Origin of the sequence: Labedella populi (assembly GCF_004078655.1) — a bacterium.
Lineage (GTDB): Bacteria > Actinomycetota > Actinomycetes > Actinomycetales > Microbacteriaceae > Labedella > Labedella populi.
Window position 1 is genome coordinate 224,189 of sequence record NZ_RZNC01000001.1, and the last position, 114,035, is coordinate 338,223.

Below are 114,035 nucleotides of genomic sequence, written 5' to 3' on the forward strand. Positions count from 1 at the left end.
CGCAGGAGCAGTCAAGTAGTCATGAAGTTCACCGATGGTTTCTGGCACGCCCGTCCGGGCGTCGACGCCCTTTACGCCCAGGAGGCGTACGACGTCGACGCGCGCGGCGACCACCTCGTCATCACGGCGCCGACGAAGGTCATCGAGCGTCGCGGCGACACCCTCAACCGCCCGCTCCTGACGGTCACGCTGTCGAGCCCTCTCGAGGGCGTCGTCCGCGTGCGGGTCGAGCACCACGTGGGCACGGACGCGGACCCGGGCTTCGAACTCGTCGGTGCTGAGGACGGTGCGGGCGTCGCAACGCTCGACGACGGCCACGGGGTCCTCTCGACCGGCGGTCTCACGGCCCGAGTGTCTCCCGGAGCGCCGTGGTCGTTGACCTTCTCCTCGGGCGGGCGCGTCCTCACCTCGAGTGGTCACAAATCGCTCGGGCTCATGACGCTCGGTTCGGAGGCTCCCGTCACCGCCGAGCCCGCCGGCATCACCGGCGTGACCTCGACGGGCCTCGCCGAGGCGGAGCGTTACATCCACGCGCAACTGTCGCTCGGGGTCGGTGAGCTCGTCTACGGTCTCGGCGAGCGATTCGGCCCGTTCGTGAAGAACGGTCAGACCGTCGACATCTGGAACGCGGACGGCGGTACGTCGAGCGAGCAGTCGTACAAGAACGTCCCGTTCTACCTCACGAACCGCGGGTACGGCGTACTCGTGAACCACCGCGGCCACGTCTCCTTCGAGGTGGGGACCGAATCGGTCGAGCGTGTGCAGTTCTCCGCCGCCGGCGAGGCTCTCGAGTTCCTCATCTTCGACGGCCCGACGCCCGAGCGTGTGCTCGAGCGGTACACGGCTCTCACGGGTCGCCCCGCCAAGGTGCCGGCGTGGTCGTACGGGCTGTGGCTCTCGACGAGCTTCACGACCGACTACGACGAGGAGACCGTCAACCGGTTCGTCGACGGCATGGCCGAGCGAGACATCCCGCTGAGCGTCTTCCACTTCGACTGCTTCTGGATGCGCGAGTTCAACTGGACGGACTTCGAGTGGGACGCCCGTACCTTCCCCGACCCCGAGGGCATGCTGGCGCGACTGCACGACAAGAAGCTGCACATCAGCGCCTGGATCAACCCGTACATCGCTCAGCGTTCCTCGCTCTTCGCCGAGGCAGCGGAGGCGGGTTACCTCGTGCGTCGTGCCGACGGCACCATCTGGCAGTGGGACATGTGGCAGGGCGGCATGGGGCTCGTGGACTTCACGAACCCCGACGCGACGGCCTGGTTCCAGGACAAGATCCGCACGCTCGTCGGCCAGGGCGTCGACGCCATCAAGACCGACTTCGGCGAGCGGATCCCCACGGACGTCGTGTGGTTCGACGGCTCGGCCTCGGAGGGCATGCACAACTGGTACACCCAGCTCTACAACCGTGCGGTGTTCGACGCGCTCGAGGACACGCTCGGTGACGGCGAGGCCGTCCTCTTCGCCCGCTCCGCCACGGCCGGTGGACAGCAGATGCCCGTGCACTGGGGCGGGGACAACTCGTCGTCCTTCGAGTCGATGGCGGAGACGCTCCGCGGCGGGCTCTCGCTCGCGATGAGCGGCTTCGGCTACTGGAGCCACGACATCGGTGGCTTCGAGGGCAAGCCCGACCCGGCGGTCTTCAAACGATGGGTCGTCTTCGGTCTGCTCTCGAGCCACACGCGTCTCCACGGCTCGACGAGCTACCGCGTGCCGTGGGCGTTCGACTCGGAAGACGGCTCCGACGCGGCCGGGCAGAGCGCTGTCGACGTCACACGGAAGTTCGTGAAGCTCAAGCTCTCGCTCATCCCGTACCTCACGGCCGTGGGGCTCGAGGCGCACGAGCGCGGCATCCCGTTCATGCGGCCGATGCAGTTGGTCTTCGCGGGCGACCCGGCGGTCGACCACCTCGACCGCCAGTACATGATCGGCGACAGCCTTCTCGTCGCGCCGGTGTTCTCGGCGAACGGCGAGGTCACGTACTACCTCCCCGCCGGCGAGTGGACGAACTACCTCACGGGGGAGGTCGTCACCGGCGGAGTCTGGCGTTCGGAGACGCACGCCTTCGACAGCGTCCCGCTCTGGGTGCGCGAGGGCAGCGTCATCGTCACGGGATCGGTCGACGATCGACCGGACTACGACGTCCTCGAGTCGCCGCTCGTGACCGTCTTCCCCGGCGACCGGGTCGGTGCTGTGCGGGTAACCTCGCCCGACGGATCATCGGCAGAGTTCACGGTGCAGCGCACGGACACGGGGGCGACGGTCTCGAGTTCGCGCGACCGCCCGTTCCGCGTCCGCTTCGGTGTCGCCGGCGCCATCGTCGAGGGCACGGGCTCCGTCACCGCCTCCGCCTGACCCGGCCACGGTCACGGTCACTGAGCTTGTCGACGTGCCTTGAGTTCTCGGGAGCTCGGCGCCCTTCGACAAGCTCAGGGACCGTGGGGGCGGGGTGCTCGGGATCGGGCACCGGTCGAGGACTGTGCGAGCGGCGTCACCGAGGATGGGCGGCCTCAGCGCTCGAGGGGGAATCCCGACTCGCTCCACGCGCTCGTGCCGCCGAGCACGTTGACGACGTCGAAACCGCGGCTCTCGAGGAACGAGGCCGCACGTTCGGAGCGCACGCCGTGCTGGCAGATCACGTAGACGGGCTGTTCGGGGTCGAGCCGGTCGACCGCATCGGGCACCGTCTGCAGCGGGATGTTGACGGCCCCGGGGACCCGGCCCGCCTCGAACTCGGCCGGCTCGCGGACGTCGACGACGGTCACACCATCGAGTGCGTGCAGGTCCTGAACGGTGATGTCGGCCATGGGATCCCCTTTCGCCCGTCCATCGGGCACCACCGTCAAGGCTAGGCGAAGTATCGTGACGGCATGGACATTCGGGTCGCCGCCTACGGCGTGATCATCGAGGGCGCTCAGATCCTGCTCGCCCACTGGAACGAGCACGGGCGCAGCGGCTGGACCCTTCCCGGTGGCGGCATCGATCCCGGGGAGGACCCCGCGGCCGCCGCCGTCCGCGAGATCCGGGAGGAGACTGGATTCGAGGCCGAGATCGACGGCGTCCTCGGTGTCGACAGCTTCGTGATCTCCGCCGACCGTCGTCTCACGCCCGAGGCGACGGGACCCCTGCACGCGATCCGGATCGTCTACCGGGCACGGGTCATCGGGGGATCGCTCGCCTACGAGGAGAACGGCTCGACCGACTACGCGGAGTGGATCGCCCTCGAGCAGATCCCCTCGCTCGATCGCGTCTCCCTCGTGGACATCGGTCTCGGTTACCTCTAGTCCCCCACCCCATCCCGTAACTGCGTACGCAACGGACATCCGCGGCTGAGATTCCACCCGCAGACGTCTGTTGCGTACGCAATCGGCCGGGGGTGGGGTGGCGCGAGGGCGGGGCGAGACCGGTCCGGACACGACGACAGGCTCGGGCACACGAGGTGCCCGAGCCTGTCGGTCAGGAGTCGGCGATCCTGTTACGCGTTGGGGAGGATCGGCTCGTCGTCGGCGACCCAGAGCTCGTCGTCGGCGCGGAACGTCTGCCACGCGGCGTACGCGACACCCGCGGCGGCGAGGACGCCGAGGCCGATCGCGACGATCGTGCCGGCGCCGGGCCCGCTCTTCTGAGCGGCCGGTGCGTACTTCTCGAGGTGCAGGCGCTTGACGGCCGCCTGGACCCGCTTGTCCTTCGCGACGTCGCCGATGGCGAGAGCCGAGCCCACGACGCCTCCGAGCACGGGGACGACGCGTGCGTCGACACCCTTCTTCACGACCTCGACGGCACCCTTGGTGATGAGGGCCCCCTTGCCGACCACCGGGGCGATACGGGCGGCGTACGCGCCCGTCGCAGCGGGCACGACGCTCTCACGTCCGAAGTTGCCGAGCTGACGACTCGCCTCCTTGGCGACGGCGTTCGCGTGGTTCAGCAGATCCTGCTGAGCGCCCCACAGTTCATTCGCCTCGTGCTTCAGTCGCTTGAGTTCCTTCTTGCGCTTACGTGACAGACCCACGGCCGACCTCCCAGAGGTTCTCGTTGAACACGGTCCACCTATCTTGCCACCTCGGGGTGCCCACGCACTAAGGGTTGCTCCAGCGTGCTATGGAACAATAAGGCTCATGTCATTGCACACTGCAGTCGCCACCATCCACACCAATTACGGCGACATCGCCGTCGCCCTCTACGGCGACCACGCGCCTCAGACCGTCGCGAACTTCGTCGGCCTCGCCACCGGGACCAAGGAGTGGAAGCACCCGGGCACGGGTGTCACCTCCACCGATCCTCTCTACAACGGCGTCCCGTTCCACCGCATCATCCCCGGCTTCATGATCCAGGGCGGCGACCCGCTCGGTAAGGGCATCGGCGGCCCCGGCTACCAGTTCGACGACGAGATCCACCCCGAGCTGAGCTTCACCGAGCCGTACATCCTCGCCATGGCGAACGCCGGAAAGATCGCCGGACGCGGCACGAACGGTTCGCAGTTCTTCATCACCGTCGGCGCGACCACCTGGCTCCAGGGCAAGCACACCATCTTCGGTGCTGTCCTCGACGACGACAGCAAGAAGGTCGTCGACAAGCTCGCAGCCGTTCCGACGGACGCGAGCGACCGTCCCCTCGACGACGTGGTCATCGAGAGCATCACCGTCGAGCAGGTCTGACGCCCCTCGATGAGCAGCGTCCCACCCGGGTTCTCGAGCAACACCTGTTACCGACACCCCGACCGGCAGAGCTTCGTGCTGTGCCAGCGGTGTGGACGCACCATCTGTGGGGAGTGCCAGACGCCGGCCGCCGTCGGGGTCGTCTGCCCCGAGTGCATGAAGGAGCAGCGGGCGAGTGCACCACGCACTCGCCCGCGCATCCTGTCGCGATCGAGCGACCGACCCGTCGTGACCCTCGGGATCATCGCGGCGACGGTGCTCGTCTTCGTCCTGCAGCTCGTCACCGGCGGATGGATCACGCAGCAGCTGTGGTTCGCCGGCGCCTACGTGATCCCCGACTACACGGTGTTCAACGGATTCCAGCCGTGGCGGATGCTGACGACGATGCTCGTGCACTCGACGGGGTTCATCTTCCACGTCGCACTCAACATGTACACGTTGTGGATCTTCGGCCAGGCGCTCGAATCCCTCCTCGGCCGCGGACGTTTCCTCGCGCTGTACCTCATCGCCGGCTTCGGCGGCTCGCTCGGCGTGCTCGCGCTGTCCGATCCGCTGCAGCCCGTCGTCGGTGCGTCGGGAGCGATCTTCGGTCTCATGGGCGCATTCATCGTGATCCAACGACGCATGGGCGGCAACATGACGGGTTTGCTCGTCCTCGTGGGCATCAACCTCGTCATCGGGTTCATCCCGGGGATCAACGTGGCGTGGCAAGCCCACCTCGGCGGGCTCGTCGTGGGTGCCCTCGCCGGTCTCATCTTCGTGTCGACGCGCCAGATCCGGCGGCACGGGATGCAGGTGGGACTCCTCATCGGTTTGTCCGCCGTCCTGCTCGTGGCGACGGCGCTCGTCGCGATCGTCCGCTGACGGTCGAGCACCGTCGGCATCGAAGGGCCCCGGATTTCCGGGGCCCTTCGTCGTTCCCCGCGCCGCTCGAACATCCTGAGAAGTTATCCACAGCGTTTTGCACAGTGGGGATAATTACACGCGTGTAACTCTCGTCTTCCGGCCCGAGATCACGCGTCTTCCGGCCCGAGATCACGGCGGAGAAGACCGAGTAGGAAGGGGTGCGATGACGGAGCACGACGGACCCGATGGGGACCACTCGTCACGCCGGACGGGCGCTACACCGTGGTGCGTGGCCGCTTGTGGCGACGGAGCGACCCGGACCTCCATCCGGATCGTCGGGCGGAACTCGTGACGGAGCTCATGTCGGCGCGGCGCGCGAAAAAGGACACCCGATCAGCGGGCGATCGTGATGGCGTCGAGGCGGCGCGGGTCCGTGTCGACGCCGCGAAGACGGCGCTCGGGAAGCGGGGTCCCGTCTGGTGCGACGACGACGCTCCGGACGAGACCCGGAGGATGGTGAAGAACACGCGCTACGCGGAGTCGTACGCGAGTCTCGACGACCAGGAGGGCTGACGTCAGGGGGAACGCAGGCGGAGGCCGACGCTCGGCTCGATGGGTTGGCGCTGGCCGCCGGAGTGCACGAGATGGTCGCCGTCGACCGTGAGCTGGCTCCGATGGTGCCCGAGGGCGGCGATCACGGCGGGGCGGTGGCGCTCGAGGTCGAGCCAGTCGACGTCGGGACCGGGCACGGGTGAGAGCTCGGCGAACGGCACGGCCGCGTTCCGCGCGGCGCCCGACGCCGCCTCGTGCGTCCGTACGTGGTCCGGGTGGCCGTAGCCGCCGTCCGGTGCGTAACTGATGACGAGGTCGGGACCGAACGCCGACACGAGTGCAGCGACGTCATCGATCGTCTCGGCGAGAGCGGCGCGCGCGAAGGCATCGGCGTCGGCGTCGTCCGCGGGGCCCGCGAGTCCCGGACGAAGCCACACCATGCCCGAGTCGCGATACCGCCGCGGCGGGAGGCCGACCGTTCGGGCAGGCGGCTCACCGAGCCAGTGGTGTTCGGTGACGCCGAGGACGTCGAGCGCACCGCGCAGTTCGATCTCGCGTGCGGCCGACAGCGCGGACTCGTCGAGTGCGGCGTCGAGCGTACCGGCGACGATCTCGCCTCGCTCCCCGCGCGTCGCGGTCAGCAGAACGACGGCGACGCCCCGCTCGACGAGTTCCGCGAGCAACCCGCCGGACGCGATCGTCTCGTCGTCGGGGTGCGCGTGCACGACGAGGACGCGCCGGGCGCCGTCGGGGATGCTCATGGACGGCGTTCCTCGAACCGGGTGTCCACGAGCGCTCCGTAGCAGGCCGACAGGGCAACTGCGGACTGCGGCCAGGAGAGCGCCTCGGCGCGAGAGCGTCCCGCTCGGGCGAAGCGGGCGCCGAGCTCCGGGTCACGCAGCACCCGCTCGATGGCACGGCCCCAGTCGCCGGGGTCGCGGGAGTCGAGGACGATGCCCGTCTCGCCGTCGACGACCGCTTCGCGGAGCCCTCCGGAGGCCGACGCGATGACCGGGACGCCGCTCGCCGACGCCTCGAGCGCGACGAGCCCGTACGTCTCCGAGTGCGATGGGACGAGCACGAGCCGGGATTCGCGGAGCAGGGCGGCGAGATCCGGGCGCGACTGAGGGCCGATGAAGTGGACCTTCGCAGCGATGCCCCGCTCGTCCGCGAGGGTGCGGAGATCGTCGACGTAGCCGTCGAAGTCGGAAGAGGCTTCGCCGGCGACGATGAGATCGGGGCGGACGTCCGGGGAGACGGCCGCGACGGCCTCGATCGCGAGATCGAGTCCCTTGAGAGGCTGCAGCCGAGCGGCGGCGACGACGTATCCGCTGCCGCGCCGGCTTCCGGACCAGGGGTGGAACAGTTCGGCGTCGACGCCCGGCGGGACGATCACGATGCGCTTCGGATCCCCACCGAGTCGTACCGCGACGGTATGGGCCTCGGCCGCGCTGATGGCGACGACGGCGTCGGACGCGCGCGCGAGATGAGCTTCACCCTCGAGACGTCCGGGCGACTCCGGTCGTTCCCCCTCGGAGAGGGGCGTCGTCGCGTCGGCGGCGATGCTGTGGAAACTCTGCACATGAGGGACGCCGTGTTCCCCGGCGACGGGGAGCGCCGCCATGCCGGAGAACCAGTGGTGCGAGTGGAGGACGTCGTAGGGGCCGAGCTCTCGCAGTCGTCTCGAGAACTCGGCGACGACGGACTCGTGCTCACCCTTCGCGAGCGGATGCGCCGGTCCGGCATCGAGGAACCGGATTCGGAGCCGGGGACCGAGCGTGCGTGCCGCGTCCACGTCGGGGGACGAGCGCCGGGTGAGGATCTCGACGAAGTGACCGAGGGCCGCAAGCGCTCGCGCCTGATGCAGGACGACGACGTTCATCCCGCCGGCGTCGCCGGTTCCCGGGTCGTCCACGGGAGACGTGTGGAGACAGACGAGCGCGATGCGCAAGGGCGGCGACGCCGAGGGGGCGGCCGCCGTGATGCCGCTGGTCAGCGCCAGCGAGTGGTCATGAGGAAGCCGATGAAGGCGATCCCGAAGCCGATGAGGATGTTCCAGGAACCCGCCGTCGGGATGGGGAGGACACCGTTCGAGACGTAGAAGACGATGATCCAGAGCAGTCCGAGGAGCATGAAGCCGAACATGATCGGCTTGAACCAGACGGGGTTGGGTGCGTCACCGGAGGTACGCTGTGCCTCGCGGTCCGCGGAGGTCGAAGAGTTGTTCACGCGTGCCATGCCGACATTCTAGCCGGGCGTTCCACCGGTTGCCGAGCGGAGCGGTCGACCGGTCACCGGGGATCGGTAGACTGCGGCCATGGCCACCACGGGGGATCGGCGTTCCGCGCGTCGCGAGCGTGCGGCGAAGCGCCGCCGCATCACGGTGCTCGGCGTGTTCGGTGAACTGTCGATCACTGCCGGAGTGCTCATCTTCCTCTTCCTCTTCTGGCAGCTCTGGTTCAACGACCTCGTCGTCCGCGCCGAGCAGAACACGGCGGCGGAGGACTTCGCCCAGAGCCTCATCGAGGCCGCGGGCGAGGACCAGTCGCCCGCCCCGAGCGAGGAACCGGCGGACCCGGCCGCGCCGCCCGCGGGAACGACGGCCGGCGACGCCGAGGAGTTCGGCGTCCTCACGATTCCGCGTTTCGGCGACGACTACCACGCGAAGATCGCCGGCGGCGTCACTCGGCCGCGCACGCTCAACCCCATCGGCATCGGCCACTACCTCACCACCCAGGCCCCCGGAGAGGTGGGGAACTTCGCGGTCGCCGGTCACCGCACCACGTACGGCAAGCCGCTCAACCAGATCGCGAACCTCCGCGTCGGCGATGCGATCGTCGTGCAGACCGCCGAGGGCTGGTACACCTACCGCTTCCGCACCCTCGAGTACGTCACCCCCTCGGCCTCGGACGTGCTCAATCCCGTCCCCCAAGCCGACGGCGTCGAGGCCACGGATCGCCTCATTACTCTCACGAGCTGCAGCCCGATGTACTCGGCGGCCGAGCGCATCATCGCGTACGGCGTCTTCGAGTCGTTCACGCCCATCACCGATGCCCCGCCGGCGTCGCTCGAACTCGGAGGGTGACGGATAATGTATGGAGCACTCTGGCGGGCACTGCCCGGCCCCGTGTGGGTTCGACTCATCATCGTCCTCGTCCTCGTGGCGGCGGTGATCTACGCGCTCTTCACGTGGGTCTTCCCGCTGGTCCAGGAACTCGTCCCGGTCCCCGATGTGACCGTGGAGGAATAGCCGCACGACGAAGAAGGAGCACCGACATGACGCGAGTCCTCGTCGTCGACAACTACGACAGCTTCGTCTACACGCTGAACGGGTATCTCCGTCAGCTCGGCGCGGAGACCGAGGTCGTGCGGAACGACTCCTTCGCCGTGGAGGACGCGGCAGAGCGGATCGGCGAGTACGACGCCGTGCTCGTCTCGCCGGGACCTGGCAAGCCGTCGGAGGCCGGCGTCTCGATCCCCGTCGTGAACGCCGCGTTCGCCTCGGGGACTCCCCTCCTCGGCGTGTGCCTCGGCCACCAGGCGATCGCGGAGGCCTTCGGGGCCACCGTGACGAACGCCGAGGAGCTCATGCACGGCAAGACCTCGCAGGTCACTCACGACGACGACGCGTTCTACGACGGCGTTCCCCAGCCCTTCACGGCGACCCGCTACCACTCGCTCGCCGTCGTCGATGACACCGTGCCCGACGATCTCGTCGTGACGAGCCGCACGACCGGCGGGGTCATCATGGGGGTCCGGCACGCGGCGGCCCCGATCGTCGGCGTGCAGTTCCACCCCGAGAGCGTGCTCACCGAGGGCGGCTACCTCATGATCGGCAACTGGCTCGCCTCTGCCGGTCTGCCGGCGGCGAAAGACGCCGCGAAGACGCTGAGCCCGCTCGTCCGCCTCTGACGCGTCGCGATGGTGACCCGAGAGGGTCAGCCCTCGGGGTTCTCGTCCCCGCCGTCGGTGCCGCCACCGTCTCCGCCGTCGGGGCCGTCATCGGACGACCCCGTGCAGTACGTGAGTTCGATCGTCGACTTCTGATCCACCTCACCGGGGGCGAGGGATTGGGCCGTGATGATCTCACCAGGTTCGGCTGGACACGTGGGATCGGCGATCGGATCCACGGTGAGCCCGATGTCGGCGTCCTCGAGCAGCTGCCGGGCGACGCTCATCGTCTGGCCGGTGACGTCGGTGATGGTCACCTTGCCGTTCGAGAGCACGAGATCGACCGTCGTCCCCGTGTCGACGTCCGTGCCGGACGCGGGTGACGCGCCCATGACGATCCCGGGGCCGATGCTCGGGGAGTTCTGGTCGGTGATCGAGCCGAGTTCGAGACCGGCTTCCTCGAGTGCCGCGGTCGCACCGCCCTGATCGAGCCCCGACAGGTCCGGCACCGTGACCTGCTCGGCCCCCGTGGAGACGTAGACGCGGATCGTGTCCTCGGGCGCCACGGTCGTCGTAGCGGGCGGATCCGTCCGGATGACGTGCCCCTCCTCGATGTCGCTCGACGCCTCGTCGAGTCGCGTCGGAACCAGATCGAGTCCAACGAGGGTCTCTTGAGCCGACTCCCATGTGGTGTCCGACAGGTCCGGCACCTCGCGCGACGCCGCGGGGATCTCCGCCGACGGAGCGAGGCTCAGCACCCACCAGACCACCGCGACCATCACGACGGCGACGACGAGCACGCCGGCCCAGATCCACACGACGGGAGGGCGGCGCTGGGTGCGCGTGACCGTATCGTCGCTCGTGAGCTGCCGCAGGGCGTGCGCCGTCTGCTCGCCCGGCGTCGGGGCGACGCCGAAGATCGCGGTGGCCTCGTCGTCGACGACGCGGCGCTTCGGGAGGTGTCCCGCCGCAGCGAGCTCCAGCTCCTCCATGAACTCCTGCGCCGTCTGGTACCGGTCGAAGCGGCCCTTGCCGAGCGCGCGGAGCACGACTTCGTCGAGGGCCGGCGACACGTCCGGGTTGACCGAGGACGGCCGGACGGGGGTCTCACTGACGTGCTGGTACGCCACTGAGACGGCGGTCTCGCCGCGGAAGGGCGTGCGGCCGGTGAGCATCTCGAAGAGGACGACGCCGGTCGAGTAGAGATCCGTACGTGCGTCGACCGTCTCGCCCTTCGCCTGTTCGGGCGAGAAGTAGGAGGCCGTGCCGAGGATGGCGGTGGTCTGAGCGACGGTGGACGAGGAGTCGCTCACGGCACGGGCGATGCCGAAGTCCATGACCTTGACCTTGTCGTCCGGCGTGATCATGACGTTGCCGGGCTTGATGTCGCGGTGGACGACGCCCGCGCGGTGCGAGTACTCGAGCGCCGTGAGGATGCCGTCGGCGATGTCGGTGGCTTGCTTCGAGCCGAGGGGGCCCTCGGCGATCATGTCCTTGAGGAGGCGTCCCTCGACGTACTCCATGACGATGAACGGTTCGGTGACGACGTCGCCGTCTGCCCGGGTCACCATCTCCTCGCCGGCGTCGTAGACGCGGACGATCGTGGGATGGGCCATGCGTGAGGCGGCCTGCGCCTCCTGGCGGAAACGGGTGCGGAAGGCCGGGTCGGAGGCGAGTTGCGGCTTGAGGACCTTGATGGCGACGGTCCGACCGAGCTTCGTGTCCTCTCCGCGGTAAACGTTCGCCATGCCCCCGCGGCCGATGACGTCGCCGACGAGATAGCGCCCCGCGAAAAGGCGTTGTCCGTCAGTCACCACTCATCTCCCTCATCGTGGGCGGTCGGCCGCCCGGTAAATCCTAACCGAGGGGGATCACCCCTCTTCGCCGCCGCCCTCGCCGCCGTTCCCGTTCCCGTTGCCGTTGCCGTTCCCGTTCCCGTTCCCGTTCCCGTTCCCGTTGCCCTCACCGTTGCCTTCGCCACCGGTGTCGGGCTGGACGACCGTCGCGGAGCTGGAGGGCGAGGAGGGCGACGTGGCGTTGCCGCACGTGACCGTGTAGCTGTAGATCACGCTCGTGGCGTCCGCGTTGATCGTGACGAGCGCCGAGTTGGTCGGCACGGTGTCATTCTCAGCCTCGACCGTTCCGCCTTGGATGTTCACGGTGTAGCCGACGACCTGGGTTCCCGACGGGCATCCCGAGTACGCGGACCACGTGAGCGTGTACGTCTCGCCGGCCTCGACCTCGCACGGGGTCGAGCAGTCGGCGATGGTCGGTGAGGCCGTCGGTGCGTTGACGGTCGGAAGCGGACCGTACACCGTGAGGGTGATGGTCGAGCCGGGCTCGACGTTCCCGCGCGGGCTCACCGCCGAAACGGTGTCGACCTCGGCGGAGGTCGACGCAGCGCCGCCGACGGCGCGCTCCGGAACGAGACCGAGACGGGCGACCTCCGAGGATGCCTCGGCGTAGGAGAGCCCGATGAAGTCCGACTCGTTGATCGTCACCGTGTCCGGTTCGGTCTCGGTGGGCGTCGGAGTGTCCGTCGGCGTCGGTTCGGACGACGAGGCCGACGGCGTCGGGGTCGCAGCATCATCGTCGCTCGGCGCGATGAGCGGCCACAGCGAGGCGGCGAGCACGATGAGGAGGATGAGCACGAGGGCGACGAGCGGCCAGGTCCAGCGCGACCGCTTCTTCTTCTCGTCGTCCTGCTCTCCGTCCACGAGCGGGACGGGGGCCGTCGGCGTCGGTCCGCCGGCCCCGGTCAGGAGCATCGTGGCGTCGTCCGCCGGAGCGGCCGCTCCCATGAGCTTCGTCGAGGCCGTGATGTCGACGCCCTCGGCGATCGCGGGAACGGCGACTGTGGCCGTCGCGACGTCGCCGCGGCGGAGGGCCTGAGCGGCGCGCGAGACGTGGGCGGCCGACGCGGGTCGCTCCGCCGGGCTCTTCGCGATCATGCTGAAGACGAGGTTCCGCACGGGTTCCGGCACCGTGACGGGGAGCTCCGGCGGGGCCTCGTTGATCTGCGCCATCGCGATCGCGACTTGCGACTCGCCCGTGAAGGGGCGCTTGCCCGCGAGGCTCTCGTACGCGACGATGCCGAGCGAGTAGATGTCCGTGGTGGGGGAGGCGGGGTGACCCGACGCCTGCTCGGGCGACAGGTACTGCACGGTCCCCATGACCTGACCCGTCGCGGTGAGCGGTACCTGGTCGGCGATCCGCGCGATGCCGAAGTCGGTGATCTTGACGCGCCCCTCGGGCGTGATGAGCAGGTTCCCCGGCTTGATGTCGCGGTGCACCAGGCCGGCTGCGTGCGCCGCCTGCAGGGCGAGCGCCGTCTGCGCCGTGATGTCGAGGACACGGTCGGTCGAGAGCACCTGCTCGCGTTCGAGGATCGTCGAGAGCGCTTCACCCGGCACGAGCTCCATGACGAGATAGGCGGAGCCGTTCTCCTCGCCGTAGTCGTACACGTTCGCGATGCCCTCGTGGTTCACGAGGGCGGCGTGACGCGCCTCTGCGCGGAAACGCTCGAGGAACCCCGGGTCCCCCATGTACTCGTCCTTGAGGATCTTGATCGCGACGGTTCGGCCGATGACCTGGTCTGTCGCCTTCCAGACCTCGCCCATCCCTCCGATGGCGATACGCGACTCGAGCTCGTATCGACCTCCGAAGGTCACCCCTGACATGGGTCTCATTCGTTCAGCACCGCCTCTAGTACCTTCTTCGCGACCGGAGCCGCCAACGCGTTTCCGCTTCCGTCTTGACCTCGTCCGCCACCGTCTTCGATGACCACCGCGACGGCGACCTGCGGGTCCTCCGCCGGGGCGAAACCCGTGAACCAGAGCGTGTAGGGGTCGCCGGAGCCGTTCTCGGCCGTGCCCGTCTTCCCGGCGACGCTGACCCCGTCTATTCTCGCATTGGTCGCAGCGCCGCTCGAGACGCTCGCGATCATCGCCTGGGTGATCGACTCCGCCGTCTCCGGCGTCGACGTGGTGTCGAGCGCGCTCGGCTCGAAGCCCTGCAGCACCTCGAGATTGCGGCCCGTGACCTCGTCGACGAGGCCGGGAGTCATGAGCTCGCCGTCGTTCGCGATCCCCGCCGAGACCATCGCCATCTGCAGCGGAGTGGCGCGCACGTCCGACTGACCGAACGAGCTGAGGCCCGTCTGGGGCGTGTCGAGGACCTGCGGGTAGACGCTCGACTCGACCGAGAGCGGGATGGAGAGGCTCTCGTTGAAGCCGTAACGCTCCGCCGTCTCACGGATGACGTCGTCGCCGAGCCGCATGCCGAGCTCCGCGAACGGGATGTTGCAGCTGTAGCGGATGGCATCGGCGATCGACACGGTGTCCCCACCCCCGGCGCACTGGCCCCGCCCGGAGTTGAAGACAGGGGTGTTCGTGCCGGGAAGGGTGAGCGAGGCGGGGTTCGGCAGCTGCGTCTCCGGGGCGTAGTCGCCCGATTCGAACGCGGCCGTCGCGACGACGAGCTTGAACGTGGATCCGGGCGGATTGAGGTCACCCGCGATACCACGGTTGATGAGGGGGTCGCCGTCGTCCTCGAGGAGTGCGCTGTAGTTGTCGATGACCGTGGTCGAGTCGGTCCCGGCGAGGATGTTGGGGTCGTACGTCGGCTTCGACACCATGGCGAGGATGCGACCGGTGTCGGGCTCGATCGCGACGACCGATCCCGTCAGGTCTCCGAGGGCGTCGAACGCCGCGCGCTGCACCGCCGGATCGATGGTCACCTGGACGGCTGCGCCCTTCGGCGGCTGCCCGGAGATGATGCGGTTGATCTCGTCGAGGAACTGCAGGTCCGATGTTCCGCTCAGCAGATCGTTCATCGCACGCTCGACACCCGCGGAACCCTGCGTGGGGTTGAAGTAACCCGTCACCGCCGAGTACAGCTCCGCCTCGGGGTATTGGCGCTGGAACGCGAAGCGGTCGCCCGTCGCGACGGATCGGGCGATGACCTCGCTGCCCGCGAGGATCGGCCCGCGCTCCGTGCGGTAGCTGTCGTAGAGCGTGCGGGAGTTGCGCGGGTCGGCGGCGAGCGAGTCGGCCTGGAAGACCGTGATGACGCTCGTCGACATGAACAACGCGGCGAACATCGCGACGACCACGACGCTCACGCGCCTCAGTTCCTTCTTCACGCGCTCACCTCCGCGTTTCGGGGCGGCTTCACGCTGTCGCTCACGCGGAGCAACAGAGCCACGATGATCCAGTTCGCCACGAGAGATGAGCCTCCCGCGGCGAGGAAGGGCGTCGTGAGACCCGTGAGCGGGATGACGCGCGTGACCCCTCCGACCATGATGAAGACCTGGAGGGCGACCGTGAACGCGAGGCCGAGCGACAGTAGCTTGCCGAAGTCGTCCCCCTCCATGAAGCCGATGCGGATCCCGCGGCCGACGAAGACCAGGTAGAGCGCGAGGATCGCGAAGATGCCGGCGAGGCCGAGCTCCTCCCCGAGGCTCGCGATGATGTAGTCGCTCTCCGCGAGGGGCGTGATCGCCGGTCTGCCCTGACCGAGTCCCGTGCCGACGAGACCCCCGTGGGCCAGGCCGAAGATGCCCTGGAGCAGCTGGAAGCTGCCGCCCTGGGCGTCGTAGACCTCCTGGCTGAAGGCGTCGAGCCAGTTGTTGAAGCGACCGTTCACGTAGGTGAGCGATTGGCTTGCGATGGCCGCTCCGCCGCCGAAGAGCCCGAGTCCGATGAGCACCCAGCTGAGCCGACCCGTCGCGACGTAGATCATCACCGTGAACATCCCGAAGTACAGCAGGGCCGTTCCGAGGTCGCGCTGGAAGACGATGACGCCCATCGACAGCGCCCACACCACGACGATGGGGCCCAGGTCACGGAGACGGGGGAACTGGATGCCGAGGAAGCGGCGGCCGACAAGCGAGAGCGAATCGCGCGTGCGCACGAGGTAACCCGCGAAGAAGATCGCGAGCGCGATCTTCGCGACCTCGCCGGGCTGGAACGACAGGAGGTCGCCGATCCCGATCCACACGCGTGCGCCGTTCACGCTCTTGCCGATACCGGGGAGCAGGGGGAGGAGCAGGAGGACGAAGGCCGAGAGTCCGAAGACGTACGTGTACCGGAAGAGTATGCGGTGATTGCGCACGACGAGGATGACGGTGATCGCCGCGACGATGGCGATCGCGCTCCACACGATCTGGCGGGTCGAGAACGCCGCCCAGCCGGTGTAGCCCTCAGCGAGGTCGAGCCGATAGATCATCGCGATGCCGATGCCGTTCAGCACGGTCACGATCGGCAGGAGCAGGGGATCGGCGCGAGGGGCCGCGTATCGCAGGCAGACGTGCAGGCCGAGGACGAGGGCCGCGAGGGTCGCCGTGAGGGACACGAGTGTCGTGTCGATCGCGCCCGTCGCGCCGAGTTGGACGAGCAGCACCATCGCGATGTTGACGATGAAGGCGAGGATGAGCAGCGCGAGCTCGCGGTTGCGCTCCGTCTGAGGGATCCGGAGCTTCCGCATCGTCTTGATGACGCTCGTGTCGGCGACGATCTTCGGAGTGGTCACGAGCCGCCCCCGAGTCCGGAACGCGCCTTGATCCGCTCGACCGTCTCGCGTATCTCGTCGAGGCCCTCCGGTCCGACGGTCTGATCGATGCGTTGCCGGTCGTACACGTTGAGGAGGGACAGCGGGATGCCGGTGTCCTCGTACTCGGTCGAGAGCGAGATCGGGCCGACGCTCTGCTGGATGCCCTGGAAGATGACGACGGTGTCCTCGTCGGAGCCGAGGTAGTAACGCGTCTGCGTCCACGAGTAGGCGGCGAGGAGCACGAGGGCGATCGCGAGCACGATGACGACGATCCCCGCGAGCCACGCGAGGCGGCGTCGCTTGGCGCGCCGTGCGTCCTCCTCGATGAGTTCCTCGAGGTAGTCCTCGGCGTCGGACTCGAAGTGCGAGGGGTTGGCGGGCGACGGACGGACGGAGTGGAGCATGGCGGGAATGAGTCCCGTGCGCTGCTTCGGGGCGACCTCGCTGAACGACAAGGGCTTCGACGCCGACCCGACGATGACGGGCTTCCGTTCCGGGAGCGTGTCGCCGATGTCGAGGATGACGGCGGTCACGTTGTCGGGCGCCCCGTGGTCGAGAGTGAGCTTCACCAGCCGGTCGCCCGTGGCCTTCGCCGACACGCGTTCCGCGAGGATCTTCTCGATGTCGGAGTCGTCCACGAAGTCGGAGAGCCCGTCGGAGCAGAGCAGCCAGCGGTCGCCCGGCTTCGTCGTCATCGCGAAGGTGTCGACCTCCGGCGCCGAGTCGACGTCGCCGAGCACCCGCATGAGCACCGATCGGCGCGGGTGCACACGCGCTTCGTCGGGCGTGATGCGGCCGGAGTCGACGAGGCGCTGCACGAACGTGTGGTCCGTCGTGATCTGGCTGAGCTCGCCGTCCCGGTAGAGGTAGATGCGCGAGTCGCCGATATGGGCGATGACGACCTGGTCCCCGACGATGGAGATCGCGTCGACCGTCGTCCCCATCCCGGTGAGCTCGGGGTGCTCGAAAACGGTCTCGGCGAGCTCGCCGTTCGCCGCGGCGATCGCGCTCTGGAGGGCGGCCTGGGCGTCCTCGATGCTCGTATACTCCGTATCGGCCTTGAGGATGCGCTGTAGGGCGATGGCGCTCGCGACGTCTCCGCCCGCGTGACCGCCCATGCCGTCGGCGACCACGAAGAGGCGGTTCCCGATGTAGCCGGAATCCTGGTTGTTCGAGCGGACCTTCCCCACGTGGGAGACCGCGGCGCTGTCGGCCGTGTACTCCATCCGGGTCAGCCTCGCAGTTCGAACACCGTCTGGCCGACCTTGATCGGGGTGTGCAGGGGGACCTGGGTGGGGGAGCCGATGCGCTTGCCGTCGAGGAACGTCCCATTCGTGGAACCGAGATCCTGGATCATCCACTCCTCGTTCCACTGCAGGAGGCGCGCGTGGTGGGTGGACGTGTAGTCGTCGCGGAAGACGAGGCTCGAATCGGCGGAGCGCCCGATCGTGATCGGTCCGCTGCCGAGGGGGATCTCCTGGCCTTCGCGCGGGCCCTGCGTGATGACGAGGCGGCGCGCGTTCGCGGCGGTCGCGAAGCCACCTCGGGAGCGGTTCACGGCGGCGGTCGGGGCCGTCGGCGAGGAGGGTGCTGGGGCCGGCCGGGCGACGGGCGGGGCCGGCGCGGGGGCCGGACTCGACGAGCCGCCTGACGCGGCGGCGGGCTTGCGATTGCCGCGGCCGAAGAGATCCGCGCGGAGAGCGTAGACGACGCCCAGCACGAAGAACCAGAGGAGGATCAGGAAGCCGAAGCGGAGGAGGAGGAGGGTGAGTTCACTCACGCGCTGGGCCCCCAGAAACCGTCGAGGTGGGAGCCGTCGTGACGCGCGGTCACGTCGTCCATGCGGCGGATGGGTGCTGTCGGCTCGGCCTGGGCGAGCACGCGGAAGATGATGCGGGTCCGCCCGATCTGGATCGAGGAGTCGGGCGCGAGGGCGACCTCGCTGAAGCGCTCGCCGTTCATGGTCGACCCGTTCGTGGACCCGAGGTCACGTGCCGCGGCGCGTTCGCCGTCCCACAGGATCTCGACGTGGCGTCGGCTCGTGCCGGAGTCGTCGACCGTGATGTCAGCGTCGCGACCGCGACCGATCACGGTACGCGCCGCCGTAATGGGGTATCGCTTGCCGCCGATGTCGAGCACGGGCGTCCACGCTACCCGGCTCTTCGTGTTTCGGGAATCCACGCGCAGCATGCCGTCGCTCATCGAGGGCTCCGCCTCGAGCAGGATCTGGATGCCGCCGGCGAACTGATACCCCTGCGATGCCGCGTGCTTCTGCACGAGGGCGGTGAGCTCGTCGATGAGCGCCGGGCCGATCGCGGTCATCCTGCGGTGGTCGGTGACCGACATGACGACGCGGAAGGAATTGGGGGCGAGGATGCGCTCGCGGCTCACGACGGCCGCCTTCGTGTCGATCTCGCGCTTCAGAGCGCTCGTGATCTCGACCGGTTGCAGCCCGGAACGGAAGGCCTTGGCGAACGCCCCGTTGACGGCGCGCTCCAAGCCCTTCTCGAAGTTGTCCAGAATGCCCACGATGCTCCTGAAGTGGTGTGATGGCTACCCACATGTTAGTGGGAGCCCCTGGAAACGCCCTCGACCCCCCCGTCCCGGCCACGGTGCGGGCCGGTGCGAGACGACCGCCGTCGCCCTCGAATGGCTGAGCCCCTCCGCACCGTGCTAATCTCGCTGCGGTGGTGCGCGTGCGCATCATCGACTCGCGCGAGTGGCGGAATTGGCAGACGCGCTGGCTTCAGGTGCCAGTGCCCGCAAGGGCGTGGGGGTTCAAGTCCCCCCTCGCGCACAGAATGTGAAGGCACCGATCGGATCGATCGGTGCCTTCGTCGCTTCCGTGGTGCTCGACGACTCAGACGCCGCCGCCGCCGGGGCGCATCCATGCTGTCGTTCCCGTCGCACGGTCGGTCGCGGCGCCGATGTCCGTGTCGACGCCGACGCCCGCGCCCGCGCGGCGCTGCTCCTCGGGGTGGACTGGCGGCTGGCGGCGTCCGACGAGCGGGAGAAGGACGATGCCGACGATCACGATGAGGAGCACCGCTGCGGGCAGGAGGATCGCTTCCATGCGCTCAGGGTAGGTCTCGCGGCGCGGCTCCGCCAGAGCCGCTCGGTGGACATCTGTCGCAGCGGAGGGCGGCGAACTCGGCCGCGCGGTCAACGGACGAATCCGATGTGCAATATATTGACTTGCACGGGCATCGGCTCGTGCTTTGTGTCCCACCACTGATGACGAGGAATCCATGCCGCTCTCCGACTTCCCCCGCTACCCGCTCACCTTCGGCCCGAGTCCCGTGCACCACTTGCCCCGGCTCAGCCAGCACCTCGGCGGGGCGCAGATCTGGGCGAAGCGGGAGGACGTGAGCAGCGGGCTCGCGTTCGGCGGCAACAAGACGCGGAAGCTCGAGTATCTCGTCCCGGAGGCGCTCGCCGAGGGCGCCGACACGCTCGTCTCGATCGGCGGGTACCAGTCGAACCACACGCGTCAGGTCGCCGCGGTCGCCGCGAAGCTCGGGCTCAAGGCGCGACTCGTCCAGGAGAACTGGGTGGAATGGCCCGACCCGCTGACCGACCGCGTCGGCAACATCCAGCTCTCGCGCATGATGGGCGCCAAGGTCACCCTCGACTCCGCGGGCTTCGACATCGGGATCCGTTCGAGCTGGCAGCAGGCGATCGACGAGGTCGTCGCCGACGGCGGGAAGCCGTACGCGATCCCGGCAGGCGCCTCGGATCACCGGCTCGGCGGCCTCGGATTCGCCAATTGGGCGGACGAAGTGGAGCAGCAGGAGCGCGAGCTGGGTGTCTTCTTCGACACGATCATCGTCTGCACGGTCACGGGTTCGACGCACGCCGGTATGATCGCGGGATTCGCGGGCCAGGACCGCCCTCGCCGCGTCATCGGCATCGACGCCTCCGCGACGCTCGAGAAGACGCGCGCGCAGGTGGAGAAGATCGCTCGGAACACCGCGGAACTCATCGGTCTCGGTCGCGACCTCCGCGACGACGAGATCACGGTTCTCGAGGGCTGGGCCGGCGATCTCTACGGCATCCCCGTCCAGTCGACCATGGATGCGATCCGGCTCGGCGCGGAGCTCGAGGCCATGATCACCGATCCGGTCTACGAGGGGAAGTCTCTCGCGGGCCTCATCGATCTCGTGCAGTCGCGTGACATCCCCGCGTCGAGCACGGTCCTGTACGCACACCTCGGCGGCCAGCTCGCGCTCAACGCCTACAGTGGCCTCTTCCGGTCCTGACCCACGTGCCGTGAGGTTGTCGCCTTTCGTCGCCATCCGGTGCGCGAGAGCGACGACATGCGACACGTCAGGGCACGCTGCCGTCGTGGCGGATCAGGGCAGGCCGAGGAGGCGGAGGATCGCCGCGACGGCCGCCGCCGCGATCACGACGACCACGAACGGGGCGCGCCGCCACGCGAGCACACCGCCCACGGCGACGCCGAGCGGGCGCGCCCATCCCACGAACTCCTGCGCTTCGATGAGCGCGGACGTGGCAATCAACGCGCAGAAGAGAACGGCGACACCCGTGTCGAGGAGTTCCTGAACACGCTCGGACGGCACGATGCGCGCTCGCAGAAGGACTCCTGCGAGGCGCAACGCGATCGTTCCGACCGCGAGGACGCCCGCCGCGACGAGCAGTCCGATGGTGACGGAACTCATGGGCGGCCCGTCCCCGTGTATCCATTCCGCACGAGGGCGGCCGCCGACGTGCGGACTTCCGTCCCTCTCACCCCCCGATGGGCGGACATCGGGGGGTGACCGGCAGCGAATGAGGACGAAACTCGGCGCGTCGGCGGGGGTGCGGTGCGCTGACGCGAGGGCGTCCGGACGCTCATTCGGGGGATCCGCTCGGTTCGAGTGCGGGCGTGGCGGGCGTGGAGGCGCGCCGCGGGGGCAGGCCGACGACGACGCCGAGGAGCGCGAGGAGAACCGGGACGCCCGCCGGGAGGAAGGGGGCCGTCACGAGGGCGATGGCCACACCGACCGCGACGGCCCGACCGATTCGCGCGCTCCGCAGCGTCGGCAGGACGAGCGCCAGGATGATCGCGGGGAACGCGGCGTCGAGGCCCAGCGCGTCCGTGTCGGGGATCGTCGTTCCGACGAGCGCGCCCGCCACGACGCCGACGTTCCAGAAGAGGAAGAGCGCGATCCCGCACAGCCAGAACGCGGCACGCCGGCGCTCACCGGACGGTTGGATGAGGGCGAACGCCGCGCTCTCGTCCGTCAGCACGTGGCTGCCGATGAGGGTGCGCCAGGTGCCCCTCCCGACGGCGTCGCCAACGGCGAGTCCGAGGGGGAGGAGCCGCGCATTGACGAGCAGACCGGCGGCGACGGCTGCCAGCAGCGACCCGCCGGATGCGATCACACCGACGAGCAGGAACTGGGATGCGCCGGCGAAGACGACGATAGACAGCAGGGTCGGCAGCCACAGCGGGAGGTCGGCCCCCACGGTGATCGCGGCGAAGGCGAAACCGACGATGCCGTCGGCCGCGCACACGACCAGGATCGATCGCGCCGTGACCGGGTCGACAGCCCGCCAGAGAGAACGCATGATGACATCGTGCGGTTCCGATAAGGTGTTCGTCAAGTCGAACGCACGATCGATGAGCCGAACGGCTTGCCGAGAACGAGGAGGACGGATGGTCGGGAACTCCGGTGCACCCCTCGCCGCGATCGCGGCGGCGCTGCAACGCGAGCGTCGACGCATCGGACTGTCCCTCGCGGAGGTCGCACGTCGCGCGGGGATCGCCAAGTCGACCCTCTCGCAGCTCGAATCGGGCACGGGCAATCCCAGCATCGAGACGCTCTGGGCGCTGAGCTCGGCCCTCGAGGTCCCGTTCTCGCTGCTCGTCGACCCGCCACGACCCGTCGTCCAGGTGATCCGGGCCGGGGAGGGACCGGCCCTCTCGTCGGAGAGCGCCGACTACGTCGCGACGCTGCTGTCCGCATCGCCGGCGAAGACGCGCCGCGACATCTACCTCATCACGGCGCAGCCGGGCGAGCCGCGGAGGAGCGAGCCGCATCTGGCCGGGACGCTGGAGCACGTCATCCTCAGCACGGGACGCGCTCTCGTCGGTCCGACGGACGACGCGGTCGAGGTCGGACCGGGCGACTACGTCCTCTATCCGGGTGACGTCGCGCACGTCTTCGAGGCGCTCGAGACGGGGACCGCAGCGGTCCTCGTGTCGGAGCACCGCAGCTGACGTCCGCGTCGACCGGCGGCATCTCGTCCGAACCGACGGCCCGCCCCGTCAGGCCGTCGTGGTGCGCATGCTCCCGACGGCACGGCGTGAGAGCCACAGGACGCCGAGCCCCACGGTGGCGATGACGAGGGCGAGGAGGACGACGAAGAAGACCACGGAGAGGTACCCGCTGTCCGAGAGACGCGGGTCGAGGAACGGGTAGGGGTACCAGCCGGCGGTGCCGGTGGAGGGACTCGTGACCAACGGCGCGCGCAGGAGGGTGTAGGCGGCCCACGCCAGGGGGAAGATCACGACGATGCCGATGCTCCGCGACGGGAGCGGGCGGCGGCCCGGTGCGAACAGACGATCCAGCAGGAGGTATGCCGGTGCGATCGCGTGCACGACCTCGTTCGACCACGGCTGGCTCAGTCCCGGGTCGAGCTCGATGCCTCGGAGCAGCACGTTGTAAACGATGCCCGTGGTCACCATGTAGGTGGCGATGCTCGTCATGAGGACGGCGAACCAGCGCGGGTCCTCGCCGCGGCCGCGAAGGAGCACGACCGAGCCGATGGCGAGGGTGATGGCGGCGGCGAGGTTCGACTGGATCGTGAAGAAGCTGAAGAAGTTCGCGAGTGTCGTGCCGAGGAGGTCGGGGTTCCGCGCCGACCAGAAGGTGACGCTCGTCACGAGTTGACCGAGGACGGCCGAGACGATCGACACTGCGATGACCACGCGAATCGCCGCGAACAGGATCCTCACGGGTGGCCTCGCTTCGTTCGGGTGCTCGAAGCGAGGCTACCGCGACATCGGATCGCTCACGGGGTCGGAGTGGGGGTCGGGGTCGGCGCGTCGGTCGGCGCCGGAGTCTCGGTGCCCTCGCCCTCGGTGCCTTCGCCCTCGGTGGGAGCGATGACCTTCGTGATGAACGCGATCACCTGGGCAGGGTCGTCGATCGCGCCGGTGTACGGCTCGCCGTTCACGAGCAAGAGGCTGCCGGACTCGAGGGTCGCCTCGGAGTTCGGGAGCGCGCCCTCCGTTGCCCGGTCCGTCGCTCCCTCGACCCATCCGTTGAAGCGGCCGTCGGTGATGCACTCCTCGACGCCGTCGATCGTCACGCCGGCGGAGCTCACGAGGGCCGCGAGGTCCTCGTTCGTGGGTGACCCACCGCTCGCGTTCGCCTGTTCGGCGATGAGTGCGGTGTGCGCGGTGAGGAAGTCGTCCGGAGCGAACGAGGCGACGCACGCAGCAGCGTTCGCGGCACGCAGGCCGTAGCCGTCTCCGGAGAGCGCGACGGGGTGCACCTCGAGCGACGCGTAGCCGGCCGTCACCCACTGCTGCACCTGCTCGAGGTTCGCCGTCGAGAAGCTCGCGGCATCCGCGTCCGAATAGTCGACGTAGAGGCGCATGTTGACCTGGTTCTCGGCCATGCCCTCGGCGGTCGCCACCGGATCGGCGCCCCATTCGAGAGCCGCCGTCGGCGTCGCGGTGAGCGCGGTGCCGTCGCCCGAGAGCACGATCCCATCGCTCAACATGTTCTCGGGCCCCCGGTTGGCGGCCCGGACCGCGGTGAGGACCGCCCAGGCGACGAGGGCGAGCACCGCGAGGATTGCGACGACGCTCACGACGATGGTCACGATCTTGCGGCGCTTCCGGCGCTTGCGCTCCTGCTCCCGCTCGATGCGAGCGATCTCGCGCTGAAACTCCTTGCGTTCCTTCTTCGTCATCGCCGCGAGTTCGCGGTTGAGGTTCGTCATGTCGCGGGACCAGGGCTTTCGATCGGAGGCGGAAATCCTCGCAGAGTCTATCGGCGGGCGCCTTTCCGTCCGCTGGGACGTCCCGGCCGGGTCAACCGACGAGGAGGGATGCGAGCTGGTCGGTCGAGTGCACGACGGCCATCGCGTCGGCCGCCTCGGCGGGAGAGCCGTAGCCCCACTCGACGATGATCGCCGGGATGCCGTGCGCCGCAGCCCCCTCGACGTCGTGGATACGATCGCCGACCAGCACGATGCGGCTCGTGTCGACGTCGAGCGCGGTGAGTCGCCGGAGCGCCTCGTCGACGACGTCGGCCTTGGCGCTGCGGGTCTCGTCGTCACTCGCGCCGCAGATCACCCGGAAGAAGGAGTCGAGACCGAAGTGCTCGAGGATCGGGACGACCTGCGACTCCGGCTTGCTGCTCGAGACGGCGAGGGGGATGCCGCGAGCGTGCAGCCGCTGGATGAGGCCGGCCATTCCCGGGTACACGGCGGATTCGTTGTACGGGCCGACCTCGGCGACGAGGCGGCGGTAGATCTCGAGGGCGCGTGCCGACTGCTGCGGCGTGAAGCCGGCGAAGTCACGGAACGAGTCGAGGATGGGCGGGCCCACCCAGCGGAGGAGGTCGGCGTTCGAGGGTACCGGCGCGCCCATCTCCGCGAGCGTCAGGGCCAGCCGGTGGACGATTCCGGGGGCCGAGTCGGTGATCGTCCCGTCGAGGTCGAAGAGGATGCACGACCACGTCCGGGTGATCGAGGACGGGGCACCGTCCGGGGTCGTGACGGCATCGGGGTTGCTCATGGGTGGTCCGTTCGGGAGGGGATGCGGGGTCGGCCGGGTCGCCGAGCGACGCGGCGTCGCGCCCCGCAGGGCATCGTAGCCGACCCACGTGGCTCGCCGGAGCGCCCCTGGTCCGGGTGCACCTGACGACTCAGGGGATCATCGCCGGGGTGAGGGGGGCGGTCAGAAGAGGCGGGCGGCGCCGTCGTCGATGCCGCGCATGGCGTCGTAGTCGAGCACGAGGCAGCGGATGCCGCGGTCCTCGGCGAGGGTGCGGGCTTGCGGCTTGATCTCCTGGGCTGCGAAGACGCCGGTGACGGGGGCGAGGAGCGGGTCCCGGTTCATGAGTTCGAGGTACCGCGTGAGCTGTTCCACGCCGTCGATGTCGCCACGTCGCTTGAGTTCGACGGCCACGGATGCGCCCGCCGCGTCGCGCGCGAGGATGTCGACGGGCCCGATCGCGGTCATGTACTCGCGTCGGACGAGCGAGTGCCCGTCGCCGAGCAAGTGGATCTGCTCCGCGAGGAGCTTCTGGAGGTGCGCCTCGACGCCGTCCTTCTGCAGACCGGGGTCGACGCCGAGGTCGTGAGCGGAGTCGTGCTCGATGTCGTGGATCGACACGATGAGCATGTCGGCGGTCTTCGAGTGTGTGACCTTCCACACCTCGGTGACGCCGGCCTCGCGCTGCGCCTCCTCCGGCTCGATGATGCTGAGCGTGCACGGCGGGCTCATCCAGTTCAGGGGCGCGTGCTGTACGTCTCGATGGAACGCCACAGTGCCATCGGCCTTGATCATGATGAGTCGGGTAGCGAGGGGAAGATGCGTGTTGAGCCGACCTGAGTAGTCGACCGAACAACGGGCAATGACGAGGCGCACCGACCTATTGTCCCAAAACACGTCGCCAGCTGTCACTGGATCGAGTCTGCGCCCCCTTCATGATGAGTCCGCATCGTCGTGTCATCCCTGAGGTCGTCGCGCCGGATCGCGAGCCGCTGGCCTCTCTTCCGAGAACGGACACAGCTCACAGCTATGGACGCGAACGGAGTGAGCAAGAGCGAGCACTACACGAGGCGCTAGCCGAGACACGGCGTCGTCACGAAACCTATCGGACACTTCGTAACGCAGCCTCTGGTGCCGTCCGGCCTTCTAGCTGCCTGTTGGAAGCTCGCCGGCGTCTATTGCGCCTGACCGTCGGAGCCGCCGGACACCTCTTGCCGTTGCGCCCATTGCACGAGGGGATGCAGGATTCGGATCAGTTCGTCACCTGACTCCGCCAGACGATAGGTGACCTGCACCGGAACCGTGGGAATCACTTCGCGCACTACGAGTTCACGTGCTTCGAGTTCTCGAAGACGGGCGCTGAGAAGTCGCGCTGAGATCCCGTCGACCGCGTGTTCGATCTGGGAGAAACGCGTGGCACCACGCGCGAGCGCTAGCAAGATCGCAGCGTTCCACTTCCTGCCAGCGAACTCCGCGGCGGCCCGGAAGACGCGACATGCTTCGTCGTCGATGTGATGGGCATGCAGAGCGGGGCCCGATGGGGTGGCGGTAGCGGAGGTCATGGTAACTAATAGTAAGCGCGTAACCCGCTGCTCGCAAGCCATGGCGGAGCTGCGCAGACTCGAGCTCGTGAGTTCAACGCATGAGAAGCAGGAGTCAGTCGTCCAAACGATTGCAGTGCTAGGGGTTGGCCGCGTCGGTTCTGCCGTGGCGCGAACGGCGCTCGCTGCGGGCTATGACACGCGGGTTGCCGGCTCCGGCGCCGCGGAGGACATCGAGTTGCTGGCCGAGATCGTGATCCCTGGCGCGCGCGCGATGACCGCTACGGACGCGGTGAGCGACGCTGACTTGGTCGTCGTCGCTGTGCCACTGAGTAAGTACCGCTCTGTAGACGCGAGCATGCTGGCGGGCAAGACTGTCGTCGACGCGATGAACTACTGGCCTCCAGTCGACGGTCAGATCGCGGACTTCGAAGAGGACATCGCGTCCACGAGCGAGGTAGTCAGCAGGTATTTCTCGGGCTCTCGAGTCGTGAAGACCCTCAACCACATCGGCTATCACGAGCTTGAGGACGATGGCGCGCCGAGCGGGACAGCCGGTCGCCGGGCACTGGCGATAGCCAGCGACGACGAGGCGGCGGCTGCCGCGGTGCAGGACGTACTCGACAGGTTCGGCTTCGACACCGTGTACGCGGGGCCGCTGGCTACCGGTCGGGCCTTCGAGCCGGGGACGGCCATCTTCAATGGCGCCTTCTCTCAGAACGACCTCCTGAGGGAGCTCGAACTGAATCTCCACCCCACTCACTGACTTCAGATCGAGGCACTCATATGGAACTCGGCGCGTATAGCTTCGGCGATACTCAACTCAACCCCGACGGTTCTCTCCGCTCTACAGCTGAGGCGATCAAGAACTTGTTCGACGCCATCGTGCTTGCGGACAGCGCAGGACTGGACTACTTCGCGGTTGGCGAGCATCACACTCTAGAGATGCCCGCCTCCTCCCCCGGATCTATGATCGCTGCAGCCGCGGGGGCGACGAAGCAGATTCGGCTTGGCTCGGGCGTGAGCGTCATCAGCACGGATGACCCCGTTCGGGTCTTCCAACAGTTCGCCACGGCCGACGCTGTTTCCGGTGGTCGTGTGGAGATCACTGCCGGGCGTGGGTCGTCCGTGGAGTCCTACCCTCTGTTCGGGTACAACCTGAGCGACTACGAACGGCTGTTTGAGGAGAAGCTCGAACTGCTCATGCGAGTGAACGAGCAGGAGCAAGTCACCTGGTCCGGTACGACCCGATCACCTCTGCAGGATCTGACGGTGGTGCCGCGTCCCGTGGACGGATCTCTGCCGTTGTGGGTTGGAACCGGCGGAAGCGCGCCGTCGAGCGTTCGAGCGGGCCGACTCGGGTTGCCGATCAGCTACGGCATCATCGGCGGGGCACCGCACCGGTTCGCTGCACTGTCCGATCTCTACCGTCGTACCGCTGAGCAGGCCGGACACGCCGGCGCCAACATCAAGGTCTCCGTCGCCGCCCTTGGCCTGGTCGCGCCGACGAAGCAGGAGGCGCTGGAGCGGTTCTACCCCGGATGGCGGAACATGCACACCCAGCTCGGCAAGCTCCGCGGCTGGCCGGCGCCGGATGACAACGCTTACCTCGCGCAGGCGCATGCGCCCGGCGCGTATTACGTGGGCGACCCCGACGATGTAGCGCAGCGCATCGTGCATCTGCACGGCTTTATGGGGCACATGCGTCATTTCCTGCAAATGGACATCGGTGGCCTTCCGCAAGAGCACTTCCTGGAGTCCCTCACCTTGCTGGCCACCGAGGTGAAGCCGCGCGTCGAGCGGCTCATCAGGATCGAGGGCTGACAATGCACGAGGCGAGTCCCCTCGGAATGGAGCTGGGGGTCTACAGCTTTGGCGACACCCAGCGAAACGCGGACGGCACCCTGCGCGCCACTGCCGAAGCCATCGCCAACCTTCATGAAGCCATCGTTCTCGCGGATGCTGTCGGGCTGGACTACTTCGGAGTCGGAGAACATCACACCGTAGACATGCCCGCGTCTTCGCCGGGTGCGATGGTTGCGGCGGCGGCCGGCGCCACGCAACAGATTCGCCTTGGCAGCTCGGTCACGGTCCTAAGCACAGACGACCCTGTGCGGGTCTTCCAACAGTTCGCCACGGCTGACGCGATCTCGGGGGGCCGGGTCGAGATCACCGCGGGACGCGGCTCATCCGTCGAGTCCTACCCCCTGTTCGGATATGAGCTCAGCGATCACGACCAGCTCTACGCCGAGAAGCTCGATCTGCTGATGACCCTCAACAGCGGGGAACGAACCAGTTGGTGCGGCTCGGTGCGCTCCGGCATCGATGACCTCGTCGTCGTTCCTCGGCCCGTGCAGGGGAGCCTGCCCATCTGGCTCGGGACCGGAGGCAGCGCCCCTTCCACAGTCAGGGCCGGTCGCCTGGGCCTACCAGTGTCCTACGGCATCATCGGGGGCATCCCGGCACGTTTCGGGCGCCTCGCCGACCTGTACCGGGCAACGGCCCAACGGTCCGGCCACCATGGTCCAAACATCAAGGTCTCGGCTGGCACCTTCGGTCTGATCGCACCGACGAAAAAAGACGCAGTGGACCGCTTCTATCCCGGGTGGCGAAACCTGCAGCTCCTGATGACGCAGCGCCGTCATTGGCCAGAGCCAGAGCGCGCTCGCTACGAAGAGCAAACTCACGCCCCGTTCGCGTACTACGTCGGTGACCCCGACGACGTCGCAGAACGGATCATCGATCTGTACCGGCACCTCGGCCACATGCGCCACTTCTTCCAGATGGACCTCGGCGGCCTCCCGCACGAGCACTTCCTGGAAGCGATCACCCTGCTGGGCACCGAAGTCAAGCCGCGCGTCCAACGCCTGATAGACCGCCTCTAATCCCGACAACAGCCTCGTCCGTGGCGAGCGTGCCACGGCCCCGACAAAGGAGTACATCGTCATGAACCGACTCGAAGGACGCGCCGCATTCATCACCGGCGCAGCTTCAGGGATTGGGCGAGCGCAGGCGCTACTTTTCGCCAGAGAGGGTGCCCGTGTCGTCGTTGCCGACCTCGATGCAGACGGCGCGGAGCGTGTCGCCGCACAGATCCGTACCGAGGGGGGCGACGCGGTCAGCACAGGCATCGACATCACGGACGAAGAGAGCGTGGCTACCGCAATCGCATTCGCGGTTGACGCGTATGGAACCATCGACACCCTGTCGAACACGGCCGGGATGTTCGACAAGATGGTGCCTCTTGCGGACGCTGACCGGTCGTTCTTCGAGCGGGTACTGACGGTCAATCTCACCGGGATGTTCAACGTCACCAAGGCTGTCCTTCCGCACATGCTCGCCGCAGGCAAGGGTGCCATCGTCAACATCGCGTCCGGCGCGGGACTGCGGGGAGGGGGTGGCGGAATCGGCTACACCTCTTCCAAGCACGCTGTCGTTGGGTTCACCAAGCAACTCGCCGCGGACTACGGCCGCAAGGGTGTCCGGGTCAACGCGATCGCTCCGGGACTGATCGACACGCCCATGGTCTCCCACTTCTCGAAGGCCCCCGAAACCGTCGCTGGCCTAAAAGCGCAGCCTGCCGGACGCCTTGGTCAGCCCGAAGACATCGCGAACGCCGCCCTGTTCCTCGCCAGCGACGAAGCCGACTTCATCCACGCCGTCACCCTGTCCGTCGACGGCGGCCAGGTCGACACCCTCTGACACAACGCGCAATCACCAGGAGGGGCGAACATGCGACCTTAGGTATTCGACGGAGAACGCAGAAGCCTCGAACGCCAACCCGATGGCGTCGGCGCCAATGATCTCGATGTCGCACCCGTCCCCAAAAGCGAAGGCCTGTGACGCCTGTCACAGGCCTTCGCGATCTGGGCTCATCCAGTTCAGTGGCGAATACTGTACGTCTCGATGGAAGACCACTGTCCCGTCGGCTTTGATCATGATGAAGCGGGTAGCGAGGGGGAGATGCGTGTTCAGTCGACCGGAGTAGGGCGTGTCTCCTCACCGCTTGAGCCAGAGGGTGATGGCTCTGAGGACTGCGCCGCCGCGGTAGGTGAGGGCGAGATTGTCGTATCTGGTGGCGAGTCCGCGCCATTGCTTGTCTTCGTTGAATCCGCGTTCGACGACGTTGCGGCCCTTGTAGTCCTCGGCGTCGTAGCTGACCGGTCGTCCGCCGCGTGAGCCGCGACGCTGACGGTGTCCCCGCTGGTCGGAGAGCTCCGGGATGGCGGCGACGATGTCACGCTCACGCAGGTGTTCCCGGATTGCGCGGGACGAGTACGCCTTGTCACCGCGAACACGTTCGGGACGGGTGCGGGGCCTGCCCAGTCCGCGTCGGGCGACACGCAGGTGGTCCATGAGCACCGGGAACATCGGCGCATCGCCGGCCTGTCCGGGGCCCACGAGCACGACCAACGGCAGCCCGCGACCATCGACAAGGTGATGGATCTTCGTGCTCAAACCGCCTCGTGACCGGCCAATGGCGTGATCAGACGGCTCCTCGCGCAGATTCTAGTAACTCGATAGAGCCCCCTGTGTCGCGCGGGAGGTTCGTCGCGTGCTGATGCGCACGGTTGATGGTCGAGTCCACGCTGACCGCCCATTCGATCTCACCCGCCGCGTCCGCGTCAGCGAGAATCTCCGCGTAGATCCGATCCCAGGTGCCGTCCCCGCTGAACCGGCGATGACGCTTCCATGCCGTCTGCCACGGCCCGAACTCGGCCGGCAGATCACGCCACGGCGAACCCGTCCGATACCGCCACACAATCCCCTCGAGCACCCGCCGATGCGACTGAAACGGGCGCCCGCCCTTACGAGAGGCGACCGGCATCAACGGCTCGATTCGAGCCCAAGCAGCATCCGAGAGAGTACGAGTACGAGACACGCTCCCCAGCCTGCATCCAACCCCTCGAAGAGGTTAGGAGACACGCCCTAGCCCCGAGGCGATCAGAGAAGAAGCTGGCCACCGTCGACGGTCACTCCGGTTCCGGTGATGTAGCGGCTCTGATCGCTTGCGAGGAACAGAACCGCCTGGGCAATGTCGTCGGGTACACCTTTGTAGCCGAGCGCCACGGTGGCAGCGGCCATGGTGTCGAGATCGATCACTGAGCTGGGATCACCGCCCTCAAGCGCACCCAGATCACCCCAGGCCGGGGTCTCGATGATGCCGGGGTGGATGGAATTCACTCGGATGCCTGTGCGGTTCTGGGCGCATTCGAGAGCTGCCACTTTGGTCAGCTGCGCGAGAGCCGCTTTGCTGGCGGAGTAGGCGGACATGTTCGCGAAGGGCTTCGTGGATGCCGCAGAGGAGAGATTGATGATCGAGCCGCCACCGCTCTCGGTCATCAAGGGGATGGCATGCTTCATGCCGAGGAACATGCCGTCCACGTTCACGGCAAAGATTGAGCGGAAGGTGCTGAGCGACATCTCGGTGAGCGGGGCTGGCCTACCGAGGCCGGCGTTGTTCAGTAAGACGTGTAGGGCTCCGTGCGTTGACCGCACGCTCTGAATCACATCGACCCAGGCCTGCTCGTCGGTGACGTCGATGCGGCGAACGACGCCTTTCCGCCCGCCGCGACGATTGCCTGGGTCGTGGCGCGCCCTGCTTCCCGATTGAAGTCCGTGAGGATGACGCTGGCGCCGTGGACGGCTAGCGTGGCGGCGCTGGCTGCTCCGATGCCCTGGGCGGCGCCCGTGACGAGGGCGACTTTGCCTTCGAGAGTTGCGTTCATGAGGAATCCGCTCTGTTTTAAGTGGCGCTCATACGCCGCTGTCCCGGGTTTTTGGGGGTGAATTACTGCGTGACGCGAGGGTCTACACCGTACTGGGCTGGTGCGCCTAGGTGCTCGCGCAAGGTGGTGCCTTCGTAGTCGTGGTGGAAGAGTCCGCGGTCTTGCAGGATCGGCACGACACCGTCGACGAAATCGTCCACTCCGCCTTCTTCGAGGTCAGGCAGGATCCAGAACCCATCGGCTGCGTCGGCTTCGAACCATTCCTGCATGTGGTTGGCTGCCTCGACCGCTGGCCCGGTGATGACGGGGTGGTAGTCGATGACTCCGTGCGCGAGGATGTCTCGGACGGTCCAACCTTGATGGGCGACCTCGAGTGCGTGCACTGAACGCGGGTCTGCGGGTGATGGGCGCGCCGCTGCCAGTTGCTCGGGCGCGAGGGGGCGGTCAAGGTTTTTTGCATCGAGGTGCAGGCCGAGCATGTGTCCGAGGTACGAGGCGCGCTGGCCGAATACCCGTCCACTCAGGGAGATTCGCCGGTCGAGGCTCTCCCTCTTGGTAGGGGCGAGGGAGGTCATGAGACCGACGATGAATTTGATCTCGTCGGGGTTGCGTCCAGCACGCTCAGCCCCTTCACGGAACGCCTCCCGCTGCGCTCGCGCGTCGTCGATCGAGAATGCTGATCCGATCACGGCGTTAGCCCAGCGGCCCGCGAACTGGTGGGCGTTCGGGCTACCCCCCGCGTGGAAGATGACGGGCTGACCCTGCTCTGACGGCGGGATGTAGAGCGGCCCACGGGAGGCCACGTACTGCCCACCCAAATTGATCGGAGCGACCTGGTCGGCGTGGGCGTAACGGCCCGATTCCTGGTCGTGGGTCCAAGCGGACTGTTCCCAACTACCCCAGAGCGCTTGCACGAGGTGCACCACCTCGTGCGCTCGGCCGTAGCGTTCGTGGCTGGGAGGTAGTTGCCGACCGTAGTTCGCAGCGACGTCCTCAGCGCTTGAGGTGACGGCGTTCCAGCCAGTTCGTCCGTGACTCAATACGTCGAGGGCTTTGAAATGGCGTGCAACATTGAACGGCTCGTTGAAGGTGGTCGACCCGGTAGCAACCATACCGATCCGGCTCGTCTCGCGCGCGACTGCCGCCAAGGTGACCATGACATCGAGATTGAAGCCAGGAGGTTCGTTGTCGAGGTCACCGACATGGCTGGGACCGTCGGGGAAGAACAAGAACTGCAGTTTCCCGCGCTCGGCTGCTTGAGCCTGACGAACTTTCGCGTCGAAACTGGTGTAGTTCGTGGGATCCATGCCCGGTGCGCGCCATGACCCCGGTATCGTGCCGTAGCCATTACCCAGGTGCATGCCGATCAGCATTTGTTTCGTCATCGTGTTTCTCTCTCTGTGCAGGCCGGCTTCGGCGTCTTGTCAGTTGCTTCTGGGCGCTCCGCGGGGCTTGAGCCACCGCGATCGTCAGGAACGTATGGTGTTCACTCGACGGTTGTAATACGTGAGGGGGGGGCTACTTGGTCGTCTCGATAGTGTTCAAGAACCTGGAAGAGGACCAGCTCGTGGTCTCCAGCGGGGATGTATTGATGTGGTCGGACCACGAATGTGGCTGCTATCCGCTTCGAGGCGCACACCGTCGAGCCGATTGACAGACTCACCACCGAGAAGATTGAGGCAGACTTCTTCGACGCTCACCCCTGCACGAACCCTTCCCTCATCCCGCTTGCGCGCACCGCGTTTGGTGATGTGTGGTCCCTGCCGCTTCACCACACGATCATCCTCGGCATGACTGGTTCCGGTAAGGGGTCGCCGCTCGCAGGTATCGTCCGCCAGCTTGCACCGTTCGTCGTGGAGGGTCGTGCGAAGCTCTATGGCTCTGACCCGAAGGCATCCAAACTGAAGCCCTACGGGTACTCAACCCTTTTCGAGGATCTTGCCTACGACGACCCCGAGATGGCCGCGATGATCGAGACCGTTCACGACATCATGAAGGACCGCACGAAGAACAAGCGCCTCGACCTCGACAACGCCGACCTTGGCCGTTCGCTTGAGTACACCACCGAGACCCCACTCATCGTGCTCATCATCGATGAGTTCCTAAGTCTCTTGATTCAGCTTCAGGAAATGGGCAAGGAGGGCAAGCGGACACTCACCCTTCTCACGGCGATCCTCGCTCAGGGCCGTTCTCTCGGTGTGCTTGTGGTAGCCGCTACTCAGGAAGCCGACAAGGAGCTATTGGGTCGCATGCGTGGCAACTTTGCTAATGCCATCGCCCTTAAGCAACCCTCCGAATACTTCAATGATCTGTTCCTCGGTCAGGGTGCCGCCGCCGCTGGCTTCGACTCCACCAAGATCGCCCCAGCCAACAAGGCGAACAACTCCGCTGACGCGCCCTCGCATCGTACGACGCCAACCCTGATTAGGAGGTACCGCCCGCGACGCGGGGGTCGAGGCCGTACTGTGCGGGCACGCCGAGATTCTCTCGCAGGGTGGAGCCCACGTATTCCTCGGGGAAGATACCGCGTCTGCGCAGTTCGGGAACGACCTCATCGACGAACGCGTCGACACCGTCCTCATAGATGTCCGGGGAAAGCCAGAACCCGTCGGCGGCTCCCGCTTCGAGCCACTCCTGCAGGTGGTCCGCGTGCACCTCTGCTGGGCCGACCGTGGTCGGGTGGAAGTCGATGACACCGTGGGCGAGGATGTCTCGTGGGGACCACCCTTCGCGCGCAACTTTCAGGACGATCCCGGACCGCGGGTCCATCGGGGAAGCGTGCGCGGCACGCAGCTGGGCTTCTGTGAGGGGCTGGTCGTAACGGCTCGGGTCGAGCTGCAGTCCCAGCAGCGCGCCAACATGGGGCAGTCGGGCTTCGATGACGTCGCCTGACAGTGCGAGGCGGCGGTCAAGGCCCGCCCGCACAGTCGGAGCGACTGTGGTCATGAGTCCGGGGATGTACTTGATCTCGTCGGGGTTGCGCCCTGCTCGTTCGGCGGCATCTCGCACCATCTGACGCTGCGCTCTGGCTTCCTCGATTGTCCACACTTCGGCAATGAATCCGCTGGCGTAGCGGCCGGCGAGTTCGAGAAGGTGCGGGCTGGGCCCCCCGGAGGTGAATATGATTGGTTGGCCTTGCTCTGACGGGGGGATGGGCAGAGGTCCGCGTGAGGCGACGTGTTCGCCTTGCAGATTGACGGGACGAAGCTTGGATGCGTCGAGGAAGCGGCCGGACGCCTGGTCTTTGATCCACGCGTCCTTCTCCCAGCTGCCCCACAATGCCTGCACGATCTGGATCGCCTCGTTAGCACGCTGGTACCGCTCGGCACGGTCGGCGACAGGTCGGCCGTAGTTGGCAGAGACCATCGAGTCGCTGGTGGTGACCGCGTTCCACCCGGCGCGGCCGTGACTCATCGCATCGAGGGCTTTGAACTGGCGTGCGGTGTTGAACGGTTCCTGGAAGGTCGTGGATCCCGTCGCGATGAATCCGATGTTGCTGGTCGCTTGCGAGATCGCGGCTAGCGCCATCATCGGTTCCATGATGTTCTGGATGCCCGAGAACTCGACGTCCCCACGGACGGTGGGAAAGTCAGGGGTGAACAGGAACGCGAATCCACCCCGCTCGGCGGCCTGGGCATAGCGGATGTTCGATTCGATGTTTGCGTAGTTTCCCGGGTCGACTTCCGGTGCCCGCCAGGCGCCAGAGATGTTGCCGTAGCCGGAGTTCAGAGTCATTCCGAGGATCATTTTTTTATCTGCCATGTGGGCTTTTCCTTTCAATGGGACAGCAGGTGTGTCGTGCTGTTGAAGAAGACGAGGGGCTGCTGCGTTTCGTCTCTGTGTAGGTGGGTCACCTCGAGAAGCACGAGATCGTGGTCTCCAGCCTCGACAACGGTGCGAGGGGCAACGGCGATCGTCGCGAGAGCGTCGCGGATGTATACCGCACCGTCATCGATGTTCAATCCAACGCCTTGGAAACGCGCACCGGCAGGGCGCCGAAGAACATCGAGGAGGGCAGCCTGCTCTTCAGCGAGAACGCTGATACCCCAGCGCGGCGCGGTGCGAAGCGCGGGCCACGTCGTCGACGTGCGCGCGAACGCGAGAGACACAAGCGGGGGATCCAGGGACACCGAGGCGAGTGAGTTCGCCGGCATCCCAACGACCCGGCCGTCCAGTTCGGCGGCGACGACAGAGAGGCCCGTCGCGAATCCTGCGAGGGTTCGCCTCATCGCCGCCGATGTCACAGATTGCGGAACCGTTTGTGTCATGCATTCATCCTGCAACCTTCACATAAGTGGTAATGTCAAACCCAGGTCGAAAAGGTCAACCTGCAGACGGAGCAACATGCGAATCGGAGAACTCTCCAAAAAAACGGGCGTAGCATCGCGTATGCTCCGCTACTACGAAGAGCAAGGGCTGATCAGCCCGACACGGCTCGACAACGGCTACCGCGACTACCAGGACTACCTCATCGACCGTGTCGGCAAGATACGGGGCCTCGTGGACTCCGGTATCCCGTCCCGCATCATCGTCGACATCCTCCCCTGCCTAGATCAGGAGCAAGACATCGTCGTCCGCAACGTGGAGCCCGGCCTTCGTGACCTGCTGGCACAGGAGCGCGACCGGATGTCGCAGAAAATCGACTTCCTCACCCAGAACCGCGACGCCATCACTAAATACATCGCGGCCCTCGACGAGGCTGCCACGGAGGCCCCGCTCGCGAGCGCCAGCTAGCTCCAGCTCTCGGCAGGGGTGTCGAGGATGCCGGAGTCCACCCTCATGAGCATGGCTGCGCACGGGGGGCTTACAGCGTTCCCAGACCGTGGGGAACTGCTCGATGATCGCGGTGGGTTCCGTGGCGTCTGATAGTGCGCGGGAGAGTACCCAACGACTTCGCAGGATCGCGCGAAGACGGTCGGCGCGCTCGTTCGTTTCTGCAGCAGTCGTCTTGTCCATTGCGGCCACGCGGCGAAGAACCTCATCGGAGTCCGCGTTCTCCGAGTGGACCTTTAGGAAGAGCTGCCAGTCAATAGCAGGGATTCCCAAGATCGGATGCGCGAGCGCCTCTTCCACGAACACATCCATGAGGAGCTTGCAGCGAGGGAGTCGCCCGTAGTTGTTGCCACCGCCATGGACGGGCTTCATGCTCACCAGATCCGCCTTGTGGGGATATGCAGCAGCATTTGCAGGCGCGATCACACCGCGGCGCTCGATCGGGTCTTTGGAGTCGCGCACGTACTGCCACCAGTAGTCCCGCCACTCCGCGGCGTATTCGAGTTCGAGCATGCGGCGCATGAGGCGCGAGATTGAGTAGGCAATGATGTGGCTGTATCGACCAGCGCGCGCGCCTTCGAGCAATGCGGCGTAGGCCGTACGAATCTTCAGCTTGCTTGTCTTGTCCGACGCGCCGATGTCGTTGTCGACCTTGACGTCGATTACCTCGAGGCCGTGGCGTTCAGCGACTTCGCGGCACGGCCGTTCCTGACGCTCGACACCCTCGCCGTCGCCAGTTGCGTCGCGTGAGATGCGGCAATAGATCGCTGCACGGTCGTCGTCTTGCATGTTCGCGACGCTGCCCACGACCTATCCCCTCGATCCTGCGATGTGGGCCGATCGCAAATACACGCTTAGGGCGGGCTCATCCAGTTGAGCGGCTTGAAACTGCCGCCGTCCGAATGGACGAGGAGGCTGCCGTCGCCCTTCACGACGAGGAGCCGCTTCGCGAGGGGGAGATGAGCGGTCAGTCGTCCGGCATAGTCGACCGAGCAGGTCGCGATCACGAGGCGCACCCAGCGAGTTTCGCTCGGCGGAGTGCGACGGTCAGCCCGCGCCGGCCCGCGTCAGCCCGCCGACTGCGCGGCTGCCGACCGCTCGCGGGCGGCTCCCGAGGACAGCCCGGCCACGATCATGAGCACGAAGACGATGAGGAGCGCGTTCAGGATGCCGACGTGGTCGGCGACGATCCCGATGAGCGGCGGGCCGACGAGGAACGCGCAGTACCCGATCATGGCGACGGCGCTCACGCGCGCCGCGGCATGCCGGGGATCGTCGGCCGCCGCCGACATGCCGACGGGGAAGCCGAGCGAGCACCCGAGCCCCCACAGCACCGCCCCGACGATCGCGAGCGGGAAGGCGGGCGAGAAGATGAAGAGGGCGAGGCCGATGATGCCCGTGACCGCCGAGATGCGGAGGACCGAGACGCGGTCGAACCGGTCGATGAGCGGCCCTCCCGCGACCCGACCCACCGTCATCGCGCCGACGAAGACGCCGAAGACGATCGCGCCCGTCGTGTTGCTCCGACCGTGTCCGTCGACGACCGCGATCGGGAGCCAGTCGTTCGCGCTGCCCTCGGCGAACGCCATGCCGAGCATGATGAGGCCGATGAAGATGAGGCGCGGATCCGACCACACGAGGAGCTTCTCGCGGACGCGCTCGCCGAAGGGCGCGCGATCCTCGGGCAGCACCGCCTCGATGTCCTGCCGGATCGGCACGAAGCGCACGGCCACGAGCACACCCACCGCGAGGACCACGGACATACCGATCGCGTGCCACGTCACGTCGATGCGTACGGCGGAGGCCGCAGCTCCGATGCCGGCTCCCGCGACCGTTCCGGCACTGAACAGCGCGTGCATGAGCGGCATCACGGTCTTGCCGAGCTCCTTCTCCACCGCGGCGCCCTCGACGTTCATCATGACGTCGACACTGCCGTTCCCGTAGCCGAAGATCGCGAGCCCGATGAAGACGACGACGGGTGACACGAGTACCCCGGCGCCGATGCCGACGACCGCGAGCCCGACCGCGACGAGGAGCATCGAGAGCGCCATGCCGCGTCGGGGTCCGAGTGCGTTGAGGATCCACGCCGACAGCAGCAGCCCCAGGATCGAGCCGGCCGACATGCCGAAGATGAGCACGCCGACGTTGCCGGTCGTGAGGCCGAGCCCGTCGCGGATCGCGGGGAGGCGCGAGACCCACGTGGCGATGCTGAGGCCCGAGAGGGCGAACATCACGAAGATCGCGTTCCGCCAGGCGACGAGTTCCGATCGCGTGACGGGGCTGGTGCGCTGCGGTGAGGAGGACATCGGTGTTTCCCGTGAAAGAGCGGATCGAATCGATTCGACTGGCGAATCCGCCTAAGCTATCCCGCGCGGGCCGAACGCGTCAAGGCGCGAGCCGGCCGGCCGGGACGACCGCACGAGGACGGCAGGGAGACGATGGGCCGACGGAGCGACAACGCCGACGCCGAGGCGCGCGCGACACTCTCGGACGTCGCCGCGCGTGCCGGCGTCTCCCCGTCGACGGCGTCCATCGCCTTCAGCGGCCAGGGTCCCGTGTCCGACTCGACGAAGGCCCGCGTCCGCGCGGCCGCCGAAGAGCTCGACTACACCGGCCCGGATCCGCTCGCGCGCTCGTTGCGCACAGGCCGCAGCGGTATCGTGGGCGCACTCATTCCCCAGCGGATCGGCACGTCCTTCCGGGATCCCGTCATCATCCAGACCCTCGACGGACTCGCCGAGGAGCTCGGCCAGGGCGGGTCGGGACTTCTGCTGCTGTCCGAGCGGACCCGCGACACCGACCGAGTCTCGATCGAGGCGGCGCCCGTTGACGCCCTCGTCCTCCTCGGCTGCGGCGTCTCCTCGACGACGGCGATCTCCGTGCTCCGCCGCCGGGGCGTCCCCGTCATCACGATCGAGGGCGACCCGGAAGCGGGTGTCGCGAACATCGACGTGGACAACCGCGGGGGAACACGGCTGCTCGCCGGCAAGCTCCGGGACCTCGGTCACCGCGACGTCGCACTCGTGACGCTGCCGCTCGCGATCGCCGACGATCTCGCCCCGCTCACCGCGGCTGCCCTCGATGCCGCGACGGTGCGTCCCGCCGTCACCCGGACCCACGGCGCACGCGACGTCTTCCCCGACGCGCAGGGGATCGTCGCGAGTGGCAGCACCATCGCGGACGGCCGCGCGGCGGGTCGCGTGCTGCTCGACGTACCGCCGTCCGATCGCCCCACGGCGATCATCGCCCAGAGCGACTTGCTCGCCGCGGGCGTGGTGTTCGCGGCTCAGGATCTCGGGTTGTCCGTGCCGCGCGACCTCAGCGTCGTCGGTTTCGACGGCATCCGCATCGACGAGTTGCCGATGCCGCTCACGACCGTCGCCCAGCCCGCTCAGGAGAAGGGGACGGCAGCCGGCCGCGCGGTCGTGGACCTCCTCGACGGCGGACGGCCGGAGAGTCGCTGCTTCCCGGTCGTGTTCGAGCCGGGCGCGACGATCGCGCTGCCGGCCGCCCGGTGAGTGGACGACCGTCGAGGACGTCCTCGACGGTCACCTCGCGGCGGTCTCGTCGAGCAGGCGATCGAGGATCGGCAGCACAGCGGGGAGGGACCGGTGGCCCTGCCGATCGACGAAGTGGCCGCCGCCCGGGACGATCGTGACGGGAGCGTCGAGGAGCATCGCCAGGCGGTCGGTGATGTCGGGAGCGACGGTCTCGTCGTCGTCGGAGCGGAGGACGTGACGGGCCGTGGTGTTGCGCCGGACCCGGTCGAGGTCGAGGGGCTCCTCGGTGAAGCGGTCGAGCTTCGGCAGGTTCGGCAGCCGGTCGACGAAGCCCGAGACGAGCACGAGGCCGCCGAGCCGCCACGGCTGCTCGAGGCGGTTGAGGACGTGGAGGAGAGTGACGCAGCCGAGCGAGTGGCCGAGGAGGATCGTTTCCTCGTCGACCGCGCCGATCCCCGCGGCCGCCGTGTGCACCCAGGATCCGAGGTCGGGGTCGTCGGGCTCGGGGAACTCGAGGACGGTGATGGTACCCGCGCCGTAATGCTCGACGAGCCAGGGGAACCAGTGCCGAGTGGGATCGGCGAGGTAGCCGTGGGCGACGACGATGCGCATCGCCTCAGCCTACAAGCGCGGCATCGGGCGGTCGCTTCCCGAGGGGGACCGCCCGCTCATTTCGCCTGGTCGTAGCTCGACACGATCGCGGTCGTGACGGGGAAGTCGACGGGGGCGTCGCCGAAGATCAGCCGTCCGGCCTCCGCCGCGCTCTCGATGACGAGACCCGCGACGGTCTCCGCGTGAGCGGCAGGAGAGTGCACGACGATCTCGTCGTGCAGGAAGAAGACGAGATGCGCCGATGCGGTCAGAGGGCCACCGCCCGCGAGCGTGGTCAGCCGCGTGCGGAGCGAGGCCATCCAGCAGAGCGCCCACTCCGCCGCGGACCCCTGCACCACGAAGTTCCGAGTGAAGCGGCCCCAGTTGCGGGCCTCCGTGCGGGCGCGGCGACCGATCGCCTCGGTCGCTGTGTCTCCGCCCGCCTGCTCCTGGAGCTCCTGCCACGCCCGGCCGGGGCGCGGGGAGCTGCGGCCGAGCCGGGTGCTGACGCGATCACCGCGTTCCCCCGCGCGTGCAGCCTCTTCGACGAAACCGATCGCTCGCGGGTACGCGCGGGCGAGCCGGGGAAGCAAGCGGCCGCTCTCGCCCGTCGTGGCGCCGTACATCGCGCCGAGCATGGCGACCTTCGCGTGTGCCCGGGTGTCGACGGCACCCGCCGCCACCATGCCGTCATAGAGGTCGACGCCCCGCGCGGCCGCCGCCATCGCCGCGTCCCCCGACAGGGCGGCGAGGATGCGCGGCTCGAGTTGAGCGGCGTCGGCGACGATGAAGGTCCAGCCCGGGTCCGGGACGACGGCGCTGCGGATCTGGTGCGGCAGTTGGAGCGCTCCGCCACCGTCCGAGGCCCAGCGTCCGCTGACGACGCCTCCCGGAACGTACGTGGGTCGGAACCGGCCGTCCTTCACCCACTGATCGAGCCAGTTCCAGCCGTTCGCGGTGTACAGCCGGGCCAGCTTCTTGTAGCGCAGCAGGGGTTCGATCGCCGGGTGCGCGAATTGCTTCAGCTCCCAGGACCGCGTCGAGGTCGCGGGGATCCCGGCGCTCTGGAGGGCGCGCAGGAGTTCGCCGGGCGACTCGGGCGAGAACGGAGCGACGTCGAGCGCGGCGACGACCTCGGCGAGCGCGTCCTCGAGCAGACGAGGACGAGCGCCCGGCGCGGGCCGGGGACCGAGCAGCTCCGTGAGCACGGCGTCGTGTCGTCCGGCGTCCCACGGCAGGCCCGCGAAGGTCATCTCGGCGGCGATGAGCGCACCGGCCGACTCCGCGGCGATGAGGAGGGACAAACGGGAGCGGGAGTCCGGCGCGGCTCCGGCGACCGCCGCACGCTGCACCGCGAATTCGGCGACGGGGTCGCGATCGTCGTCCGCCGGCCCGGTGTCGAGGTCGAAGAGCGCACCGGCGTCGGCGGCCGCGTCACGGGGCACGGCGACGGGTGCGTCCCACGGTCCCGGCGGAGCGGAGGCGAGGGCTGAGGCGGCGGTCGCGATCGACGCGCGGAGGATCGCGTGGCAGAGGCGCAGGTCGATACAGCGCGTCACTCTGACGTCGGCGCGGAGCAACTCCGGGTACCACGCGGCCGTGTCGTCCCAGACCCAGCGCACGCCCGGCTCGTCGCGTTCGACGCGGTCCACGAACCGCGCCCACTCGTCCGGGCCGACCGTCTCGGAACCGGAACCCGCGCCGGAACCCGCGCCGACCCCGGGTCCGGCTTCGGGGTCGGCGCCGTGGATCCGGGACACCACGACTCGCCGATCGGGAAGACGGCGGACGACGAGGTGCATCCCCCTAGTCTCCCTCGCCCCACCGACCTCGCCGTCGCACGCCGGCCGACCCGAGACGGCAGCTCGCCGGGAGCCTGGGCTAGGCGGGACGGAGGACGGACCACCAGTCGGCGAGCGCGTCCTCCGACGCGAGCATGCGCTCGTCGAGGAGGTACGCCGTGGACGCAGCGACCGCTTCACGGCGACGCCGTGGGGAGTCGGCGAGCTCCTCGATCGCGGAGAACCACACGTCCGGGTCGTTGTCCACGAGGACCGCTCCGTTCGCGTCGGTGCCCGCGTAGGGACTGTCAGCCGACGCGACCGTCGGTAGGCCGAGGGCGGTGTACTCGAGGAACTTCAGGTCGCTCTTCGCGTCGTTGAACGGTGTCTTCGCGAGCGGGGCGATCCCGATGTCCCACCGCCGATGGTGCCGACGAAGCCACGTACTGAACCGGTCGTACGAGCGTTCCCCGCGCGGGACGTCGAGCCGGGTGAACCAGTCCTCGTCGTCGTCGAGCACGCCGACGACGTCGAGTTCGATCGTCGAGCCGTAGCGCGTGGAACGGCCGTCGAACACGGACCGGACGATCGCGATGTCGTCGACGTGCGTCGCCGACCCCATGTAGAGGACGCGGACGGCGGCGTTCGGCCGGCGCGTGGGCACCGTCTCGACTTCATCGGTCCAGACGACGGGGCTCAGTCGATTGGGCACGACGTGCACGTCGCGTGCGGCGTCCCCCAGACGGTCCGCGAGTTCCGCTGTGCTCACGATCACCGCGTCCGCCGCGGCGACGATGCGCTGCAGGCCGTCCAATTCGGCCTCCTCGTAGCCGCCGTCGAGGAGGCGGCCCCGGGAGGAGGGCGACAGGAGGTCGTCGTCGAGGTCGATCACGAGGCGCACACCGCGTTCTCGGCAGGTCGAGACGACCGCATCGACGAGTTCGGCGGGGACCGCGTCCCGTTCCACGAGGAGGACGTCGGTGCCCTCGGGCCCGTGGAGCCAGTCCTCGGCCGTGGTGTAGGCGACCTCCTCCCCGAGCAGAGCGCTCGCCGCCTCGGCTCGAGCGACGGTGCGGACGTAGGCGGAGCCGGGGTAGCCGCCGGGGGCGCCCTTGGCGATGAAACGGATCACACGAGAGAGTCTGCCCCACGGGTGGGTTACGTGCACGCCGCGGCGGCGCGAGGCGAACAGGTAGATTGGCCCGGTGAGCTCCCTCCAGCGACTGCACACCCGCCGCGCCGAGAACGGGTTCGACCCCGTCTACTACCGAGCGCAGGCCGCGCTGCCGGGCGTGAGCGATCGAGCGGCCCTGCGGCACTATCTCACCGAGGGATGGGCGAAGGGCTTCGCTCCGCATCCGGCCGTCGACCTCCTCTCCGTCGCCACCGATCGTGCCGAGAGCGCTCGGGTGCGCTCCGCCGTCGAGGCCCAGAACCCGGCGTGGCTCGGCACGGCCGCACCGGCGCTCCACGTCCCGCTGGCCGAGATGCCTCTGCGCGTCGAGCGGCTCGCCGCGTCCGGGCTCTTCGACCTCGAGTTCTACTCGGCCCAACTGCACCGCACCTTCCTGTCGCTCGAGGTCGCGTTGTGGCACTACGTCGTCACCCCCGACGGTCCGGCGGCACCCAACGTGCTCTTCGATTCCGAGTGGTTCGGCCGGAAGGCGAAGGCGCGCGGACGGCAGGCACGCGGACTCGAGAACCTCGTGCGCGCGAAGCACCGGCTCGACTCCCCCAGCCCCCACTTCGACCCGGTGGCCTGGAGCGAGCAGCACCCCGATGCGCTCTCCCACCCCGCGGGGCCGCTCGGCCACTACCTCGCATCGGCGACCGCGGAGACGCCGACCGTCCCGCTTGACGGCGCGCCCGTCGTGCCGCTCGGCGTGCTCCGCGGCCGGCTCCTGGCCGTGGCGGAAGGGCGCCAGCCCTCCGTCGTCTTCGATGAGGGCGAGGACCGTCCAGACTGGTCCGTCGACTGGAGCGCGATCGCGGACCGCGAGCGCGTGCCCGGCCGGATCTCGATCGTCATCCCGACCTACGAGGACTGGGGGATGACGGCTCGCGCCGTGCGATCGCTGCTCGCTCACGCCGGCGACGACGACATCGAGATCATCGTGGTCGACAACGGGTCTCACGCCGCGGTGTCGAACCTGCTCACGGCGTTCTTCGTCGGCGACGAGCGCGTCGTGCTCTACCGTGTTCCCTCGAACGCGAACTTCGCGAACGGCAGCAACATCGGCTTCGCGCTCTCCACGGGGGAGACGACCGTCTTCCTCAACAACGACACCGAGGTCACGGCCGGGTGGCTCGACCCGATGAGGGCGCGACTCGCGCAGCCCGGCGTGGTCGGGGTCCAGCCGCTCCTCCTCTTCCCGAACGGAACGATCCAGGCGGCCGGCACCGTGTTCTCCGGGTTCCACTCGTTGCCGTACCACGTGCTCTCCGGCTTCCCGCGTGAGGATGCCGTCGCGGTGGAGGGCGTCGAGTTCCAGGCCGTCACGGCCGCATGCCTCATGATGCGGGCCGCCGACGTCCAGGCGCTCGAGGGTTTCGATCCCGCCTACGTCAACGGCATGGAGGACGTCGACCTCTGCCTCCGTGCGGCGCGCGCCCTCGACGGAGTCTTCCGCGTCGTGACCTCCTCGGTGGTCTTCCACTACGAGAGCCAGACGCCCGGACGGTTCTCCGGCAAATGGGGCAACCGGAAGCTCTTCCTCGAGCGTTGGGCGGGGCAGCTGCCGCCCGCCGACGACGAGCCCTACGTGCGCGCGGGTCTCGAAGTCGTGGGCCACACGAGCGCCGTCCCCGAGGACGGCGGCTACATCCGCGCCGTGCGCCCGATCGTCCTCCGGCCGAAGCGACTCGTCGAGTCGGGTCCCGCTGAGGGCCTGCCGTCGCTGCGCTGGGCGATCAAGAGCGCGGCCCCGGGGACGCCGGACGGCGACCTCTGGGGCGACACGTTCTTCGCCGACGACCTGGCCGAGGCCCTGCGGCGATTGGGTCAAGAGGTGGTCATCGACCGCCGCAACGCCCACGCGCGGGAGGTGAGCGATCACGTCGACGACGTCGTGCTGAACCTGCGTGGCCGCGTGCCGGTCGCGCCGCAGCCCGGAGCGACGAACCTGTCCTGGATCATCAGCCACCCGGAGGACGTGCCCGACGAGGAGCTCCTCGCTGCGTACGACATCGTCTATGCGGCGAGCGTGCCGTGGGCGACGGAGCAGTCGCGCCGGCTCGGCCGCACGATCCGGCCACTCCTCCAGGCGACGAACGCCGATCGCTTCCATCCGGACGTCGAGCGGAGTGTGGGCGAGCACGGCGCCCTGTTCGTGGGCCGCACGCGGAAGGTGTTCCGCCCCATCGTGCGGGACGCGCTCGCGATCGGAGCGGACGTCGAGATCTACGGCGACGGCTGGGAGGAGTTCATCGATCCCTCCCTGGTCCGGGCCGAGCACCTCGACAACAGCGAGCTGCCGACGACCTACGCGAGTGCGCGCTTCGTGCTCAACGACCATTGGGAGGACATGGCGCGGCTGGGCTTCCTCTCGAACAGGCTCTTCGACGCCGCCGCGACCGGAGCGCTCATCGTGAGCGATCACGTTGCCGGGCTCGAGGACACCTTCGGCGGACTCGCCCGCACCTACCACCGTCAGGACCAGTTGCGCGCGCTCCTGCTCGCGGACGACGGCGCCTGGCCGGACGCGGAGGAACGGCGCCGACTCGCACTCACCATCATCGAGCGGCACTCCTTCCGGACCCGGGCGGTGCAGCTCCTCTCGGACGTGCTCGAACTGCGCGGCGTTCCCTACGAGCGCGCGGTGCTCCTCGGCTGATCCGCCGTCTCGGGGCTCCGCCTCCTCCTCAGAGGAGCTCGGCGAATACCCGATCGAGACGGTCGTCCTGCGACTCCTCTGCGCTCCGGTCTGCGGGAATGAACGCCATCTCCTGACCGCGCGCGGCACAGACCACTCGCTGATTGGCGAGGGCCTTGACTCCGCTGCGGAGATCGCCCAGCTCGATCACTCGCGTGTGCGAGGTCGCGAACGCGGCGAGGTGGAGCGCGGTCCCGCTCCCTCCGGCGATGACGGCGGCGTTCGCGACCGTGCGGATCTGGTCGTCGATGCTCAGCGTCTCCGGGTGCACGATGCGGAAGCCCGCCCGCTCGAACGACGCCTCGAGCTGCTCGGCGTCCCACGCGAGGCTCGCACGGTGGTTCCGCGTGGAGACGCCGGCGGGGGCCAGCGAGTCCTCGAAGCGTCGTCGTGAGAGGAACACGCGGTCGGTCGGCTCGGCGTCCGGTGCCGCGGTGTCACGGATGCGGTCCCACAGGGCCGTCGCCCGCGGGCGCGCGAACGCATTGAGGACGAGCCGCCGACGCGAGATCATGAGCCGCTCGGGGAAGCAGTCTCCCGTCGTCACGACGTGCCGACGCTGCGGGAGGCCGGCGAGTTCGGCGAGCCGATCACGCCAGGCATACGACGAGCTTGGCCGGGTCGGCAGTGACGAGTGGGCGACGATTCCCTTCACGTCGCCGTCGTCGACCGACTCCACGGGGATCGCGGTGAGCGTCTCCGTGATGAAGTGTCCGAAGTGGTCCATCCAGTGGCCGCCGTACGCCCACAGGCCGTCGAGCGTCGTCGAGCCGCTGCGGTCCCGACCGCGTCCGAAGCGTTCGAGGGAGCTCGCGAGGCGCCGAGGCGGGATCGACGGCAAATCGGCGGGGACGTACTGGTCGCCGGACAAGCCGCCGACGCGCTGGGACGCGGTGACGAGGTCGCCGGAGGCGGTGTAGACAGCGCCGGTGATGAAGTGTTTCGGGGCGGGGAGGGGAGTCGGCACGTTCCCGATTTCGTAAGGCGTGAGGAGCGGGCTCGCGATGATGGTGGCGTGCTCGGCGTCCGCGCTGTTGTCGGGATCGGTGTCCTCGACGGGGAAGGCGGGGACGGCCCACTCGATCGACGCCACCGTCCTACTTCCTCAAGCCGAGCGTGCGGAGCATCCGTCCGGCGAAGGACCGCCCGCGCTGGTACAGCGTGCGGCTCGCCGGACGACCGGCGACGGCCTGCGCGGCACGCAAGTCGCGGTTGGCCTTCTGCAGGGCCGAACGGAACGACTGCAGGGTCTCCGTGTATGCGGTCTCGAGGGGGATGACGAGGCGCGCGACCTCGGCGGCCGCCTCCCAATCGTTGCGCCGGTACGGCTCGTCCTCGGAGTCGTCGAGGGCCTTCTCGACGAGGTCCGGGCGGACGGCGGTGCCGGAGGCGAGGATCGACTCGAGTGACTCGATGACGGCGTCGTCGATCCCGAGCTCCTCGGGAGCCCCCTCGACGACCTCGCCGTCGACGACCGAGTGCCGGAAGACGTAGAAGTGCTCGAGCATGTCCGCGAGGTGCCGGCGGTAGTCGCGCATGCCGTGGTGCTTCGGGCTCGGCCGCAACAGCGGATTCGCGGCATACGCGGCTCCGGACCGCTCGACCTTCCCTCCGTACTGGGCCCACGACCGCCACGGGAAGTGCAGGACCTCGACGAGCGAGCCGACGGGCACCTCTCCGCCCGGCTTGAGGTTCACGTTGTGGTTGCCCTGGATGACCTCGACGGTGGACGAGCCGATGTGCACGGCGTCCGGCGTCGCGTGGGCGTGCAGCCCAGTGCGCTTCCAGAGGTTGCGCGGACTGCGGTGGTCGCGCCACCGCAAGCGCCGGATGCCCGCGCCCTGCCGGGCGGGGATACCGGTCATATCGGTCACCGGGGCGTGGAAGGTCACGACGCTCTGGGGGATGCCCTCGAAGGCCTGCTTGAGCGTCTGTCGGCGGTCGACGGCGAGCCAGAACTCGTCGGCGTCCGCATTGATGACCCAGTCCGCCCCGTGTTTCTCGTAGGCCTCGCGCGCCATCGCCGTCACGACGGTGCTCTGCTGCTTCTCGTGGCGGGGGTCCTCCGAGAGGAGGACGCGGCCGGTCCCGACGTAGTTCTCGATGATCTCCCGCGTGCCGTCGACGGAGCCGTTGTCCGTCACGAGGATCAGGTCGATCCCCTGAGCCAGGTGGTGCTCGAGCATCGGGGCGATGATGTCCGCCTCGTCCCGGACCATGAGCGTCATGACGAGTTTCACGTGACATCCGTCTCGTTCGGGACCGCCCGCGCGAGGGGTCGGCCGGTGGGCTGGGGCGCCGTCGGACGCCGCGCATCAGTCTAGCCAGCACCCCACGCACCAACCCCCCAGACAGCTAGTCCCGCACGAGGGCGCCACGTGTACGGGGCGCCCTCGCCTCCAAAATGGCGCCCTCGCGTGATGCCGTGGACCCTCTCGGGAGGTGCGACGTCAGATGGTCGGGCCGCGACAGATGACTGGGACGCGGAGACAGCCGGTCTCACACACCCGTCCGTTGCCACGCCGTCCCGCGAGTGCGGAGTCCGAGCGTCGTGGCGCGTGCGGCGATGTAGCCGATCGCGAACGTCGCCGTCAGCCACGCGAGGCCCGCCGCCCCGGTGCCACCCCACGCGCCGGCCGCGAGTACGAGCGGCACGAACACGGCGAGGTTGATGAGCCCCGTGAGTGCGAGGTATCGCGCGTCGCCTGCACCGATGAGTACGCCGTCGAGGACGAAGACGTAACCGGCCAAGGGGGTTCCGGTCGCCACGACGACGAGGCTCGGCGCGATCAATGCCGCCGCCTCAGCGGACCCGGTGAAAAGCAGGCCGGCCACACCGCTCACCGCAGCGAGCCCGGCGCCCAGGACGGCACCGCCCCCGACTCCCCACACGAGGCACCGCCGGAGCACCGACCGGACGAAGTCGACGTCGGCCGCCCCGAGTCCCTTCCCGACGAGAGCCTGGGCTGCGACGGCCAACGCGTCGAGCGCGAAGGCGAGCGTCGAGAAGACGGTGAGCACGACATGGAACCCGGCGAGCTCGGCCGTGCCGATCCCGGTGGCGACGACGGTTGCGAGTACGAGTGCGGCGCGCAGGGACGCCGTGCGGACGAGCAGCCATCCACCGGACAGTGCCGAGCTGCGGATGCCCGCCCGTTGGGGCCGCAGCGCGGCACCCGAGCGGCGCGCGTGACGGACGACCACGACAGCGTACGCCGCCACCATGCCCCACTGCGCGATGACCGTCCCCACCGCGGAGCCGGCGATGCCCCAACCCGCCCCGTAGATGAGGAGGGCGTTGAGCGCCGCATTCGCCCCGAACCCCGCGACCGCGACCACGAGCGGGGTGCGCGTGTCCTGCAGTCCGCGGAGGAGTCCCGTCGCGGCGAAGACCACGAGCATCGCGGGCAATCCGGCCATGGAGATCGCGAGGTACGTGATCGCGGCTTCGGCGACGGCCTCCTCGGGTCCGAAGAGGGCGATGAGCGCCGGGGTGAGCAGGGCGCCCGCCGCCGCGAGCACCGCGCCCAGCCCGAGGGCGAGCCACATGCCGTCCACGCCGATGGACACCCCGCCGCGCTCGTCCCCGGCGCCGAGGCGCCGAGCCACGGCGGGAGTCGTCGCGTAGGCGAGGAAGACGAGCAGACCGATGATGGTCTGCAGCACGACGCTCGCGATGCCGAGACCCGCGAGCGGCACGAGCCCGAGGTGCCCGACCATGGCGGAGTCGGCGAGGAGGAAGAGCGGCTCCGCGATGAGGGCGCCGAGCGCGGGCACGGCGAGGCGCAGGATCTCCCGGTCGACCCCGCGCGCCGGTCTCCGCCCGCTCGTCACCCGTTCACGCTACCGGCCGACACGACCCCGTCGCCTCGAGCAGCCACGGCCTAGGCTGGAGGGATGAGCGCATCCGGCATCGATCTCGACGAACTCGACCCGAACGTCCGCCCCCAGGACGACCTCTTCCGGCACGTCAACGGCCGGTGGATCGGCCGCACGGAGATCCCGTCGGACAAGGCGCGATGGGGGTCGTTCCACCTTCTCGCAGAGGAGGCCGAGAAGGCCGTACGCGAGATCATCGTCGAGTCGCAGGACGCCGAGCCCGGCACCGAGACCCGCAAGATCGGTGACGTCTACGCGAGCTTCATGGACACGGAACGCATCGAGCGCGTGCGCCTCGAACCGCTCGCGCCCTTGTTCGCTGAGGTCGACGCAGTCTCGTCCATCTCGGACGTGCTCCCGACACTCGCACGGCTCGAGCGCCTCGGCGTGCGCGGCCTCTTCCAGCTCTTCGTCGACAACGACCCGGGAGACCCGGAGCGGTACCTCGTCTTCCTGGAGCAAGGCGGCATCGGTCTGCCGGACGAGTCGTACTACCGCGAGGACAAGTTCGCCGAGACGCGTGACGCGTACCGGTCGTTCGTCGAGAAGATGATGGCGATCACAGGGGTGATGGACGCCTCGGGCAGCGCCCAGCGGATCGTCGACCTCGAGAAGGCCATCGCGTCGCAGCACTGGGACAACGTGCGCAGCCGCGACAGCAATGCGACGTACAACCCGATGACCTGGGACGATGCGCTGGCGCTCGCCGAGGGTGCCGATCTCGCGGGCTGGCTCGAGGCCCTCGGAGCGCCGGACGGTGCTTTCGCCGAGGTCGTCGTCCGCCAGCCGAGTTTCGTCTCCGGCGTCGCCGGTCTGCTGACCGTCGGTTCGCTCGACGCCTGGCGGGACTGGCTGCGCTTCCAGGTCCTGCGGAGCTTCGCCCCCTACCTCCACGACGAGGTCGTGGACACCAACTTCGACTTCTACGGCACGACGATCACGGGGACCCCCGAGATCCGCGAGCGGTGGAAGCGCGGCGTCTCCTTCGTGGAGGGCGCGCTCGGTGAGGCGGTCGGACGCGTGTACGTCGAGCGTCACTTCTCGGCAGAATCGAAGACGCAGATGGACGAACTCGTCGCGAACCTCGTCGAGGCCTACCGGCAGTCGATCCAAGCGCTCGATTGGATGGGCCAGGAGACGAAGGTCCGCGCCCTCGAGAAGCTCGACAAGTTCACGCCGAAGATCGGGTACCCCGCGAAGTGGCGTGACTACTCGGCCCTCGTGGTTTCCGCCGACGACCTCGTCGCGAACGTGATCGCGACGAACGCGTTCGAATTCGATCGAGAGCTCGGCAAGATCGGCAAGCCGCTCGACCGTGACGAGTGGTTCATGACTCCGCAGACCATCAACGCTTATTACAACCCCGGCTTCAACGAGATCGTGTTCCCCGCAGCGATCCTGCAGTTCCCGTTCTTCGACCCGACGCGCGACGCCGCCGCGAACTACGGGGCCATCGGTGCGGTCATCGGTCACGAGATCGGTCACGGCTTCGACGACCAGGGGTCGCAGTTCGACGGCGACGGGCGTCTCACGGATTGGTGGACGGCCGAGGACAAGAAGGCCTTCGAGGAACGCACCAAGGCGCTCATCGAGCAGTACGACGCGCTCGCCCCCGCGCAGGTCCCCGACCATCACGTCAACGGCGCCCTCACGATCGGCGAGAACATCGGCGATCTCGGCGGCCTCTCGATCGCGTGGAAGGCCTACGTGCTCTCGTTGGACGGCGCCGAGCCTCCGGTCGTCGACGGCCTCACCGGGGGAGAGCGGTTCTTCCTCTCGTGGGCCCAGGCCTGGCAGCAGAAGGGGCGCGACGCCGAAGTGATCCGGCTGCTGTCGATCGATCCGCACTCGCCGAACGAGTTCCGGTGCAATCAGATTGTCAGGAACCTGGACGTCTTCTACGGTACTTTTGACGTGGTCGAGACGGACGCCCTCTGGCTCGATCCCAGCGAGCGCGTCACCATCTGGTAGCCGCCCGCCGAGTCTCTTCTCCCTCTTCCGCACGCGACGTCGCGTCACCCGGGGCGGCACCCCGGGGAGGTCCGGTCTCACCCGGAACGGCACTCGATGGGTGCCGGGACTCCAGCGATGGTGTCCCGGCGGCCACCGTGATCGGTGATGATCGGTCGGCGTTCCATCACGTGCACGTGTTCGCACCTGGAGTGATTCCCGTGGTCCCATCCCCGTCGCCGTCGGATCGACGCATAGAGCAGCGAGCCCGCCGCCACGCCCGCCATCGGGCGGACGAGCGCGGTGCGTCGTTCGCTCGTGGGTTCACGGCGCTCGGCTTCCTCGCGCGGAACGGCGTTCAGGTCTCCGCTCGCGCGATCGACCTCGCGAGTGGTCGCGAGCTCTTCTCGATCGACGACTACGTCGTGATGCCGACGGCGTCGATCGGGAAGGTGCTGCTCCTCGTCGAGGTGGCGGCGCGGCTGCGGGGGCCGGACATGTCGGCGCTCGCGCTGCTCGACCGCGATGTCACAGGCGGCGTCGGGGACTCGGGCATGTGGCAGCACCTCCAGGTGCCGACGCTGCCGATCGCCGACATCGCCGCGCTCATCGGTTCCTCGAGCGACAACCTCGCGACCAACGTGCTCCTGCGCACGATCGGGCTCGACGCCGTACACGCGCGCACGGAACGACTGGGTCTCACGAAGCTCGCGCTTCTCGATCTCGTGCGGGACCACCGGGGACCCGACGATGCGCCGACGCTCTCAGTGGGCTCCATGAAGGAGCTGACGTGGCTCTTCTCCGAACTGGCACGTGGCGAGGTCGTCGACGCGGAGACGAGTCGGCGGGTCGTCGGGTGGTTGTCGCTCAACACCGACCTGTCGCTCGTCGCGTCGGCGTTCGGCCTCGATCCGCTGTCCCACCTCGGTTCCGACCATGGGCTGACGCTCTTCAACAAGACCGGCTCGGATGTGGGGGTCCGCGCCGAGGTGGGCGTCTTGCGAGGGCCACGTGCCGGTGTCGCTTATGCCGTCGCCGCCTCGTTCTCGGACACCGACCTCCCGTCCCGCCTCGCGGTCATCGACGGGATGCGCACGGTCGGCGCCGACCTCCTCGAGTACGTCCACTGAGAGCGCTACACCCGCATGAGGGCGCCACCTCTATCTAGCGCCCTCGCGGCAATACTGCCGCCCTCGTGGACTTGCGGCGCCGGCGACGCCGACACGAGCGGCTCGTTCGTGCAGCGTCACCCCGTTGCAACGCCGAGGACCCCGAGGCTCAGTCATCGCCGCTCGCGGGGATCGCGGTCGTCGTCATCGTCAGGACCGTCGCGCCATCCTTCGCCTCGCTCGCGAACCGGACCGCGACAGTCGAGAAGGCGCCCAACGCCTCGACGTGCGTCCCTCCGCACGGGATCGAGACGCTTCCCTCGGGGAGGTCGCAGACCCAGTCGCGCCGGTCGGTGAGCCCTTCGCCCGTCCGCTCGATGCGAGCGGCGGCGGCGCTCACCACCCAGTGGGCGAGGGTGTCGTCGACGCGACGGGCGAGGCCGTCGAGGTCTGCGAGGGATTCGGGGTCGAAACCCTTTCGGCGAAGCGACTTGCCGATGCGGTACACGTCGACGGAACCGTCGGGCGTGATCGTCGACGTCTCGATCGCGAGCGCGTCGAAGTTCGGCGATCCGGCGGCATCCGGCACGACGTCCTTGCGCCAGGCCTCCGCGAGAGCGCGGTTGAGTGCGAGCGACGCCAGGTGACACGCGGTGTGTCCGGCCGACAGCGCGCGGCGGTACTCTCCGTCGACCTCGACCCTCACGTGCTCGCCTTCGAGCGGCCCGGAATCCGTCGCGACGATGTGCACGACCACGAAGGCCCATCCGTCTGTCCCTTTCTTCACGGGAACGTCCGGTCCGACGAAGAGGGCGGTGCCATCGGTCGCGCCGACGACGGCGCCGTCGATGGCGACTGCGGTGCCGTCCGGCGAGCGGACGACTCCGCGATCGGCGGGCTGGTCGGGCCAGGCCGCATCGACGGCGTGGAACGACGTGCGGTCGAACACGAGCCCGATGCGCCCGTCGAGGAGCGGCTCGCGGTGGAGCACGACCCCGTCGGAGACGAGGGTGCCGGCGGGGTAGAGGACGAGGGTATCGGTGGAGGGAAGAGTCACCGCATCACGCTATCGCTGCTCATGAGACGGCGACCGTGTCACTCCGTGGTGTCGGGGATCTCGAGCTCGTCGGCACCGACGCAGGCGGTGAAGGGTGCGGTCGGGACGTTGGACACGGCGGGCTCGAGGTCGACGAGCGCCGTCGAGCCGTGCACGACGTCCGAGTCGACGATGACCTCGACGGCAGGGTCACGGCCGTAGGTGGTGAAACGGTAGTTGGGCGCGTCCGAGTCGTCGATGATCCAGTCGACGCCGTTGACGGTCGTGCATTCGAGCGTCGTGGGCTCGGGCACAGCGACGCCGCAGCGGAGCAGGATGGAGGCAGGGGATCCCCACGCACCCGTCGCTTGCGCGTCGGTGTCCCTCTCCGGCAGATCGGCGACGGTCGGGGGGAGCGCGACGGTCACGTAGGCGCAGTCGGCGTTGTTCGCGTCGTCGGCAGGCTGGAGCGACACCGCGGCAGCGCACCCCGTGAGGAGGGAGGCGCCGGCGACGACGAGGGTCGCGGACGAGACCAGCCGAAGGGCCGTCCGTCGAGAGCGCGTGATCATCGGATCCAGCCTAAACGGCCTCGCTGAGAGCTTCGCCGCGTCGCCCGGACCCGCGTCGCCGTCGGGTCGACACCCGGCGGCTCATGCGACCTTCATAGGAACAGCAGAGGATTCGCAAAGCGGGTCTCCTTAGCGTCGTGGACATGACGAACCCCATCGACTCCCTCGACTCAGCCCGCCCGCGGCGCGCGAAAGGCTCCCCGGTCCTCTGGCTCACCTCGGCGTTCCTCGTCACGAGCCTCGGCCTCTCGGGCTGCGCTGCAGCGGCGACCACCGCTTCTTCCTCTTCCTCCGCGAGTGGGACGAGTACGTCGCTCTCGACCCTCACCTCGGACAGCCTCTCCGCCTCGACGACGGCCGACACGATCACGAGCACGGCGGCGGCCGCCGAAGCGTTCCTCGCGATCCTCTCTGAGGAGCAGCAGGAGCAGGTGCTCTACGCCTACGACGACGAGACGAAGACCACGTCGTGGTCGAACTTCCCCGTGACCATGGTCGAGCGGGCGGGGCTGAATCTCACTGACCTCTCCGAGGAGCAGCAGGCTGCCGCGATGGCGGTGCTCGAAGCGCTCCTGAGCGACGAGGGCTACACGACCGTCACGGGCATCATCGGCGGTGACGAGTACCTCCTCGAGAACAGCTCGAGCACCGAGGAGTCGCTCGGTCAGTACTACATCGCCTTCTTCGGTGATCCGACGGACTCGAGCGCGTGGGAGCTGCAGTTCGGCGGGCACCACCTCGGGATCAACGCCACCCTCGACGAGACGGCCGATGAGATCACCTTCGCGCCGACCCACCTCGGCGTACAGCCCGCCGTCTACACCGACGCCGACGGCACCGAGGTGCAGCCCTTCGCCACCATCTACGAGATGGCGTTCGCCTTCTACGACAGCCTCACCGATGAGCAGAAGGCGGAGCTCTACCAGGGCGAGGAACCGGCTGCCATGGTCTGTGAGCCGGGGGGCACATGTGATTACCCGACGGGCACGGGCATCTCCGGCGCCGACCTCACGGACGAGCAGAAGCAGCTCCTCCTCGACGTGATCGCCAATTGGGCAGGACTCGCCGATGAGGAGACGACGGCCGAGGCGCTCGCCGAGATCGAGGCGACCCTCGACGAGACGTACGTGAACTGGTCGGGAGCGACGGTCTACGACATGTCACAGGGCGACGGCATCTCCTTCCAGATCTCCGGTCCGGACGTCTACATCGAGTTCGCCGCGCAGCGCGGGTCGGCGGGGGCGGACGTCGACGGCGTCATCACCTCAGGCTGGGGACACGTCCACACGATCTCCCGCGATCCGAGCAACGACTACGCACTGAGCGTCGAGCAGCAGGAGTCGAGCGGCGTGGGCGGCGGATCGCGACCGAGCGGCTCCGGGACCCCAGCCGAGGACGAGGACGAGTGACCCTCGTCCCCGATGCAGTCATCGAGCGCGCGTGGTCACGGGCAGCTCCCGCTGACAGGATGGACGTACGCCCCTCACCGATGAGACAGGAGACCCGTGAACGACGCAGCGCCGTTCTCACCCGCCCCGGAACGCTACGCGTCCATGAGGTATCGGAGGGCCGGCCGAAGCGGTCTCGATCTCCCGGCGCTCTCCCTCGGGCTCTGGCACAACTTCGGCGAGGGGCGCAGCTTCGAGTCGCAGCGTGCGATCGTCCGGCGCGCGTTCGACCTCGGCATCACCCACATCGACCTCGCCAACAACTACGGGCCGCCCTACGGCTCCGCCGAGCAGACGTTCGGGCGTATCCTCGCCGCGGATCTCGCCCCCTTCCGTGACGAGTTCGTGATCTCGACGAAGGCGGGCTACGACATGTGGCCCGGGCCCTACGGCGACGGCGGATCGCGGAAGTACCTGCTCTCGTCGCTCGATCAGAGCCTCACGCGCCTCGGCCTCGATTACGTCGACATCTTCTACCACCACCGCCCCGATACGACGACGCCGATCGAGGAATCGATGGGCGCGCTCGCGACAGCCGTCCGGCAGGGCAAGGCCCTCTACGTCGGCGTCTCGAACTACGATCCCGAGCAGACCCGCCGGGCGGCCGCCGTCCTCGGCGACCTGGGCGTGCCGCTCCTCATCCACCAGCCGCCGTACTCGATGTTCAACCGCACGGTCGAGGAGGGGCTGCTCGATGCCGTCACGGAGACGGGCATCGGCAGCATCGTGTTCTCACCGCTCGCGCAGGGCCTGCTCACCGACCGCTATCTCGACGGCACGGTCCCGAGCGACTCCCGGGCGGCGACGAGCCGGTTCCTCTCGGGGGAGCACATCTCGCAGACGTACCTCGACCGGGTGCGCGGCCTCTCGGCGATCGCGGCGGAGCGCGGACAGACCCTCGCGCAGCTCGCGCTCTCCTGGGTGCTGCGGCACGACGCCGTCACCTCCGCGCTCATCGGCGCGAGCAGCGTCGCCCAGCTCGAGCAGAACATTGCGTCGCTCCGCGCCCCGGCGCTCACCGCCGACGAACTCGAGCGCATCGACGAGTTCGCGGTGCACGGGACGGCGCGATGACGGACTCGTCGCTCCCGGCCTCACACGTCGACGCCGCCACGGCGGTCGAGCCCGTCGACATCTCGCGCGGCTGGCTCGCGGCGCTCGAGGAGCAGGCGAACGCGGCGCTGCCTCCGCATATCCGCGAGTACGTCGGCACGACCGCGGGTTCGGCTGAACGAGCGGCGCGCGATCTCGCCGAGTGGGACGCCGTGTCGTTCGCTCCACGGACCCTCCTTGGGGAACGGTCGCTCGATCTCGGTACCACCGTGCTCGGCCGGTCCGTATCCTCTCCCGTCCTGATCGCGCCGATGGCCCAGCAGGTGGGTGCGCACCCGGCGGGGGAGCGCGCGACCGCGGCGGCGGCGGCCGCTGTCGGAACGGTCATCGGTGTTTCCACCAACACGGCCGTGCCGTTCGGCGAGATCCAGGGCACGGGCGCCGAGTGGTGGTTCCAGGTCTATCCGCTCGCCGATCGCGCGGCGACGGAGCGGATCGTCGAACGCGCGGCGGCGGCGGGCGCCGCGGCGATCATCCTCACCGTCGACACGACGGCCCTGCTCGTGAGCGCGCCCGGGATCGAACCGACGGAGTGGCCCGAGGGACCGGAGCGGGCCCGCCTCGTCAACCTGACGGCCGCGGAACTCGCAGGACTCGAGGGCCGCCCGACGGTCGCCGCAACGCTCGACGACATCGCGTGGTTGACGCGCGCGAGTGGTGGACTGCCCGTCATCGTGAAGGGCGTGCTCCGCGGTGATGACGCCACGCGGGCCGTCGACGCCGGAGCATCCGCGGTGATCGTCTCGACGCACGGGGGGCGCCGCTCGGGAGCCTCCATATCGTCGCTCTCCGCATTACCGTCCGTGGTCGGGGCCGTCGGCGACGCCGCCGAGGTCTACGTCGACAGTGGTGTGCGTTCCGGTGGTCACGCGCTCGTGGCCCTCACCCTCGGGGCACAAGCGGTGTTCGTGGGTCGCCCGGTCATGTGGGGGCTCGCGTTGTCGGGCGCGGCAGGAGTCGAGCGGGTCCTCCGCGGTCTGAACGCCGAGCTCACCCTCGCGCTCTCCCAATCCGGCGCGACGTCGCTCGCCGGACTTTCCACCGAGCTCACCATCTCCCTCGGCTCACGCTGAACACGAACGCCCCGCGGGATCATGGATCTCGCGGGGCGTTCATGGTGGCGGCAACGCCGCGTGATGAGGGTCAGGCGGCTGCGACGGTCGCGCGCTGACGCCCGCGCGCGGGGTGGGCGGCTTGTGCGGCTTCCGCAGCGGCGTCGACGATCTTGCCGGCGGCGGCGACGACGGCCTCGGACTCGCCGTCGGCGGACGCCTCAGCCCCCTCGATGTAGGTGAGGCCCGCGCCGCTGTAGGACTGCTTCATGAGTTCTTCGAGCCACTCGCGGTCGAGCTGCTGCGAGGCCTCGGAATCGTAGGAGAAGGAGACGGCGGCTCCCGGGGTCATCCACGTGGAGCGACGCCGGCGGTCGGTACCGGTCCCCGTCACGAGCGTCATGACGAACGGTTCGTGGCGGCGGTAGCGCTGGAAGATGACGTACTGCAGGTGCGCGAGGGCGCGATCCTCGATCGTCACCGTCGTCGCGTCGGGGCCGTAAGTGAGCGTTGCCATGAGGTTCTCCATAACTGTGTTCCGGGGGCGTAGTTGCTCACGGTGCAGTGCTTCGCCCGGTGAGTATGTAGTTCGTCTAGCTACTTAGAAGACCATACTCACGTTGACCGAGAAAAGAAAAGTGGTGAATTCTCGCGGAACCCTACGCTAAGGTAGCTAGGCGTTCTAGGCATGCTGCTAGACCCTCTAGCAAAAAGGATGAGGTGGAACGAATGGAAGCCCCGTACCCCGATGGCGTCTCCGGTGACCTCATGGAGACCGAATCGGCAGACCTGTCGAGCGTCGCCCCGAACGATGCACGTGAACTCTTCGAGAGCGTCGATCACGGCACCCGTGCGAGCAGCGCCGATGTCCTCACCCTTCTCCGCGAGTACCGCGCCGCCGAGAACACCTCACGGCGAGAGTCGCGTCGGGAGACCGCGATGGGTGAGACCGACCTCATCGCCATGAGGCTGCTCGTCGAAGCGGAGTCGGACGGACGACGCCTCACGCCCGGTTCGCTCAGCACGTCGCTCGGCATCTCGACGGCGTCGACGACAGCGCTCATCGATCGGCTCGCAACTGCCGGCTTCGTGGAGCGCCGCCCCCATGAGACGGACCGCCGTTCGACGGTCATCGTTCCGACGGTGCGCAGTGAGCGCGAGGTCCGTGAGGCGCTCACCCGTATGCAATCGGACCTCGCGCGTGTCGCCGACGGCATGAGTCAACACGAGATCGACGTCGTCGCGCGCTTCCTCACGAACATGATCTCCGCCGTCCGCGGTAAGCGCGACTGACCTACCGCGGGTCGCCGTCCTGCCACACCGCCGTCGCCGGTTCCTCGTCGAGGGGAACCTCCGCCGCGTCCGGTGCGGTGACCGTGGAGTCGTCGGCGGAGTCCTCACGCGTCTCCGGTCCCGACGCGACCTCGGTGACGAGGAACTCGACGCCGTCGAGAATCGCGGCCAGCCCGAGCGGATCGCTGAGCAGCCGGAAGTGGCCCGGAACGTCGATCTCGACGTTCGTCGCGCCGGCGAGCTGGCTCCCGTCCGGGACATGCTGGTCGACGGGCGGATAGATCGACACGATCCGCGAGTTCACGTCGGCGTGCTTCGACAGCGACACGATCGTCGAGTCGGTGGGGAGGAAGGCGCGCAAGCTCGGGTCGAGGAGCCAGCGCGCCCATCGGGAGCCGGCGAACGGTGTGCACACGGCCACCATCCCGCGGATGTCGAGTCGTGTTCCCGCCGTGAGCATGAGGTGCTTGCCCACGAGCCCGCCCTTGCTGTGGGCGACGACGATGCGCCCGGCCGCGGGAGCGGGCCGACGGGAGAGTGCTCGGGCGAGACGTGTCGACGTGTCGACGACGGGTCGTCGGTTGTACCCGAGGCCGCGCACGACGGCCACGGGGTAGCCGCGCTCATTGAGCAGATCGGCGACGGGCTTCAGGAAGAGCCACGTCTCGTAGACGCCGGGTACGAGCACGATCGTCGGCTTCGACGGGTCGCCGTGTCGGTAGCGGTCCGGCGCGTTGCGCGTCACGAGGGCGCGGACGTGAACCCATCCGGCGATCGCGTAGTCCTCGGTGAACGCCGCGAGAAGGACGATCCCGCGGACAAGGCGATTCCCGTGCGCGGGCCGCCGGTCGGACGGTCGACGCGGCGACGTGCCCGGCTGCGTGATCCCCATGCCGGAAGTCTACGGAGCGCTCATCCGGCCGATCGAGGGGTGGACGTCGCCCGGTGAAGTGGGCGGGCCGGGTTCAGCCCGGCCCGCCCGGGCTCGACGCGAGGGGGGGCATCGAGTGGCCGACGCACCGGCCTCCTCCATGGTGATGGCTCCGCCGCACCAGTGCGAGAGCGGACGGGGTGGATTCGGGGGTCGAAATAGGGGCTGTCCGTGGAACCGGTCGGGCTCGGCCCGGTCGTCGGCATCGGGTCAGGCCAGACCCGCACGGTCCGCCAGGTCCGACGCTTCGGCGCGCGAATGCACGCCGAGTTTCCGGTAGATGCTGCGGGTGGTCCCTTTGAGAGTGTTCACGCTGATGTAGAGGGCTGAGGCGATGTCGGAGAACGAACGGTCGGACGCCAGGAGCGCGAGCACCTCACGCTCACGACGCGTGAGACGGCCGATGTCGTTCGATCTGTGACGGCCCGACGTGGTTCGGTTGAGGGCGTCAGGTGAGGCGGAGCTCGTGAGACCAGTGAGACCGATGAGCTCCCGGAGATGTTCGGGGTCGATGATCCCGTAGGCGCTATAGAGGCCTTCTGCCTCGATGATCGCGTGTGCGCTGCCGAAGGCGACGCTTGCCGACGACATCCGCCGCAATCCGAGTCGTGCTGCCGCCGTCAGCAACAGGGCACCGCCGCGGAGCCGAGGGCTCCCGCCATCGCCCGCGGCGGGCATCGCGTGAGTGATCGCGGCACGATACCGACCGGCCCGGTAGGCCGCAGCGGCAGCCATGACGCCGTCGAACGGTGTCTGGATCGTCGGCTCGGGTGGTGTCGGCGCGGCAGAGTTCTGGAGGAGCGCAATTCGGGCCGCTGCTGCCCCGACGTGCCGACGATTGGCGCCGTCCTGAACCAACGTGAGGGGACGACGCTGGATCTCAGCGTGCAGTGTCACGTGCATCTGCGCTGTTTCGCGCGATCCGCGCGCCACGAGCGCGCGCACCCACAACTCCGCCGCCCAGTAGTCGCGACTCGGAGCCTCAGCGAGCGCGAGAAGGCGCCGCTCGGCCGCCTCGGGATCGAGGCGGTCGTTCGAGATGAGCGCCGCGGCCAGGTGGAGGGGTGCGTCGTGGCGGGAGGAGAGTGAGCCCGTGCGTCGCGCCCGCTCCAACCAGCGCTCGGCGTCGGAGAGCCGACCGTGGTCCGCGTGGAGCCAGGCGAGGGCCGCGGCCGCGCGTCGTGCGATCTGTACCTGGCCCGTCAACTCGCCGAGGTCCCAGGCCTCCTCGTATTCGCGTGCCCCGCCGACGTCCGCGAGTTCAAAGGTTCGTCCCCAGCGTGCGAGGAGTTGAGGCAGTGCGTTCTGGGCGTCGGCCCGAGCGCGGTCCGAGGCTTCCTCGAGCAGGCGTCGCGCGGTCCGCGCGCTCTCGACGGCGAGGGCCAGCCGGCCGCTCGTCCGCTGCCCTGCCGATCGGGCGGTAGCAGCGACGAGAGCGTCGAGCAGATCGCTCGTCCGGGACTCCCTCCCGTACGCGTCGAACGGGAGGTCGTGGAAGCGCCCGGAGTCGTCACCCCTCAGGACGTGGCGCAGATAGTTCACAGCGATCAGCAGGCTCGGCATGGCGATGATCGCCTCGCCGGGGAGCGCATTGATGGCCGCGAGGAGGGCCGAGGGTCGGGTCGCCAGGAGTTGATCCCAGCGAGCCGAGATCATGCCGACCGCGGAGCGCCAGCCGTCTCGCGCTGAGACGACGGCGATGTGGTGGGCCAGATCCTCCACGCCACCGGTCGCTGAGCGGTCGACACCGAGCGCGCGGGTCATCGTCGGATGCGATGAAATGCGACGGTGAGGCGGGCGGAGGAAGGCACGGATCCCATGTTCGGACATGCCCGAACATCGTCCGCTGTCAAGGGCTGGAAACCACCCCCTCGTCCACCCGTTTCAACCCGAAAGGCCCTCGTTCGAGGGGCAATACCAGTCCGCTTTCGCTCGGGAGCTACTGATGAAGGCCGACGGTGCGGCGACCACCGCGCCGATCACGAGGGCGGAATCATGGGTGGGTTTCGGCGGTCTCGCTTGTCCAGCGTCCCGCCCTGACAGTTCGCTGTGATTGCGGAGCTTCGTCTCCGTACGTCGACAGACGTTTTTCGGATGCACTGAGATGAGGGATGAACGCGTGTCACTACGGGTCACAGCATTAAGGCGCGGCGGAGGTCGGGATCGCTTCCCGAAGCCGCGCGGTACGAGGCGCCTCAGGTCGACGATCGCGGCGGGGACCACAGTCCTCATGGCCGCGGCGTCGCTCGCTCTCGCGCCGCCGGCGGCGGCAGCCACCGTCTACGAGATCACCGGCGGCTGGGCGGAGAACACCCCCACCGAGGTCGCGAAGGGTGACGTGATCAACGCCGAGTGGCGCGTGAACGTCAACGACGACGCCGAAGCGCCGGCCAACGAGCCCGTGGAGAACGTCACGTTCACGGTGACGCTCGAGCACGGTCTGTTCCAGGGCATCCCCGACCTCTGCAAGACCACGGGCGTCGACCCGGTCTCCGCGTTGTCCGACGACAAGCTCACGCTCACGTGTAACCTCGGCCCCGTGCTCCAGGGCACCGCGGTCGTCGTCCAGACCCCCGTTGTGGCCGACGGGATCACGGGCGACATCATCAACGGCTCGGCCGAGATCAACGGTCAGACGGCGGAGCTCACGCCCATCACGATCCGCAACACGTTCGGCATGGACATGCTGTGGGGCACGCCGACGGCCACGCAGCTGCCACGCGGTGATGCCACTCACGACTTCGACTTCGAGTGGACGCTCTTCGCCGACGCGGGAAGCGACCAGGGGCCCGACACGGTCTCCTACGACCTCACGATCACGACGCAGAACAACAAGGAACTCTTCCTCGGCGTACAGAACAACACGGCGCCGTTCAACCAGCCCTGCGGGTATTTCGCGCAGAGCAATACGGCCGTCGGGCACCCGTACTCGCACCAGAACCCGAATGCGTACGGGGAGCGCCAGGCGCCCTTCGTCGACCAGTGCACGCTCACCAAGACGGGCCGCAACACGTTCCGTCTGACGCTCACGGGCATCGACTACTCGCAGACGATGGTTCCGACGCTCGACTCCGCAGGCCGCCCCCTGCCGGCGGACCGGGTGGCACTCGCCTCCGGCTCGATCTGGCTGCAGGTGCGAGACCTCACGGAGGGCACCTCGGCCAACCTGCGCTCCACGGCCCCCGTCTATCGCTCGGTCACGGGGCAGACCTCGCAGGACCTCGCGGGTAACAACACGTCGAGCAAGGTGCTCGTCCTTCCCGGCACGTGGAGCCACGCGTGGGCGCGCACGACCGGTGGCACCCCGTGGGACAACTCCTACGAGATGGCGCCGGGGGCTCAGGTGTACAGCTACACCAACGACACCCTGACCCAGCAGGACCTGCCTGCGAACACCGCGATGGGCGAGTGTGTCACACTCGACAGTGCCTTCGTCGACTACCGGGCGACGCAGGTGTTCCTCTACACCCCGGGTGACCCGGCCGGCACGCCGGAGACCGACATCCCTGGCCAGCTGCAGTGGTACGTCGGCAACGACCCGACCGTCACCCCCGGTTCCGGTGGGTACAACCCCGACGCCTTCCGCGGCTGCGGTGGCGGTGCCGGCTGGGTCAACGAGGAGCCCGCGGACCTGACGACGGTCAAGGCCGTGCGCTGGGCCGGTTTCACGACCGGTGATCTCGGCAACCAGTTCCTGCAACTGCGGGTGATCGCCGGTATCGAGGCCGACGCCCCCATCGGACAGGACATCTGGACCTGGGGTGCCATGATCCGCAACGGCGTGTGGAACTACCCGGCGCGCGGTGCGCTGCCCCAGGACCAGGTGTTCACGCCGACGCCGGGCGACCGGTACACCGGCACGCGCAACGGTCGTGACGTCCTCCACGTCATCTTCGCGGTGCCGAGCGTACGCAAGGCGGTCGACCGTTCGGTCGTGCGACCGGGCGAACCGGCGACCTTCACGCTCACCTACTCCGCCAACGGCTCGGGCGCGATCCCGGACACCGTGGACGGGTACCGCATCGTGGACACGCTCCCCGTCGGCATGACCTACGTCGCCGGGTCGTCGACTCCTGAGCCGACGATCACGACGGACGCCCAGCGGCGCCAGGTGCTCACGTGGGTGCTCGACGGCGTTCCGACGAACGCCCCGAACGTGCTCACGTACCAGTCGGTCGCCGGTGACACGGTGGAGCCGGGCCAGACGCTGACCAACACGGTCACGACGACGCTGCGCGGCGAGACCTCACGCCCCGCGACGGCGCAGGTCACGACGAGCAGCAGCGGCTACACGTTGCTCTCGAAGACGACCGACCAGTGGTTCATCGGGAACCCCGAGGGAACGGGCGACGGCGAAGGCTCGTGGACCGTGTCGCTGCGCTCGGTCGACCCGCTGCCGCAGGCGTACACCGACACGATCGACGTCCTCCCGTATGTCGGGGACGAGCGTGGCACGAGCTACACGGGGACCTACGAGGTGACGTCGATCGACGCCCCGGCCGGCGCGACGGTCTACTACACGACCGCCGATCCGTCGACGATCAGCGACGACCCCGCGCATGAGTCGAACGGTGCGGCCGGCGATCCGACGGGCAACGACATCGGCTGGTCCACCACGCCGGTGCCGAACCCCACGGCCGTCCGCGTGATCGGCGGCGTGCTCGACCCGGGCGCGACGTTCTCGTTCACGGTGAACATCGCGACTGACGGTGCCGAGCCGGGGGACGTCTGGGTCAACCGGGCGCAGACGCGTGCCGAGCACACCGGACTCATCATGCGCACGTCCGAGCCGCTCACGATGGGGACGTTCTACTCGGCCTCGCTGAAGAAGTACGTCCAGGACATCCACGGCGAATGGCACGACGCGAACGACGCGGCAGACTACCCGCGGTTCCGCATCGGCGACACCATCACGTACCGCATCGTCGTCGAGAACACGGGCCAGGGCACCATCCGCAACCTCACGGTGAGCGACGACAAGCAGCCGGAGCTCGGCGAGTTCGTCGTCGAGGAGCTCGCGCCCGGAGCGACGGAGTCGCACGAGTACGAGATCGTCGCAGACGACTCGCTCGAGCAGACGACCGTCAACAACGCGTGCGCCGCGGCCGACCAGCCGGAGGACTCCGAGGAGCCGGTGCAGGTGAACTGCGACCCGGCGGGGATCGAGCTCGTCGGTGACCCGACGCACGTGAAGTCCCTCATCTCGGCCGAGCCCATCGGCGATGGTCAGTGGGAGGTCGTGTTCGGCATCGACGTGACCAACGAGGACCCGTTCGACACGTCGTACGATCTCGACGACACGCTCCACTTCACGGAGCAGGCGACGATCGAGTCCGCCGTCGTCTCGGTCGCACCCGAGGGTGTGACGCTCGCCGAGCCCGCGTGGAATGGTCAGGACGCCGTTCGCATCGCGTCCGGCGTGCCGCTGCTCGCGTCCGATGACGAGGAGTACGAGGCGCACCACTACGAGGTCACCGTGATCGCCGACGTGCCCATCTCCCTCGACGGTGCAGGTTCCGGTGAGGACGATCCCACGCGGTGCGGGCCGGACGGGGACGACGCGGACCGCGCCTTCAACAACACCTCCGCGATGACCGACCCGTCCGACACGGTGGAAGAGGACCAGGCGTGCGCCGAGATCCCCTCCATCACGATCGAGAAGACGATCTCGTCGGGCCCCACGCCGATCGGCGGGGACCAGTGGTCGGTCGTCTACGACATCGTCGCCACGAACGACGGTGGTGTGGCCGGTGAGTACGCGGTCTACGACAAGCTGCTCTACGGCCGTGGCATCGACGTCGTCTCCGCCGACGTCGTCACCGCGCCGAAGGGTGCGAGCACGGAGGAGTCGTGGACGGGACTCGGGGACGGAGCCACCTCGGCGCCGAACCTGATCGCCTCCGGCGTCTCCCTCGACGCCGAGACCGCTCACACCTACCAGGTGCGCGTGGTCGTGCTCGCCGCGGCGGGGGAGGTCACCCCGAGTGCGGCGACGTGCCCCGAGCCGGGATCGGGTGATCGAGGCGGCCTCGCCAACTCGACCACGCTCGAGCACAACGGCAACACCGTGAGCGACGACGTGTGCCCGACGGTTCCGGGCCTCAGCTCGGAGCTCGCGGTCACCGGAGCGAGCGTCGGCGGAGCCCTGGGGCTCGGAGCCCTGCTCATCGCGCTCGGTGGGATCCTCGTCCACCGGCGCCGCCGGCAGCTGGCGTAATCGAGTGAGGAGCGGCCCGTTCGTGTCGTGACACGGACGGGCCGCTTTCTCACGTCCGCGACGGCGGAATCCACGGGCGTCCCCTCGGGCGGACGGCCGGCTCCGTCTAAACTGGGAGGCAAGACTGCCCGGCGATCCGGCCGCGGCACGACCACATCACATCCCAGGAGTTCTCCCGTGGCATCAGCCAGCCGCCTCGATTCGGTCATCGCCCTCGCCCGCCACCGCGGGTTCGTCTTCCAGGCGGGAGAGATCTACGGAGGTTCTCGCTCCGCGTGGGACTACGGGCCCCTCGGCGTCGAGCTCAAGGAGAACATCAAGAAGCAGTGGTGGAAGTACATGGTGACGCGTCGTGACGACGTCGTCGGCCTCGACTCCTCCGTCATCCTGCCCCGCCAGGTGTGGGTGGCCTCCGGCCACGTCGGCGTCTTCACCGACCCGCTCATCGAGTGCCTGCACTGCCACAAGCGCTTCCGCGAGGACCACCTCATCGAGGCCTTCGAGGAGAAGAAGGGGCGCTCGCCCGAGAACGGCATGCTCGACATCGTCTGCCCCAATTGCGGCACCCGCGGCGAGTGGACGCCCCCGCGCGACTTCAACATGATGCTGAAGACGTACCTCGGGCCCGTGGAGGACGAGTCCGGCCTCCACTACCTCCGCCCCGAGACCGCTCAGGGCATCTTCGTGAACTTCGCCAACGTGCTGCAGTCCGCACGCGTGAAACCGCCGTTCGGAGTCGGCCAGATCGGTAAGTCGTTCCGCAACGAGATCACACCCGGGAACTTCATCTTCCGCACGCGCGAGTTCGAGCAGATGGAACTCGAGTTCTTCGTCGAACCCGGAACCGACGAGGAGTGGCACCAGCACTGGATCGACTACCGGATGAACTGGTACACCGACCTCGGCATCGACCCTGAGAACCTGCGCCTCTTTGAGCACCCGCAGGAGAAGCTCTCGCATTACTCGAAGCGCACCGTCGACATCGAGTACAAGTTCGGCTTCACGGGCAGCGAGTGGGGTGAGCTCGAGGGCGTCGCGAACCGCACCGACTTCGATCTCACGACGCACGCCGAGCACTCGGGCAAGGACCTCTCGTACTTCGACCAGACGAAGAACGAGCGCTGGGTCCCGTACGTCATCGAACCCGCAGCCGGCCTCACCCGCTCTCTCATGGCCTTCCTCGTCGACGCCTACGTCGAGGAGGAGGTGCCGAACGCCAAGGGCGGCATGGACAAGCGCACGGTCCTGAAGCTCGACCCGCGTCTCGCGCCCGTCAAGATCGCCGTCCTCCCTCTCAGCCGGAACGAGGCCCTCTCGCCACTCGCCCGCGAGGTCGCCGCGACGCTCCGCGACCAGTGGAACGTCGACTTCGACGACTCGGGCGCCATCGGTCGCCGCTACCGGCGGCAGGACGAGATCGGGACGCCGTATTGCGTCACGGTCGACTTCGACTCCCTCGAGGACAACGCCGTCACGGTGCGCGACCGCGACACGATGGCACAGGAACGCATCTCGATCGACGCGTTGTTCGGGTACCTCGCGGAACGACTCCGCGGAGCCTGATCGCTCGTGCCCATGGGGAGTACCACCCATACGGGCGCGTTGACAGTGATTCCCCCGGGCTGCCACGCTTGTCCGGAATCCCCCACCTAAGGAGACACCCCCATGTCCGACCCCAACGCGTCGAACCCCCCGTCCTACCAGCCCGCGCAGCCCTACCAGGGTGGCGGAGCCCAGGGCTACGGCCAGCCCCCGCAGTCGCAGAAGACCAACCTCCTCGCGATCCTGTCGCTCGTCGGTGCCTTCGTGTTCTCGCTCGCCGGCCTCATCCTCGGAATCATCGCGCTCAAGCAGATCAAGCAGACGGGTGAGCAGGGGCGCGGCCTCGCCCTCGCCGGCATCATCATCAGCTCGATCGGTATCGTGCTGGGGATCATCTGGGCGATCGTGGTCATCGTGGCTATCGGCTCGGCCGGGGTCGGCTATACCGAGATGTGATCGTTCCGTTCGGAACCTGAAGCGCCCGCAGCTACACGGCAGCGGGCGCTTCTGCGTGTCCGGCGTGCAACGGCTCGTGAACGGCCTAGGCCGGGAGCGCACCCTGTTCGCCGTCGGCAGCGCCATCGGTTGAGAGGCTCACGTCGATGCCGAAGAGGGCGTCGAGCGCGTCGATGTACCTCTCGTGGTCGCCGGCATGGGCGGCGTCGCGCGCACGCACCATCGGGGTATGGAGGAGGACGCCTGCGAGGTGCCGCAGCGCCTGCTCCGTCCGGCCGTCCTCGTCGCCACGTGACCGTGCGCGGTCGATCTCGGCGTCGAGGATTCCGAACACGTGCTTGCGGAGCGCGACGACCGCCGGGGTCAGGGTGATCTCGTCGGAGACGGTCGTGTACTTCTCGGCTGCACGGCTCACCATGCGGCGCGCGACGTCGGTCGCCTGGAGCTCCTCGAGCGGAGCATGGATGCGGATCGTCTCGAGGTCGAGGAGTTCGACGCCGTGCACCGACGCGACCGAGGGGTCGACGTTACGGGGGAGGCCCAGGTCGATGACGAGCTGGCGCGCGACGTGCGCCGGGCACGTCGTCGCATCGTCGGCGTGCGTGTTGGCGCCGTCCGACGGAGCGCCCCCGTCCTCGTCGAGGACGACCTCTGCGACGGTCGACTCCGTCGCGGGGTCGACGACCGAGACGGACGCGGTGACGGGGTGGAGCGGTGCCGACTCGCCGACGGTGCCGTGTGCGGCCACGACCGTGTGCTCGGCGCCGATCTCACGGCGGCCCTGCTCGAGGATCGAGGCGTCGAGGACGGAACCCGACGCGGTCGTGCACGTGACGACGAGGTCGGCGAGAGCGGCCTCCCGAGCGAAATCGGCGGCTTCGACGAGGCGGATGCCGTGCCGGGCGGCGAAGCGCTCGCCGCGACCGGACGGCGAATAGACGCCGACGTCGGTCGCTCCGCGGTCGGCGATCGCCGCGAGGCTCGCGCCCGCGTACGCTCCCGTTCCGACGAGGAGGACGCGCACGCCGCTCCAGTCCTCGACGCGCGACTCGGCCAGATCGAGAGCGAGGCGGACGAGCGAGCGGCCGGCGCGACCGATCGGCGTGCTGTTCTTGACCCCGCGGGAGGTCTGCGACGCGCGCTGGAACGCTCGCTCGAGATCGGACGACGTGGTGCCGGCGGCGCGAGCGCGCTCGAGGGCGCGGCGCACCTGACCGGCGATCTCGCCCTCGCCGACGACGACGGATTCGAGCCCGGACGCCACGGCGAAGAGGTGTTCGGCGGCACCCCGGCCGATGTGCATGTCGAGGGTCCCGGTGAGCTCGTCGCTCTCGAGGTCGGTCGAACGGCGGATCGCATCGACCGTGGCCTCAAGGGCCTTCTGCTCGATACCCGTCGCGGGCTCGTCCACGTCGATGTAGGCCTCGAAGCGATTGCAGGTCGCGACGACGACCGCGCCCGCGAGGCTCTCGTCGTGACTCGTGATGCGCTGGGCGATGGTGCCCGGGTCGACGGCGAGCCTCTCGAGGAGGTCGAAGCTGGCGTTCTTGTGATTCGCCGTCAGACAGATCAGCACCGGACCATTCTACGCGGCGTCGAAGGCGCTCGGTGCCCCCGGTTGACACGCGGTCGAGGCCCGGCGGGTCGGGTGATGGGAGGATGGAGGGGTGAAGCTCGACCAGAACCATCCCCTCGTCGCCGGCCGCACGAGCACATCCCGCCTCGTCAGGGCCTACCGCGGCGACCGTCCCGAGGTGACCCCGGTCTGGTTCATGCGCCAGGCGGGGCGATCGCTACCCGAATACCGGGAGCTGCGCGTGGGCACCCGCATGCTCGACGCGTGTCTCACGCCGCCCCTTGCGAGCGAGATCACGCTGCAGCCGATCCGGCGGCACCACATGGATGCGGCCATCTTCTTCTCTGACATCGTCATCCCGCTCAAGCTCGCGGGCGTCGACGTCGAGATCGTCCCCGGCAAGGGCCCCGTGCTCGGGAAGGCCGTTCGAACGGCCTCCGATGTCGACGAACTCGTCGCCCTCGATCCCGCTGTGCTCGACGTCGCGCTCGAGCCCGTGCGGGAGGCCGTGCGCCTGACTGTCGCGGAACTCACGGAGAAGCACGACCACACACCGCTCATCGGATTCGCGGGCGCCCCCTTCACCCTCGCGGCGTACCTCGTGGAGGGCGGACCGTCGAAGGACCACATCCACGCGCGCACTCTCATGCACGCCGAACCGGACGCGTGGGCGAAGCTCATGGCGTGGACCGCCGACATCACCGGTCGGTTCCTCGAGGCGCAAGTGCTCTCGGGCGCCTCCGCCGCTCAACTCTTCGACTCCTGGGCGGGGGCGCTCTCACTCGCTGACTATTCGCGTTTCGTCGCCCCGGCCTCGGCGGCGGCGCTCGAACGCGTGCGGTCACTTCACATCGAGCCTCTCGACGGCAGCCCTGCCCAGTCCGTGCCCCTCGTGCACTTCGGCGTCGGGACGGGCGAGCTCTTGAAAGCGATGCACGACATCGGGGCCGACGTCGTAGGTGTCGACTACCGTGTGCCGCTGGACGAGGCCAACCGTCGTCTGGGCGGTATCGTGCCACTGCAGGGCAACATCGACCCGGCGCTCCTGTCGGCACCGTGGTCCGTGCTCGAGGCCCACGTCGTCGACGTCCTCGAGCGGGGCGCGTCGGCTCCGTCGCACATCCTCAACCTCGGTCACGGCGTTCCGCCGGAGACGGATCCCGACGTCATCACGCGCGTCGTCGAGTTCGTCCACGCGTACGAGAGGCCGCGGCGAGACGCATGAGTGGCACGGAGGCGGCCGCTCCGGTCGGCGACGGGCGCTGGGAGCCGCAGCACGTCGTCGTGATCGGCGGCGGCATGGCGGGTCTCGTCGCCGCGCTCGACTGTGCGCGCGTCGGTATCCGTGTGACGGTCCTCGAGGGCTCCGATCACGTCGGCGGCGCGTTGCGCGCCGAGGAGGTCGGCGGCCTCCAAGTGGAAGTGGGGGCGGAGAGCTACGCGACCCGAGGTGGCACCGTCCGGGCGCTCGCCGAAAGCGTCGGCCTCCGCGACAGCATCGTCACGCCGAACCCGGAGGGCGCCTGGGTCGCTGCCGCGAAGGGCCGGATGGCTCCGTTGCCGAAGGCCGGAATCCTCGGGATCCCCTCCAACCCGCTGGCCGACGACGTCCGAGCGGTCATCGGGTGGAGTGGTGCGCTGCGCGCCTACCTCGACCGCATCATGCCCGTTCTGACGGTCGGTACCGAGCACGACCTCGGCGCGCTCGTGACACGCCGGATGGGCCGTGCCGTGCGCGACGACCTCGTCGCCCCCGTGACGATGGGCGTCTACTCGTCCGACCCCGAGGCGCTCGACGTCACCTTCGCCGCGCCGGGGCTCAACCGCGCGCTCACGACGGCCGGGTCGCTCTCGGGCGCCGTGGCGACGATGCGCGCCGCCTCTCGTGCGGGATCGAACGTCGAGGGGGTCATCGGCGGCATGTCGGCGCTCGTCGATGCGATCGTGCACGAGCTGCAGCACTCGTGGGGCGTGGAGATCCGCCGGGATGCCCCCGTCTCCGCGCTCGAACGTGACGGAGACGGCTGGGCCGTCTCGGTCTCGGGCGATTCGTCCGCTGGTCGTGAAGAGGGGGAGGGCCTCCACGCGGATTACGTGATCGTCGCGATCCCCGAGGCCCCCGCCCTCGACCTTCTCGCGGAGCTCGATCCGTCGCTCGCCGACATCGAGCCGCTCGAGCCGCCGCGTGTCGACCTCGTGACCCTCGTGCTCGACGACTCCCGTCTCGATCGGCACCCGCGCGGCACCGGCATGCTCGTCTCGCCGACGGCCGGACTCACGGCGAAGGCCATGACGCACGCGACGGCCAAATGGTCGTGGCTGGAGGAACGCGCTCGCGTTCTCGCGCAGCACCGCCACGTCCTGCGTGTCTCGTTCGGGAAAGCGGGGGAGGACACGGTCGGCGGGTTGAGCGACGACGAGCTCGTCGCCCTCGCGATCCGCGACCTGTCGACGATGCTCGGGTTCCCGCTTGATCCCGCGTCGATCGTCGACTCCCGCCGGACGACCTGGGCGGGTTCCATCCCGGGGGCGGTCACCGGTCAGCGGGCGCGCTCGGAGTCGGTGCGGGAGCGGATCCTCGAGATCGAGGGTCTCGACGTCACGGGCGGCTGGCTCGCGGGCACCGGTCTCGCCGCCGTCGTGCCTGACGCGCTCGCCGCCGCCGGCCGCATCCGCCACCGGGTCGCGCAGCGTGTGCTGGGCGACATCGCATCGGGCTCCTCCGGCTCCTGACGCGAGTCGGCCCGGTGGCTCTACCGCATTCCACGAGCGGAATGCAGGGGGTGGGCGGCCGGACGCCGATGCGGATACGCTGGAGTCCCTGGCCCCGGCGCGTCCGCTTCCGTGTGATGCCCGCCATGGGACCAGTCGATGGACGCCGATCGGACGGAGACGCTATGAAGGGCAAGATCCTCCTCGTGACGGGGCTGGCAACGGGGTACGTCCTCGGGGCTCGTGCTGGACGCGGACGCTACGAGCAGATCAAGGCCAACTGGCTGAAGCTGTACGAGACCGAACCGGTGCAGAAGCAGGTCCGCACGGTGCAGGGCTTCGCGAAGGCCCGCGTGAGCGCCGTTCCGACGACTCTGTTCTCGGGCGCGAAGACCGTCGTGAAGATCGTCCGGAGCAACCGCTCGCCTGGGCAGAAGCTCGACGACACCCTCGGCGAGGTCGGCGACGTGAAGGACGAGATCGGCGACATCGCCGACGACTCGTCGTCGCGCTGAGCCGCCGATCATGAGTCGGTACACGACGGAGACGCCGGGGCGTCGCTCGAAGGAGCAAGTCCCCCTCCTCGAGCTCATCAAGTCGGTGCCCGGGCTGCTCAAGAGCCTCGTCACCGTCGAGCTCGACGGCCTCAAGGTCAAGGCGAGCCACATCGGCAAGAACGCGGGCATCGGCGCGGGACTCGTTGTCGTCGCGCTCATGTTCCTGTTCTTCGCCCTCGGCACCCTCGTCGCGGTCGGCATCCTCGCGCTCGCGCTCGTGATGCCCGCGTGGCTCGCAGCGCTCATCGTGTTCGTGGTGTTCCTGCTCATCGCGGGAGTGCTCGTGCTCATCGCCCTCCACTATTTCCGCAAGATCAGCGAGGGCCCGAGCCCGTCCGACGAATTCCAGAAAGACATCCGAGCAGTGAAAGGGGTTGGGGAGTATGACCGGCACTGACAACCCGAGCGCCGAAGAGGTGCGCGCCGAACTCGTCGCGACCCTCAACGCGATCGAGGACAAGCTCAATGTTCCGAAGCAGGTCGGCAAGGCGACCGATCGGGCGAAGGCGAAGATCGCGGAGCTCCGCGAGGAGAACCCGCAGGCGCTCGTCGGCGGAGCGGCCGCTGTCGCGCTCGCCGTCGGGGCGGGCGTCTGGGCTGTGGCCCGCGCGGTGCTCAAGCGCTAGCGACTCGAGAAGGACATGACGGCGGGCGCCGTCGTGCAGGGGGGTCTCAGAGATCCGCTGCGCCCGCGACCACGCTCGCAACTGCGCCGGCTCCCGCGGCGACGAGCATGACCCGGCGCGCGCTCTTCTGAGACGTCCTGCGAGCGAGCCAGGGACCGATCGCCGTTCCCGCGATGATGACCGCGGTTGCGCCGATCCACCCTCCGGCGGTGAATCGAGGCGGGTCGAAGCTCCCGACGACGCCGAGTCCAACGATCGTCGCCCCGCAGAGGATCGTGAAGACGAATTGCGCGCTCGCGGCGAAAGCCGCGGCGGGCCAACGAGCGAGAACCGCGAATACTGACAGCGGCACGCCCCCGACGCCCGCCACGACATTGACTGCTCCAGCGGCGACGCCCGTGGAGGCGACGGCGGTGAGAGGGGGTGTGGCCTTCGCCTCATGCACGGGCCGGCGTGATGCGTCGAGAACGACGACCGCGAGGAGCAATGCGAGCGTCGTGCCACCGATCGCGACTTGGAGCGGCGCAGCCGGAAGAAGGGCATGGACCGCGACACCGGGGATGACGCCGACCGCCCCACTCGCGGCGAGCGGAACCGCGATCCTCCATTCGACGGCGCGCCACTGCTGGACGAGGAGCAGGAGAGATGTCCCCGCTCCGAAGATGATGACCGCATCCGGTATCCGCACAGGGGACGACTGCCCGTGTACCGGAACCTGCCCTCCCGATAGGCTGAGCGGACCGCCCACCAACACTCTGGAGTGTCATGGACCTGCTCGCCATCGCGTCGATCCCGATCATCATCGCCGTGGTGGTGATCATCATCATCCTCGCTCTGTTCACGAAGAGCCGGTACAAGATCGCGAAGCCCGATGAGGCGATCATCGTCACGGGGCGCAAGGCCAAGAAGACCATCGGGGCCGACGGCCGCACGATCACCGACCTCTCCGGTCAGAAGGTCGTCCAGGGCGGCGGCGTGTTCGTCGTCCCGTTCCTGCAGCGCCAGTTCTCCCTCTCGCTACGTTCGCGGGCGATCGGGATCCAGGGTGTGGCGCAGACGCGTAACGGCGTCACGATCCGTGTCGAGGCCGTCGCCGTCGTGAAAGTCGGCGACAGCGACGGGGCCATCCGCTCCGCCGCGCAGCGCTTCCTCGGCCAGGACCAGCACATCGAGCCCTTCACGCAAGAGGTCCTCTCCGGTTCGCTGCGGTCGTCGATCGGTAACCTGACGGTCGAGGAGATCATCCGCGACCGCGCCGGTCTCGCCGAGCAGGTGCTCGAGGCCGCCCGCACATCGCTCCTCAACCAGGGTCTCGACGTCGACACGTTCCAGATCAAGGAGATCGCGGACGACAAGGGCTACATCACCGACCTCGGTCGTCCCGAGCAAGCCCGCGTCCGCCAGGCCGCCGAGATCGCCGAATCGCAGTCGGCGCGCGCATCCGAGCAGGCACGCATCGAGGCGGCGGAGGCCATCGCCGACGCCAACCGCGAACTGTCGCTCAAGAACGCGTCCATCAAGACCGAGACCGACGAGGCCATCGCGCGGGCCGAGGCCGCGAAGCCGCTCGCCGAGGCCACCGCGCAGCAGGGCATCCTCCAGCAGCGCGAGATCACGGCCGTCCGTGAGGCCGCCCTGCGCGAGCAGCAGCTCAACGCGGAGGTCCGCAAGGTCGCGGACGCCGAGTCGTACCGCATCCGACAGATCGCGGAGGCCGACGCCGCGAAGGTCGTCGCCGAGGCGAAGGCCGACCGCGACCGTCGTATCGCCGAGGCCGAGGCCACGCGCGCAGAGGGTGAGGCTGAGGCGGCCGCGATCCTCGCCAAGGGTGAGGCGGAGGCCCGGGCGACCGAGCTCCGCGTCGCCGCGCTCCGCAACGAGTCCGAGGCCCTCCTGCAGCAGCGCGCGATCGAGATCCTGCCGCAGATCGCCCGCGAGCTCGCCGCCCCGTACGGCTCGATCGACAACCTCACGGTCATCTCCACCGACGGTGCGTCGAAGCTCTCGAACGACGTCGTCAACAACGTCACGCAGGTCTCGACGCTCCTCAAGGACGCGACGGGCATCGACCTCACGAAGCTCTTCAACGGTGCCACCCGGCGCTCGGGCGACGCGGGCGGCCAGAGCCTCGGCGACCTGCTCGGCGGCGGCAGCGGCGCCGGCGGTGGCACGGTCGGCGGCTCGACCGACTCGACGCCGGAGACGGCGGACGCGGCGCCGCAGCAGCACTAGGCGACACTCACCTACGCACGACGGAACGCGCGGTCCCCCCGGGGCCCGCGCGTTCCGTCGTCTTCGCCCGACTCGCCCCGGCCCCCCGAAGTAGTGCGTTTGTGCGTAGTGCGACCGTTATACAGGGCGATATGCGCACAAAGCGACTACCCGGCGGCTCTCGGCGCCAGGGGGACTCGGCGCTTTGAAATCTTTCAGGGTTAAGAGGGAGGATGGAGGCATGACTCACCCGGCCTCCGACGAGGCAGTCCTCCCTTCTCCCCACACCGAAGAACCCGACGTCGGACCGTCCGGTTTCACCCTGTGGGCGATCCTCCGTCGCAACCCGGATCGGGCCTCTGACGTGTCCGCCCCCGCGGTCTCGGAACTCGAATCGGTCGTCGACGTGCTCGACACCGACGGCGTCACCGTCCGCGGCTTCTACGACGTCTCGGGCATGCGCGCCGACGCCGATCTCATGATCTGGCTCCACGGCGACACCGCCGAGGCGCTCCAGGCCGGACTCCGTGCGCTGCGCCGCACGACGATGCTCTCCGACCTGCTGCCGACGTGGAACGCGATGGGCGTGCACCGCGACGCCGAGTTCAACCGCCAGCACGTCCCCGGTTTCCTCCGTGGGAAGGAGCCGCTGCAGTGGCTCTGCCTCTACCCCTTCGTGCGCAGCTTCGAGTGGTACCTCCTGCCGGAGGAGGAGCGCCGCGCGATGCTCGCGGAGCACGGGCGCAAGGGCGCGGCGTTCCGCGGCGTGCTCGCGAACACCGTCGCGTCCTTCGCGCTCGGGGACTACGAGTGGCTGCTGCCGCTCGAATCCGACGACCTCGTCGACCTCGTCGACCTCATGCGTGACCTGCGTGCGACGGACGCTCGCCGCCACGTGCGCGAAGAGGTGCCGTTCTTCACGGGCCGCCGCATCCCGGCCGCCGAGGTCGCGGAGGTGCTGTCCTGATGGCCGCCCGCAACCTCGGAAGCACCGACGGCAGCTTCGACGCCTTCACCGCGAAGCTCGCCGCGGAGGACGCGGCGACCCCTCTCGTCCCCTCGGCGTCGCCCGCCGCCTCGTCTGGCGCTCCGCACGTGAGCGAGCCGACGACCTACGACGCGATCCTCCTCGCAGGCTTCGGCGGCCCGGAGGGGCAGGACGACGTCATCCCCTTCCTCCGCAACGTCACGCGTGGCCGCGGCATCCCGGACGAGCGTCTCGAAGAGGTCGCGCACCACTACCGCCACTACGGCGGTGTGAGCCCCATCAACGACCAGAACCGCGCACTGAAGGCGGCCCTCGAGTCCGAGCTGGCACGCCGCGGCATCGACCTGCCGGTGCTGTGGGGTAACCGCAACTGGACCCCCTACCTCGAAGAGGCCGTCAGCGAGGCGAACGAGCGCGGCTTCACGCAGCTGCTCGCGATCGCGACGAGCGCCTACTCCTCCTACTCCGGCTGCCGCCAGTACCGAGAGGACTTCGCTCGCGTCCTCGATGAGACGAACCTCGCCGGCACGGTCCGCATCGACAAGGTCCGTCAGTTCTTCGACCACCCCGGTTTCGTGGGACCGTTCATCGACGGTGTCCGCAATGCCCTCACGACCCTCGAGGGCCAGATCGACGGACTCGACGTGGCGACCGAGGTCGAGGTGATGTTCACGACACACTCGATCCCCGATGGGGACGCCGAGCGCTCCGGCCCGCGCGACCGCGACTTCGGCGGGCGCGGCGGCGCGTACGGTGCTCAGCACCGTGCCGTCGCGGGCGTCATCATGGAGGCCGTGCGTGCCGAGCGCGGTGAAGGCGGCGTGCCGCCGTGGCAGCTCGTCTTCCAGTCGCGCTCCGGACCGCCCACCCAGCCGTGGCTCGACCCCGACATCAACGATGCGATGGAGTTGCTGCCCGCCGCCGGTCGTCGTGCGGTCGTCATCGTGCCGATCGGCTTCGTGAGTGACCACATGGAGGTGCTCTGGGACCTCGACAACGAGGCGACGGACACGGCGAAGCGCCTCGGGCTCGCGTCGGTGCGCGTCGCCACGCCGGGCACCCACGACGACTACGTCGCGGGACTCGTCGACCTCGTCCTCGAGCGGGTCAACGGCACCCCCGCCGAGGAGCGCCCGGCCACGACGGAGCTCGGCCCCTGGTTCGATGTCTGTCGCCCCGGATGCTGCGAGAACGCCCGTCTCGGCTTCAAGCCGGCCGTCGCGGGGGTGGCGCCGTGACCCTCCGGATCGGAACGCGCGGCAGCGCGCTGGCCCTCGCCCAGTGCGGCGACGTCGCGGAGCTCATCACCGAACGGACCGGCATCGTCACGGAGCTCGTACCGGTGACGACCCACGGTGACGTCTCGCAGGCGTCGCTCTCGAGCCTCGGCGGCACGGGCGTCTTCGCCTCCGCGCTCCGGGAAGCGCTCCTCGCGGGAACGTGCGACGTCGTCGTGCACTCGATGAAGGACTTGCCGACGGCGCCGTACCCGGGTCTCGTCATCGCAGCGGTGCCGATGCGTGAAGACGCTCGCGACGCCCTCTGCGCGCGCGACGGACTCACCCTCGACGAGCTCCCCGCGGATGCCCGCGTGGGGACCGGATCACCGCGCCGCGCGGCGCAGCTTCTCGCCCGTCGCCCCGACCTCACGGTCGTCGACATCCGCGGGAACGTGGACACGCGGCTCGGGTTCGTCACGTCCGGCGAGCTCGACGCCGTCGTGCTCGCCGTGGCCGGGCTCTCGCGCCTCGAGCGCACGGGTGCGATCACGCAGATCTTCGAACTCGACGAGTGGCCCACCGCTCCGGCGCAGGGAGCGCTCGCCGTCGAGACCCTCGCGTCGCTCGACCGGGCCGGCGAAAGCGAGGTCGCCCGGGCGCTTCGCGCGATCAACGACGCCGACGCGTTCGTCGCCGCAGAGGCCGAGCGTGCGGTGCTCGCGGGTCTCGAGGCCGGATGTTCCGCACCCGTCGGTGCTTCCGCCGTCGTCGCGGTCGACGGTATCCGCCTCACGGCCAGCGTGTACGCTGGGGATGGATCGTCTTCCGTGGCGAATGACGCGCAGGCGGTCCTCCCGAACCTCATCGATCCGAGAGCTTCGAGCCACCCCGACGGAAACGGCTTCGACGCGCGGATCGCGACGGCGAGCCGGATCGGTTTCGAACTCGCCGCGTCCCTGATCAGCGCCGGCGCCCCCGGTCTTGCAGCACGACCTTAGTGAGGACCACCGCATGACGGCACACGCCCTCGTGGCCAAACCCCTCAAGGGGTGGCGAGTGCTCGTTCCACGCGGGGGTCCCTGGGGAGACGGCGTCGCGGCCGATCTGCGTGCGCGGGGTGCCACACCCGTTGTCGCACCCATGATCAACTTCGCGCCGACGGAGGACCCGGCGGCGTTGCGGGCGGCACTCGATGCGCTCAGGGCCGGCAAGTTCGATTGGCTCACCGTCACGAGCGCGACGACCGTCGACGTGCTCTACTCCGAGGGTGTGCGGATCCCGCCGACGACGAAGATCGCCGCCGTCGGTGAGACCACGGCCGCCGCGCTCCAAGCGGTCGGCTATGCGGTCGACCTCGTACCGGCGCGCGACAACTCCGCACGCGGCATGCTCGACGAGCTCAACGCCCTCGAGCCGAATCCCCGCCGGTTCCTCACCCTCCGCTCCGAGATCGCGAAGCCCCTGCTCTCGCGCGGGCTCGTCGAGGCGGGCCACGATGTGCTGTCCGTCGTCGCCTACCGCACGATCGGGGAGCCCGTCGACGACCGCGTCGTCCAGGATGTGCGTTCCGGTCGCATCAGCGTGATCCTCGTGACGTCCGGAAGTGTCGCGGAACAGGTCGCGAGCCAGTTCGGCCCTCTGCCCGCCTCGACCGTCGTCGCCGCGATCGGTCCCCGCACGGCGAAGGACGCGCGAGCCGTCGGCCTCGAGGTCGCCGTCGTCTCCCGCGAGCAGACGGTCGCGGGCCTCATCGACTCCGTCGTCGAGGTCGTCGCCGACCGCGACGTCCCACCCGTCTCCTGACGAGCGACATACCGTGGGGAGGACGGCCGGCCGCGCTGACCCCGCGCCCAGGGTGTCGCCGTAGGCTTGAGGTGTGACTTTTCCCGAGACCCGTCTGCGCCGACTGCGCACGACTCCCGCGCTCCGTCGCCTCGTGGCGGAGACCCGCCTGCACCCTGCCGAGCTCGTCCTTCCCATGTTCGTCCGTGAGGGCGTCTCCGAGCCGCTTCCGCTCGGATCGATGCCCGGGATCCTCCAGCACTCGATCGACTCCCTGCGTCGCGCCGCGAACGAGGCGGCCGAGGCCGGCGTCGGTGGTGTCATGCTCTTCGGTGTCCCCGAAGTCCGCGACGCCAACGGGTCGGCCGCCTGCCGGGCGGACGGGATCCTCAACGTCGCGACGGAGGCCGTCGCAGCCGAGGTGGGCGACGCGATCGTCGTCCAGACCGATCTCTGCCTCGACGAATTCACCGATCACGGCCACTGCGGAGTCCTTGACGCGAACGGCGCGGTCGACAACGACGCGACCCTCGTGATCTACCGGGAGATGGCGCTCGCCCAGGCGCGCGCGGGCTCCCAGGTCCTCGGACTCAGCGGCATGATGGACGGGCAGGTCGCCGCCGTACGCGAGGCCCTCGATGGCGAGGGCTTCCACGACACCGCCATCATGGCGTACTCCGCGAAGTACGCCTCCGCCTTCTACGGGCCGTTCCGTGAAGCCGTCGACTCGCAGCTGACAGGTGACCGCCGCAGTTACCAGCTCGATCCGGGCAACCGCCGCGAGGGACTCCGCGAGGCGATCACCGACATCGAGGAGGGCGCCGACATCGTCATGGTGAAGCCGGCGATGAGCTACCTCGACGTCCTCGCCGATGTCGCTGCGGCGAGTGACGTGCCCGTCTGGGCGTACCAGGTGTCGGGGGAGTACTCGATGATCGAGGCCGCCGCCGCGCACGGCTGGATCGACCGCAACCGCGCCATCCACGAGTCGCTCGTCGGTATCAAGCGCGCGGGGGCCGATGCGATCCTTACCTACTGGGCGACCGAGGTCGCGGGGTGGCTGAAGTGAGCCACGTCAACCAGGACCTGTTCGACCGCGCACGCAGCATCATCCCCGGTGGCGTGAACTCGCCGGTGCGGGCCTTCGGTTCCGTCGGCGGAACCCCCCGGTTCCTCGTGGAGGCGCACGGCGCGACCGTCGTCGATGCGGAGGGTCGCGACTACGTCGATCTCGTCGCCTCGTGGGGACCGGCCATCCTCGGACACGCGCACCCGGAGGTCGTCGCGGCCGTTCAGGAGGCCGCGGCCCGCGGGCTCTCCTTCGGTGCGTCGACGCCGTCGGAGACGGAACTCGCCGAGGAGATCGTCGGCCGCCTCCGTGCCGCCGGACCATCGCCGCTCGACAAGGTGCGGCTCGTCTCGACGGGCACCGAGGCGACGATGACGGCGATCCGGCTCGCCCGCGGTGCGACGGGTCGGGACCTGCTCGTGAAGTTCGCGGGTCACTACCATGGCCACTCCGACTCGCTGCTCGCTGCCGCGGGTTCGGGGCTCGCGACGCTCGCCCTCCCGGGTTCCGCCGGTGTGCCCGAGGCCGTCGCGCGGCAGACGCTCGTCGTGCCGTACAACGACGAGGCCGCGCTCGAAGCCGTCTTCGCGGAGCACGGTGACAGCATCGCCGCCATCATCACGGAAGCGGCGCCCGCGAACATGGGCGTCGTCCCGCCGAAGCCCGGCTTCAATGCGTTCATCGTCGACCTCGCCCACCGCCATGGAGCGCTCGTCATCATCGACGAAGTGCTCACGGGTTTCCGTGTGGGACCGGCCGGGTACTGGGGCGTCTCCCGCCGCGACGCGGTCGACTACCAGCCCGACATCTTCACGTTCGGCAAGGTCGTCGGCGGAGGTATGCCTCTCGCGGCATTGGGCGGCCGCGCGGAGATCATGGACCTGCTCGCGCCGCTCGGACCCGTCTATCAGGCCGGCACTCTGTCGGGGAACCCCGTCGCGGTCGCCGCAGGCCTGACCACGCTCCGGCTTGCGACGGACGAGGTCTACTCGGCTCTCGACAAGGTCGCTGACACCGTCTCGATTGCCGCATCTGCGGCACTCACCGAGGCCGGCGTCGAGCATGTCGTGCAGCGCGCCGGCAACCTCTTCAGTTTCGTCTTCTCCGCCGAGACCGCGCACGACTACGCGGCCGTGCAGAGGCAGGAATCGTGGCGGTATCCAGCCTTCTTCCACAGCATGCTCGACCACGGGGTGTCGCTGCCCCCGAGCGTCTTCGAGGCGTGGTTCGTCACCGCGGCTCACGACGAAGCGGCGGTGTCGCGGATCCTCGACGCGCTCCCGCACGCCGCTCGAGCAGCGGCGGCGGCGCGTCCGGCCCCCTGATCGCGGCGTCGCGCCAGCGCATTCCGACGGGCGCATACAGCGGCGTCGTTATGTGTTTGTGAGCTTTCACAACGACGCCCCGAACGCAGCCACGGCAGACTAGGAACATGGCCAGCATCCACCTTCACTCCGATCGACTCGAGATCCGGTTGACGGCGGCGGAGAAGGCCCTCTCGCTCCGACGCGAGAACGTCGAGATCCCCCGCTCGAGCATCCGGTCGGCGACACTCACCGACGATCCGTGGATCTGGGTGCGCGGCGTACGCGGCAAGGGGGCGGCGATTCCCCTCACGCTCGCCGTCGGCCAATGGAAGTCACACGGTGGAACCGATTTCCTCGTCATCAAGAAGGGGTCCCGCCCCGCGGTGGTCCTTGACGTCGTCGATGCCGAGTACTCGCGCGTGATCGTCTCGACCAACCACGGCGCGGAACTCGTCGCGGCCCTCCGCCTGGCGGAGGACGAGGCGCGCGCGAAGAAGGTCCGCGCGACGCGCGTGCGTACCGTCAGTCCCCGTCCGATCGCGGTGCGGGCGAAGGCCGAGGCGGCGAAGGTCGAAGCGGCGAAAGCGAAATCCGACGCGAGTGCGGCGAAGCCGAGTGGCCGCTCGTCCGTCGCGAAGAAGGCGGCGGGCAAGGGCGAGGCGGACGCGCCGGTGGTGAAGCCGGCGAAGGCGACGAAGGGCTCGAAGGCCGCCGGCGCAGCGGCCTCGGCCGAAGCGCCGGCCGCGACGAAGGCGACGAAGGCCGCGACCAAGGCCGCGACGAAGGTGCCGGAGGGTTCGCGTACCGACACGAGGCCATCGCCACGGGGGTCCCGCTCCACGAAAGCGTCCGACACGACGAGTGGAGCACCGGCGAGCTCGGACACGACTCCGGCGAAGCGCCGGACACGCGCGTCGAAGCCCGCAGAGTCTGCGGGCACCGCGACGGGGAGCACCGAGCCCGCTGGGGCGGACGGCGTGGAGGCCGAGGCTGATCAGTCGACGGCCGACGGTGCCGGCGACGCCGAGGTCACGAAGGACTGAGAGTCGGAGCCGGCACAGTGCTCCTGACCGTCATCCGCCTGTCTCGATGACCGTGCGCCCGCGCACGCCCCCCGACAGGACGCGCTCGGCGACCTCGCGGGCAGCGGAGAGGGGGACGACCGAGGTCATCCCGTCGAGTGTGCTCAGGTCGATGTCGCGTTCGAGACGTCGCCACGCCTCCTCACGCTCGGTCCGTGTCGCCTCGACCGAGTTGATCCCGGTGACGGTGACTCCGCGCAGGATGAACGGGAACACGCTTCCGGCGAATTCGGCGCTTTGTGCGTTCCCACACGCGGCCGCGATACCGCCAGAGCGGAGCTGCGCGACGGCGTTCACGAGCGTCGGGCCGCCGACGGCGTCGACCACGGCCGCCCAGCGCTGCGCCTGCAGGGCCTTGCCGGGCGCGCTGAGCTCCGATCGGTCCATGACGGTGCTCGCACCGAGATCCCGGAGAAAACCGGACTGGGTCGCCACCCGCCCGGTCGACGCGGTCACCTCGTAACCCGCTCGCGCCAGCAGCGAGACGGCGAGGGAGCCCAGCCCTCCTGCGGCACCGGTCACGAGGACGGGGCCGGATGCCGGAGTGATGCCGTGATGCTCGATTTGTCGCACCGCGAGCGCGGCCGTGAAGCCGGCGGTTCCGATGGCCGCAGCATGCCGGGTCGTCATCGCGGCGGGGACCCGCACGAGACGGCTCCCGTCGACGTGGGCACGACCGGCGAGGCCACCGTGCAGCGACTCCCCGTGGCCCGCACCGTTGAGCGTCACGAGGTCGCCCGGGCACCAGCGCGGGTCGCTCGTCGAGAGCACGACGCCGGTCAAGTCGATCCCCGCGATGAGCGGCACGCGTCGAACGACGCCCGGCACCCCCGTGAGCGCGAGGGCGTCTTTGTAGTTGATGCTCGAGTAGTCCACCCGCACGGCGGTGTCGGGGTCATCGCCTCCCGACCCGCTTGCCGCGAGCTCGTCGAGAACGTCGGCGTCGACGGTCTCGAGGGACGCACTCCGGGAGCGTGCGTCGTCGTCGGAGCGGCGTACGACCCATGCGGGAAACCTCTGCATGGCCTCAGCCTACGGGCGAGCCCGGTCGACGCCGTTCGAGGACGAGCGGCGCTCGACGGGATCAGGTGACGTCGCGGCGCCAGGTCGTGAGCGCACCGATGACCGTGAGTACGGCTGCGATGCCGGCGAGCACGAGTGCCCCCACCCACCAGTCGAGGGACTCCTGGCCCGGCGCCATGGCGCTGAAGACGCTCGCGCCGACGAGTGCATCGCTCGCCGCGCCGGGGAGGAAGCGCACGATGTCCCCGATCCAGTCGGCCAGGGCGCCGACCGACCGGAGGACGGGTTCGACGAATTGAGTGAACGCGATGACGATCACGATGACCGCGACCTGATTCGTGACGACCGAGCCGAGCCCGATTCCGACGGCCGCCCACAGGGCCATCGCGAGGACGAGCCGAGCGAACAGCGCCCACGTGTCGCTCGAGCCGAGTTCCGTGTCGATGTCGAACAGCGCGAGCGCCCCGGCACCGCCCCCGACCGAGGCGACGAGCCCGATGACACCGAAGAGCGCCCCGAAACCGAGCAGGACCACGAGCTTCGCCGCGAGTACGAGTCCGCGCCTCGGGGTCGCGAGGAGCGTGGGCGTGAGTGTCTGGTGGCGGACCTCACCCGTCACGGCGAGGGCGCCGAGGAGTACGGGGAAGACGTAGCCGATCGAGCTCGCGAACGAGTAGAGCAGCGGTGCCAAGCCGGTGGTGGGGATCTCGCCCGTCGTCCCGCCGGGCAGGCTGCCGCTCGAGCCGGCGCCGAAGAGTGCGCCGAGGCCGCCGGAGAGGACGAGGACATAGACGAACAGCACGAGCGCGAGGACCCACCACATCCGCGTGGTCGTGATCTTCGCGGTCTCGGCGCTGACGGTGCGCAGGAACGTGCTCATCGGTTCCCCTCCACGAGGTGCAGGAACGTGTCCTCGAGTCCGGACGACTGCCGTTGGAGCGAGCTCAGCGGGATGCCGGCCTCGAAGGCGGTCCGGCCGACCTCCTCGGCCTCGACGCCGGCCACGATCAAGCCGGACCGGGCCCGTGTGACCGCGTAGCCGGCGGCCGCCAGCGCGTCGCCGAGCGCCGACCGGTCGGGGGCGTCGACCAGAACGCTCACGCTGTCACCGGCGGAGAGGCTCGCGAGAGTGCCGGAGTGGACGAGTTCGCCGCGGGCGATGATGACGACGTCGTCGACGCTCTGCTGCACTTCGCTGAGGAGGTGGGACGACACGAGCACCGTGCGTCCCTCCGACGCGAGCGCGCGCAACAGCGAGCGGATCCACTTGATGCCCTCGGGATCGAGCCCGTTGATCGGTTCGTCGAGGACGAGCACGCCGGGGTCGCCGAGCAGGGCGAAGGCGAGTCCCAGCCGCTGGCGCATCCCGAGCGAATAGCCGCCGACGCGGCGGTCGGCGAACTCCGCGAGTCCGACGAGCCCGAGCACCTCGTCGACGCGGGAGCGTGCGATCCCCGACGCCGTCGCGGCGACGCGGAGGTGGTTCCGAGCGGTGCGTCCCGGATGGAAGCTGGCAGCCTCGAGAGCGGCGCCGACGGTGCGCAGCGGCGAAACGAGCTCGGAGTAGGGGACGCCCCCGAAGGTCGCGCGTCCCTGGCTCGGACGCACGAGCCCGAGCAGCATCCGCAACGTCGTCGTCTTGCCAGCTCCGTTCGGGCCGAGGAAACCCGTCACCCTTCCAGGTTGCACCTGGAAACTCAGCGCGTTCACGGCTGCGACGGGTCCGAAGCGCTTCGTCACTGCTTCGATGTCGATCGTCCGCACGTCCGTCATCGGCCGCCTCCTGAATCTCGGGCTCGTCGGGGGCCCGGAAGTCGTGGCCCCAGTCTGCCCGACACGGGTTGCGAACGCCTCCTCCCGTTGGGGGAGACCGTGCGAGCCGGGGTGATCGCCGGAGGGGCCACCGCACACCGATCCGTCTGATGCGACACCCCGGCGCGGGTGTGTCACCTGTTCAGGGGTCGAGGGGGGTGGTTTCCCTTTTCTGGGCGGGTGAACGTGCCGTTCGCACCTCGGCCCGTCCGCGCGGGGGCGGGTTAGCTGGGACACGGCCGAGAGGGTAGGACTGTGTCTCGGCGCCGCTATCGGAGGGAATCGCTGTGCCGGATCGCACACCATCACACACCGTCGACGGGAGGAGACGGCCGACCGTGCGTCGACCGTCCCGTTTCCTGTCGGCTCTACTCAGTACGGTGCTCGGGGTTGCGAGCCTCACGGCCGGACTCGCCGTCGCCGCCGCGCCGGCGAACGCCGTGCCGGGAACACCGGGGACGCCGCAGGCCAATTCGGTCGCGTTCGAGGAGGACTTCGAGTACGGCGTCGAAGCGACGCCCATCCTCCTCACCGATTACACGAGCGCGACCGGCCAGGAGTACACGGCCGACCCCGTATGGTTGACCAACTGCAACGGCCAGATCCGCAGCTTCGACATGCCGTCGACGACTCTCGGGAACTGCGCGAGCGAAAACTACACGTCGAACCTCGGTCAGCTCGCGTATGCCCTCGGCGCGAACAACGGCGATGCCGACCCCGGCGCGAATGGCGTCGTCGCGGCCTACACGGAAGGCGACCCCGGAGCGAATGCCGTCGAGTTCCAGACGGCGACAAACATTCCGCTCGCATCGGCTTCCGGACGGTTCCTGACCTTCAGCGTCGACACGGCGGCCGTCAACTGCCAGGTGTCCGCGCCGCAGTATCAGTTCGCCTTCCTCAACGAGGCTGGCACGGCGACCAACATCGGCGGCCAGATCAACGCCTGCAGCTCCTCCAACACCGTCGCCGTCCCGGCCTACGGGAACCTCCCCGCGCGGAGCGTCAACGTCGACACCTACACGTCGAATGGTTCGGTGCTCTTCTCCGGCACGACACTCGGGCTCCGCATGACGAACGCCAACGGTTCGGGTGTCGGCAACGATGCGGCCTTCGACAACATCCGCGTCCTCGACGTGACCCCGCAGCTCGACAAGTCGTTCAGCCCGACGTCCATCCGCTTCGGTCAGACGAGCACGCTCACCTTCACAGTCACGAACACCGAGGAACTCGCGGCGAAGAACGGCTGGTCGTTCACCGACGCGCTGCCCGAGGGTCTTTCCGTCGCCGATCCATCGAACGCGGCGACCACCTGCTCCGCAGGCGTCGTCACGGCTGCTCCCGGCGCCGACTCGGTCGCCGTGTCGGGCAACCTGGACGCCGGCCAGGCCTCCTGCACGGTGACCGTGACCGTTGCTCCCGACGGACCCGGCTCGTACACGAACGGTCCCGACAACGTCACGACCACGGGACTCAACCCTCCCGGCGAGTCGACGCTCAACGTCACCGACGCGGACATCCCGCTCGTGACCTGCACCACCGACCCGGTGATCTTCAACACGGGCTACGACGCCACGACCGGCGGACAGACCCCGGACGGCGCTCTCGACCAGCGCTGGACGGTGGCCGGCGGAGTCGACGGACTCAACTACGTGCCCGGGGCACCCCCTGCAGGCCCATCACCGGCGGCCCTTCCCCCCGCCGGTACGACCTATTCGGCCGCTTTCGCAGGCAAGGGCAACGCCCTCTGGGATGACAGCCTCTCCGGCGAGTCCCAGTGGATCTCCGCGAATTATGTCGTGGGGCAGAACCAGTCCTCGGGGTACGGCACGTGGTACTACCGGTATCAGTTCGAGCTCGACGCCGCCGTAGAGCCCACGTCGTTCGAGCTCCGGATGAACTGGATGGCCGACAACAGCGTCAACGGCGTATGGGTCAACGACGAGGCGCAGACCGGCGCGAACCTGCCGCAGAGCCCCGATGCGCCCTACGTCGGTGCTGGATTCTTCCGTGAGAACGCCGCATCGACGACCCTCGACGGCCCGTGGCAGACGGGCCTGAACACGATCCTGGTCGAGGTCAAGAGCGCGTCTCCCGCTCAGGGCTTCAACGCCGAGGTCGAGTCCGTGGCGCTGTGCCCCGACCCCTCGTACACGGTCGCCAAGACCTCGTCCGTCGAGACGACGACGGAAGGCGGCACGGTCGCCTATTCCATCGCCGTGACGAACACGGGCAACGTGCCGTACACGGCCGACGAGCCGGCGTCGTTCTCGGACGACCTCTCGGGCGTGCTCGACGACGCCGCCTACAACGGGGACGCCTCGAACGGCGCGACGCTTTCGGGAGAGACGCTCACGTGGTCGGGCCCGCTCGCCCTCGGCGAGACGGTCACCATCACCTATTCGGTGACGGTCGACGACCCCGTCACGGGGGATTACATCCTCGAGAACGCGGTGCTCCCCACGGGTCCTGGTGGCGTCTGTTCACCCGAGGACGGGTGCACGACGACGACGGAGGTCGCGTCGTACACCACGACGAAGACGGCGTCCTCCGCGACGGCGAATCCCGGTGACACGATCACCTACACGGTCACCGTCACGAACACGGGTGCTGCCGCCTACACGGCGGAGGCTCCCGCCGCATTCGACGACGACCTCTCGGCCGTGCTCGACGATGCGACGTACAACGGTGATGCGACGAACGGCGCCGTCGTCGACGGGGCCACGCTGACCTGGTCCGGCGCGCTCGCGGTGGACGAGGCGATAACGATCGTGTATTCCGTGACCGTCGCAGCCCCGGGAACCGGTGACGGCGTTCTCACGAACGCGGTCGTTCCGACAGGACCCGGCGGCGAGTGCGTCGGCGAGTGCACGACGACGACGGGCCTGCAGTCCTACTCCGTCGCCAAGTCGTCGTCGACGGCGACGGCCAACCCGGGTGACGTCGTGACCTACACCGTCACGGTGACGAACACGGGCCAGGCTGCCTACACCGAGGACGAGCCCGCCTCGTTCTCGGACGACCTGACGGCCGTGCTCGACGACACGACGTACAACGACGACGCGTCGAACGGTGCGACGGTGTCCGGTGTGACGCTGACCTGGTCGGGTCTGCTCGCGGTGGGCGACGTCGTCACGATCACTTACTCGGTGACGGTCGACTCGCCCGTCAACGGCGACAACGACCTGCGTAACGTCGTCGTCCCGACGGGCCCCGGCGGCGATTGCGAGACCGAGGGCGGTTGCGAGACGAGCACCCTCGTCCAGTCGTACACGGCGACGAAGACCGCCGACACCGACGAGGTCGTCCTCGGCGGCACCGTGACCTACACGGTCGTGCTCGAGAACACCGGCGAGGTCGCCTACACGGACGCCGAGCCGGCGACCTTCACGGACGACCTGACCGCGATCCTCGACGACGCGACGTACAACGACGACGCGTCGAACGGTGCGACGTACGCCGCCCCGACGATCGCGTGGTCCGGCCCGCTCGCCATCGGCGAGACGGTGACGATCACGTACTCGGTGATGGTCAACGACCCGGCGACGGGTGACGGCGTCATGCCGAACGCGGTCGTCACGGGCGTCGGCGGCAACTGCGAGCCCGGCTCCAACGACCCGGCGTGCCTCGTGGAGATCCCCGCGAAGTCGTTCACGGTGGCGAAGTCGGCCTCCGATGCGACGGCGACGCCGGGCGGCACCCTCACCTACACGGTGACGGTGACCAACACCGGCAAGGCCGCGTACACCGCTGAAGACCCCGCATCGTTCTCGGACGACCTCTCGGGAGTGCTCGACGATGCCGCGTACAACGACGACGCGTCGAACGGCGCGGTCGTGTCGGGTGATGAACTCACCTGGTCCGGTCCGCTCGCCGTCGGCGAGGCGATCGAGATCACCTATTCGGTGACGGTCGACGACCCCGTCGATGGTGACGAGTCGCTCGCCAACTTCGTGCGCCCGACGTCTCCCGGCGGCGCGTGCGCGACGGAGGACAGCTGCTCCACCACGACGCCGGTTCGCTCCTTCGAGGTCGTCAAGACCGTCGACGCCACGTCGATCGAGCCGGGTGCGACGGTGACGTACACGATCACGGTCACGAACACCGGAACGGCGGATTACACCGACGCCGAACCGGCGTCCTTCACGGACGACATGTCTGATGTGCTCGACGACGCGGCCTACAACGACGACGCGACGAATGGTGCGACCTACGCCGCGCCCGTGCTGTCGTGGTCGGGCGCCCTCGGGGCCGGTGAGGACGCGGTCGTGACCTACTCGGTCACGGTCAACGCCTCGGCCACGGGTGACGGAACGCTCACGAACGCCGTCGTGACGCCGCTCGGCGGGAACTGCGTCGCCGGATCGGACGACGCGGACTGCGCGGTGTCCTCGACCGTCGTGCAGCCTCCGCTCGCCGTCACGGGCGCGGGTCTCGACCTCGTGCTCGCCGCCCTCGCCGCAGCCCTCACCATCGCCATGGGCCTCGGGATCGTGATGGCACGTCGCCGCTCGACCGTCGAGTGACAGGAGGGGCCCGATCGTACAGCGGTCGGGCCCCTCGGCCAGGGAAGCCCGCCATCGCATCCGCGGTGGCGGGCTTCTCGTTGTGCCATGACGTCGACCGCAACACGCGCGATGGCGCGCTGTCCGTCGATCGGTGCAGCTGCGGATCTCGTCCTGCTGTCAACACCGATCACCCCGATTGAGCACGCAATATGGCTAATTGCCCCCCGATCGAGGCACGCCGCCCTCCACGCTCTCGTGGTCCGGGGTACCTAAACTGGGCGGAGTGAGTGTGACCACTACGAGGGGTAGCGTGCGCAGTGCCAGTCGAGAGCGATGCCGGAGATCGAGATATCGCCGAACCCGGCGAACTCACTCGTCGAATCCGAGAGACGGCATCGACCGAGGGATGGCCCAAAGCGAGACAGCTGATCGGTCGGCACTGGGACCACCTCCTGGTCGCCGCTCCCCGTGAGCTGCTCGATGCGGTTCATTCCCTTCCCGCGTCATCGCTGGTCGAGGAGCCCGGACTCGTCGTCGCGGCCACCTATCTGCAGCGGGTCTTGATCGACGGGGACCCGAGCCGGTTCTCCCACGACATCCGGACGGATGAACTCGCCACATCGCCCGGCACGCCCCTGGCCCAGCGACTCATCCTCCTGACGGGCCAGATCGCGACCGCCGTCGGTGCGGGGGACGCCGAGCGCGCGCTGACGGTCGTGGAAGCGGCTCGCGCCGAACTGGCGAGCGCGACTCCGGAGGACGAGGCGCACATGCGGCCGACTCTTCCTCACCTGCGGTTGCAGTGGGCGCGAGCGATGGACGTCTCCGACCGGATGGGCGCCGCCGACGAATACGAGCGGGCGTACGAACTCGCACAGCTCACGGATCAAAGCCATCTCGCGCGCCGTGCCGCGGCCCATCTCGCGTGGTTGCAGACCAGCCAGGGTCACCTCGATGTGGGCGAGTCGTGGATCGGACGGGCCGGTGCGCTCGAGTCCAACCCGCGGTACGACGCGCCTCTGTACCTCGCGCGTGCTCTCCTGTGCATCGACCGCAACGAGTTCGAGAGCGCCGCCGTGGAGTTCGCACGGCTGTCCGTGCTGCCGGTCGGCGAGTACTGGGCGGCGTCGCTCTGGGTCTCGTCGATGCGCGTGCGATCGGCCGTCGAGGCCGTCCCCCTTCACGCCGAACTGGCCCGCCAGCTCGATCGGCACTCGGAGGCGGAGAGGGAGGCGCCGGCCAACCGCCGGTATCTGCGCGCCGCGAGGCTGCGATTGTCGCTCTTCCGCCCCTCAGTCCATCGCGCGTCCCCGTCCGATCCCTCGACGAGCCTCGACCACCTGGTGATCGCGACCGAGGCACTGCACCGAGGGGCCTACCGGACGTCCGCCGTCCATGGCGCCCAGGCGGTGGACCGCTCACACACCCCCCGTGGTCTCGCGAGTGCCCTCCTCGTGCGGGCCGCGGCGCTCAGCAGCCTCAAGCAGACGTCGCACGCCGTCGACGTCGGGCTCCAGGCGCAAGCGCTCATCGATTCAGGACGTCTCTACTCCCCGTACCGATTGCTCCCCGCGGGTTCGATCGAACGGCTCGCCGACCAGATGCCGGCGGAGGTCGGTGCACGTCTGCTCACCCTCGCGTACGGTCAGCGGGCGCCCGAGATAGGCTCCCTCACCTCCCGGCAGGCGGAGATCCTCCGAGCTCTCACGGATGACCGGCCACTCGCCGAGGTCGCCGCGAGCCTGTACATCAGCGTCAACACCCTCAAGAGTGCGCTCAAGAAGATCTACGGCATCCTCGGCGTCAACTCCCGTCAGCAGGCCGCCGACATCGCGAGGCGATCTGGTCTCGGGCGACCGTGAACTGACGTCGGTCGTCTCCCCTCCTGATGCCCGCGCCCCCGGAACCACCCGCGGCGGCTCCCCGAACCACCCCGCCGCCGGCCCACAGCACGAGCCGAGTCGAGCAGACTGGGGTGCGGCCGGTGCGTCGGCCGTCGCCGTTCCGAATCAGGCCACCGCGTGGGCGTCGCAGGTGACCCGGTCGTGGCGTCCACAGACGACGAGTTGTTCCCGACACGAGAGATCGTCGCAATTGCGCATGTCCTTCGTCGCTGCTTCGCACACGACGCAGCGGCCGATGACGGCGGTGTGGTCGCTGAAGTCGACGGACATGCGCTTGTCGAAGACGTAGAGGGAGCCGTTCCAGAGGCCATCGTCGCCGAAGCGCTCGCCGTACCGGACGATGCCGCCGTCGAGTTGGTAGACCTCGGAGAAACCGCGCGCGACCATGAGGCTCGAGAGGACCTCGCAGCGGACCCCGCCAGTGCAGTACGTCACGACGGGTTTGTCCTTCAGGTGGTCGTAGGCGCCCGAATCGAGGACGTCGACGAAGTCGCGCGTCGTCGCGACATCGGGCACGACGGCTCCGGCGAAGCGACCGATCTCGGCCTCGAACGCGTTGCGGCCGTCGAAGAGAACGAGGTCGTCGCGCTCCGCCGCGAGGGCGTTCAGCTCTTCCGGGCTGAGGCGCTTTCCGCCGTCGACGACCCCCTCTGCCGTGACGCGCAATTCGTCCGGAGCTCCGAAGGAGACGATCTCCTCCCGCACCTTGACGCTGAGCTTCGGGAAGTCGGTGCTCAAGCCGTTCTCGTCGAGGCCCGTGCCCTCCGACCACTTGACGTCGAGGTCTCGGAAGGGCGCGTACTCCTTGGTGCGGCGGAGGTAGCGCTTCACGCCGTCGAGGTCGCCACCGACGGTGCCGTTGATGCCGTCGGTGGAGAGGAGGATTCGGCCGCGGAGCCCATTGGCCTCGCAGAGCTCCCGCTGCCAGAGCCGGATCGCTTCGGGATCGGCGAGCGGTGTGAACGCGTAGAACAGCAGGATCTTGGGAACGGCCACGTCTCAGTCTACGTTTCGGACCGAGCCGCCGGACTCAGACCCGGTCGGCGAGAGCCGCGCGGATGTCCTCCTGGATGAGGTCCGCGTTGATCGCCGCGCCCGTCTGGAGACCGGCGGCGGCCCCCGAGATTACTTGCGTCTTGAACTCCGTCACGTTGCCCGCCGCATAGATGCCGGCGACGCTCGTACGCCCCATCTCGTCGACGGCGACGGCCGACCCGAAAAGGGTCTCACCCTGCCGGACTTCCTCGACCCTCACCCCGAGTGGCGCGAGGACCTCGGCTCTCGCCCAGACCCGCGTCCCCACGGCGAGGGCCTCGATCGGCACGACCGTTCCGCTCGCGAGCCGGACGGACGCGACGTCGCCATCGACCGAGACCAGATCCTCGACCCGCCCGGTCACGACCTCGATGCCGCGGGCGGCGAACTCGTCCCGCTGCTCGTCGCTCGGCTCGAGCACGTCGTTCAGGAAGAGGATCACGTGCTGGGTGAGCTGGCGGAACATCGCGACCTGGTGTGCGGCCATCGGGCTCGTCGCGAGGACGCCGATCACACGATCGCGCACCTCCCAGCCGTGGCAGTACGGGCAGTGCACGACGCCGCGGCCCCATTGCTCGGCGATGCCGCGAACGTCCGGCAACTCGTCCCGCGCTCCCGTGGCGGCAAGGACGCGCCGGGCCGTGACGGTGATGGATCCGCTTGCGCCGCCCGTGGCCTCAACCGTCACGCGGAAGCGCTCGCCGTCCCGTTCGAGCGCTGTGACGCTCCCCGGGACGACGCTGACGCCGTACTGCTCGACCTCGGCCCGTCCGATCGCATAGAGGTCGCGCGGGGGAGTGCCCTCCCGCCCGAGGTAGTTGTGCACGCGGGAGGCAGCCGCGTTACGCGGGTCGCCGGCGTCCACGACGAGCACCGAGCGGCGTGACCGACCGAGCGCGAGCGCCCCGCTCAATCCGGTGGCGCCGCCACCGATCACCACGACATCGAATGCCTCGTTCTGTTCCATCGTTCAGCCTCTCCCGGTCCGGTGCGCATTCGGGCGCGCGGTCTCTGTGTTCTCCGAGCCTCGGGCAGATCTGCCGATTCGACAACATTCGTTGCCGCTCCGGCAAGGAGTGTGCAGACTGGGCACATGAGTTCCGACACGACGCCCTCACCCGCCGACTCGCCGCGGCGGCAGCCGATGCACCTGCAGTCGACCGATCCGGCCGTGTCGACCGACGAGGTGCTGGGGGGCGTCGGCCCACGGCTCCGCTCGTTGCGGACGCGACGCGGGGTCACGCTCGGCGAACTCTCCGAGGTAACCGGCATTTCCGTCAGTACGCTCTCCCGGCTCGAGTCCGGGGGACGCAAGCCCACCCTCGAACTCCTCCTGCCCCTCGCACGGGCCCACCACGTCCCGCTCGACGAACTCGTCGCGGCACCGGCGACGGGGGACCCGCGCATCCACATGAAGCCCATCCGGCGACACGGCCGCACCTTCATCCCCCTCACGAAGCGGCCGGGTGGTGTGCAGTCGTACAAGCAGCTCGTGCCGCCGACGCCGGGTGAGCCGGAGCCGAAGACGCACGAGGGCCACGAGTGGCTCTACGTCCTCTCGGGGCGGATCCGGCTCGTCCTCGGCGAGCACGACCTCGAGCTCGGGCCCGGCGAGGTCGCCGAGTTCGACACGCGTGTGCCGCACTGGATCGGTAATCCCGGTACCGAGACGGCCGAGATCCTCAACCTCTTCGGCCCGCAGGGCGAGCGCCTCCACGTTCGTGCGAGCCCCAAACCCTCCTCCGCGAGGGGACGCGACGCCTAGGAGGGGCGGTTCGCGGCGATGGCCTCCGCGACGCCTTCCGGCGAGATCTCGAGACCCAGACGGGAACCGGGGTTCACGACCACGCCGATGAGCGGGCCGAGCGTCGGCAGCAGCGCGGAGACGGGGATCGACAGCGCGTAGGGCGCCGCATCGCTCGCCTCGCTCGGCACCCGGTCGCCGTGTGTGAACATCGCGAGCATCCGCACCTCCCCCTTCGGGATGTAGAGCGGCTGCAACTCGGCCATTGAACCGGTCGTGACGGTGCCGGAGAGGATGATGCCGTTGCTCGCCCACAGCGCCGCGAGCACCTCGGCGACCGAGGCGAGCCCCATCATGCCGCGACGGATGCCCTCCTCGGCCGGCGAGAGGATCGTCTCCCCGGCGACATCGAGGGGAGCAGGGCCCGCGTCCTCGTCGAGGATCTCGCTCGCGTCGTCGGGGATCGCCCCCGCCGGCCGGTACTCCGGGTTCGGGCGGAAGTCGCCGACGATCTCACCGCGCGCATCCGACCGCCAGGCGCCGACGATGAGGTGGGGCGGGACGTCGCCGTCCGGCTCCGCGATGGTCGGGTCGAGCTCGTAGACCCATGTCCCACGGTTCGCCCGCGCGGTGGCCCTGGCGCGTTCGCTCGGCACCTTCACGACGGCCTCCTCCTCTTCGCGCGTGGCGGATCGGAGGTCTCCTCTCCGCCTGTGTCGGCAACGCTACCCCGCTCCCCCTGAGTGGTCATCCGGCTTCCGGTCGTCGGCGGGGGCGGCTAATCTCGAAGGGGAGGCGCGCGACATGGAACTGGCTGATCGCACGGTGGTGGTCTCGGGAGGCGCGTCCGGTCTCGGGCTCGCGACGGCCCGTGCGCTGCTCGCCCGCGGAGCCCACGTCGTGCTGCTCGACCTCCCATCATCGCGGGGAGCCGCCGTCGCCGCGGAACTCGGCTCGAGCGCGTCGTTCGTGCCGGGAGACGTGACGAACGAGGATGACGTTCGTGCAGCGCTCGCCGCCGTGTCCGTCGGCCGTCCCCTCGGCGTGGTCGTCGCGTGCGCCGGCGTCGCCGACCCGGGTCGCGTGCTCGGCCGCGACGGCGTCCTACCGCTCGCGGCGTTCGATCGCGTGATCCGCATCAACCTGCTCGGAACCTTCAACCTCGTGCGCCTCGGAGCCGAGGCGCTCGCCGCGACCGAGCCGGACGAGGAGGGAGCGCGCGGAGTCATCGTCCAGACGGCGTCCGTCGCCGCGTTCGACGGTCAGGTCGGCCAGGCCGCCTATGCCGCGTCGAAGGGAGCGGTCGCCGCGATGACCCTGCCGCTCGCGCGCGAATTCGCCCGCTTCGGCGTGCGCGTCGTCACGATCGCGCCGGGCATCATGGAGACCCCGATGATGGCGGGGCTGCCCGCTGATGCGCAAGAGTCACTCGACGAGCAGGTGCCGTTCCCGGCGCGGCTCGGCCGTCCCGAGGAGTACGCGTCGCTCGTCCTGCACGCCGTGGACAACGCCTACCTCAATGGCGAGACGATCCGTCTCGACGGAGCGATCCGGATGGCGGCTCGGTGACGCCCTCTCCGTTCCGGCGTCCCAAGCTCCGGAAGATCAATCCGTACGTCCCACTCGAGAAACGCGATCCCGTCTCGACGGAGCGGATCGTCGAGGAGGGACTCGCGATCGCACGCCATGCCATCGCGATGAGCGTCAAGAACCAGGTCCTCATCGACATCCTCCGGCAGGGCGGCGTCTACGTCGCCGATGCCTACACGGGGATCATCCGCGACGAGCTCGTGCGGTTCGCGACCGAGCAGCGGAGTTACGCCGCCCGCATGGCGGAGGAACTCGCGCGTGTCGCGTCGCGCCCCGGGCGCTCGCAGCACCAGCACGACTATCGCACCCGGGATCGCGCCATCCTCGAGCGCCGCCGGGACGGCTACACGCAGCTCGCGGACGCTCTCGAAGCGGCGGCGAATGACGACGTCGTCGTGGCGGAGATCGCGGAGAGCGCTCGTGAGGGCGCATGGCGCGAGGTCGCCGCGACGCTCGAGGCGCGCTTGCGCAACCAGCAGCAGTCCGCGGCGCACGATCCCCGCTACGAGGAGGACCGTGACGAGCGCATGCGTCTCGTCGCGGAGGTCGACCTCGGACTGCTGCGCTCGTCGCATCGCACGTCGTGGGGCGAGATCGAGGACTTCGACGACTGGGTCTGAGGTGGCCAGCGCCCGTCGACGCGGCTGTGCGCGAGACGCGGGAGGAAACAGGGTGGGAGGCGACGGGCCTCCGAGAGCTCGGTTCCTTCGTCGAGGCGCCCGGGATCAGCCCGTCCCGTTGCTTCGTCTTCACCGCCCGGGTCTCACCGGGAAGCGGCGCGAGCCTGGAGCCCGGCGAGGTCTGGACGCCGACCACCGTCTCATGGCCGCAACTGAGAGGCTTGGTCGCCGACGGCAGGATTCAGGACGCGGGGACGCTCGCCGCGCTTGCGCTCCACTCGTCCCGCGAATCCGACTTGCGACGTCGGTCGCCGCCTGACGCGCGGGTCACCGACTCTCAGGGGGTTCGCTCGAAGTACCGCAGTTCGGTGTACTGGAGCGAGGTCGCGTCCGTCAATTCGAGGCCCGCTGCCCGCAGGGCCTCCGCGATGTCGCTGTCGTCCCAGGCCAGGGCATCCGGCCACACGACCCAGATCGCGTCGACGTCGCGAAGTCGCTCCTCGAGCGTGGTGATGTCCACGACATCGTCGCGGAGGCGCCCGTTCGAGCGGTGCGATTCGAGCAGCGCGACGTCGTCGAACGCACTGAGACGATCGCCGTAGAAGCTCAGGGTCCCGCGCGTGTAGTCCGACGGCGCGTAGGCCACATCGTTGAAGAGCAGGGCGTCTCCCGGCTGGGCGCGCTCCTCGAGGAATGCTGCCGTCTCGCGCCACTCGGTGGCGAACCGGAGCGGCTGCCGCTGAGCGACGTACGTCCCGGCGGTGAGTGCGGCGAGGCCGAGGACGGCGACGACGCGGACCACCCGCCACGGGACGAGCGAGAGCCCGGTCCCGATGAGGAGGGCGAGTGCCGGCGCCCCCGTCGCGAGGTACCGCGGGGTGTAGAGGGGGAGCACCACCGACACGAGCACGAGCAGCGTCGTCGGAAGCAGCAGCCAGGGCAGCACGATCGTGAGCAGCGGCCGGAGGCGTCGCGCGCGCGTCAGACCGGCGACCACGACGATGATCGCGATGGCCCAGCCGACGACGGCGAAACCGATCGCGTCGCGGAACCACTGCTCGAGAAGGACCTGGCCCGCGGTATGTCGGCCGACCTCCTGGATCCAGCCGACTTGACCGCGCTGGCCGAAGCTCAGAAGCACGACGGGGGAGGCGAGGAGCGCGCCGACGGCGGTCGCCACGACGAAGCGCACGAGGACACGGAGCCCGGGCCGTGTGATCAGCACCGCGAGTCCGTGCGCGACGATGACGAGCGCGTTGTTGAGGAAGAGCGCGATGGTGAGGCTCGCGAGCAGGCCGTAGCCGACCCACCATCGGGTCCGTCCGTCGCTGAGGGCCTGCAGCAGCACGACCGTGAGCCACGTCGCGACCGCGACGCTCCACGGGTACGAACGCGCCTCGATCCCCATGTCGGTGACCGCCGGAAGGAGGAACAGGACGGTACCGGCGAGGATCCCGGCCGAACGCCCCACGAGCCGCTGGCCGAGCACAACCGTTCCGGCGACGGCGACGCCGACCAGGAGTGCGCTCGGCAGCCGGAGGAGCGCCGGCTCGACGCCGACGAGCGGCGCCCACGGCATCATGAGCAGGTAGTAGACGGCGTGTACGGCGTCGACCTGCTGCGTCACCATCTCGATGAGACCGCCGAGGGGCCGGTCGATCGCGTTGTGGGTGGCCTCCTCGTCGCCCCAGAAGTTCGGGATCCAGAACCCGAAGCCGGCGACGAGGGCACCGACGACGGCGACGATGATGGCGTCGAGCCGGCGCACGGGATGGAGGTCACCGTGGCCGAGCGCACGCGCTACGGTGCCGTCCCGGTCGGTGTTCGCCGTCACCGCGCTCACCGCGACCGACCGAGGACGCGTCGCGCGAAGCCCCACTGGGTCACCTTGAGCATCGCCTCGACGACGATGGCCCGGCTCATCTTCGACTCGCCGTACTCGCGCTCGCGGAACTCGATCGGCACCTCGGCGATGCTCTCGCCGGCGTCGAGCACGCGCAGCGTCATGTCGACCTGGAAGCAGTACCCGTGCGAGACGATGTCGTCGAGCGGGATGCGTGCGAGCAGGTCCGCTCGGTAGACCCGGTACCCGGCCGTCGCGTCCTGGACCCCGATGCCGAGGGCGATGCGGGCGTAGGCGTTGCCGGCGCGACTGAGCGCCTCGCGGCTCCGCGGCCAGTTGACGACGCTGCCGCCATCGACCCAGCGCGAGCCGATCACGAGTCCCGGCCGAGTCGGTCCGTCGAGCGCGGCGACCATCGCCGGCAGGGTCTCGGGAGGGTGCGAACCGTCGGCGTCCATCTCGACGAGCACCTCGTAGCCGTGCCGGATGCCCCACCGCATCGCCGCGATGTATGCGGCTCCGAGACCGTTCTTCTCCGTGCGGCGCACCACGTGCACGCGCGAGTCGACGCGAGCCCGCGCCTCCGCGAGGTCCGCCGTGCCGTCGGGGCTGCCGTCGTCGACGACGAGCGCGTGGGCCTCGGGGAAGGCGGCGTGCAGGCGGTCGAGGATCCGCTCGACGTTCTCCCGCTCCTGATAGGTGGGGATCATGACGAGCGTTCGCGTGGCATCGGTCACCGGTCGGCCTGCTCCTTGTCGATCTCCTCCACCACGTCCTCGAGCGGCGCGTCGGCGAGCGTCGCCGCGACGACGCGCTCCTCGATCTCGTGCTCGTCGAGCTCTTGCCCCGGCGTGCGATGGTGCCCCCACACCCAGAACCGGTAGAGCAGGAACCGGAATACCGTGCCGAGGGCGAGGCCCACGACGTTCGCCGCGATGTTGTCGGCGAGGAGGCTCGTGAATCCGAGGAGGTGGTGGCTCACCCAGAGGCAGAGCAGGCCGATCAGCAGCCCGCCGATCGAGACGACGACGTATTCGAGGAACTCGCGGACGACGTCGGGCCGACGGTGCGCGCGGAAGGTCCAGTACCGGTTGCCGACCCAGTTGAAGACGATCGCGACCGAGGTGCTCACGATCTTGGCGCCGATCGCGCCCTGGAAGAAGTGGTCGCTTCCGAAGACGCCGAGGCGCAGCAGGTTGAAGAGGCCGACGTCGATCGCGAAGCCGATGAGGCCGACGACACCGAACTTGACGGCGTAGCGCAGGACGCGCTCCCACAGGTAGGCCACGAGGGAACGGATGCCGGTCATGGCGGGCCCCTCGCACTCTCGATGTGGTTGCGCCGCGTGATCCGCGGCCCAGTCAGATTACCGGACGGACCCGAACCCAGAGGGTTCACCCCCCGGGATGAACTCCCCTACCGGGGACCGCGTGCTCCGAACAACCCGGTGAAGCGGTCGCCGTCCGCTCAATAGACTGATCCGGCGTCGAAAGGACCCCCCGTGAAGACCCACTTCCTCCGCACCCACCGGAGTTCCGAGAGCCTGCCGCGAGAGGGTCAGCTCGCGTGGGCGATCGCCGAGGTCGCCGCCGATCCGGTCGAGGTCGCGCCCGAGGTCGCCGAGATGGTGATCAACCGCGTCATCGACAACGCCGCCGTCGCGGCCGCCTCGCTCAATCGTGCACCCGTCGTCGCCGCGCGGTCGCAGGCCCTTGCGCACCCCGTGACGACCGGGGGTGACGGCGCCACGGTCTTCGGCCCGGACCTCGCCCGACGGGTGTCGCCGGAGTGGGCCGCCTGGGCGAACGGCGTCGCGGTGCGGGAGCTCGACTTCCACGACACGTTCCTGGCCGCCGAGTACTCGCATCCGGGCGACAACATCCCACCGATCGTCGCCGTGGCGCAGCATGTCGGCGCGACCGGTCACGACGTCGTGCGCGCGATCGCGACGGGATACGAGATCCAGGTCGACCTCGTGAAGGCGATCAGCCTTCATGAGCACAAGATCGACCACGTCGCGCACCTCGGTCCGTCCGCCGCAGCGGGGATCGGCACGCTCCTCGGCCTGCCGGTGGAGACGATCTTCCAGGCCGTGAACCAGGCCCTCCACACGACGACCGCCACGCGGCAGTCGCGGAAGGGTCAGATCTCGACGTGGAAGGCGCACGCGCCGGCCTTCGCCGGGAAGATGGCGGTCGAGGCGATCGACCGTGCGATGCGGGGGCAGACCTCTCCCGAGCCCATCTGGGAGGGCGAGGACGGCGTCATCGCGTGGCTCCTCGGCGGCCCGGAGGCCACGTACGACGTCCCGCTCCCCGAGGCGGGCGAGGCCAAGCGCGGCATCCTCGACACCTACACGAAGGAGCACTCGGCCGAATACCAGGCTCAAGCGTGGATCGACCTCGCCCGCCGGCTGCACGCTGAGCACCCGGCGCTCGCCGACCCTGCGGCCGTCGAGTCGATCGTGCTGCACACCTCGCACCACACGCACTACGTCATCGGGTCGGGATCGGGCGACCCGCAGAAGTACGACCCCGCCGCCTCACGGGAGACGCTCGACCACTCCATCCCCTACATCGTCGCGGTGGCGCTGCAGGACGGCGGGTGGCACCACGTCGACTCCTACGCGCCGGAGCGCGGCGCTCGGCCCGACACTGTCGAGCTGTGGCGGAAGATCACGACGGCGGAGGACGAGGAGTGGACCCGCCGCTACCACGCGACCGACCCGAGCGAGAAGGCCTTCGGCGGTCGGCTCGTCGCGACGCTCACGGACGGCTCGACGATCGTCGAGGAGATCGCCGTCGCCGACGCCCACCCGCTCGGCGCGAGGCCGTTCGGGCGCGAGCAATACGTGCAGAAGTTCCGCACGCTCGCTGAGGGTGTGCTCGACGACGTTGAGATCGAGCGCTTCCTGGGCCTCGCGGAGCGGCTCCCGGAGCTCGACGCCCAGGAACTGCGTGGTCTCACGATCCAGCGCGGCGCCGCGTTCCTCGAGGTGTCCCCGCGGGGCCTGTTCTAGCGGTCCGGTTCCCGGGCTTGTCGAAGGGTGACGTGGGCGAGCGCGATACGCCGCGTTCGTTTGTGCCCCGGCACAACTCCGAGCGTCCGAGGCGAGCCGGACGGTAGCGTTCCCGCATGCACCTCATCTTCCGGACGCTGCTCGTCATCGCCCGCGCCCAGGCCCTGTTCCGCCGCGGGAAGACGATCGGGCACTACGACGTCGGCCGCTTGCGGCTGCGCACGCTCCCGACGGACCTCGACCTCAACGGACACATGAACAACGGGGTCTACTTCTCGATCTTCGACCTCGGCCGGTGGGAGCTGACGATCCGCAGCGGGATCGCCGCCATCTTCGACACGCATTCGTGGTACCCGGTCGTGGCCTCGGAGACGATCACCTTCCGCAAGTCGCTGAGACTGTGGCAGCGGTTCACGGTGGAGTCCCGCATCGTCGGGTACGACGAGCGCGCCGTCCTCATGGATCAGCGCATCGTGGTCAGGGGCGAGATCTACGCTCGTGCCGTCATCCGCGCGCGCATCCTGAGGAAGGCGGGCGGACCGGTTCCGATGCAGGAGGTGCTCGACGCGGTCGGCGTCCCTCCCCGCACTCTGCACCGGGAGGAGTGGATCGAGCGCTGGGCCGAGGACGTCGTGCTGCCATCGACGCGCTCGCCGGCCCCGTCCGAGTGGGACTGACGAGAGTCGTCAGTCGTTCCTGTCGCTCATCGCGTCCTCGAGGGTGTCCGGGCTGAGGCGGTCACCCGGTGAGGGGGTCCGGACGACCGACGACCGACCGTGCGGCTCGTGTGCCGCAGCGGTGTCGGCGTCCACGTCGGGGACGCCCGCCTCCTCGTTCTCGTCCGCGTCGACATCGGCGTCGATCTCACGGTCGCGGGGGTCCTGATCGGCGCGCGGCTCGTGCGCCGGCATGAAGGGCTCTGAAGTGCTCATACGGCCAGTGTGCGCCGGCCGGGTGACGGGACGGTGAACGGAGCCGCGGACTCGATGTCGGTGGGGTCGGGTTAGGGTTGCCGCAATGTCCGAACCCGTCAGCCTCGCCGAGCTTCCGCAGCTCGCCGACATCACCGCGCCGATCGAGCCGTTGCCCGTCGCAGCGCTCGGCGACCGTCCGGTCGCCGTCGGATCCCGAGCTCTCGACGGCGCGGTCGTCGCGGCGGCCGCCGACGCCCCGGCGCCCACTGGGCGCGCCACGGGGAACCGACGAGAGCGGCTCGCGCGTGCGGCTCCGGACCCGCACCTCTCCACCGTCTACCGGCCATCCGGCCACTTCGACCTCGCGGCGACGGTGTCGGTCTTCTCGCGCGGCGGCGACGGCCCGTGTTTCCGGCGCGACTCGACGGGCGTCTGGCTCACCATGCGCACACCGCGCGGCGCCGCGACGCTCTGGTTGCGGCAGCGGCGTGGCGACGGCGTGGGCGGGGAAGTCGACGCGCGAGCGTGGGGTCCTGGGCGGGAATGGGCGATCGCCCGTGTGCCGCACATCCTCGGCGCCCACGACGACTGGTCGGACCTCGACGTGTCCCGCAGCCCGCTCCTGTCCGAGGTGCTGCGGCGGAATCCCGGAATCCGCTTGGCCGCGGGCGGCCTCGTCTTCGAGATGCTCGTCCCCTCGATCATCGAGCAGAAGGTCACCGTCGTCGAGGCGTGGGGCGCGTGGCGCCGCCTCGTGCGGCGGCACGGGGAGCCGGCACCGGGCCCGGCTCCCGAGGGCATGTTCGTCGTGCCCGCGGCCGAGGCGTGGCGTGTCATCCCGAGCTGGGAGTGGCACGCGGCCGGCGTCGACCCGCGGCGCTCGCAGACGGTGGTGCGCGCGAGTCGCGTCGCCGACGCGATCGACCGCTCGGCGGACGTCGACGCCGCCGAGGCCGGGCGGCGGCTGCAGAGCCTCCCGGGGATCGGAGTGTGGACCTCCGCTGAGGTCACGCTGCGGGCGCACGGCGACCCGGACGCGGTGAGCGTCGGCGATTACCACCTCGCGGCGACCGTCGGGACGGCCCTCGCGGGCACGGCGGTCGACGACGACGGCATGCTCGAGCTGCTCGCGCCGTGGGCGGGGCAACGCCAGCGCATCCTCCGGCTCATCGAGCGCAGCGGCATCCGCAAGCCGCGCCGCGGCCCCCGCATCACGATCCAGGACCATCGTCGCCACTGAGTCGACGCCGCGAGAGGGTCAGGTGCCGGCAGCTGCGGCGTCCGCCTCGATGACGGCCATCGCCGCGTTGTGGCCGCCGAGTCCGCTCACGGCTCCTCCGCGACGCGCGCCGGAGCCGCAGAGCAGGATCCGCTCGTGCCCCGTCGCCACGCCCCAGCGCTGCGCCGGAGTCTCGCGCGGCTCGTCGTCTTCGAGGAACGGCCAGTCGAGCCCGCCATGGAAGATGTTGCCCTTCGGGAGCCCGAGAATCCGGTCGAGGTCCTTCGTCGTCTTCGTCTCGACGCACAGCGCCCCCGACGGGTCGCGCATGATGACATCCTCGATCGGCTCCGCGAGGACACTGTCGAGTGACTCGAGCACCGCGCGCGTCAGAGCGGCGCGCGCGTCGCCCTCGTCCATGCCGTCGAGCAGGTGGTCGGGGACGTGCAGGCCGAAGACCGTGAGTGTGTGCGCGCCGGACGCCCGGAGCTCCTCGGAGAGGATGCTCGGATCGGTGAGCGTGTGGCAGTAGATCTCGCACGGCAGCGGCGACGGGATCGATCCGGCGAGTGCCTGCTGTCGGGCCTCTTCGAGCTGCGACCAGGACTCGTTGATGTGGAAGGTGCCGGCGAAAGCCTCCTCCGGGCGCACCGTCGGGTCCTTGAGTTTCGGCAGTCGCGTGAGCATGAGATTGACCTTCACTTGCGATCCCTCGCGCGGGTGGCCGCCCGGGCCGTCACGGTGGGTCGTGCGCTCGAACCCGGAGGCGTCGAGCAGCGCGTCGAGCGTGGGCGTCGAGACCCCGGAGAGCACCCACCGGCCGGTCACGGAGTTCTCGACCCTGTCGTCGCCGTCGAGGAAACGCACGCGGCCGTCGGCCGTCACGGCGACGACCTCGGCGTCGGTGCGGATGTCCGCACCCTCGCGGCGGGCGGCGAGCGCGAGCTCGCCCGAGACGGCCCCCATGCCACCGACCGGAACGTCCCAGCGCCCGTCGCCCTGCCCGATGAGGTGATAGAGGAAGCAGCGGTTCTGCTCGAGATCCTCGTCGTGAGCGCCGGCGAAGGTTCCGATGAGCGCATCGGTGAGGAGCACACCGCGCACGAGATCGTTCTGGTGAGTGCGCTCGATCACGGCGCCGACGGGCTGTTCGATGAGGGCGTCCCACACGTCGGCCGCGCGGTCGCCGCCGCTCGCGACGACGCGTCCACGAGCCTCGCTCCGGGTGGCGAGGGGCTCCATGAGGGTCGGCCACAGCGATTCCGTGAGCACGCGGCAGTGGTCCGAGAACAGCTCGAACTGCCGCGCGTCGTCGGCCGCGCCGATCGCCGCGAACGACGAAGCGGTCCGCTCGGCGTCGTCGACGGCCACGAGCAGTCCGGTCCGCCCGTCGGTCGCCGGGTCGGGGGTGTACGAGGAGACCGTCCGCCGCGCGAGGGTCAGGTGCAGCCCGAGCTCGTCGATGATGCGCGGAGGCAGCAGGCTCACGAGGTAGGAGTACCGCGACAGTCTCGCGTCGACACCCGGGAACGCTTCGGCCGAGACGGCCGCCCCGCCCACCTGCGAGAGCCGCTCGAGCACGAGGACGCTCTTGCCGGAGCGGCCGCAGTAGGCCGCGGCGACGAGGGCGTTGTGCCCACCGCCGACGATGACGACGTCGTAGTCGTAGGTCACACCGACCGGGGCGTCCGTGGACACCGGTCGGTTCTGCTCGGAGAGGTCGGGGTCTCGCTCGTCGTCAGCCACGCGCCTCAGCCTACGACCGGATCGGGGGAGCGGGGCGAAGTGCCCGCCTCCGGACGAGCGCCTGATCGCCCCTCTGCCCACGTGCGCTCACCCGGACTCGGTGCCGCTCGAGGCAGGTGGCCCCGGTGCGACGAGCCGTGTCTCGACGGCGTCCCTTAAGGCCGATTCAGGTTCGAGTTCGAGGTAGCGGCGGAGCAGGTCGTCTCCGCGTGGTGACCCCCGGTCGTCGAGGAGAGTGCCGAGGAGGAGGAGGACCGCGGCGTCGTCGGGGTAGCGTGCGTGCGCCGATTCGAGGACGGGGAGAGCCTCGTCGGCCCGACCGGAGGTGATGAGTGCTCCTGCATAATCGAGGGCGATCCGTCGATCTCCGGGGTCGAGCCGATACGCTGCGGCGTACTCGTCCGCGGCTTCGTCGCTCCGGCCGGCCGACGCCAGCGCGTCGGCGAGCCCCCGCCGGAGATCGAGGTCTCCCGGGTGTGCTTCGGCGGCGGACGTGAGGAGGTCGATTCCGTCGACCTGGTCTTCTTCCGCGACGACGGCCGGCGACTCCCCCGGCGTCAGGAGCGGGATGAGGATCAGGGCTGCCGCCGCAGCGCCCAGGAAGGTCGCGAGCCGCCACCTCCTGCGTCCGGCGGCGCCCAGAGCCGCGACGATGACGATCGCGACGGGGATCACCCAGAACAGGATCCCGATGCCGGACGCGCCGGGGTCGAGGAGGATCCCCTCGCCATACTGTCGTCGGAACCACGACAGGATCTGATCGGGGGAGTCACCCCGATGCACTCGGTCGTCGATGAGCGCACGCATCGCGATGGCGACAGGGGCCTGGGAGTCGGCGACGGATTCGGCGACGCACGTCGGACAGCGGAGCGATTCCGCGACGTCACGGGCGCGCTGCTCCGCGCTGGGCGCAGAGGGAGCCGCGAGAGCGATGATCACGCCGACGAGAGCCACCAGGATGCACACGCCGACGGCGGTGAGGGCACGTCCCCTGCTCATCGTGGCGCCACGACGACGGGCCGTACGTCGCTGTCGATCCACTCGGCGGTGATCGGACCGATCCGTCGGGCGACGATCACGCCGTCCGCATCCACGACGAAGCTCTGCGGTATCCCCGTGATGCCCCACTCCACGGACAGTGATCCGTCGGCGTCCACGATGCTCGGGAACGTGAGCCCGGCGGAGTCGACGAAGGCTCGGGCCGTCGTCGCGTTGTCGCGGAAGTTGATCCCGAGCACACGAAGCCCGTCATCCTCCCATCGTGTGGCAGCGTCCCGGATCATCGGTGCTTCCTCGCGACACGGCGCGCACCACGATGCCCAGACCGTGACGAGCACGGTATGTCCGCGAAGATCGGCGAGGTCTCGGGTCCGCCCCTCGAGGTCGGTGCCCACGAGTTCCGGGGCGGGCTCCTGTTCGGCGGCGGGAGCCGAAGAACAGGCTGTCAGCGGAAGCAGCAGGGTGAGAAGGAGAGCCGTCACCGCACGCGCGCGTCTCACGAGGCCCTCACGGGTTCGTTGCGGGCTTCCTCGACACCGGACCGAGCCGCAGTGCGGCCTCGACGGGCCGGGAGGAGGCAGATCGCTCCTCCGAGAGCGACGAGCGAGCCGGTGCCCCAGAGCCAGGGGACGAGCGGGATGGAGGCGATGCGGACGGTTGCACTGTCGGTGTCCGGGTCGACGTCGAGAAGGGAGACGTAGACGTCACCGCCGAGCCGGCTGTCGATCGAGGGGCCCGCCAGGACGGCTGCATGGTCGGGGTAGTACCGCAGCTCAGGAGCCGCTTCGCTCGATCCGGTATCGGTAGAGACGACGAGCCGCGCGCGCGCGGTCAGGGTCCGCCCGTCATCGACGCGCTCGACGGAGACGAGTACGGCGTCGACGTCCCCGAACCGCGCCGCTTCCCCGATGGCGAGGGTTCGCTCGGCGACGGTCGACTGCCCGCCGGCGACGATGGCCACCGCACTGAGCGCGATTCCGATGTGGGCGACAACCGATCCCACCGTGGTCGGACGGAGGGCGCGCGCCGTCAGGCGGCGTCCTCCCGTGACGGTCACGAAGACGGCGAGCGCTGTCGTGACGACGGTACCGACATCGCGCACGACGATCCCGCAGACGAGCGCGGCCGCGGCGCCGGCCGCCGTGGCCGCGACCGTGCTCGGAGAGAGCCCGCGTCGATCGAGGAGGAGTGGTGTCACGGCCATGAGGACGAGGACGGCGACGGCGAGCGGGGCGAGGGTGCGGCCGTACCACGGCGGACCGATGGACACCGTCGCACCCGTGGTCGCGGCGACGATCGTGGGTGCGACGGTTCCGACCAGGACGACGGCGAGAACGAGGAGCAGCGCGATCCGCCCCGCCCGCAACGCCGTCCATGGCGCTCCGCTCGACGCCGCGCTGGGAGCGGGAGGGTCGAGCCGTCGTCCTCTCAGGATCGCCAGGATGAGCCAAGCCCCCGTGCCGAGTGCGGCGACGACCCCGAGGAGCCCGCCCACGGGCGAGAGCGCGAAGGCGTGGATACTCGCGACGACACCCGAGCGGGTGAGGAAGGTCGCGATCAAGACGAGTACGAAGGGCAGACCGGCGGTGATGGCGGCCCAGCGCCGCCACGACGGCCCCCGCGTGCGTGGTCCGACGGAGTGCAGGACGACGGTCGCAGCGAGCCAGGGGAGGAGGGAGGCGTTCTCGACCGGGTCCCATGCCCAGTAGCCGCCCCATCCGAGGACGGCGTACGACCACCAGGCGCCGAGTCCGATTCCGACGGTGAGGAGGACCCAACCGACGAGGGTCCATCGGTGCGTGCTCCGGCGCCAGACCTCGTCGAGGTGCCCACGGGCGAGCGCGACGAGGGAGAGGATGTATGGGACGAGCATGCACGCGAAGCCGGCGTAGAGCAGGGGCGGGTGCACACCCATCGCCGGGTGGTCCTGGAGGAGCGGGCTGGGCTTCGCCTGCTCCGCGGCGTCGGCGGCGAAGGGCGACTCGACGAGGGAGATCGTCGTAAACGAGAGCAGTGTGGCGCCGAGTGCCGCCGTATGGATGGGAAGAGCGGCGCCGGCTGAGCGCCCGACACCTGCCGGGACCCGCGCGACGAACACCGCGGAGACGATGGCGACCACCAGGGACCAGAGAAGGAGGGAGCCGTCCATCGCCGACCACAACGCCGTGATGCGGTAGAAGGTCGGGAGCGCGTCCTCGGTCACGACCGTCACGAATCCGAGGCGCTCGTCGCGAGTGACGAGTGCGATCTCCACGAGGACGACCGCGGCGAATACGAGTGCCCCCGTGGCGATCACCGCCCATCGGCCGACGCGCTCGGCGACGGGTGCGACGGGCCGCCATCGGGGCGCGGCCGGGAGGACCGCCGCCGCGAGGACGAGCGCGCTCGATGCGACGGCGAGGACCTGCAGGGTCAGACCGATGGTGGCGGGAGGCATCAGGACCCGGGCTCCGGGGCGCGGTACTCGTTCGAGTGCCGCATGACGATCTCGGTTCCCAGGAAGACGTCGTCCGCACCCCAACTGCCGACCACGACGGCCCCTTGACCCTCCTGTATGACGTCGGGCAGGCGTCCGGGGTAGACGACCCGCATGTCCGACTCGCCGTCGCTCAAGACGAGGGAGGATCGGCTGTCACCCTCATCGAGCGAGCCTTCGACGACGAATCCGCCGACGCGGACCTCCCGGTCGAGCCGTCCGGCATCGATCGCCTCCGTCGGCGTGAGATAGAACGTCACGGATTCGTTCGCTCCCGTGAGGGCGAGGGCGCCGAGGCCGACGCATGAGGCGACGAGGATCGTTGACGCGATCGCCCTCCGGCGCCGGGGAGAAAAGGGCGCTCCGGTCATCGGGACACCGTCGGTACAGGGTCGGATCGGTGTGGTGCGGGCTTCGGACCCTGCGGCGTCGGGCGTCCTGACGACGCCGGTGGCAGCAGGCGCTCGTGCCGGAGCCGGACGATGAGACTCGTCACGAGGCTCGCTGCGAGGACGGCTGCCGCGAGTGCGGCTCCCATCCGCCCGTCGATCGGAGGCGACAGGCTCGGCGCGAGCACCGTCGCCGGTTGATGCAGGGTGCGCCACCAGATGACGGAGAAGTGCACGAGCGGAGCGCTCGCAAAACCGACGACACCGACCATCGCGGTGAGGCGCCGTCCTCGGCTCGTGCTCGTCAGGGAGTCGAGACACAGGTAGGCGACGTAGACGAGGCCCATCGCGAGCGTCGAGGTGATCCGTGCGTCCCAGATCCACCAGGTCCCCCAGGTGGCGGATCCCCACAGGCTTCCCGTTGCGAGAGTCAGCGCCGTGAGCACGACACCCGCCTCGGCCGCCGCTCGGGCGAGGCGACCGGCGCCTGATCCGGTGCGCATGAGGCCCCAGAGGTTCGCGATGAGCACGCTCAAGAAGCAGAGGTAGGCCGACCACGCTGCCGGCACGTGCACGTACATGAGCTTCTGGATCCCGCCCTGGACCGCATCCGGTGGGGCGAGGACGCCGAGGACGAGCGCGACGACGGTCGCGACGGCGGCCCCGGCAAGCCACCACCGGTCGACCCGTCGGTCCCGGCCGGTCGTGATCACTGCCGATAGAGGTATGCCGCGATGTCCTGTGCGTCCTGCTCGGTGACTCCGAGGTCGGGCATCAGCGTTCCCGGCTCGATGCTCTGCGGGTCCTGCAGCCATGCGATCAGCTCCTCGGCTCGGTTCGGTATCTGTCCTGCGATGTGGTCACGGTCATCGAATCCGTGAAGGTCCGGCGCGATGGAGTCGTCGTCGACGCTCGCGACGTCGGGGAGGCTGTGGCACGACGCGCAGCCGTATTCGAGCACCGCGGCTCGGCCACGTTCCGGGTCGCCGGAGACGCTGCGTCCCGGTGGGGCCGGGCCGGACGAGCACGCCGTCGTGAGGGTTACGGCGAGTGCGGCCACAAGAGCGATGAGCGGGAGGCGGCGTCGAGCAGTCACTGGCATGCTCCGTAGATCAGCGGATTCGCACCGATGAGCACGACTCCGAACGCGAAGAAGAGGGACGAGGCGAAACCCACGACGAGGAGGAACACGCGCAAGCGGAACCCGCTCGATGCGCGTCCGCGTCGCAGCAGCACGGCGCCGACTGCTGCCGAGATGACGCAGACGGCCAACATCGCGGCGTTCAGGGCGATGAGTACCACGGTGAGACCGGCCACGGGTTGCGGGTGTCCCACGCTCGACGCCGCCGAGCACGTGAAGTCCTGAACCGCGTACGAGCCCGCGAGCGAGACCAGCCACGCGACGATCGGCACGAGGAACGTGAGGAGAGGCACGAGGGTGCCGTCGGATCGGTCACCCTCGCCGTTCCCGCCCGCGAGCTCCTCCGGGGCCTCCTCGGCCGACCGGTCCCGCTCCAGCCGGTCCACGTCAGATCACCGCCAGGGGGAGGAGATCCGTCGTGACCCAGGTGATGACCCAGCAGACCGCGACCGCGCCCCAGAGGAGCGCTGCGTACTCCGACAGGATCGCTGCCCGGGAGTGCCGCTCATGGCGGAGCCGCCCGAGGAGCACGAGTCCGGTCGCCGAGAGCCCGACGACGGCGAGGACCGTCTGCGCGGCGAGAAGCACCCACGCCGACGACTGGTACGCGTCGTCGGCGGGGTCGAGTCCGCTCGTCGTCCAGGCGACGACGACGAGGGCGAGCGCCGCGGCTCCCGCCGCCCCGGCGACGGCGATGGAGAGGAGGTGGCGGTGCTTCTGACCCGACCCCCGCGAGGACGTCCGTCCCCACCAGGAGGCCGCCGTCGCGAGGATCAGCAGGAGGGCGATCCCGCCGAACAGTAAAGGCCGGCCCACCGTCTCCTCGAACGGCCACACCGGGGCGTTCACCTGGAGGTAGAGCGCCGAGAAGGCCAGGGTCGAGACGCCCACCACGAGCGTGGCGGCGGTGAACGTCGCCCCCCACCAGCCGATGGCGTGAGGCCCGGAGCGTTCGAACTCGAACTCCGCCGCGGACTCGGGGTGGAGGTGTCGCCGCTCGCCTGATTCGTTCGACCACGCCCAGCCGCCGAAGCCGACGAGGGCCATCGCGAGACCCACGGCGGCGAGGATGTACCACTCGGTCAGGAGTGCGGCGGCCACGAGCCCCAGACCGACCGGGGGCACGATGGGCCAGAAGGTGGGGCCGGGGAGGTGGACGGCGGCATCCGGGTCGGCGGCGATCGGCGTCGTCAGCGGGGTCGCACGGACCGCCGTCGGTCCGTGGTCGAAGACCGTACGCACGCGGTCGTACCGCGGATCGTCGTCCTCTTCGTCCCAGGCGGGGGTGCGGCTCGCGACGATGGG

105 protein-coding genes, 1 tRNA gene and 4 pseudogenes (2 of these 110 running past the window's edge) are annotated in these 114,035 nt (G+C 69.1%); 49 read left to right on the plus strand and 61 right to left on the minus strand.

Annotated features, from left to right (window positions below):
* Both ELQ92_RS01155 and yicI read left to right on the plus strand, forming a co-directional pair.
* Window positions 1–19: the final stretch of a carbohydrate ABC transporter permease gene (locus ELQ92_RS01155; protein WP_128497135.1), read on the plus strand. 905 nt of this gene lie to the left of the window's left edge; the window shows 19 of its 924 coding nt (coding positions 906–924); its start codon lies off the left edge, out of view; the stop codon is at window positions 17–19.
* 2 nt (window positions 20–21) lie between these two features.
* The gene (yicI, locus tag ELQ92_RS01160; RefSeq protein ID WP_128497136.1) at window positions 22–2,361 is read left to right on the plus strand and encodes an alpha-xylosidase; all 2,340 of its coding nucleotides are present in this window, start codon (window positions 22–24) and stop codon (window positions 2,359–2,361) included.
* A gap of 155 nt (window positions 2,362–2,516) precedes the next feature.
* Here yicI and ELQ92_RS01165 read toward each other — a convergent pair whose 3' ends face one another.
* Window positions 2,517–2,813 (minus strand): rhodanese-like domain-containing protein, encoded by a 297-nt coding sequence (locus ELQ92_RS01165; RefSeq protein ID WP_128497137.1) that lies wholly within the window; start codon window positions 2,811–2,813, stop codon window positions 2,517–2,519.
* Window positions 2,814–2,876: 63 nt separating this feature from the next.
* Here ELQ92_RS01165 and ELQ92_RS01170 point away from each other — a divergent pair, with 63 nt between their 5' ends.
* Complete coding sequence (locus tag ELQ92_RS01170; protein ID WP_128497138.1) at window positions 2,877–3,290, plus strand: NUDIX hydrolase; 414 nt, start codon at window positions 2,877–2,879, stop codon at window positions 3,288–3,290.
* Between the two features lie 191 nt (window positions 3,291–3,481).
* On the opposite strand, the gene ELQ92_RS01175 is transcribed toward ELQ92_RS01170, so the two are convergent.
* Window positions 3,482–4,015: a DNA helicase gene (locus tag ELQ92_RS01175; RefSeq protein ID WP_128497139.1), complete on the minus strand. Its 534-nt coding sequence runs from the start codon at window positions 4,013–4,015 to the stop codon at window positions 3,482–3,484.
* A 106-nt stretch (window positions 4,016–4,121) separates the two neighbouring features.
* Here ELQ92_RS01175 and ELQ92_RS01180 point away from each other — a divergent pair, with 106 nt between their 5' ends.
* From ELQ92_RS01180 to ELQ92_RS01190, 3 genes are all read left to right on the plus strand, one after another.
* Entirely contained in the window at window positions 4,122–4,661 is a 540-nt protein-coding gene (locus ELQ92_RS01180) for a peptidylprolyl isomerase (protein ID WP_128497140.1), read from the plus strand.
* 228 nt (window positions 4,662–4,889) lie between these two features.
* On the plus strand, window positions 4,890–5,525 hold the full coding sequence (locus tag ELQ92_RS01185; RefSeq protein WP_341810964.1) for a rhomboid family intramembrane serine protease: 636 nt from the start codon (window positions 4,890–4,892) through the stop codon (window positions 5,523–5,525).
* 330 nt (window positions 5,526–5,855) lie between these two features.
* Complete coding sequence (locus ELQ92_RS01190) at window positions 5,856–6,080, plus strand: hypothetical protein (RefSeq protein ID WP_208004201.1); 225 nt, start codon at window positions 5,856–5,858, stop codon at window positions 6,078–6,080.
* Window positions 6,081–6,082: 2 nt separating this feature from the next.
* On the opposite strand, the gene ELQ92_RS01195 is transcribed toward ELQ92_RS01190, so the two are convergent.
* The 3 genes from ELQ92_RS01195 to ELQ92_RS01205 form a co-directional block, all read right to left on the minus strand.
* Window positions 6,083–6,820, minus strand: a complete 738-nt coding sequence (locus ELQ92_RS01195) for a PIG-L deacetylase family protein (protein ID WP_128497143.1) — start codon at window positions 6,818–6,820, stop codon at window positions 6,083–6,085.
* On the minus strand, window positions 6,817–7,974 hold the full coding sequence (locus ELQ92_RS01200; protein WP_243694801.1) for a glycosyltransferase: 1,158 nt from the start codon (window positions 7,972–7,974) through the stop codon (window positions 6,817–6,819). The genes ELQ92_RS01195 and ELQ92_RS01200 overlap by 4 nt, the downstream gene beginning before the upstream one ends.
* 77 nt (window positions 7,975–8,051) lie before the next feature.
* A complete protein-coding gene (locus ELQ92_RS01205) occupies window positions 8,052–8,297 on the minus strand; it encodes a cell division protein CrgA (RefSeq protein WP_128493467.1) in 246 nt (81 codons plus the stop codon).
* Window positions 8,298–8,376: 79 nt separating this feature from the next.
* Here ELQ92_RS01205 and ELQ92_RS01210 point away from each other — a divergent pair, with 79 nt between their 5' ends.
* Genes ELQ92_RS01210 through ELQ92_RS01215 form a run of 3 tightly spaced genes read left to right on the plus strand, consistent with a single transcriptional unit; the run spans window position 8,377 to window position 9,971 of the window.
* Window positions 8,377–9,144, plus strand: a complete 768-nt coding sequence (locus ELQ92_RS01210) for a class E sortase (protein WP_128493468.1) — start codon at window positions 8,377–8,379, stop codon at window positions 9,142–9,144.
* A gap of 6 nt (window positions 9,145–9,150) precedes the next feature.
* Window positions 9,151–9,309 carry a hypothetical protein gene (locus tag ELQ92_RS16170; protein ID WP_166408760.1) on the plus strand — a complete coding sequence of 53 codons (159 nt, stop codon included), beginning with the start codon at window positions 9,151–9,153 and terminating at the stop codon, window positions 9,307–9,309.
* 26 nt (window positions 9,310–9,335) lie between these two features.
* Complete coding sequence (locus ELQ92_RS01215) at window positions 9,336–9,971, plus strand: anthranilate synthase component II (RefSeq protein WP_128497144.1); 636 nt, start codon at window positions 9,336–9,338, stop codon at window positions 9,969–9,971.
* A 26-nt stretch (window positions 9,972–9,997) separates the two neighbouring features.
* Here the strand turns inward: ELQ92_RS01215 and pknB are convergent, their stop codons facing one another.
* The 7 genes from pknB to ELQ92_RS01250 are packed head-to-tail and all read right to left on the minus strand — an operon-like array spanning window position 9,998 to window position 19,031.
* A complete protein-coding gene (gene pknB, locus ELQ92_RS01220) occupies window positions 9,998–11,764 on the minus strand; it encodes a Stk1 family PASTA domain-containing Ser/Thr kinase (RefSeq protein ID WP_128497145.1) in 1,767 nt (588 codons plus the stop codon).
* A 57-nt stretch (window positions 11,765–11,821) separates the two neighbouring features.
* Complete coding sequence (locus ELQ92_RS01225) at window positions 11,822–13,639, minus strand: protein kinase domain-containing protein (RefSeq protein ID WP_128497146.1); 1,818 nt, start codon at window positions 13,637–13,639, stop codon at window positions 11,822–11,824.
* Window positions 13,636–15,093, minus strand: a complete 1,458-nt coding sequence (locus ELQ92_RS01230; RefSeq protein WP_128497147.1) for a peptidoglycan D,D-transpeptidase FtsI family protein — start codon at window positions 15,091–15,093, stop codon at window positions 13,636–13,638. The genes ELQ92_RS01225 and ELQ92_RS01230 overlap by 4 nt, the downstream gene beginning before the upstream one ends.
* The gene (locus ELQ92_RS01235) at window positions 15,090–16,436 is read right to left on the minus strand and encodes an FtsW/RodA/SpoVE family cell cycle protein (RefSeq protein ID WP_128497969.1); all 1,347 of its coding nucleotides are present in this window, start codon (window positions 16,434–16,436) and stop codon (window positions 15,090–15,092) included. The genes ELQ92_RS01230 and ELQ92_RS01235 overlap by 4 nt, the downstream gene beginning before the upstream one ends.
* A 41-nt stretch (window positions 16,437–16,477) precedes the next feature.
* A complete protein-coding gene (locus tag ELQ92_RS01240) occupies window positions 16,478–17,728 on the minus strand; it encodes a Stp1/IreP family PP2C-type Ser/Thr phosphatase (RefSeq protein WP_128497148.1) in 1,251 nt (416 codons plus the stop codon).
* 5 nt (window positions 17,729–17,733) lie between these two features.
* Window positions 17,734–18,282, minus strand: coding sequence for an FHA domain-containing protein FhaB/FipA (locus ELQ92_RS01245; RefSeq protein ID WP_128497149.1), 549 nt, complete (start codon window positions 18,280–18,282; stop codon window positions 17,734–17,736).
* Window positions 18,279–19,031, minus strand: a complete 753-nt coding sequence (locus ELQ92_RS01250; RefSeq protein ID WP_128497150.1) for an FhaA domain-containing protein — start codon at window positions 19,029–19,031, stop codon at window positions 18,279–18,281. Before ELQ92_RS01250 ends, ELQ92_RS01245 begins: the two co-directional genes overlap by 4 nt.
* Window positions 19,032–19,215: 184 nt before the next feature.
* On the opposite strand from ELQ92_RS01250, the gene ELQ92_RS01255 reads away from it, so the two are divergent.
* Window positions 19,216–19,299: transfer RNA gene (locus ELQ92_RS01255), tRNA-Leu, on the plus strand.
* A gap of 63 nt (window positions 19,300–19,362) precedes the next feature.
* Here the strand turns inward: ELQ92_RS01255 and ELQ92_RS01260 are convergent.
* On the minus strand, window positions 19,363–19,575 hold the full coding sequence (locus ELQ92_RS01260; protein WP_128497151.1) for a hypothetical protein: 213 nt from the start codon (window positions 19,573–19,575) through the stop codon (window positions 19,363–19,365).
* Between the two features lie 175 nt (window positions 19,576–19,750).
* On the opposite strand from ELQ92_RS01260, the gene ELQ92_RS01265 reads away from it, so the two are divergent.
* A complete protein-coding gene (locus ELQ92_RS01265) occupies window positions 19,751–20,761 on the plus strand; it encodes a 1-aminocyclopropane-1-carboxylate deaminase (protein WP_128497152.1) in 1,011 nt (336 codons plus the stop codon).
* A 93-nt stretch (window positions 20,762–20,854) separates the two neighbouring features.
* Here the strand turns inward: ELQ92_RS01265 and ELQ92_RS01270 are convergent, their stop codons facing one another.
* Both ELQ92_RS01270 and ELQ92_RS01275 read right to left on the minus strand, forming a co-directional pair.
* Window positions 20,855–21,181 carry an AzlD domain-containing protein gene (locus ELQ92_RS01270; RefSeq protein WP_128497153.1) on the minus strand — a complete coding sequence of 109 codons (327 nt, stop codon included), beginning with the start codon at window positions 21,179–21,181 and terminating at the stop codon, window positions 20,855–20,857.
* Between the two features lie 172 nt (window positions 21,182–21,353).
* Window positions 21,354–22,073: an AzlC family ABC transporter permease gene (locus tag ELQ92_RS01275; RefSeq protein ID WP_128497154.1), complete on the minus strand. Its 720-nt coding sequence runs from the start codon at window positions 22,071–22,073 to the stop codon at window positions 21,354–21,356.
* 88 nt (window positions 22,074–22,161) lie between these two features.
* Between ELQ92_RS01275 and ELQ92_RS01280 the strand changes: the two genes are divergently transcribed.
* The gene (locus tag ELQ92_RS01280; protein WP_128497155.1) at window positions 22,162–22,725 is read left to right on the plus strand and encodes a helix-turn-helix domain-containing protein; all 564 of its coding nucleotides are present in this window, start codon (window positions 22,162–22,164) and stop codon (window positions 22,723–22,725) included.
* Window positions 22,726–22,773: 48 nt separating this feature from the next.
* On the opposite strand, the gene ELQ92_RS01285 is transcribed toward ELQ92_RS01280, so the two are convergent.
* From ELQ92_RS01285 to ELQ92_RS01305, 5 genes are all read right to left on the minus strand, one after another.
* On the minus strand, window positions 22,774–23,436 hold the full coding sequence (locus ELQ92_RS01285; RefSeq protein WP_243694802.1) for a Pr6Pr family membrane protein: 663 nt from the start codon (window positions 23,434–23,436) through the stop codon (window positions 22,774–22,776).
* A gap of 83 nt (window positions 23,437–23,519) precedes the next feature.
* On the minus strand, window positions 23,520–24,458 hold the full coding sequence (locus ELQ92_RS01290; RefSeq protein ID WP_128497157.1) for a thioredoxin domain-containing protein: 939 nt from the start codon (window positions 24,456–24,458) through the stop codon (window positions 23,520–23,522).
* Between the two features lie 91 nt (window positions 24,459–24,549).
* Complete coding sequence (locus ELQ92_RS01295; protein ID WP_128497158.1) at window positions 24,550–25,257, minus strand: HAD hydrolase-like protein; 708 nt, start codon at window positions 25,255–25,257, stop codon at window positions 24,550–24,552.
* Between the two features lie 162 nt (window positions 25,258–25,419).
* Window positions 25,420–26,112 (minus strand): endonuclease NucS, encoded by a 693-nt coding sequence (gene nucS / locus ELQ92_RS01300; protein ID WP_128497159.1) that lies wholly within the window; start codon window positions 26,110–26,112, stop codon window positions 25,420–25,422.
* Window positions 26,113–26,411: 299 nt separating this feature from the next.
* Window positions 26,412–26,798, minus strand: a complete 387-nt coding sequence (locus ELQ92_RS01305; protein WP_128497160.1) for a winged helix-turn-helix transcriptional regulator — start codon at window positions 26,796–26,798, stop codon at window positions 26,412–26,414.
* Between the two features lie 40 nt (window positions 26,799–26,838).
* On the opposite strand from ELQ92_RS01305, the gene ELQ92_RS01310 reads away from it, so the two are divergent.
* The 4 genes from ELQ92_RS01310 (at window position 26,839) to ELQ92_RS01325 (ending at window position 30,479) form a co-directional block, all read left to right on the plus strand.
* Window positions 26,839–27,543 carry an NADPH-dependent F420 reductase gene (locus tag ELQ92_RS01310; protein ID WP_208004202.1) on the plus strand — a complete coding sequence of 235 codons (705 nt, stop codon included), beginning with the start codon at window positions 26,839–26,841 and terminating at the stop codon, window positions 27,541–27,543.
* 20 nt (window positions 27,544–27,563) lie between these two features.
* A complete protein-coding gene (locus tag ELQ92_RS01315; protein WP_128497162.1) occupies window positions 27,564–28,601 on the plus strand; it encodes an LLM class flavin-dependent oxidoreductase in 1,038 nt (345 codons plus the stop codon).
* 26 nt (window positions 28,602–28,627) lie between these two features.
* Window positions 28,628–29,662, plus strand: coding sequence for an LLM class flavin-dependent oxidoreductase (locus ELQ92_RS01320; protein ID WP_128497163.1), 1,035 nt, complete (start codon window positions 28,628–28,630; stop codon window positions 29,660–29,662).
* A 61-nt stretch (window positions 29,663–29,723) separates the two neighbouring features.
* Window positions 29,724–30,479, plus strand: coding sequence for an SDR family NAD(P)-dependent oxidoreductase (locus ELQ92_RS01325; RefSeq protein ID WP_128497164.1), 756 nt, complete (start codon window positions 29,724–29,726; stop codon window positions 30,477–30,479).
* Window positions 30,480–30,644: 165 nt separating this feature from the next.
* Here ELQ92_RS01325 and ELQ92_RS01330 read toward each other — a convergent pair.
* The 6 genes and pseudogenes from ELQ92_RS01330 to ELQ92_RS01360 form a co-directional block, all read right to left on the minus strand.
* Window positions 30,645–30,764 (minus strand): annotated as a pseudogene (locus ELQ92_RS01330) (endonuclease NucS); the annotation flags it as partial.
* Between the two features lie 12 nt (window positions 30,765–30,776).
* A protein-coding gene (locus ELQ92_RS01335; protein ID WP_424979504.1) for an IS5 family transposase occupies window positions 30,777–31,659 on the minus strand; the annotation gives its coding sequence in 2 pieces (ribosomal slippage) (window positions 30,777–31,278 and window positions 31,277–31,659; 885 coding nt in all).
* Window positions 31,660–31,721: 62 nt separating this feature from the next.
* A pseudogene (locus tag ELQ92_RS01340) lies at window positions 31,722–32,506 on the minus strand (SDR family NAD(P)-dependent oxidoreductase).
* Between the two features lie 62 nt (window positions 32,507–32,568).
* Window positions 32,569–33,891: an NtaA/DmoA family FMN-dependent monooxygenase gene (locus ELQ92_RS01345; RefSeq protein WP_128497165.1), complete on the minus strand. Its 1,323-nt coding sequence runs from the start codon at window positions 33,889–33,891 to the stop codon at window positions 32,569–32,571.
* Window positions 33,892–34,930: 1,039 nt separating this feature from the next.
* The gene (locus ELQ92_RS01355) at window positions 34,931–36,268 is read right to left on the minus strand and encodes an NtaA/DmoA family FMN-dependent monooxygenase (RefSeq protein ID WP_128497167.1); all 1,338 of its coding nucleotides are present in this window, start codon (window positions 36,266–36,268) and stop codon (window positions 34,931–34,933) included.
* Between the two features lie 14 nt (window positions 36,269–36,282).
* A complete protein-coding gene (locus ELQ92_RS01360; RefSeq protein ID WP_128497168.1) occupies window positions 36,283–36,774 on the minus strand; it encodes a flavin reductase in 492 nt (163 codons plus the stop codon).
* 76 nt (window positions 36,775–36,850) lie between these two features.
* Here ELQ92_RS01360 and ELQ92_RS16680 point away from each other — a divergent pair.
* Window positions 36,851–37,036, plus strand: a pseudogene (locus ELQ92_RS16680) (MerR family DNA-binding transcriptional regulator); the annotation flags it as partial.
* Window positions 37,037–37,054: 18 nt separating this feature from the next.
* Here the strand turns inward: ELQ92_RS16680 and ELQ92_RS16505 are convergent.
* From ELQ92_RS16505 to ELQ92_RS01380, 3 genes and pseudogenes are all read right to left on the minus strand, one after another.
* Window positions 37,055–38,068: a recombinase family protein gene (locus ELQ92_RS16505; RefSeq protein ID WP_128497170.1), complete on the minus strand. Its 1,014-nt coding sequence runs from the start codon at window positions 38,066–38,068 to the stop codon at window positions 37,055–37,057.
* Window positions 38,069–38,136: 68 nt separating this feature from the next.
* Window positions 38,137–38,295: pseudogene (locus ELQ92_RS01375) on the minus strand (endonuclease NucS); the annotation flags it as partial.
* 51 nt (window positions 38,296–38,346) lie between these two features.
* On the minus strand, window positions 38,347–39,585 hold the full coding sequence (locus tag ELQ92_RS01380) for an MFS transporter (RefSeq protein ID WP_128497171.1): 1,239 nt from the start codon (window positions 39,583–39,585) through the stop codon (window positions 38,347–38,349).
* 132 nt (window positions 39,586–39,717) lie between these two features.
* On the opposite strand from ELQ92_RS01380, the gene ELQ92_RS01385 reads away from it, so the two are divergent.
* Complete coding sequence (locus tag ELQ92_RS01385) at window positions 39,718–40,797, plus strand: LacI family DNA-binding transcriptional regulator (protein WP_128497172.1); 1,080 nt, start codon at window positions 39,718–39,720, stop codon at window positions 40,795–40,797.
* 30 nt (window positions 40,798–40,827) lie between these two features.
* On the opposite strand, the gene ELQ92_RS01390 is transcribed toward ELQ92_RS01385, so the two are convergent.
* The 3 genes from ELQ92_RS01390 to ELQ92_RS01400 form a co-directional block, all read right to left on the minus strand.
* Window positions 40,828–41,391, minus strand: coding sequence for an RBBP9/YdeN family alpha/beta hydrolase (locus ELQ92_RS01390; protein ID WP_128497173.1), 564 nt, complete (start codon window positions 41,389–41,391; stop codon window positions 40,828–40,830).
* Window positions 41,392–41,447: 56 nt separating this feature from the next.
* Window positions 41,448–43,172: a bifunctional 3'-5' exonuclease/DNA polymerase gene (locus ELQ92_RS01395; RefSeq protein WP_128497174.1), complete on the minus strand. Its 1,725-nt coding sequence runs from the start codon at window positions 43,170–43,172 to the stop codon at window positions 41,448–41,450.
* Window positions 43,173–43,251: 79 nt separating this feature from the next.
* Entirely contained in the window at window positions 43,252–44,283 is a 1,032-nt protein-coding gene (locus ELQ92_RS01400) for a glycosyltransferase family protein (RefSeq protein ID WP_128497175.1), read from the minus strand.
* Between the two features lie 73 nt (window positions 44,284–44,356).
* On the opposite strand from ELQ92_RS01400, the gene ELQ92_RS01405 reads away from it, so the two are divergent.
* Window positions 44,357–46,984: a glycosyltransferase gene (locus tag ELQ92_RS01405; RefSeq protein ID WP_128497176.1), complete on the plus strand. Its 2,628-nt coding sequence runs from the start codon at window positions 44,357–44,359 to the stop codon at window positions 46,982–46,984.
* 28 nt (window positions 46,985–47,012) lie between these two features.
* Here the strand turns inward: ELQ92_RS01405 and ELQ92_RS01410 are convergent, their stop codons facing one another.
* The 3 genes from ELQ92_RS01410 to ELQ92_RS01420 all read right to left on the minus strand — a co-directional run bounded on the left by ELQ92_RS01410 (window position 47,013) and on the right by ELQ92_RS01420 (window position 50,857).
* On the minus strand, window positions 47,013–48,116 hold the full coding sequence (locus tag ELQ92_RS01410; protein ID WP_128497177.1) for a glycosyltransferase family 61 protein: 1,104 nt from the start codon (window positions 48,114–48,116) through the stop codon (window positions 47,013–47,015).
* A 4-nt stretch (window positions 48,117–48,120) separates the two neighbouring features.
* Entirely contained in the window at window positions 48,121–49,263 is a 1,143-nt protein-coding gene (locus ELQ92_RS01415; protein ID WP_243694805.1) for a glycosyltransferase family 2 protein, read from the minus strand.
* 259 nt (window positions 49,264–49,522) lie between these two features.
* A complete protein-coding gene (locus ELQ92_RS01420; RefSeq protein WP_128497178.1) occupies window positions 49,523–50,857 on the minus strand; it encodes an MATE family efflux transporter in 1,335 nt (444 codons plus the stop codon).
* Between the two features lie 63 nt (window positions 50,858–50,920).
* On the opposite strand from ELQ92_RS01420, the gene ELQ92_RS01425 reads away from it, so the two are divergent.
* A complete protein-coding gene (locus tag ELQ92_RS01425) occupies window positions 50,921–52,873 on the plus strand; it encodes a M13 family metallopeptidase (RefSeq protein WP_128497179.1) in 1,953 nt (650 codons plus the stop codon).
* A 200-nt stretch (window positions 52,874–53,073) separates the two neighbouring features.
* On the plus strand, window positions 53,074–53,982 hold the full coding sequence (locus tag ELQ92_RS01430; protein WP_128497180.1) for a serine hydrolase: 909 nt from the start codon (window positions 53,074–53,076) through the stop codon (window positions 53,980–53,982).
* A gap of 148 nt (window positions 53,983–54,130) precedes the next feature.
* Here the strand turns inward: ELQ92_RS01430 and ELQ92_RS01435 are convergent, their stop codons facing one another.
* Together ELQ92_RS01435 and ELQ92_RS01440 are read right to left on the minus strand one after the other, a co-directional pair.
* A complete protein-coding gene (locus ELQ92_RS01435) occupies window positions 54,131–55,018 on the minus strand; it encodes an alanyl-tRNA editing protein (protein WP_128497181.1) in 888 nt (295 codons plus the stop codon).
* A gap of 38 nt (window positions 55,019–55,056) precedes the next feature.
* Window positions 55,057–55,569 carry a DUF3515 family protein gene (locus ELQ92_RS01440; protein ID WP_128497182.1) on the minus strand — a complete coding sequence of 171 codons (513 nt, stop codon included), beginning with the start codon at window positions 55,567–55,569 and terminating at the stop codon, window positions 55,057–55,059.
* Between the two features lie 143 nt (window positions 55,570–55,712).
* Between ELQ92_RS01440 and ELQ92_RS01445 the strand changes: the two genes are divergently transcribed.
* From ELQ92_RS01445 to ELQ92_RS01455, 3 genes are all read left to right on the plus strand, one after another.
* Window positions 55,713–56,978 carry a DUF3500 domain-containing protein gene (locus ELQ92_RS01445; RefSeq protein WP_128497183.1) on the plus strand — a complete coding sequence of 422 codons (1,266 nt, stop codon included), beginning with the start codon at window positions 55,713–55,715 and terminating at the stop codon, window positions 56,976–56,978.
* A gap of 144 nt (window positions 56,979–57,122) precedes the next feature.
* A complete protein-coding gene (locus ELQ92_RS01450; RefSeq protein WP_128497971.1) occupies window positions 57,123–58,091 on the plus strand; it encodes an aldo/keto reductase in 969 nt (322 codons plus the stop codon).
* Window positions 58,088–59,203: an alpha-hydroxy acid oxidase gene (locus tag ELQ92_RS01455; protein WP_128497184.1), complete on the plus strand. Its 1,116-nt coding sequence runs from the start codon at window positions 58,088–58,090 to the stop codon at window positions 59,201–59,203. Before ELQ92_RS01450 ends, ELQ92_RS01455 begins: the two co-directional genes overlap by 4 nt.
* Window positions 59,204–59,273: 70 nt before the next feature.
* On the opposite strand, the gene ELQ92_RS01460 is transcribed toward ELQ92_RS01455, so the two are convergent.
* The gene (locus ELQ92_RS01460) at window positions 59,274–59,699 is read right to left on the minus strand and encodes a DUF7882 family protein (RefSeq protein WP_128497185.1); all 426 of its coding nucleotides are present in this window, start codon (window positions 59,697–59,699) and stop codon (window positions 59,274–59,276) included.
* Between the two features lie 212 nt (window positions 59,700–59,911).
* Between ELQ92_RS01460 and ELQ92_RS01465 the strand changes: the two genes are divergently transcribed.
* The gene (locus tag ELQ92_RS01465) at window positions 59,912–60,475 is read left to right on the plus strand and encodes a MarR family winged helix-turn-helix transcriptional regulator (protein ID WP_128497186.1); all 564 of its coding nucleotides are present in this window, start codon (window positions 59,912–59,914) and stop codon (window positions 60,473–60,475) included.
* Between the two features lies 1 nt (window position 60,476).
* Here ELQ92_RS01465 and ELQ92_RS01470 read toward each other — a convergent pair whose 3' ends face one another.
* Both ELQ92_RS01470 and ELQ92_RS16510 read right to left on the minus strand, forming a co-directional pair.
* On the minus strand, window positions 60,477–61,367 hold the full coding sequence (locus ELQ92_RS01470) for an esterase/lipase family protein (protein WP_128497187.1): 891 nt from the start codon (window positions 61,365–61,367) through the stop codon (window positions 60,477–60,479).
* Between the two features lie 249 nt (window positions 61,368–61,616).
* The gene (locus tag ELQ92_RS16510) at window positions 61,617–63,170 is read right to left on the minus strand and encodes a LuxR C-terminal-related transcriptional regulator (protein WP_166426665.1); all 1,554 of its coding nucleotides are present in this window, start codon (window positions 63,168–63,170) and stop codon (window positions 61,617–61,619) included.
* Window positions 63,171–63,636: 466 nt separating this feature from the next.
* Here ELQ92_RS16510 and ELQ92_RS01480 point away from each other — a divergent pair, with 466 nt between their 5' ends.
* The 3 genes from ELQ92_RS01480 (at window position 63,637) to ELQ92_RS01490 (ending at window position 69,621) form a co-directional block, all read left to right on the plus strand.
* Window positions 63,637–67,623 (plus strand): DUF7507 domain-containing protein, encoded by a 3,987-nt coding sequence (locus ELQ92_RS01480; protein WP_128497189.1) that lies wholly within the window; start codon window positions 63,637–63,639, stop codon window positions 67,621–67,623.
* A gap of 177 nt (window positions 67,624–67,800) precedes the next feature.
* Window positions 67,801–69,186 carry a glycine--tRNA ligase gene (locus ELQ92_RS01485; protein WP_128497190.1) on the plus strand — a complete coding sequence of 462 codons (1,386 nt, stop codon included), beginning with the start codon at window positions 67,801–67,803 and terminating at the stop codon, window positions 69,184–69,186.
* Window positions 69,187–69,288: 102 nt separating this feature from the next.
* Window positions 69,289–69,621, plus strand: coding sequence for a DUF4190 domain-containing protein (locus ELQ92_RS01490; protein ID WP_128497191.1), 333 nt, complete (start codon window positions 69,289–69,291; stop codon window positions 69,619–69,621).
* A gap of 85 nt (window positions 69,622–69,706) precedes the next feature.
* Here the strand turns inward: ELQ92_RS01490 and ELQ92_RS01495 are convergent, their stop codons facing one another.
* Window positions 69,707–71,197: a glutamyl-tRNA reductase gene (locus ELQ92_RS01495; protein WP_128497192.1), complete on the minus strand. Its 1,491-nt coding sequence runs from the start codon at window positions 71,195–71,197 to the stop codon at window positions 69,707–69,709.
* Between the two features lie 91 nt (window positions 71,198–71,288).
* Between ELQ92_RS01495 and hemE the strand changes: the two genes are divergently transcribed.
* The 5 genes from hemE to ELQ92_RS01520 all read left to right on the plus strand — a co-directional run bounded on the left by hemE (window position 71,289) and on the right by ELQ92_RS01520 (window position 75,092).
* Window positions 71,289–72,422 (plus strand): uroporphyrinogen decarboxylase, encoded by a 1,134-nt coding sequence (hemE, locus tag ELQ92_RS01500; protein ID WP_128497193.1) that lies wholly within the window; start codon window positions 71,289–71,291, stop codon window positions 72,420–72,422.
* Window positions 72,419–73,930, plus strand: a complete 1,512-nt coding sequence (hemG, locus tag ELQ92_RS01505; RefSeq protein WP_128497194.1) for a protoporphyrinogen oxidase — start codon at window positions 72,419–72,421, stop codon at window positions 73,928–73,930. The genes hemE and hemG overlap by 4 nt, the downstream gene beginning before the upstream one ends.
* Window positions 73,931–74,094: 164 nt before the next feature.
* Entirely contained in the window at window positions 74,095–74,424 is a 330-nt protein-coding gene (locus ELQ92_RS01510) for a hypothetical protein (protein ID WP_128497195.1), read from the plus strand.
* Window positions 74,425–74,434: 10 nt separating this feature from the next.
* Window positions 74,435–74,863, plus strand: coding sequence for a phage holin family protein (locus ELQ92_RS01515; RefSeq protein ID WP_128497196.1), 429 nt, complete (start codon window positions 74,435–74,437; stop codon window positions 74,861–74,863).
* Window positions 74,850–75,092: a DUF3618 domain-containing protein gene (locus tag ELQ92_RS01520; protein WP_128497197.1), complete on the plus strand. Its 243-nt coding sequence runs from the start codon at window positions 74,850–74,852 to the stop codon at window positions 75,090–75,092. The genes ELQ92_RS01515 and ELQ92_RS01520 overlap by 14 nt, the downstream gene beginning before the upstream one ends.
* Before the next feature lie 46 nt (window positions 75,093–75,138).
* On the opposite strand, the gene ELQ92_RS01525 is transcribed toward ELQ92_RS01520, so the two are convergent.
* Complete coding sequence (locus ELQ92_RS01525) at window positions 75,139–75,780, minus strand: TSUP family transporter (protein ID WP_166426666.1); 642 nt, start codon at window positions 75,778–75,780, stop codon at window positions 75,139–75,141.
* Window positions 75,781–75,857: 77 nt separating this feature from the next.
* Between ELQ92_RS01525 and ELQ92_RS01530 the strand changes: the two genes are divergently transcribed.
* From ELQ92_RS01530 to ELQ92_RS16430, 8 genes are all read left to right on the plus strand, one after another.
* Complete coding sequence (locus ELQ92_RS01530) at window positions 75,858–77,324, plus strand: flotillin family protein (RefSeq protein ID WP_128497199.1); 1,467 nt, start codon at window positions 75,858–75,860, stop codon at window positions 77,322–77,324.
* Window positions 77,325–77,544: 220 nt separating this feature from the next.
* On the plus strand, window positions 77,545–78,270 hold the full coding sequence (gene hemQ / locus ELQ92_RS01535) for a hydrogen peroxide-dependent heme synthase (RefSeq protein ID WP_128497200.1): 726 nt from the start codon (window positions 77,545–77,547) through the stop codon (window positions 78,268–78,270).
* The gene (locus ELQ92_RS01540) at window positions 78,270–79,529 is read left to right on the plus strand and encodes a ferrochelatase (protein ID WP_128497201.1); all 1,260 of its coding nucleotides are present in this window, start codon (window positions 78,270–78,272) and stop codon (window positions 79,527–79,529) included. The genes hemQ and ELQ92_RS01540 overlap by 1 nt, the downstream gene beginning before the upstream one ends.
* On the plus strand, window positions 79,472–80,509 hold the full coding sequence (gene hemC / locus ELQ92_RS01545) for a hydroxymethylbilane synthase (protein ID WP_128497202.1): 1,038 nt from the start codon (window positions 79,472–79,474) through the stop codon (window positions 80,507–80,509). The genes ELQ92_RS01540 and hemC overlap by 58 nt, the downstream gene beginning before the upstream one ends.
* Window positions 80,510–80,522: 13 nt before the next feature.
* Window positions 80,523–81,314 carry a uroporphyrinogen-III synthase gene (locus ELQ92_RS01550; protein ID WP_128497203.1) on the plus strand — a complete coding sequence of 264 codons (792 nt, stop codon included), beginning with the start codon at window positions 80,523–80,525 and terminating at the stop codon, window positions 81,312–81,314.
* Window positions 81,315–81,387: 73 nt separating this feature from the next.
* Window positions 81,388–82,362: a porphobilinogen synthase gene (gene hemB / locus ELQ92_RS01555; RefSeq protein ID WP_128497204.1), complete on the plus strand. Its 975-nt coding sequence runs from the start codon at window positions 81,388–81,390 to the stop codon at window positions 82,360–82,362.
* On the plus strand, window positions 82,359–83,687 hold the full coding sequence (hemL, locus tag ELQ92_RS01560; protein WP_128497972.1) for a glutamate-1-semialdehyde 2,1-aminomutase: 1,329 nt from the start codon (window positions 82,359–82,361) through the stop codon (window positions 83,685–83,687). The genes hemB and hemL overlap by 4 nt, the downstream gene beginning before the upstream one ends.
* Window positions 83,688–83,794: 107 nt before the next feature.
* A complete protein-coding gene (locus ELQ92_RS16430) occupies window positions 83,795–84,712 on the plus strand; it encodes a hypothetical protein (RefSeq protein WP_208004203.1) in 918 nt (305 codons plus the stop codon).
* Window positions 84,713–84,742: 30 nt separating this feature from the next.
* Here the strand turns inward: ELQ92_RS16430 and ELQ92_RS01570 are convergent, their stop codons facing one another.
* The 3 genes from ELQ92_RS01570 to ELQ92_RS01580 form a co-directional block, all read right to left on the minus strand.
* Window positions 84,743–85,774, minus strand: a complete 1,032-nt coding sequence (locus ELQ92_RS01570; protein ID WP_128497205.1) for an MDR family oxidoreductase — start codon at window positions 85,772–85,774, stop codon at window positions 84,743–84,745.
* 61 nt (window positions 85,775–85,835) lie between these two features.
* Window positions 85,836–86,654 carry an ABC transporter permease gene (locus ELQ92_RS01575; protein WP_243694807.1) on the minus strand — a complete coding sequence of 273 codons (819 nt, stop codon included), beginning with the start codon at window positions 86,652–86,654 and terminating at the stop codon, window positions 85,836–85,838.
* Window positions 86,651–87,547, minus strand: a complete 897-nt coding sequence (locus tag ELQ92_RS01580) for an ABC transporter ATP-binding protein (RefSeq protein ID WP_128497206.1) — start codon at window positions 87,545–87,547, stop codon at window positions 86,651–86,653. The genes ELQ92_RS01575 and ELQ92_RS01580 overlap by 4 nt, the downstream gene beginning before the upstream one ends.
* A gap of 377 nt (window positions 87,548–87,924) precedes the next feature.
* Between ELQ92_RS01580 and ELQ92_RS01585 the strand changes: the two genes are divergently transcribed.
* Window positions 87,925–92,109: a DUF11 domain-containing protein gene (locus tag ELQ92_RS01585; RefSeq protein WP_243694808.1), complete on the plus strand. Its 4,185-nt coding sequence runs from the start codon at window positions 87,925–87,927 to the stop codon at window positions 92,107–92,109.
* A 299-nt stretch (window positions 92,110–92,408) separates the two neighbouring features.
* Window positions 92,409–93,953, plus strand: coding sequence for a helix-turn-helix transcriptional regulator (locus ELQ92_RS01590; RefSeq protein WP_128497208.1), 1,545 nt, complete (start codon window positions 92,409–92,411; stop codon window positions 93,951–93,953).
* A 147-nt stretch (window positions 93,954–94,100) separates the two neighbouring features.
* Here the strand turns inward: ELQ92_RS01590 and trhO are convergent, their stop codons facing one another.
* Together trhO and ELQ92_RS01600 are read right to left on the minus strand one after the other, a co-directional pair.
* Window positions 94,101–94,991 carry an oxygen-dependent tRNA uridine(34) hydroxylase TrhO gene (trhO, locus tag ELQ92_RS01595; RefSeq protein WP_128497209.1) on the minus strand — a complete coding sequence of 297 codons (891 nt, stop codon included), beginning with the start codon at window positions 94,989–94,991 and terminating at the stop codon, window positions 94,101–94,103.
* 34 nt (window positions 94,992–95,025) lie between these two features.
* Window positions 95,026–95,997 carry an NAD(P)/FAD-dependent oxidoreductase gene (locus ELQ92_RS01600; RefSeq protein ID WP_128497210.1) on the minus strand — a complete coding sequence of 324 codons (972 nt, stop codon included), beginning with the start codon at window positions 95,995–95,997 and terminating at the stop codon, window positions 95,026–95,028.
* A gap of 177 nt (window positions 95,998–96,174) precedes the next feature.
* Here ELQ92_RS01600 and ELQ92_RS01605 point away from each other — a divergent pair, with 177 nt between their 5' ends.
* Window positions 96,175–96,795, plus strand: coding sequence for a helix-turn-helix domain-containing protein (locus tag ELQ92_RS01605; protein WP_128497974.1), 621 nt, complete (start codon window positions 96,175–96,177; stop codon window positions 96,793–96,795).
* Here ELQ92_RS01605 and ELQ92_RS01610 read toward each other — a convergent pair.
* Complete coding sequence (locus ELQ92_RS01610) at window positions 96,792–97,436, minus strand: SseB family protein (RefSeq protein ID WP_128497211.1); 645 nt, start codon at window positions 97,434–97,436, stop codon at window positions 96,792–96,794. The genes ELQ92_RS01605 and ELQ92_RS01610 overlap by 4 nt on opposite strands.
* A 142-nt stretch (window positions 97,437–97,578) precedes the next feature.
* Here ELQ92_RS01610 and ELQ92_RS01615 point away from each other — a divergent pair, with 142 nt between their 5' ends.
* The gene (locus ELQ92_RS01615; RefSeq protein ID WP_128497212.1) at window positions 97,579–98,343 is read left to right on the plus strand and encodes an SDR family NAD(P)-dependent oxidoreductase; all 765 of its coding nucleotides are present in this window, start codon (window positions 97,579–97,581) and stop codon (window positions 98,341–98,343) included.
* Window positions 98,340–98,984, plus strand: a complete 645-nt coding sequence (locus ELQ92_RS01620; protein ID WP_128497213.1) for a hypothetical protein — start codon at window positions 98,340–98,342, stop codon at window positions 98,982–98,984. The genes ELQ92_RS01615 and ELQ92_RS01620 overlap by 4 nt, the downstream gene beginning before the upstream one ends.
* A gap of 337 nt (window positions 98,985–99,321) precedes the next feature.
* On the opposite strand, the gene ELQ92_RS01625 is transcribed toward ELQ92_RS01620, so the two are convergent.
* The 3 genes from ELQ92_RS01625 to ELQ92_RS01635 are packed head-to-tail and all read right to left on the minus strand — an operon-like array spanning window position 99,322 to window position 102,136.
* Entirely contained in the window at window positions 99,322–100,818 is a 1,497-nt protein-coding gene (locus ELQ92_RS01625; protein WP_128497214.1) for a glycosyltransferase family 39 protein, read from the minus strand.
* 5 nt (window positions 100,819–100,823) lie between these two features.
* Window positions 100,824–101,564 carry a polyprenol monophosphomannose synthase gene (locus ELQ92_RS01630; RefSeq protein ID WP_243694809.1) on the minus strand — a complete coding sequence of 247 codons (741 nt, stop codon included), beginning with the start codon at window positions 101,562–101,564 and terminating at the stop codon, window positions 100,824–100,826.
* On the minus strand, window positions 101,561–102,136 hold the full coding sequence (locus tag ELQ92_RS01635) for a GtrA family protein (RefSeq protein WP_128497215.1): 576 nt from the start codon (window positions 102,134–102,136) through the stop codon (window positions 101,561–101,563). Before ELQ92_RS01635 ends, ELQ92_RS01630 begins: the two co-directional genes overlap by 4 nt.
* Window positions 102,137–102,328: 192 nt before the next feature.
* Here ELQ92_RS01635 and ELQ92_RS01640 point away from each other — a divergent pair, with 192 nt between their 5' ends.
* Together ELQ92_RS01640 and ELQ92_RS01645 are read left to right on the plus strand one after the other, a co-directional pair.
* Window positions 102,329–103,846 (plus strand): MmgE/PrpD family protein, encoded by a 1,518-nt coding sequence (locus tag ELQ92_RS01640; RefSeq protein WP_128497216.1) that lies wholly within the window; start codon window positions 102,329–102,331, stop codon window positions 103,844–103,846.
* Between the two features lie 116 nt (window positions 103,847–103,962).
* A complete protein-coding gene (locus tag ELQ92_RS01645) occupies window positions 103,963–104,523 on the plus strand; it encodes an acyl-CoA thioesterase (protein WP_128497217.1) in 561 nt (186 codons plus the stop codon).
* A gap of 9 nt (window positions 104,524–104,532) precedes the next feature.
* Here ELQ92_RS01645 and ELQ92_RS01650 read toward each other — a convergent pair whose 3' ends face one another.
* On the minus strand, window positions 104,533–104,778 hold the full coding sequence (locus tag ELQ92_RS01650; RefSeq protein ID WP_128497218.1) for a hypothetical protein: 246 nt from the start codon (window positions 104,776–104,778) through the stop codon (window positions 104,533–104,535).
* A gap of 85 nt (window positions 104,779–104,863) precedes the next feature.
* Here ELQ92_RS01650 and ELQ92_RS01655 point away from each other — a divergent pair, with 85 nt between their 5' ends.
* A complete protein-coding gene (locus ELQ92_RS01655) occupies window positions 104,864–106,000 on the plus strand; it encodes a DNA-3-methyladenine glycosylase family protein (RefSeq protein WP_243694810.1) in 1,137 nt (378 codons plus the stop codon).
* Between the two features lie 18 nt (window positions 106,001–106,018).
* Here ELQ92_RS01655 and ELQ92_RS01660 read toward each other — a convergent pair whose 3' ends face one another.
* The 9 genes from ELQ92_RS01660 to ctaD all read right to left on the minus strand — a co-directional run.
* Window positions 106,019–107,677, minus strand: coding sequence for a phytoene desaturase family protein (locus ELQ92_RS01660; protein WP_208004232.1), 1,659 nt, complete (start codon window positions 107,675–107,677; stop codon window positions 106,019–106,021).
* A gap of 135 nt (window positions 107,678–107,812) precedes the next feature.
* Entirely contained in the window at window positions 107,813–108,724 is a 912-nt protein-coding gene (locus ELQ92_RS01665) for a cytochrome c-type biogenesis protein CcmH (protein WP_128497219.1), read from the minus strand.
* The gene (locus ELQ92_RS01670) at window positions 108,721–109,206 is read right to left on the minus strand and encodes a TlpA family protein disulfide reductase (RefSeq protein WP_166426667.1); all 486 of its coding nucleotides are present in this window, start codon (window positions 109,204–109,206) and stop codon (window positions 108,721–108,723) included. Before ELQ92_RS01670 ends, ELQ92_RS01665 begins: the two co-directional genes overlap by 4 nt.
* Before the next feature lie 14 nt (window positions 109,207–109,220).
* Window positions 109,221–111,161: a cytochrome c-type biogenesis CcmF C-terminal domain-containing protein gene (locus tag ELQ92_RS01675; protein ID WP_128497221.1), complete on the minus strand. Its 1,941-nt coding sequence runs from the start codon at window positions 111,159–111,161 to the stop codon at window positions 109,221–109,223.
* Window positions 111,161–111,571 (minus strand): cytochrome c maturation protein CcmE, encoded by a 411-nt coding sequence (locus ELQ92_RS01680; protein WP_128497222.1) that lies wholly within the window; start codon window positions 111,569–111,571, stop codon window positions 111,161–111,163. The genes ELQ92_RS01675 and ELQ92_RS01680 overlap by 1 nt, the downstream gene beginning before the upstream one ends.
* Window positions 111,568–112,302, minus strand: coding sequence for a cytochrome c biogenesis protein CcsA (ccsA, locus tag ELQ92_RS01685; protein ID WP_166426668.1), 735 nt, complete (start codon window positions 112,300–112,302; stop codon window positions 111,568–111,570). Before ccsA ends, ELQ92_RS01680 begins: the two co-directional genes overlap by 4 nt.
* Window positions 112,299–112,691 (minus strand): c-type cytochrome, encoded by a 393-nt coding sequence (locus tag ELQ92_RS01690; RefSeq protein WP_128497224.1) that lies wholly within the window; start codon window positions 112,689–112,691, stop codon window positions 112,299–112,301. The genes ccsA and ELQ92_RS01690 overlap by 4 nt, the downstream gene beginning before the upstream one ends.
* Window positions 112,682–113,116 carry a hypothetical protein gene (locus ELQ92_RS01695; protein ID WP_128497225.1) on the minus strand — a complete coding sequence of 145 codons (435 nt, stop codon included), beginning with the start codon at window positions 113,114–113,116 and terminating at the stop codon, window positions 112,682–112,684. Before ELQ92_RS01695 ends, ELQ92_RS01690 begins: the two co-directional genes overlap by 10 nt.
* A 1-nt stretch (window position 113,117) precedes the next feature.
* Window positions 113,118–114,035, minus strand: the 3' portion of a protein-coding gene (gene ctaD / locus ELQ92_RS01700; protein ID WP_128497226.1) for a cytochrome c oxidase subunit I. It continues 1,581 nt past the right edge of the window; the window shows 918 of its 2,499 coding nt (coding positions 1,582–2,499); its start codon lies beyond the right edge, outside the window; it ends in the stop codon at window positions 113,118–113,120.

Bases quoted from the DNA above. Each gene is read 5' to 3' on its own strand.
- yicI (WP_128497136.1), top strand. From the start codon at position 22: ATGAAGTTCACCGATGGTTTCTGGCACGCCCGTCCGGGCGTCGACGCC.
- ELQ92_RS01165 (WP_128497137.1), bottom strand. From the start codon at position 2,813: ATGGCCGACATCACCGTTCAGGACCTGCACGCACTCGATGGTGTGACC.
- ELQ92_RS01170 (WP_128497138.1), top strand. From the start codon at position 2,877: ATGGACATTCGGGTCGCCGCCTACGGCGTGATCATCGAGGGCGCTCAG.
- ELQ92_RS01180 (WP_128497140.1), top strand. From the start codon at position 4,122: ATGTCATTGCACACTGCAGTCGCCACCATCCACACCAATTACGGCGAC.
- ELQ92_RS01195 (WP_128497143.1), bottom strand. From the start codon at position 6,820: ATGAGCATCCCCGACGGCGCCCGGCGCGTCCTCGTCGTGCACGCGCAC.
- ELQ92_RS01205 (WP_128493467.1), bottom strand. From the start codon at position 8,297: ATGGCACGCGTGAACAACTCTTCGACCTCCGCGGACCGCGAGGCACAG.
- ELQ92_RS01210 (WP_128493468.1), top strand. From the start codon at position 8,377: ATGGCCACCACGGGGGATCGGCGTTCCGCGCGTCGCGAGCGTGCGGCG.
- ELQ92_RS16170 (WP_166408760.1), top strand. From the start codon at position 9,151: ATGTATGGAGCACTCTGGCGGGCACTGCCCGGCCCCGTGTGGGTTCGA.
- ELQ92_RS01215 (WP_128497144.1), top strand. From the start codon at position 9,336: ATGACGCGAGTCCTCGTCGTCGACAACTACGACAGCTTCGTCTACACG.
- ELQ92_RS01225 (WP_128497146.1), bottom strand. From the start codon at position 13,639: ATGAGACCCATGTCAGGGGTGACCTTCGGAGGTCGATACGAGCTCGAG.
- ELQ92_RS01235 (WP_128497969.1), bottom strand. From the start codon at position 16,436: ATGCGGAAGCTCCGGATCCCTCAGACGGAGCGCAACCGCGAGCTCGCG.
- ELQ92_RS01240 (WP_128497148.1), bottom strand. From the start codon at position 17,728: ATGGAGTACACGGCCGACAGCGCCGCGGTCTCCCACGTGGGGAAGGTC.
- ELQ92_RS01260 (WP_128497151.1), bottom strand. From the start codon at position 19,575: ATGGAAGCGATCCTCCTGCCCGCAGCGGTGCTCCTCATCGTGATCGTC.
- ELQ92_RS01265 (WP_128497152.1), top strand. From the start codon at position 19,751: ATGCCGCTCTCCGACTTCCCCCGCTACCCGCTCACCTTCGGCCCGAGT.
- ELQ92_RS01270 (WP_128497153.1), bottom strand. From the start codon at position 21,181: ATGAGTTCCGTCACCATCGGACTGCTCGTCGCGGCGGGCGTCCTCGCG.
- ELQ92_RS01275 (WP_128497154.1), bottom strand. From the start codon at position 22,073: ATGCGTTCTCTCTGGCGGGCTGTCGACCCGGTCACGGCGCGATCGATC.
- ELQ92_RS01280 (WP_128497155.1), top strand. From the start codon at position 22,162: ATGGTCGGGAACTCCGGTGCACCCCTCGCCGCGATCGCGGCGGCGCTG.
- ELQ92_RS01290 (WP_128497157.1), bottom strand. From the start codon at position 24,458: ATGACGAACCTCAACCGCGAACTCGCGGCGATGACGAAGAAGGAACGC.
- ELQ92_RS01295 (WP_128497158.1), bottom strand. From the start codon at position 25,257: ATGAGCAACCCCGATGCCGTCACGACCCCGGACGGTGCCCCGTCCTCG.
- ELQ92_RS01305 (WP_128497160.1), bottom strand. From the start codon at position 26,798: ATGACCTCCGCTACCGCCACCCCATCGGGCCCCGCTCTGCATGCCCAT.
- ELQ92_RS01310 (WP_208004202.1), top strand. From the start codon at position 26,839: ATGGCGGAGCTGCGCAGACTCGAGCTCGTGAGTTCAACGCATGAGAAG.
- ELQ92_RS01315 (WP_128497162.1), top strand. From the start codon at position 27,564: ATGGAACTCGGCGCGTATAGCTTCGGCGATACTCAACTCAACCCCGAC.
- ELQ92_RS01320 (WP_128497163.1), top strand. From the start codon at position 28,628: ATGGAGCTGGGGGTCTACAGCTTTGGCGACACCCAGCGAAACGCGGAC.
- ELQ92_RS01325 (WP_128497164.1), top strand. From the start codon at position 29,724: ATGAACCGACTCGAAGGACGCGCCGCATTCATCACCGGCGCAGCTTCA.
- ELQ92_RS01345 (WP_128497165.1), bottom strand. From the start codon at position 33,891: ATGACGAAACAAATGCTGATCGGCATGCACCTGGGTAATGGCTACGGC.
- ELQ92_RS01355 (WP_128497167.1), bottom strand. From the start codon at position 36,268: ATGGCAGATAAAAAAATGATCCTCGGAATGACTCTGAACTCCGGCTAC.
- ELQ92_RS01360 (WP_128497168.1), bottom strand. From the start codon at position 36,774: ATGACACAAACGGTTCCGCAATCTGTGACATCGGCGGCGATGAGGCGA.
- ELQ92_RS16505 (WP_128497170.1), bottom strand. From the start codon at position 38,068: ATGCAAGACGACGACCGTGCAGCGATCTATTGCCGCATCTCACGCGAC.
- ELQ92_RS01380 (WP_128497171.1), bottom strand. From the start codon at position 39,585: ATGTCCTCCTCACCGCAGCGCACCAGCCCCGTCACGCGATCGGAACTC.
- ELQ92_RS01385 (WP_128497172.1), top strand. From the start codon at position 39,718: ATGGGCCGACGGAGCGACAACGCCGACGCCGAGGCGCGCGCGACACTC.
- ELQ92_RS01390 (WP_128497173.1), bottom strand. From the start codon at position 41,391: ATGCGCATCGTCGTCGCCCACGGCTACCTCGCCGATCCCACTCGGCAC.
- ELQ92_RS01395 (WP_128497174.1), bottom strand. From the start codon at position 43,172: ATGCACCTCGTCGTCCGCCGTCTTCCCGATCGGCGAGTCGTGGTGTCC.
- ELQ92_RS01425 (WP_128497179.1), top strand. From the start codon at position 50,921: ATGAGCGCATCCGGCATCGATCTCGACGAACTCGACCCGAACGTCCGC.
- ELQ92_RS01440 (WP_128497182.1), bottom strand. From the start codon at position 55,569: ATGATCACGCGCTCTCGACGGACGGCCCTTCGGCTGGTCTCGTCCGCG.
- ELQ92_RS01445 (WP_128497183.1), top strand. From the start codon at position 55,713: ATGACGAACCCCATCGACTCCCTCGACTCAGCCCGCCCGCGGCGCGCG.
- ELQ92_RS01450 (WP_128497971.1), top strand. From the start codon at position 57,123: ATGAGGTATCGGAGGGCCGGCCGAAGCGGTCTCGATCTCCCGGCGCTC.
- ELQ92_RS01455 (WP_128497184.1), top strand. From the start codon at position 58,088: ATGACGGACTCGTCGCTCCCGGCCTCACACGTCGACGCCGCCACGGCG.
- ELQ92_RS01460 (WP_128497185.1), bottom strand. From the start codon at position 59,699: ATGGCAACGCTCACTTACGGCCCCGACGCGACGACGGTGACGATCGAG.
- ELQ92_RS01465 (WP_128497186.1), top strand. From the start codon at position 59,912: ATGGAAGCCCCGTACCCCGATGGCGTCTCCGGTGACCTCATGGAGACC.
- ELQ92_RS01470 (WP_128497187.1), bottom strand. From the start codon at position 61,367: ATGGGGATCACGCAGCCGGGCACGTCGCCGCGTCGACCGTCCGACCGG.
- ELQ92_RS16510 (WP_166426665.1), bottom strand. From the start codon at position 63,170: ATGACCCGCGCGCTCGGTGTCGACCGCTCAGCGACCGGTGGCGTGGAG.
- ELQ92_RS01480 (WP_128497189.1), top strand. From the start codon at position 63,637: ATGGCCGCGGCGTCGCTCGCTCTCGCGCCGCCGGCGGCGGCAGCCACC.
- ELQ92_RS01490 (WP_128497191.1), top strand. From the start codon at position 69,289: ATGTCCGACCCCAACGCGTCGAACCCCCCGTCCTACCAGCCCGCGCAG.
- hemG (WP_128497194.1), top strand. From the start codon at position 72,419: ATGAGTGGCACGGAGGCGGCCGCTCCGGTCGGCGACGGGCGCTGGGAG.
- ELQ92_RS01510 (WP_128497195.1), top strand. From the start codon at position 74,095: ATGAAGGGCAAGATCCTCCTCGTGACGGGGCTGGCAACGGGGTACGTC.
- ELQ92_RS01515 (WP_128497196.1), top strand. From the start codon at position 74,435: ATGAGTCGGTACACGACGGAGACGCCGGGGCGTCGCTCGAAGGAGCAA.
- ELQ92_RS01520 (WP_128497197.1), top strand. From the start codon at position 74,850: ATGACCGGCACTGACAACCCGAGCGCCGAAGAGGTGCGCGCCGAACTC.
- ELQ92_RS01530 (WP_128497199.1), top strand. From the start codon at position 75,858: ATGGACCTGCTCGCCATCGCGTCGATCCCGATCATCATCGCCGTGGTG.
- hemQ (WP_128497200.1), top strand. From the start codon at position 77,545: ATGACTCACCCGGCCTCCGACGAGGCAGTCCTCCCTTCTCCCCACACC.
- ELQ92_RS01540 (WP_128497201.1), top strand. From the start codon at position 78,270: ATGGCCGCCCGCAACCTCGGAAGCACCGACGGCAGCTTCGACGCCTTC.
- hemC (WP_128497202.1), top strand. From the start codon at position 79,472: ATGCTGCGAGAACGCCCGTCTCGGCTTCAAGCCGGCCGTCGCGGGGGT.
- ELQ92_RS01550 (WP_128497203.1), top strand. From the start codon at position 80,523: ATGACGGCACACGCCCTCGTGGCCAAACCCCTCAAGGGGTGGCGAGTG.
- ELQ92_RS16430 (WP_208004203.1), top strand. From the start codon at position 83,795: ATGGCCAGCATCCACCTTCACTCCGATCGACTCGAGATCCGGTTGACG.
- ELQ92_RS01570 (WP_128497205.1), bottom strand. From the start codon at position 85,774: ATGCAGAGGTTTCCCGCATGGGTCGTACGCCGCTCCGACGACGACGCA.
- ELQ92_RS01575 (WP_243694807.1), bottom strand. From the start codon at position 86,654: ATGAGCACGTTCCTGCGCACCGTCAGCGCCGAGACCGCGAAGATCACG.
- ELQ92_RS01580 (WP_128497206.1), bottom strand. From the start codon at position 87,547: ATGACGGACGTGCGGACGATCGACATCGAAGCAGTGACGAAGCGCTTC.
- ELQ92_RS01600 (WP_128497210.1), bottom strand. From the start codon at position 95,997: ATGGAACAGAACGAGGCATTCGATGTCGTGGTGATCGGTGGCGGCGCC.
- ELQ92_RS01605 (WP_128497974.1), top strand. From the start codon at position 96,175: ATGCACCTGCAGTCGACCGATCCGGCCGTGTCGACCGACGAGGTGCTG.
- ELQ92_RS01615 (WP_128497212.1), top strand. From the start codon at position 97,579: ATGGAACTGGCTGATCGCACGGTGGTGGTCTCGGGAGGCGCGTCCGGT.
- ELQ92_RS01635 (WP_128497215.1), bottom strand. From the start codon at position 102,136: ATGACCGGCATCCGTTCCCTCGTGGCCTACCTGTGGGAGCGCGTCCTG.
- ELQ92_RS01645 (WP_128497217.1), top strand. From the start codon at position 103,963: ATGCACCTCATCTTCCGGACGCTGCTCGTCATCGCCCGCGCCCAGGCC.
- ELQ92_RS01650 (WP_128497218.1), bottom strand. From the start codon at position 104,778: ATGAGCACTTCAGAGCCCTTCATGCCGGCGCACGAGCCGCGCGCCGAT.
- ELQ92_RS01655 (WP_243694810.1), top strand. From the start codon at position 104,864: ATGTCCGAACCCGTCAGCCTCGCCGAGCTTCCGCAGCTCGCCGACATC.
- ELQ92_RS01665 (WP_128497219.1), bottom strand. From the start codon at position 108,724: ATGAGCAGGGGACGTGCCCTCACCGCCGTCGGCGTGTGCATCCTGGTG.
- ELQ92_RS01675 (WP_128497221.1), bottom strand. From the start codon at position 111,161: ATGCCTCCCGCCACCATCGGTCTGACCCTGCAGGTCCTCGCCGTCGCA.
- ELQ92_RS01680 (WP_128497222.1), bottom strand. From the start codon at position 111,571: ATGACCGGAGCGCCCTTTTCTCCCCGGCGCCGGAGGGCGATCGCGTCA.
- ELQ92_RS01690 (WP_128497224.1), bottom strand. From the start codon at position 112,691: ATGCCAGTGACTGCTCGACGCCGCCTCCCGCTCATCGCTCTTGTGGCC.